The following is a 112,821-nucleotide window of genomic DNA, read 5'->3' on the forward strand; positions in this document are numbered from 1 at the left end:
ACGTTTTGGCGTTGAAGATGGCACAGTTGAGAGCCTGAAAGCTGAAATCCGCAAAAACATGGAACGCGAACTGAACCAGGCACTGAAAGGTCAGGTTAAAGAGCAAATCCTGTCTGGTCTGTTAGAACAGAATCAGATCGATGTACCAAAAGCAGCTGTCACCCGTGAAATTGAAGCTCTGCGTCAGCAGGCTCTGCAACGTTTCGGTGCTGGTAACAGCAAAAATGTTCCTCAGTTACCAGATGAGCTGTTTACCGAACAAGCTGAACGCCGTGTTCGTATCGGTCTGCTGCTGGGCGAAGTCATTCGTGAACAAGAAATCAAAGCTGATGATGCGCGTGTGAAAACACTGATCGAATCACTGGCTACAGCATACGAAGATCCATCAGAAGTCGTTGATTACTACTTCAAAAATGAGCGCCTGCTGAATAACATGCGTGATCTGGCTGTAGAAGACCAAGCAATTGAATTCTTGCTGGGTAAAGCACAAGTTACTGAAAAAGAAACTTCATTTGATGAAGTAATTAACAAAGCTGGTGCTGCAGCGTAATCAGAATTTGACTGATCACACAATCTAATGCGTATAATGGCCCGAAAGCGAAAGTATTCGGGCCATTTTTTTAGGTATTCTGACTATGACCAATTTGTTCAATGATCAAATCTCATCTCCGTTGAATTCTCTGGTGCCGATTGTTGTAGAACAAACTGCACGGGGTGAGCGTTCTTACGATATATATTCTCGCCTGTTAAAAGAACGCGTGATTTTTCTGACTGGTCAGGTAGAAGACCAGATGGCCAATCTGATTGTCGCGCAATTGTTATTTTTAGAGTCGGAAAACCCAGATAAAGATATTTATCTGTATATCAACTCACCGGGCGGTTCAGTGACTGCGGGCATGGCCATCTATGACACACTGAAATTCATTAAACCGGATGTCAGCACGGTATGTATGGGGCAGGCATGTTCAATGGGAGCGTTCTTGTTATCTGCCGGGACTAAAGGTAAACGTTTCTGTCTGCCAAGTGCCCGAGTCATGATCCATCAGCCATTGGGCGGATTCCAAGGCCAAGCATCTGATATTCAAATCCATGCGATGGAAATTCTCAAAATCAAAGAGAGACTGAATAATTTACTGGCAGAACATACGGGGCAGCCATTGGAACGTATCGAGCGTGATACTGACCGTGATAATTTCATGTCAGCAGAGCAAGCGGTCGAGTATGGTCTGGTTGATGCGATCCTGAATAAACGCACCTGACAGATTGGTTTTTCTGCGCTACATTCAGAGGATGTGTAGCTATAAGCACAGAATCGTAAGTACAAGAGGTTTTGAATGACAGATAAACGCAAAGACAGTGACCATAGCAAACTGTTGTATTGCTCATTTTGCGGCAAAAGCCAGCATGAGGTCCGTAAACTGATCGCGGGTCCATCAGTTTATATTTGCGATGAATGCGTCGATCTGTGTAACGACATTATTCGTGAAGAAATTCGGGATATTGGTGGTACACGTCCTCACGCAACGGAATTACCGACACCTCACAAGATCCGTGCACACCTGGATGATTATGTCATTGGTCAGGAACTGGCAAAAAAGGTGCTGGCAGTTGCAGTGTATAACCACTACAAGCGTCTGCGCAGCGGCAGCACTGCGGATGGTGTGGAATTAGGGAAATCTAACATTCTGCTGATTGGGCCAACCGGCAGTGGTAAAACCTTACTGGCTGAAACACTGGCTCGCTTGCTGGATGTTCCATTTACTATGGCTGATGCCACTACATTAACCGAAGCGGGTTATGTAGGGGAAGACGTAGAAAACATCATCCAGAAACTGCTGCAGAAATGCGATTACGATGTAGAGAAAGCACAACGCGGTATCGTCTATATCGATGAAATTGACAAAATTTCGCGTAAGTCTGATAACCCGTCTATTACCCGAGACGTATCAGGTGAGGGTGTTCAGCAGGCTTTGTTGAAACTGATCGAAGGCACTATTGCGGCTGTGCCACCACAAGGTGGTCGGAAACATCCACAACAAGAATTCCTGCAGGTTGATACATCCAAGATTCTGTTTATTTGTGGCGGCGCATTTGCCGGGTTAGATAAAGTCATTGAACAACGCACTGCACAAGGTGCGGGTATTGGTTTCAATGCGGAAGTGAAGTCGAAAGAGAAAAAGGTGACTTTGTCAGAATCGTTTGCCAAAGTGGAACCTGAAGACTTGGTTAAATATGGTCTTATTCCCGAATTCATTGGCCGTTTGCCCGTTGTTGCAACGCTGACTGAACTGGATGAAAACGCGTTGATCCAGATTTTAGTTGAACCAAAGAATGCGTTAACCAAACAGTATCAGGCGTTGTTTAAGCTGGAAGGTGCTGAGTTGGAATTCCGTGAAGATGCCTTATTGGCTATTGCTCGTAAAGCGATGGAACGAAAGACTGGTGCTCGAGGTTTGCGTTCAATTGTAGAAGGCGTTTTACTGGATACCATGTATGACCTGCCTTCAGTAGAGCATGTGAGTAAAGTCGTGGTGGATGAACATGTCATTAACGGCGAAACTCAGCCAATACTGATTTATGATAATCCGGAAAAACAGGCTGCATCAGCAGAGTAATTGTTTGAAATATGAACAAAAAGAAGGGGCGAAAGCCCCTTTCTTATTTTTTGATGACAATGAGATTGAATATCGGAGAAATAGCCCCATATACTGATTCTATGCTCAGCTTTCAGGCATATGCCAAGAGAATAATTTTATGAATTTACAGCGTTCAGATCGTACCGTGTTACCTGTTCTGCCGCTTCGGGATGTAGTGGTATATCCCCACATGGTGATCCCGTTATTTGTCGGCCGTGAAAAATCAATTCGTTGCCTCGAAGTGGCAATGGAGCAAGACAAAAAAATTCTGTTGGTAGCACAGAAAGATGCTGCTACTGATAATCCGACGCAAGCCGATCTTTATCCTGTTGGTACTATTGCCAACATCCTGCAATTGCTAAAACTACCTGACGGCACTGTAAAAGTGCTGGTTGAAGGTGCTGAGCGGGTATTGCTTGAAGAGCTAACTGACGAAGAAACCTACTATGTAGGTATTGTTTATCCTCTTGAGTGTGTGGATATTCCAGAAGCGGAAAGCGATGTTCTGGTGCGCTCAGCAGTCAGTCAGTTTGAAGGTTATATCAAGCTGAATAAAAAGATCCCACCTGAAGTATTAACCTCAATTTCTGCAATTGATGATCCAGTACGACTCGCCGATACCATGGCTGCTCATATGCCATTGAAATTGGAAGACAAGCAAAAAGTACTTGAAATTCAAGAAGTATCCGAACGACTGATGTTTTTGATGGCAAAAATGGAATCAGAAATCGACTTGTTACAAGTTGAAAAACGGATCCGTTCTCGTGTCAAAAAACAAATGGAAAAAAGTCAGCGTGAGTATTATCTGAATGAGCAGATGAAAGCTATTCAGAAAGAGCTGGGGGAATTAGATGAAAATACCCCTGACGAATTTGAAACGCTGCATAAGAAAATTGAAGATGCTGGTATGACTACTGAGGCCAAAGAAAAGGCTTTGGCTGAGTTAACAAAACTCAAGATGATGTCGCCAATGTCAGCAGAAGCTACGGTTGTCCGTAGTTACATTGATTGGCTCATTGCAGTACCTTGGAAAGCCAGAACCAAAGTGAAAAAGAACTTGCAACTGGCAGAAAAAGTGCTGAATGAAGATCACTATGGTTTAGAAAAGGTTAAAGAACGCATCCTCGAATATTTGGCTGTGCAGAGCCGTATTAACCAACTCAAAGGGCCTATTTTATGCCTTGTTGGTCCACCAGGTGTGGGCAAGACCAGCCTGGGGCAATCTATTGCTAAGGCAACCGGGCGCAAATATGTCCGTATGGCTTTAGGTGGTGTCAGGGATGAAGCCGAAATCCGCGGCCACCGACGGACTTATATTGGCTCTCTGCCGGGTAAACTGATCCAGAAAATGGCTAAGGTGGCTGTTAAGAACCCATTGTTCTTGCTGGATGAAATCGACAAGATGTCATCCGATATGCGCGGAGACCCGGCTTCAGCCCTGTTAGAGGTATTGGATCCGGAGCAGAACAACAGTTTCAGCGATCACTATCTTGAAGTTGATTATGACCTGTCAGACGTAATGTTTGTGGCCACATCAAATTCCATGAATATTCCAGGTCCATTATTGGACCGTATGGAAGTGATCCGTCTTTCTGGCTATACCGAAGATGAAAAGCTCAACATCGCTAAGCGTCATTTGCTTCAGAAACAGATCGAACGTAATGGCTTGAAAGAAAATGAAATTACGATTGAAGACTCTGCGATAGTCGATATTATTCGTTATTACACGCGCGAAGCAGGCGTTCGCAGTCTGGAAAGAGAAATCTCTAAGATTTGTCGCAAAGCGGTGAAATCGATTTTACTCAATAAAGATCTGAAACAGGTTACGGTTAACGCTGGTAATCTGAAAGACTATCTGGGTGTGCAACGATTCGATTTTGGTAAAGCGGAAGATCACAATCAAGTCGGACAGGTTGTTGGTTTAGCTTGGACTGAGGTTGGTGGTGATTTATTGACGATTGAGGCGACTAATGTCCCTGGTAAAGGTAAATTGACCTTCACGGGTTCATTAGGTGACGTCATGCAGGAATCAATTCAGGCAGCCATGACAGTGGTTCGAGCTCGGGCTGAAACACTACGTATCAATGCCGATTTCTACGAAAAACGTGACATTCACGTGCACGTACCAGAAGGGGCTACACCTAAAGATGGTCCTAGCGCGGGTATTGCTATGTGTACCGCATTGGTTTCTAGTTTAACTGGTAATCCGGTTCGTGCTGATGTTGCGATGACAGGTGAAATTACTCTCCGTGGTGAAGTATTACCGATTGGTGGCTTGAAAGAAAAACTGCTGGCTGCACATCGAGGCGGTATTAAGCGGGTTGTGATTCCATTTGAGAATACAAAAGATCTCGAAGAGATTCCGGATAATGTAAAACAGGATCTTGAAATTCATCCGGTACGCTGGATAGATCAAGTTCTTGAACTGGCTTTGCAAGACCCGGTAGAGCGAGTCAGCATTGCATAATTTGATGTTTTTTACGCGAAAGCGTGAAACCTGACGATTACTGATACAAAGCCGGTTGCAAACCGCAACCGGCTTTTGTATAACCGAGAGCTGTTTTCTAACGGAATAACCAGCCGCAAAAATCATAAGGGGAAAAAAGTGAATAAATCACAGTTGGTTGACAAAATTTCCGAAAGCGCGGATATCTCCAAAGCTGCAGCAGGTCGCGCTCTGGATGCTTTCATCGAAGCTGTTGGCGATGCATTAAAAGATGGCGATCAAGTGTCTTTGGTCGGTTTCGGTACTTTTGCTGTGCGTGAACGTGCTTCACGTTCTGGTCGGAATCCGCAAACTGGTGCCGCTATCGAAATCGCTGCATGCAAGCAACCTGCTTTTAAAGCAGGTAAAGCATTGAAGGATGCTGTTAATTAATTTGTCTGCGATGAATTCAATTAATTGTCTTATCGGTTGGACTACAAGTTGTTTTCTAACCGACCATAGAGCGCATCCTCTGATGCGCTTTTTGTGTTTATATCCACTGCATCAGGAGCATTAGATACATGCTGATGGATAAATTACGCGATGGCGCTCAAAGCCGGGTCGCGAAACTTATTTTTTGGTTGATCATTCTGTCATTCGCCTTGGCGGGCATTGGTAGTTACCTTAACCGTCCTGCTAATAGCGATCCCGCTGTTGTTGATGATGAGGCTATTCCAGCGCGTACATTGGAACAAAGTTATCAAAATGAACGAGCAAGGATGCAAGCGCAGTATGGTGAGTCTGCGTCTCAGTTATTGAGTAATCCACAATATCTGACTCAGTTGAAGCATTCAGTATTAGAGCGATTAGTCAATCAGGTACTGTTGAATCACAAAGCGTTGAAGGCTGGTATTCGTCTTAGTGATGATCAAGTTAAAGATGCTATCCGACAGATGCCGGAATTTCAGACCAACAACACTTTTGATAATCAGAAATTTATCTCTGTATTATCGCGTATCGGTTATAACCCAGACTCTTTTGCCAATTCTATGAGACAGGATTTGTCCCGACAATTCTGGTTAGATGGTGTATTGACGACCGAGTTTGCATTACCGTCTGAAGCCGACAGGTTAGATGCACTGTACCAGCAAAAACGTGATGTAAAAGTAATTACAATTCCCGTCAGTGCTTTCACCAAACAAATTACCCTGACAGATAAAGACATTGATGCTTTTTATAAGGCTCATAGCAATGAATTTATGCAGCCTGAGCAGGTTAAGTTGAACTATGTTCTGTTGGATTCAAAGGAACTGGCCAAATCCATACGACCTACTGATGCTGAGCTAAAGGCTTATTATCAGCAAAATTCAGCGCAGTTTACTGAACCTGCCCGTCTGAAAGTTGCGCATATTCTTATCACTAATAAAGATGAGAAAGCTGCGCAGGAAAAAGCGGCAGAATTGCTGGCAAAATTGAAGGCCGGTGCTGATTTTGCTCAGTTGGCTAAAGCTGAGTCTGCAGATACTTTATCTGCCCGACAAGGTGGTGAGTTAGACTGGTTTGAAAAAGGAGTTATGGATCCAGCTTTTGAAAAGGCAGCATTTGCTCTGAATCAGAAGAATGAACTGTCTCCTGTAGTTAAATCAGCTTTCGGATACCATATTATTAAACTGCTGGATAAACAGGATGCAGTTGTTACGCCTTATGACAAAGCACAGAAGGTCGTACGCCAGAAATATGTAGATGACAAAGTAAAAGAGTTATTTGCTGAGCAACAACAGAAGCTGTCAGATTTAGGATTTGAAAATCCTGATTCGCTGGATGTGGTTGCTGATGGACTCAAATTGCCAATACATAAAACTGATTTTATCTCTGCGCAGCAATTACCTGCAGCTATCAACGTTCCAGCAGTAAAAACACTGGCATTTTCTGAAAAATTACGAGATGAAAATACGAATTCTGAAGTAATTGCTGTGTCAGATAGTGTTGCTCTGATGTTGCATGTTGCTGATTATAAGCCAGCCAGTGTTATGCCTTTGGCAGAAGTAAAAGATCAAGTCATTGCAAAGTTACAAAAAGCCAAAGCAGTAGAACAGGCAAATGCGACAGCAAACGCCTTGTTGACTAAGGTTCAAGCTGGTCAGAATATTGATGCAGAGCTTACCAAGCTGAATGCTAAAGTAGATGAGAAAAAGGGTTTGGCCCGTTTTGGGGCTGATTCTCCAGCTCAATTTGCTCAGGCGGTCTTTAAATTGGCGAAACCATCAGGTACGGCAGTCAGTGCTGGGTTGTATGCTGATGATCAGGGTAATCAATCGATCCTTATTCTGGAAAAAGTAACGGTAGCGTCAGAATCGGCTGATTCTCAGTTGAAGCAAGGTTTGTCTCAACAGCTTATTAAATTGAAGCAAGAAGATACATATGGTGCGTTAGTTGAGCAACTGCGCCAAAATGCCAAGATAAAATATGCTGCGCAGACAAAAGAAACGACTGATTAATCAAGAAGCATCAAGGCCGAAACCATGGTTTCGGCCTTGATGTCAGTGCTCAAAATTAATCAGAAATACTTGATACAGATTTGTTAAATTTTTCGAGTGAAAGAAGGTCAGACGTTGAAAATAGAGTATAAGCACAGTATAACGTTCATATATTCTTGCATGTCTGGTACTTGAATTGCTGGTACAACCATCTTTATTAGTTAAGGTCGTAAATGGAAAACAACGAAAAAATCAATAACAGCAAAGAATTGATCGCTTATCTTTCCGAACTGTTTCCTGCTTGTTTTATTGCTACTGGTGAAGCTCGTCCCCTGAAAATTGGAATTTTCCAAGATTTAGCCGCTCGCTTAGCTGACGACCCTCGAGTTTCTAAAACTGTATTGCGTTCTGCCTTACGTCAATATACGTCTAGTTGGCGGTATCTGCATGGATTGCGTCCAGGCGTTACTCGTGTTGATTTAGATGGTAATCCTGCCGGTGAATTAACAGAAGAGCATGTATCCCATGCAAAAAATGCATTAAAAGAAAGCAAAGACAAGATTTTCTCTTCTCGTCGGAAGAATACAAACAAACCTGCTAAGCAGAAAAAGCCAGTTGTCGATATTTCTACATTAAAAACTGGCCAGCAAATTAAAGTGATGGTTGGTAAATCTCCTGTTACTGGAAATGTAAAAGAAGTTACCCGCGATGATGTCCAGGTTGAGTTATCTTCGGGTATGCAGGTGCGCGTAAAAGCGGAACATTTAGTTCCTTAAGGAGCACTATTTTGAGAAAAAATTTGTTCAAGAGCACTGCAGTTGCACTTGGCGTGTTTTATGTGGGGTTATCATATGCGGTGCCCCCTCCGATATCTGAAGATTCACTGCAGCCACTGGCACAAGAAGAACAGCATTCTATCGCTAGTAAACGTATCGCCGCCTTATTCACTCGCAGTCATTACAAGCATTTTGTTCTTGATGATCAAATGTCTCAAAAGATTTTTGATCTGTATCTTCAAGCCTTAGATTATAACCGCAGTGTTCTGACCGCCGCTGATGTCGCCAATTTTGAATCATTTCGCAATGAATTCGCCGATGCATTGCAAAGTGGTGATTTAAAGAATGCATATGCAATGTTCAACCTGAGCACAAAGCGACGTTTTGAGCGTTATGCGTATGCTTTATCATTACTAGATCAAACAATATCTTTTGACGGGGCTGATAAATACGAATTTGATCGTAGTAAAAGCCCATGGGCAAAAGATGAAAGTGCATTGAATGAAATTTGGCGGCAACGAGTCAAGAATGATGAGCTTAATTTAGAGTTGGCTGGGAAAAAACCTAGTGAAATTAAAGAATTGCTCGTTAAGCGTTATAGCAATGCCATTAAACGCTTAAAACAAGACGAAAGCGAGGATGTGTTTCAATCACTGATGAATGCTTTTGCCAGATCGATTGATCCTCATACCAGTTATCTGTCACCTCGCAATGCGGAACGTTTCAATTCAGAAATGAATCTGTCATTGGAAGGTATTGGCGCCGTATTACAAGCGGACGACGATTTCACCGTTGTTCGTTCTCTGATTCCTGGCGGCCCGGCGGATAAAGCTAAGCTGTTGCGACCTGATGACCGGATCACTGGCGTAGGCCAGGACAGTGGTAAAATTGTAGATGTTATCGGATGGCGTCTTGATGATGTTGTGGAACTCATTAAAGGGCGCAAGGGAACGAAGGTTCGTCTTGAGATACAGCGCGGAAAAGGAACAACACATCAAACCCAAATGATTGAATTGGTAAGGGATAAAGTTCGTCTGGAAGATCGAGCTGCTAAGTCTCAAATTATTCAAACAGAAGGCAAAAAAATTGGTGTGATTGAAGTGCCTAGTTTTTATGTCAATTTACATTTGGATGTAGAGAAAGAGCTGGCGAAACTGAAGGCACAGAAGATTGATGGCTTGTTGATCGATCTAAGAAACGATGGTGGTGGAGCCTTAACCGAAGCCACGGATTTAACCGGCTTATTCATGAAGCAAGGTCCTGTTGTTCAGATACGAGATGCAATGGGACGAATTGCAGTTAATGAAGATACGGATGGTAAATCATATTACGATGGTCCGATGGCGGTTTTGATTGATCGCTATAGTGCGTCGGCTTCAGAAATTTTTGCTGCTGCGATGAATGACTATGGTCGTGCGCTGATTATCGGTGAAAACAGTTTTGGTAAAGGTACGGTGCAACAGCATCGCGCTTTAGGCAAAATTTATGATTTCTTCGATAAAGAACTTGGTCATGTTCAATACACCATTGCCAAATTTTATCGAATTAATGGTGGCAGCACCCAGAATAAAGGTGTGCAACCGGATATTAGTTTTCCACCGCTGATTGACCCTAAAGATACAGGGGAAAGTGTGGAGCCTAATGCATTACCATGGGATAAGATTCAACCAGCACAATATACTAAGTTAGGTGATTTCACCGCGGTGTTGCCTAAACTAAAAGCGCTTCATGAGCAGCGTGTTAAATCTGATCCTGAATTTAAATATGCTCAAGAAGATATTGCGTGGTATCAGGCTGAAAAAGCTAAAAAGTATATTTCGCTGAATGAAGCTGATCGTATCAAGGATCGCAACACGCAAGAGGCAAAAGCGTTGGAACGCGATAATGAACGGCTTACTCGGATGGGTAAACCGATGATTAAATCGCTAACCGACTTACCACCAGATATCAAGTTCCCTGATGGTTATCTGAATGAGGCGGCAAATATCACCGCAGATTTAGTTAAGCTCAGTAAATCGTAACAATATCTAAATATCTAATAAGAAGAGGCGGTTGAAGAATCATCCACCTCTTCTTTTTTATTTCTTGCCTGCTTCCAGTTGCTCTGTATCCAGATATTAGTATGATCTCTGGGTCAGAATTCAGTTATTTTACTCAGGGAACAGAGATTATGTCTTTTCTAGGAACTCCTTATTCCAATGGTGCAACTCGTGCAATGCTTTTAGGCTCTGGTGAGCTGGGAAAGGAAGTGGCTATTGAGCTACAACGCCTAGGTATAGAAGTTATTGCTGTCGATCGATATGAGCATGCGCCAGCTATGCAGGTTGCACAGCGCAGCCATGTTATCTCTATGCTTGATGGGGAAGCGCTGAGTCAGTTGGTTTATCAAGAAAAACCACACTTTATCATTCCAGAAATTGAAGCCATCGCAACGGAAACGCTGCAAAAATTAGAACAAGAAGGTTTCAATGTAGTGCCGACTGCATTAGCGACCCGTTTAACCATGGATCGTGAAGGGATCCGACGTTTAGCAGCCGAAACACTTCAACTGCCTACATCTCCCTATTTCTTTGCTGAGACGGAAGCCGAGTATCGGCAGGCAGTGGAACAGATTGGTTTTCCTTGCGTAGTGAAACCGGTCATGAGTTCTTCTGGTAAGGGGCAGAGCGTCGTCCGTCACAATGAGCAGGTTATGTCTGCTTGGCAATATGCGCAAGAAGGCGGACGTGCAGGTCGTGGTCGAGTCATTATTGAAGGGTTTGTTCCTTTCGATTATGAGATCACGTTGTTGACGATTAATGCCGTGGATGGAATTCATTTTTGTGCACCTATCGGACATCGACAGGAAGATGGTGACTACCGCGAATCCTGGCAGCCGCAGATCATGAGCGATATCTTGCTGGAAAAAGCACAGCATGTCGCTCGCGAAGTGGTAAAAGCACTAGGTGGCTATGGCTTATTTGGTGTTGAACTCTTCATCAAAGGGGATGAGGTTTACTTCAGTGAGGTTTCACCGCGTCCGCATGATACGGGCATGGTTACTTTGATTTCGCAGGATCTCTCTGAATTTGCGTTACATGTACGAGCCATTCTGGGGTTGCCAATTGGTCGTATTACCCAATATGGCCCAGCAGCATCGGCTGTTGTGTTGCGAGAAGGGCATTCTACCGATATTCGTTATGGTAATCTTCCTGCTGCATTGGCTTTGGTTCCTGGGGCGCAAGTGCGTTTATTTGGAAAACCTGAGATTGCAGGACGACGTCGATTAGGGGTAGCGCTAGCTCGTGCAGAAAATGTGGAATTAGCCATTGAGCAAGCCAAACTGGTTGCATCAAATATTGAAGTGAAATTTGATTAGGAAATAATATATGACGACAGCAATCAGTTATTTGCACTCTCCTGTAGGATACCTGCGATTAGAAGCTGACAATGAAGGGTTGCAGTCGTTGTTATTAAATAACCCTCCTGTTGATGGTATGACGGTTACTGAACCTTTGCATCCCATTCTTGTTTTGGCTCACCAGCAATTACATGAGTATTTCAACGGGACCCGACAAGAATTTTCGGTACCGTTATCGATGGCGGGGACCGAATTTCAGTTATCTGCATGGCACGCTTTACGGACTATCCCGTATGGTAAAACCGTGAGCTATAAAATGATCGCGGAACAAATCGGCAGACCGAAAGCAATGCGCGCAGTGGGAATGGCAAATAATCGGAATCCGATTGCGATCATTGTGCCTTGTCATCGAGTGATTGGTGCTAACGGCCAATTAGTCGGATATGCGGGTGGCTTGGGTATGAAACAGTGGCTGTTGGACCATGAAACACAATATGCGGGATAAATATTGCGTAAAATAAAGGCCAGCAAAACTGGCCTTTATTCTATCTACAAGAATATTAATATTCCGCGTTACGTGGAGTACGAGGGAATGGGATCACATCACGGACGTTGCCCATACCGGTGACATAGACGACCAGACGCTCAAAACCCAGACCAAAGCCGGAATGAGGGACTGTGCCGTAACGACGCAGATCACGATACCACCAATAGTCTTCTTTATTCAGACCCATTTCAGCCAGACGGGCATCAAGCACATCCAAGCGTTCTTCACGTTGTGAACCACCGATGATTTCACCGATACCTGGTGCCAATACATCCATTGCGGCAACAGTTTTGCCATCGTCGTTCAGACGCATATAGAAAGCTTTGATATCTTTCGGATAGTTTTTAACAACAACCGGGGCTTTGAAATGTTCTTCTGCCAGATAACGTTCGTGCTCTGAAGACATGTCGATACCCCATTCCACAGGGAATTCAAAGCTGCGGCCACTGTTTTTCAGGATTTCAATCGCGTCGGTGTAATCAACTTGTGCAAAGTCGGCTTTAACAAATTGTTCCAGGCGGTTGATCGCATCTTTATCTACGCGTTCAGCGAAGAATTCCATATCATCACGACGTTCATTCAATACCGCAGTAAACACATATTTCAGCAGTTTTTCTGCTAATGCTGCGTTGTCGTCCAGCGTAGCAAAGGCGATTTCCGGTTCAACCATCCAGAATTCAGCCAGATGGCGACTGGTGTTGGAGTTTTCTGCTCGGAAGGTTGGTCCGAAGGTGTAGACTTTTGACATGGCACAAGCATAGGTTTCCAGATTCAACTGACCGGAGACAGTCAGGAAAGCTTCTTTGCCGAAGAAATCCTGATTGTAGTCAATAGCGCCTTTGTCAGTGCGAGGCAGGTTTTCCATATCCAGCGTGGAAACACGGAACATTTCGCCGGCACCTTCACAGTCAGACGCGGTGATCAGTGGAGTTGCAATCCACATAAAACCTTCATCATGGAAGAAACGGTGGATGGCTTGTGCAATACAGTTACGGACGCGGGTCACGGCGCCCATCATATTGGTACGTACACGTAAATGCGCGTGCTCACGCAGGTATTCAACAGAATGACGTTTAGGGGCCATCGGGTAAGTATCTGGATCTTCAACAAAACCCAGAACAGTTACCTCTTCGGCTGCAATCTCGAATTGCTGCCCAGAACCTTCGGAAGCTTTCACCACACCTGTGACTGCAACGGAGCAGGAAGTCGTCAGACGTAATACATCGCTTTCGTAATTTGACAGAGTATTTGGCACTACAGCCTGAACAGGTGCAAAGCAGGAGCCATCATGGATGGCGAGAAATGAAATACCTGCTTTGGAATCACGACGAGTACGGATCCAACCTTTTACTGTCAATGTCGTACCAACGGCATATTTGCCCTGCAGCACGTCAATTACGGGAACGTGAGTCATCTGAATTGCTTCTCCATTTAATACTTATATTTGGCAGTGCCAATATGAAAATGTTCTCATCTTACCTTGGTCGGCGAATGTCTCAAGGCGAATGTATAGAGGAACCCTTATTTTATATCAGTGTGATGCTTTTTAGCTCAATGGTGGAAGGGTTTCCCGCCAATTTGTCTCGGCCAGTTTTTTGTTTTCAAACTCATTTCCCGATAAATGTTCCATGAGTTGATTGAAACTCTCATTTACTTGGTCAATTTCATCATTGTGGACCACGGGAAGGCGATTGGATAAATCATCAAAATCTGCCACATTGTCGATTGCCTGACGCAAATTCTGTAATGGCAAAACGACCTGCTTACGGATAATAGCCAAAGTCATCAGTAAGACACCGCTAAAAATCACAGAAAGCATGATGGCAGAAATGAATATGTGTTGTTCAACCGTATCGAGTTGTTTATCCAGTGAATATTCTATACGGATTGCGGCCACAGGCTTTCTGTCTGTTCCCGTCTGGGTTGGCAAAAAATAGGGCATGATGGTGATTATCTTGGTTTGCCCTTTTGCGCTCATGGTTTGTTGAAACAGTTTGCCTTGTAATGCCATGTTTTCATGCTGATCCGTTGGTAAATTCTCGTTTTTTAGCGGACCTAATACGTCATTGCTTTGGTCACGTACCCACTTCATGCTTAATACATATTTCTGTTTTAACAAGCCTTGCTGGTAATAAGCCAAACGATCGGGTTGGTGCTCACTGATGAGCAGATCGAGATCGTTTTTGTAGTTTTGCAATAGAGATGAAACCTGCTCATTACTGAATCGAAGAACCAGTTCTCGTTCACGGAATGTTTGATACAGGGTAGTACTGATTAGCACCAGTGAGAAAATAATCAAAAGGATGAAACAAATTTTCCCGGTAATGGAAATACGCATTACAGAATCTCGTTGCCAGAAACCTTTTTAGTCTAACAGAGCGCTCTTTTCTGTTCGATGATTATTCAGAGGTCTGAGTGAATAAGAAAACCGGAAATGCTAAACATTTCCGGTAAAACGCATCCTGCGGTTGACACACACACGGGTTACACGATTGCATTGGAACGCAGTATGGACGGCATTGCGCCGTCCTTTAAATTACATTATTTCAGATTAGCTTCGTAGTAGGCCTGAAACTGAGGCATGTATTTAATGTTTTCACGGATGGTTTCATCCAATGCGGCTTCCAGAACCTTGCCGGTTTTGACCAGTGGATTCAGCGTCAGAGCGCGAAGGGCACTTTGATAATCGCCATTTACTGCTGCATCAATGGTAAAACGTTCAAAGGTTTTCATGGTCTGCAACATAGCCAGTGTATCCGGTTCAAATGGTGCAACATTCAGTGGCATCGGGCCTGCTTTAGTGATGACGGAGGTGACTTCGACAGAGCAATCATCCGGCAAGCCAGCGATGGTGCCGTTGTTACGGGTATTTACATGCATCAGCGTCCGCTTGTCATTGTAGATGGCACTCATCAAATCACAGGCCGCATCAGAATAGTATTGGCCACCACGACCTTCTAATTCTTTTGGCTTCACGTATAAAGACGGGTTGCTGTAAATTTCAAACAGTTTTTCTTCCAGACGTTTTACCACTTCACCGCGTGTACCTTCTGTTTCTGCTTCATGTACACATTTCTGGTAAGTGTCATCCGCGCTGAAATAATAACGCAGGTATGGGCAAGGGATCTGATGACGGTTTGCCAGTAATTTTCTTGGCCATTTCAAGGAAGGAATATTTTTCGGATTGAATGCCTGATTATCGTTCAGGAACTCTTCCAGTACATAATCCATCTTGTCTTCGCCCTGAAGGTTTACCTGACGGGCAAAAATAAAATGATTGAGACCGGCGACTTGCACAAACACATCTTGTTCTTCGGCATTCAGTACTTTTGCCATGCCTTTTTGCATTAATACCGGCACATTACACAAGCCAACGACTTTGACTTTGGTATGGCGTAATACGGCTTCAGTCACAATGCCTGACGGATTCGTGAAGTTTAATAACCAGGCATCCGGGCTGTATTTTTCGATATCACGGCAGATATCCAGTGTCGCGGGGATAGAACGCTGAGCTTTGGCAAAACCGCCTAAGCCATTGGTTTCCTGACCCAGCATGCCGTGCTTCAGCGAAATTCGCTCATCACGAATACGTGCATCCAGACAACCGACCCGGAATTGAGAGCAGACAAAGTCGACATCGGTTAAGGCTTCTTTACGGTCTTGCGTCAGGATCACTTTTACAGGCAAACCGGCATGTTCAAACATCCGGCGAGTCAGTGACAGGATAATTTCAGCTTTATGCCAACCTTCATCGATATCGACTAAGCGGACTTCGCGGATCGGTAACTGGCTACTACGTGCAATTAAACCATCAATTAATTCAGGGGTATAACTGGAACCAGCACCAATAATGGCAATCTTCAGATCTTTTTTCATGACTTGTTGTCCTTCGTTGTGTCTATGAAAAAATTGTAACCGGTTTCATTTTGACTAAAAGCGAAATAACTCACATTATGTATTAATTAGGCTAATCCATAAAAAGGAAGAAAACGGATGCTGGTTGAACAAAGTATGTTGGCGTTGTTGCATACCTTTGAGGTCTCAGCCCGACATTTAAGTTTTACAAAAGCAGCAGAAGAGCTTTATCTGACACAAGGTGCGATTAGTCAGCGTATTCGTCGTCTAGAAGAATTACTGAAGTTCAAATTATTCATTCGACTGACCCGCAAATTGGTACTGACCCCGGAAGGGGAGCAATTGTTATTGGCTCTGACCAGTTCGTTGCAGCAAATCAACGAAGTGATAGAGGATATTCGTTTTAAAGAATTGCGCGGTATGCTCTGCATCGGTTTGCCACCGGCATTCGGTCAGTTATGGCTAATGCCGAGATTGAATAGTTTTAAAACAACCTATCGGTCATTGGATTTGTTGTTTTATGGGCAGCACGGTTTACCCAATTTTGAAACTGAACCGGTCGATATGGCCGTGTATTACGGTAACGCGGGGCTGCCGCATTTGCATTCGTGGACATTACTTGAGGAATGGTTGGTTCCGGTATGCAGCCCTGAATATGCAGCGAGTCATGGTTTGCTGAGTCGGGATAAAACTGACCTGCGACGTTGCTCATTACTACATTGTACGGAATCGCTGGAACAGTTTGAGTTCGGTTATGAATGGCAACACTGGAGTCAGGCCACTGGGATTGTGTTGCCTCACAGCAATCGGAAATATGTTTTTAATCAGCATGCGATGGCATTGGAAGCTGCCAAACACGGGATGGGATTGGCAATGGGCCGCTGGTTTTTGGTGATGCCTGCGGTATTGCGTGGTGAGCTGGTGATGCCGGTAGATTATAAGATCCCATCGGGCATGGGATATCAGCTTTACTGTTCTCGCGAACATGTACAACGTCCGCGCTATCAGGCATTTGCTCAATGGTTACAACGAACGATTGAGGAATGGCAGGAAATAAAGGATGCATCACTCTCTGCGATGCATCCGTTTATTGAATCAAATCATTGAATCAAGCCCGACTCCAATGGCTTTAGTCAGCTTGCTTAATTCATCAGACGGTATCACGAAAGGCGGCATGATGTAGATCAGTCGCCCGAATGGGCGGATCCAGACACCTTGTTCAACAAAAATGGCCTGCAATTCAGCCATATTGACCGGTGTTCTGGTTTCGACGACGCCAATAGCACCCAGTATTCGCACATCTGCGACGGCAGGATGCTCCCGGTAAATAGCTAGTTCTTCACTCAGTTGTTGCTCAATTTGCGAGACGCGTTGTTGCCATGGAGAACTGAGTAATAGATCCAGAGAGGCATTCGCGACGGCACAGGCCAGAGGGTTGCCCATGAAGGTGGGGCCATGCATCAGTACGCCAGCTTTCCCATTACACAGGGTTGTGGCAACTTTTTCGGTCGTCAGTGTTGCTGAAAGGGTCATGTAACCACCGGTCAGTGCTTTTCCCAGACACATAATATCCGGTGTAATATCGGACCATTCACAGGCAAACAGTTTTCCGGTGCGCCCGAACCCAGTGGCAATTTCATCGGCGATCAACAGGATCTGGTATTCATCGCATAATTCCCGTACACGACGTAAATATTGCGGATGATAGAAACGCATGCCACCCGCGCCCTGAACAATTGGTTCTAAAATGATGGCTGCAATTTCGTGCTGGTGGGCAGATAGCTGACGGGCTAAATCAGCAATATCCTCTTCGTTCCATTCTTTATCCGGTCGGCACTGTGGGGCATTGGCAAACAGGTGTTCCGGCAGAAAACCAGTGTAAAGTTCATGCATACCGCCTTGCGGATCACAAACACTCATCGCACCGAAGGTATCGCCATGATAGCCGTTGCGAATGGTCAGAAAGCGATGCCGTGGCGTACCTTTACTGTGCCAATACTGAATGGCCATTTTGAGTGAAACTTCAACTGCAACCGAGCCTGAATCAGCCAGAAACACACGATCCAACCCTGGCGGTGTCAGTTCAACCAGTTTGCGGCATAAATCAATCGCGGGCTGGTGGGTGATACCGCCGAACATGACATGAGCCATATTCTGTAGTTGCGCCTGAATCGCATTATTGAGTTCCGGTACGTTATAACCGTGAATACAGGCCCACCATGAAGACATGCCGTCAATTAAACGACGGCCATCGTCCAGTTCCAGATACACGCTTTCCGCACGTTTTACAGGATAGACAGGAAGAGGGTGGGTTAATGAGGTATAGGGATGCCAGATATGCTGACTATCAAATTGCTGGTTGTTCATTATTTATCCTGATGTAAATATCAGATCTTGTTTTTAATTGACAGTTTACCGGGCATACATAGACTATCCAAATTATTTTCGTCTGAGAGTATTGATAACAATGTCAGCAAATATCCGTCATAACTGGACAGTAGCCGAAGTTGAAGCGCTGTTTGCATTACCTTTTAACGATCTGTTGTTTCAGGCTCAGGTTGTTCATCGTCAGCATTTCAACCCGAATGAAGTGCAGGTGAGCACATTGTTATCAATTAAAACCGGTGCTTGCCCGGAAGACTGCAAATACTGTCCACAGAGTGCGCGCTACAACACCGGTTTGGAAAAAGAAACTCTGCTGGAAGTCGAAAAAGTACTGCAACGGGCGAAAGAGGCGAAAGAGGCCGGATCTTCACGCTTCTGTATGGGGGCTGCCTGGCGGAATCCTCGTGACCGTGATATGCCGTACATCATCCGCATGATCCAGGAAGTGAAAAATCTGGGCATGGAAACTTGTATGACGCTGGGTATGCTGACAGAAGATCAGGCGAAACAGTTGGCTGAGGCCGGTCTGGATTATTACAACCATAATCTGGATACATCGCCGGAATTTTATAACGCGATCATTACTACCCGTACTTATCAGGAACGTCTGGATACCTTACAGCATGTCCGTGATGCCGGTATGAAGATCTGTTCTGGCGGTATCGTGGGTATGGGGGAACAGGTGCAGGATCGTGCCGGTTTGTTGGTGCAACTGGCCAATCTACCGGTACAGCCGGAAAGTGTACCGATCAATATGCTGGTGAAGGTGAAAGGCACCCCGCTGGAAAATCAGGATGATCTTGATCCGTTTGATTTTATCCGCACTATCGCCGTTGCGCGGATTCTCATGCCTAAATCACACGTCCGTTTATCTGCCGGTCGCGAAAAAATGAACGATCAGATGCAGGCACTCTGTTTCATGGCTGGGGCCAACTCGATTTTCTACGGTTGCAAACTGCTGACTACGCCGAATGCCGATGCAAACGAGGATATGCAACTGTTTGCCCGCCTGGGTTTGAAACCCGAAGCACGCGCCCAGAAGCCGGACATGGTGGAAGAACATGCCCTGCTGGAAGCCATTGCCGATCAGGCGGAAGGTGCATTGTTCTATGATGCCAGTAAACCGCGGACACCAGCCAATGCCGTTTGATTTACAAGCGGCACTGAATAAGCGGGCCGAACAGGGCCTGCTTCGTCAGCGTCAAATACTGCAATCTGGTCAGGGACGCTTCATCCGATTAAATGATCAGTCTTACCTTAATTTCTCCAGCAATGATTATCTGGGATTGGCAGCCCAGCCATTTTTGACCCAAGCCTGGCAGACTGGACTGGACAAATGGGGCGCTGGTGCCGGTGCGTCACCCTTGGTGACGGGTTATACCCAGGCGCATGCGGATTTAGAGCAAACACTGGCCGAATGGCTGGGTGTGGAATCGGTAATGCTGTTCTCTACTGGCTTTGCGGCTAATCAGGCCGTGATAAAAGCATTATTGCAGAAAGAACATAGCCAGTATCAAGATCGACTTAATCACGCCTCTCTTCAGGAAGCCGGGGCACAATCACCCGCTAAAATGCTGCGTTTTCGTCATAATGACATGGCTCATCTGGCTTCGTTGTTACAGCCACAGACTGGGTTAATCATCAGCGAAGGGGTCTTCAGCATGGATGGTGACCAAGCCCCTTGTCAGCAATTGGCCGATCTTGCTGCACAAAGCGGAAACTGGCTAATGATTGATGATGCACATGGTTTGGGTGTGCTGGGTGAACAAGGGCAAGGCTCGCTATCGCATCAACAGGTTTCGCCGAATGGTGTCCATATTCGGATGGCGACGTTTGGTAAAGCACTCGGCGTGGCGGGGGCTTTTGTGGGTGGCAGTAAACAGCTTATTGACTATCTAGTTAACTTTGCCCGTGACTATGTTTACAGCACGCACTTACCGCCAGCTCAGGCCTGTGCCATCCAAGCTGCTATTCATTGGGTAAAGCAAGCGGATGTTGAGCGTGCACACCTACAATCGTTAATACATTTATTCCGAACGGGCATTGCAGAATTAGGTTTTGCCATCGGAGATTCCGTGACTGCCATTCAACCGGTGTTGATTGGCGATGCTGATAAAGCTATTGCCGTTGCTGATCGTTTACGTGCCCGAGGGCTTTGGGTCACGGCTATTCGCCCACCTACCGTACCTCAAGGTACAGCACGTTTACGGATTACGCTGACAGCAGCACATCAGGCCTCTGATGTATCGCTTTTGCTCGGGGCATTAAAAGAGTGTATGGCGGATGTTTGAACAAGTTGATAAGCAAGCACTGGCGGAACGGTTTGGTAAAGCTGCAAGTTCCTATGATCAATATGCATTGTTACAAAAGGAAGTTGGGCGTAATCTATTGAGTCTTATTCCGGATGAAAAGTATGGGAATGGTCTCGATCTGGGATGTGGCTCAGGCTTTTTTTTATCAAACCTGCAACAATTATGTAACTACTTGCTGGCGTTGGATATTTCCACCGGAATGTTGAAACAGGCTGGTTTGCGTGGTGATGCTCAGGGATATGTCTGTGGTGATGCTGAAGCATTGCCATTGCGCAGTGAATCTCAAGATCTGGTTTTTTCCAGTCTGGCATTACAGTGGTGTCATGAACCGGTTCAGGCGTTCAGGGAAATAAAAAGAGTATTAACGTCACAGGGTTATGCGCTGTTTGCTACGCTTAATGAAGGAAGCTTATTTGAGCTACGGGATGCATGGACTGCAGTGGATGACTATGAGCATATCAATCAGTTCATGGGTGTGTCGGAACTCCGTTCTGTTTTGCAGGAAGCGGGCATTCGATGCAAAACTTGGCAGGTTTGTCGCCATGTGATGCACTATGCGGACGTGAATACCATCCTACAGAGTCTGAAACGGATTGGTGCCAGCCAGGTTAACGGAGAGCGTCATCAAGGTCTGTTAACCCGGCAAAAATTGCTTCGTTTGCAACAAGCTTATGAGCGATACCGACTACCTACTGGATTGCTTCCGGTCACTTATAATGTGTGCTACGGAGTTTTACATCGATGAGCAAAACCTTTTTCGTTACCGGTACTGATACCGATGTGGGGAAAACAACCAGTACATTGGCGTTGTTACAGGCGGCTGCCGCAAGAGGATTAAAAGCAGTAGCCTTCAAGCCGGTTGCTGCGGGATGTGAAATCATGGAGGAGGGGCTGTGTAATCAGGATGTGTTGTTTTTACAAAAACACAGTACCTTGCCACTGCAATACGAGCAGGTGGTTGGTTATTCTTTTGAGCCATTCTCTTCTCCTCATATTGCAGCAGAAGAATCAGGTGTGACGATCAAGCTGGATGTGTTGTCAGATGGTTTATCCCGTCTGCAGAAAGCGACGAATGCCGATATCATTTTTGTAGAAGGTGCGGGTGGTTGGCGTGTGCCTATCGGGAATGGTCATTTCCTGTCTGACTGGGTTAAATATGAAAATCTGCCAGTCATCATGGTTGTCGGGGCCCGATTAGGTTGTATCAATCACGCCTTGCTGACCTACGAAGCCATTCATCGGGATATGCTTCCTGTGGCTGGCTGGTGTATGAATCGGGTAAACCCGGCAATGAGTCATTATCAGGCGAATCTGGAAACATTAAAAAGTCTGATCCCATCACCGTATCTGGGTGAGATCCCTTATATCAACAAGCCTCATGAGCATGGGCTTGGACATTATCTCGATATCTCTTCTCTGCTTTAATTTATTTAAATAACCGAGGTGTTTCTATTAATACCTCGGTTATTTCGAGTTAAATATATAGTATTTCTTACATTTCATTTACTTGAAATTCCTATTCGTGACCCTATGATCAGGTTGTGTGCATATACACATTTCGCACGTTAAAGGAGCTGAAATGAAACGCGTGTTGCTGTTTCTTGCGACAAACCTGGCAGTCATGCTGGTCCTGTCGATTGTATTAAGTGTTTTAAGTCGTTTCTTCGGGATTAATCCTCGGGGATCATCGGGTCTGTTGCTGATGGCGATGGTATTTGGTTTCGGCGGCTCAATTATTTCTTTGCTGATGTCCAAATGGATGGCCAAACGTGCTTATGGTATTCAGCCAATCGAACAACCTCGAACTGAGGTTGAATATTGGTTGGTTAATACGGTCAAGCGTCAGGCTGAACAGGCGGGGATTGGTATGCCTGAGGTGGGTATTTATGATGCCGCCGATATGAATGCGTTTGCCACAGGCGCTAACCGCAACGAGGCGCTGGTCGCTGTCAGTAGCGGGTTGCTTTACAACATGAGTCGGGATGAAGCTGAAGCTGTTTTGGCCCATGAGATCAGTCACGTAGCCAATGGCGACATGGTAACGCTCACCTTGATTCAGGGTGTGGTGAATACGTTTGTGATTTACCTGTCGCGTTTGCTGGCTGGAATTATCAGTAACGTTTCGCGTTCTGATGATGAAGAGTCAAGCTTTGGCGGCGGTATGGCATATTTTGCGATTTCAATGGTGCTCGAGCTTGTGTTTGGTTTCCTGGCCTCGATGATCGTGATGTGGTTTTCCCGCCAGCGTGAATTCCGTGCCGATGCGGGTTCAGCCAAGCTGGTAGGTAAAGAGAAGATGATCGCCGCGTTACAACGATTGGCGCACGGACAGGAGTCTCAGTTGGAAGGCACCATGATGGCGTTTGGCATCAATGGTAAAAGCGCGATGATGGAGTTGTTCATGAGTCATCCGCCGTTAGAAAAACGCATCCAGGCTTTACGCGATATGCGCTAATGCTTTGTGATGAGAAAGGCCACTGAATACAGTGGCCTTTTTTATAACCGATGTGAAAAATTGTGAAAAATTTAAACTGCTGCTTTTGTATCCATCGTCAGATAAGTGACGAGATCTTCAATACACAACACCGGCATCTGATGCTTTTCGGCAAAAGTGACAATTTCAGGCAGACGCGCCATCGAGCCATCCTGATTTTGTAACTCACAAAGAACGCCGAACGGTTTTAATCCGGCTAGTTTCATGAGATCAACGGTGGCTTCGGTGTGACCGCGACGGGTTAATACGCCGCCGGAACGGGCGCGAAGAGGAAAGACATGACCGGGCCGGTTAAGATCAGACGGCTCGGCACGGTCAGCAATTGCCGCCCGAATTGTGGTGATCCGATCATGCGCAGAAACACCCGTCGTTACACCGTGGGCCGCTTCAATGGTGACAGTGAATCCGGTTTGATAGGCGCTGGTATTATTCTCCACCATCATCGGTAATGCTAACTGACGAACACGTTCCTCGGTCAGACAGAGGCAGACGATACCCGAACATTCACGGATCATCAGTGCCATCTGCTGCGGGGTCATTTTTTCCGCAGAAAAGATCAGATCGCCTTCGTTTTCGCGATCTTCATCATCAACAACCAACACACCCTGACCTTGCTGTAATGCAATCAGTGCTCGTTCTACGCGTTGAATCGGGTTGCCAAAAGGGGTCAGTAAAGACTGATTCATGGTAATACTCCTGTGTATTTATTTACCAGAATCAGGGCATGGAATAACAGAGCCTCCGCTGAATGCGGAGGCTTGTTGTATCCTCTTCCATCCGGACTATAACCGTCGGCTCCGGAATTACACCGGATCTGCTGACATTAAAGCATGGGGATGCTTTAACCGCTCGCGGGCTCTCAGTTGAAGACCTCTTCATACTGTATACCGCCGGTGGGGACTTTCACCCCGCCCTGAGAATATGCTCTGCTAGGGTAGTCTCAAATTTTCTAAAAACCAAGTAATAGAATTGAAACAAAGACGCTTTTCTGACTCGGTTGAGGCATTGCTGTGATAGGATTTAAAGTGTCACAACACATTAACAAATCAGGCATTCTGTTATAAAGGGATGAGCGGGGATTCATTGAAGTATAACAAATACCGGTATTACCTCATGGTGTGCAGTTTGCTGATGAGCGTTATGTCATCCGCTTTGGCTGCGCCGGTCACCTATGATGTGCGCGGGGTGAAAGGAGAATTACTTGATAATGTAAAATATTATCTGGCGGCCTTGCCGGTGATCGATAGCCAGCGGGTTGAGGCGCGAGAGGCAAAAATTACAGAGGCGATCCGAAAATCGCTGCAGGCACTGGGATATTATTCCCCACAGATTGATTTTAAATATCCGGTTGAGCCATCGCATACTTTGCAGGTGCAGATTGATGCTGGAAAACCGGTTAAAGTTCGGCAGATCCAGGTTGTTTTGGATGGGGATGCGCAAACAGATCCTGATTTTCTGAAAATACTCTCTTCGCTTGATCTGGAGTCCGGCAGTGTTTTGCATCACGGTAAGTATGAAAACATTAAGCATCGCTTGAAAACACTGGCGGCAACGCATGGCTATTTTGATGCCAAAATTACCCAGTCAGATGTTCAGGTGTACCCCCGAGACACGGCTGCCGATATCAACATTATCTTTAACAGTGGGCACCGATATCATTTTGGTTCGATCTCCATCGACGGCATTGCCCAAACTCAATTGATCCAACCGTTATTCCACTTTAAACAGGGGGATGTTTACGATACGCGCAAACTGGCAGAGTTAAGCCAGTCATTATCGCAAACACGTTATTTCCAGGTTGTCGACGTGCATCCTCAAGTCAGTCATGCGCAAAACTTCCAGATCCCGATCACGATTCATCTGCAGAAGAAAAAGCCAAATCAGATGGAAACCGGGATCGGGTTTTCTACCGATGAAGGCCCTCGTGTTCAATGGAATTGGGAACGCCCCTGGGTGAATGATGCGGGACATCGTTTCTCTTCTCAGATCAAAATTGCACAGACAACGCAAACGGTAGACTTCAGTTACCGGATACCCAATAAAAACCCGATAGACGATTATTACCAGTTACAAACGACCTATAACAATGTTTCACAAAGTGATACCCGATCTCAGAAAATAGAAACTGGTCTGCATTACTGGACCACGCTGATGGGAAACTGGCAACGCGATTATTTCTTTAAAACGGCCTATGAACGATATGCGCAGGGGGAAGACAGCGGGAACAGCTTGCTGTTCTTACCGGGGGCCTCGATTAGCCGCGTTCGCAGTCAGGGCGGGATCGATCCTTATTGGGGTGATCAGCAAACCCTGTCTGTGATGTTCTCCGATCCGCTGTGGGCATCGGATACACGATTTGTGAAGGTCTGGGGAAGAACGAAGTGGCTGCGCACCTATTATTCGAAGCACCGCTTGATTTTTCGTGCCGAGCAAGGAGCGTTGCTGTGGGGAAATTTAAGTGAAATTCCGGCATCTCAGCGTTTTTTCACGGGGGGCGATCAGACTGTCAGAGGGTTTGGTTACGAAACCATTTCACCTCATGATGCCACGGGCGCACTCTCGGGCGCGTTGAATACAACGGTAGGCAGTCTGGAATATAACTACCAGGTAGCGCCGAAATGGCGCATTGCGACGTTTGTGGATGTGGGCACGGCAACCAATGATTACAAAGATCCGTGGAAAATGGGTACCGGGGTTGGGGGGCGCTGGTTGACCCCCGTTGGTCAGTTGCGATTTGATCTCGCTTTTGGCGTGTCTGAACAGTCAGTGCCTTTCCGGTTACATTTTGCATTAGGGCCAGAACTATGAGTCTGAGAAGTCGGCGTTGGGTTGCATCCGCAGTGTTGCTGGTTGCATTTCTGGTCGCGCTCCTTTTTTTCTTGCTGTTTTCTGTGTCTGCAAGTCAGTTAATGTGGAATCAGCTCACACGTTGGGTTCCCGGATTACAGGGCGAATGGGTCTCAGGATCGCTTGCGGAGGGATGGCAATTACAAAATGCACGCTGGCGTAATGATGCCATTACGGTCTCGCTAAAGCATGTTCAGACAAAATGGACATTAGCCTCGTTACTGAATGGCGAGTTGGCGCTTGGTGAGCTGGATGTTGAGGGTTTAACTGTCTCACGTACCGATAGTGTAAGTACCGAAGAACAGCTTGCTGCGACCACGGATAACGTAAACAGCTATATCTCAACACCGCTCCCGATTCAGTTAGGGCGGTTAAAGGTGAGCGATTTTTTGTATGACGATTCCGTCGTTCAAGTAAAAGTAAAAGAATTAAACACCGCCGCCAATTGGGATGGACATCGGATTGATATCGCGGGGACTAAGGTGAACTCAGTGGATGTCTGGCTGAAACCCACTGTTATTTCTGCTAAACCATCTGTCGCTGATAAAACATCCCATCCGACCATTCAGCATTCCACGACAGCGCAATCGCTACCGGAGGTGTTTGTTCCTTTTGATATCCGGCTGGCAGAGTTGGATTTGAAACAGGGCCGTTATCATCAGCAAGGGTTTGACACAGGGCTCATGGATCTGCAGTTACAAGCCCGCTTTGATGGTCATGTGCTCAATGTTCAGCGACTAAGTGTTCAGCAACTGACAGCCCTGCAAGATAAACGCAGTGCAGTTTTAACAGGCAGCATGACGTTTATCCGGAATTATTTACTGGATACTCAGTTGAAGGTGACTTCACTGATTCCGGGAAATGCATCCGATTCGCTCCGTACCGTTATCTTGCAGACCAAGGGCGATTTGCAGGATCTGAGCTTTACCGCCACGCTGGAAGGAGCTGAAAAATTACAACTGCAAGGAAAATTAAAACCACTGCACAATGATTTACCTTTTGAGATCCACGGGAATTGGCAAGCGTTACCGTTACCCTCTGTGTTAGCAGGGTTGTCGGTTGGCCGAGGAAAGATCGAGGCGCAGGGGGCATTGAGCAGTTACAAGCTGGATCTGGAAACAGAAGGGAAGTGGCGTGCTTTGCCGTCGAGTCGGCTCCAGCTTGTGTTAACCGGTAGTACAGCGCAATTACAGTTGCAACGCCTACATTTGGGCGACGGACTGAATTATCTCGACATGACAGGGTTGCTTAACTGGAAAAACGGCGTGCACTGGCAGGGACAGACTGACGTATCGTTACCCGCAGTGGCGCACTGGTTACCTGAGACGCAGGCGGCCGTATCGGGGCGCTTAAAACAGAAACTGGACTGGCAGAATGAGCAATGGCAAGGCGAGCTTTCCTCAATTGCATTGAGCGGTAGCTGGAATGGCTTCCCTTTAACTGCACAAGGTGCAATACAGGGCAATCAAAAGGGGAACTGGAATTTTCAGCAGGTGGAAATCAAGAATGGCCCGAATTCACTGGCTCTGAATGGTCATCTTGAACAGGGATGGGCTCTGGCTGCCAAGGTAAGGTTGCCAAAACTGGCGCTGATCAGTCGGCAGTTGGACGGAAGTCTCGATGGCGATCTGCGTTTAAACGGCCCGGTTAAATCACCTATTCTGGCAATGCGTCTCGCGGCATCACGGTTGGTAATGCCTGGGCAAGTCATCCGTGATCTGGCGATCACCGGGCAGGCAACACTGGATAAAATGTTGCCCGGTCAATTACAGATCAATGCAAGCCGCTGGAATATCGATGGCACTTCGTTAAGAAACGTGGCGTTGTCATTACGCGGCAATGCGCAAAAGCACCAGTTAACGCTGACCAGTGAAGGCAAGCAGTTCAATACGAATCTGTTATTGGCGGGTAGTTGGCAAAAAGAGGGTTGGCAAGGGGTGCTACAAGATGGGAGATTAGGTGGCACCCTTGGTGATTGGCAATTGCAGGCACCGTTAAAATTACAATGGAAAAATAATGCACTGGCACTGAAAGCGCATTGCTGGCGTTCTGCTCCGGCTAAGCTCTGTTTTGAAAATGCATCCATTGCATCTTCGGATGGTGCGATCCCGTTTGCTTTATCTGGGTTAGATGCGCAACGTATCAGACCCTGGTTGCCTGAGAACCTGAACTGGAACAGCGTATTAGAGGCCAATGGCTTATTGGGGTGGCATAAGGGCGCGCCTAATCTACGGTTATCTGCGCGCAGTCAACATGGTGAATGGGTGACTGAGCAGGTCCACACCCCTTACCGGGATATGCAGTTACAACTTGATGTGAATGCCACGACTGCAAAAATAGTGTTTCTCCTCGATTCGGATATGTTGGGGCATATCAACGTCAATGCACAGGTCGCTGATCCATTAAAACGGCGAGTATTAAGTGGATCTGTGAATGTGAGTGATTTACAGCTCTACGGTGTCGGACCGTTGGTGGATGTGCTGCACAGTACGAAAGGCACCGTGGATATTCATGGCCGTTTAGCGGGGACGCTGCATGTTCCTCTGTTTTATGGTCAGATCAATTTGAAAGATGGAGAAGTAGATACTGCAACTGAAATGGTGAGTCTGAAACAGATCAATGGCTCATTGCTGGTGGAGGGAGATAAGGCAACTTTGAATGCCAGTATGGCGGCAGGCAAAGGGAAAATATCTCTTACCGGACATTCCAGTTGGACAGATGGTATTCCAACGGGTTTATTGGCATTACATGGTGAGCAGGTTGAATTGGCGTTTGCCGGGTATGGCAGCGGCAAAGTAGATTCTGATCTGCAATTGCAGTTTGATGCCGATAAGGTCTCGTTGAGTGGCGATGTCTCGGTGCCCTGGGCGCGAGTTGATGTTAAAAACCTGCCTGATAATGGTGTTGAAGTGTCAGACGATGTGCATATTGTCCGGCCGTTACAACAACAGAATGTCTCTGTGCCATTTCCTTTCATGATAGATGTGAATTTAACGCTGGGTTCCGATGTCCGCATCAATGCGATGGGGTTAAGGACGGCACTCGCCGGCAGTCTGCACTTTAGTCAAAAACCGGGGCAGTCATTGCTGACGCAGGGGGAGATCCGATTAGTGAATGGGCGGTTCAAGGCTTACGGCCAGAATCTGGTGATCCGCAGTGGCAAGTTGCTGTTTAATGGCGATGTCACGACACCTTATGTTATGGCCGAGGCGATCCGTGATCCTGCGACCATGGAAAATACGAGCGTGACGGTCGGTGTGAAAATTAATGCGCCGATCACGTCAATCAGTGCTCAGGTGTTCTCGGAACCTGAGTTGCCGGACACCGACAAGCTCTCTTATTTATTGCGTGGTCGCAGTTCAACCGCAACCACGAATGGTTCTACCGAAGAAGCCATGGCGGCCATGATGATCGGGGCAGGGCTAGGGCAGGCGAATGGGGTGGTGTCGGATGTGGCATCGACGTTTGGTCTGAAGGATGCGACGTTTGACACCAAAGGCAGTGGCACGGACACGAAGGTGAATTTATCGGCGTATGTGCTGAAAGATTTGCAGCTGCAATATGGTGTCGGTGTTTATAGCGCAGTCAGTGAAGTAACGTTACGTTATTTCCTGCTTCCACAGCTTTATTTGCAGGCGGTAAGCAGTCTGAGCCAAGCCGTCGATATATTTTACAAATTTGAATTCTAGACACATCAAGGCAGGCTTTGAACAATCATCGCTTTGAATCTATCACGGTTCTGCCTTGATGCGTGACTCAGGATTTGGCTAAGTATTCCTGTTCCAGTAATTGCGTGAATTCATGAGACGGGATGGGTTTACTGCGCAGATACCCCTGAAAATAATCACACTGCAGTCGGCAAAGCATATCTAATTGCTCGGTGGTTTCCACACCTTCGGCTAACACCCGGAACTTCAGCACTTGTGCCAGACTCACAATACAGGAGACCAGAGCCTGATCCCGGTTGTCATCGGCCAGTCGGTTGATGAATGAACGATCCAGTTTGACCTCATTCACCGGTAACGATTTCAGATAGGCCAGCGAGGAATATCCGGTACCAAAATCGTCAATCGACAAACTGATGCCTAACTGGCGCAAGTGTTGCATTTTATCAATGGTATCCTGCAGGTTTTCCAGCACTACCGATTCGGTAATTTCCAACATCAAATGCTGTGCGGGCATTTGAGTATTTTCCAGCAGCCACTCCATCTGATTCACAAAGTCATGGCAGTGGAACTGACGCGCACTGACGTTAACCGATAAATTAGGTAACAACAGTCCGTTATCTTGCCAATACACAAATTGGGAACAAGCCTGTTTCAAAACCCACCAGCCGATATCGTTGATCAGGCTAGTTTCTTCGGCTATAGGAATAAAATCACCCGGCGGGATCAGCTTTCCCTGATGTTCCCAGCGAATCAGCACTTCGGCGCCGACTAGCTTTCCGCTTCGTGTTTCATACTGTGGCTGGTAATGCAGACGGAACTCATTGGCCGCAAGCGCATTGCGTAACTTGATATTCAGCTCAAGTCGTTTTCTGATTTCATCTGCCACATCTTCGGTAAAGAAGGCAAATTGCCCGCGGTTATTTAGCTTGGCTGTGTGTGAGGCGGTTTCTACCTGTTTCAGTAATTCCAACGGCTCTGTATCCGTCCGGAACAGCGTAATGCCCAGCGTACAGGTGACGTGTAATGAAATGCCATTCAGCAGATAAGGCGTTTGAAATAGCCCTAACAACTGATTGGCAATGAATTCGCAATGGATCTTGGCCGCGACGTCACTTTGTCCTAATGAGGGGGCGATTAACAACAGTTGGTCGGAAGAGATCCGGGCCAGATAATAATTGGGATAGTTCTGCTGCAGGCGTTGAACCATTTTGATGAGCAAGAGATCGCCATAGGCATGGCCGAGCGAGTCATTGATATTCTTGAAATTATCGACGTCGAGCAATAATAACCCGTTGGTTTCTCCGCTTCGGTGTGCACTGGCAATGGTTTCGGTCAGTTTTTCCAGCAACGAACGACGGTTGGGCAGGCTGGTCAGATCGTCGGTGTAGGCCAAGCGTTCAATTTGTGCTTCGGTGCTGCGCTGTTCCGCCAGATCTTCAAATGCACAGACATATTGCCGAACAATGCCATACTCCATAATGGCATTGACTTTGAGGTTAACCGGGAAATAGAAGCCACTACTTCTTACTAACCGTTCTTCACCCTGCCAGTATCCCTCATCTTCTATTGCGCTGAGCAGGGTATTAAAAAAGTCATCCCCATAATAGCTGGGGCGCAGCATCCGGAAATGCTTGTCCAATACCTGCGCTTCACTGTAGCCGGTGATGCTGCAGAATGCCGGATTGACACGCTCAATGTAGCCGTGTTGGTTAATAACCAGCATGGCTAGCTGATGATGATCAAAGGCGGTATCGGCCGTTTTCAGTTGATGCTTCAGTGTCTGATACTGTAATTCAGCCTGAATTCTGACTTGTATCAGCGCAAAAACCTGCATGATATTGGCGTAATTTTCAGGGAGATCATGGAAAAACAATAAAGCGATCCCTGAAAGTTTGTTGTCTTCACTCTTCAGTGCTTGTGCCAGACACCAATGCTCATTTTGTAGCAGTTGCCGCGGGATCGATTCTTCATCCCACACCATAAGTCCATTTTGTAACAGTTGCTTGCGCAGGCTGTAGCTAAACTCCATGACTGGAGGAAGAAAACCGCTGACCGAAGGGCAGGGTTGAATATAACCCGGTAATTCCGATGGCATGGCGATGATGCAACGCTCGGCTCCCGTCTGTTTTTGTAGCACGGATTGCACGTCGGCGAAAAAATCAGCGCCCTGTAAGGCGGCCGTCTTGGTATTAAAATGATGCAGCCAATCATCAAATTGCCCCGGGAGGGCCAGCGGAGCCGGGGTCGCCGAAGACGCAGGGGCTGGTAAGTCGTGCATGGTCAGCAATGTGGCCGCAGTTTGTGCAAACTGGAATAACTCAGGGGCGAAGCTATCCTGTAATTGTCGGTATTCGAGCGTCAATACGCCGCAAAGTTGGCGATCGATCCGGAGTGCGGAATCTAAACGGGCGAGAATACCGCTGTCTTTGTAGTAGTTTTGCCCAACCAGAAGCGGCTGGTGGTGAATATCTGAAAAGCCAAGCTGTTGGCGAATATCCAAGGCCCGTTGATAGCGTCTGTCGACCGGTTGCGCACGCGGGAGGGTTTCATTGCCACTGACAAAGATCGGGATCAGCGTTTGCTGTTGCAATTGCCAGACAATCAGGCGATCGCAGCCGGAATAATAAATTAGCGTTTCCAGTAACTTGCGATTGCGTTCCGGGCCAGATAAGCCCACTACGGATTTCTCCAGCTCCAGTACCGCCAGACCCTGTACCGGCATGGCGTGGATATCGGGTTTTGCAAAAATGAGCCAATGTCCGGTGTCGGTTGGCGTGACATTCAGTTGCCAGGTTGTATCATCAAGCGAAAGCGAGTGAGTCTGTTGCCGATGTCGGCTGAATAGAGCGTTCAGTTGTTGTGCATAAGGGGCTGGCAGTTGGTCCGGCCACTGCATCTCGGGTTGCGGCAATAACGACACAGGGACAGGGTCTTGTGTATTTGCCGGTTTAATTTGTCGGGTAGCAGAATTCCATAGCAGGAAACAACCGGTAGCGGTTTTGTCGTTGGCTACAATTGGAGTGTCTAAAAAATTCATACAAAACAATATCCTGCGCACATTCTTTAAAGAATAGCCTAAAACGGCAAAAGCACAACCCAAGACAAAAATTACTTGATATTTATATTAGGCAAATCTAAATTAAAGCCATTCATTATCAGGGGATCTAAAATGACAAAAATTGTAATTATCGGTGGGGTTGCCGGTGGTGCATCGGCGGCAGCCCGAGCTCGCCGTCTGTCAGAAGACGCTGAAATTTTGATGCTGGAGCGCGGCGAGTTTATTTCTTTTGCTAACTGTGGATTACCTTATCACGTCAGCGGTGATATTACGCAACGCGAAGCCTTATTATTGCAGACGCCACAGAGTTTTAAGTCTCGTTTTAATGTTGATGTCAGGGTGTTTTCAGAAGTTATCGCGGTCGATCGTCAACGCAAGGTTCTGACGGTCAAGAACCTGCTGACCGATGAAGAGTATCAGGAGTCTTACGACAAGTTATTACTGAGCCCGGGTGCAGCCCCGATCCGTCCGCCTATTCCTGGCATTCATAGCGCCAATACCTTCAGTCTGCGTAATATTCCTGATATGGATCGCATTCTTGCTGCCATTTCAGTGAATAAACCTAAGCACGCTACTGTTGTCGGTGGTGGTTTCATCGGGTTGGAAATGGTGGAGGCATTACATCAGCGTGGCATCGCTGTCACACTGTTGGAGTTATCCTCTCAGGTGATGGCACCGGTTGATCCGGAAATGGCCAATTTTGTTCATCAGGTACTGGTACAGCAACACACCGATCTGCGTTTAAATACAGGCCTGACAGCCATTACTGAAATTCCGGTGGTTGTCTCTGAACCCGATGCTACCGATGATTATGTGGAGCATCCAGATGCGGCCAATCATCTGGAATTGACCTTGAGCACCGGAGAGAAACTGGTTACCGGTCTGGTGATCCTGGCGATCGGGGTGAAACCAGAAACGGTACTGGCGTCTGCTGCCGGGCTGGAGTTAGGCCCTCGGGGCGGGATCAAAGTCGATGAAGGCATGCGCACCAGTGACCCGGATATCTATGCGGTCGGCGATGCGGTTGAAACGCCGGATTTTGTCACCGCACAGCCGGCCTTGATCCCGTTAGCGGGCCCGGCGAACCGTCAGGGTCGTATTGCGGCAGATAATATGCTGGGGCGTGATGAACAATATCAACGCACACAAGGCACAGCCATCTGCAAGGTTTTTGATTTTGCTATTGCCAGCACAGGTCACAGTGAAAAGAGCTTGAAACGTCTGGGCCGTGCGTATGAAAAAGTCTATGTGCATCCAGGCAACCATGCCGGTTATTATCCTGGTGCATTCCCGGTCAGCTTCAAATTGATCTTTGACCCGACAACAGGACAAATTCTGGGCGGTCAGGCCTTCGGTAAAGAAGGGGTTGATAAGCGGATCGATGTCTTAGCCGTAGCAATGCGTGCCGGATTGAAGGTGCAGGATCTGGAACATCTGGAACTGACCTACGCACCGCCTTTCGGTTCTGCGCGCGATGTCATCAACCAGGCGGGCATGGTGGCGACAAATATTATCAAAGGTGATGAGCGAGTCTGTCATGTCGAGGATGTTTTAAACATCACCGAAGCGCAATTCCTGCTGGATGTGCGGAATCCGGGCGAACTGACCAACATCGGTGCTATTCCCGGTGCCGTCAATATTCCAGTGGATCAATTGCGTCAGCGCTTGGCTGAATTACCGAAAGACAAGGAAATTCTCATTACTTGTCAGGTTGGTTTACGCGGTCATGTTGCCTATCGCCTGTTGGCCAACAACGGTTTCACTGCCCGTAATTTATCCGGTGGTTATAAAACTTATCATATGACGACAGCCCAGTTTTAATCCAGGCTGGCAGGAATGAAAAAGGCGACCTTGAGTCGCCTTTTTTTGTTACTCGGTCGCACGTTTTGCGTAGCGTTGGGCTAATACAGCACAAATCATCAATTGAACCTGATGGAACAGCATGAGGGGCAGCAGTATCGGCCCCAGATGTGCACCTGCAAACAATACTTTTGCCATCGGCACGCCGCTGACCAGACTTTTCTTGGAACCACAGAAGACAATGGTGATTTCATCCGGTAGCGGGAAACCCAAGCTGCGGCTCAGTAATCGGGAACTGCTCAATACAATGCCCAGGATCACCAGACAAGCGACCAGCAAGCCGAATAAGGCGATGAGAGGCACGGTCTGCCAAAGATGCTCAATCACCGCAGCGCTGAATGCGGTATACACCACCAGCAAAATTGAGCCACGATCCACAATCCCCAGCACCTTTTTATGCTTGGTCACAAAACCACCGATCCACGGTTGCAACAGATGACCCAGTACAAACGGGAAGAGTAATTGTAAGAGGATCTTGCTGATGCCGTGCAGATCGGCGGCACCACCACTGCCTTTGGAGAGTACAATACTTACCAGTACGGGGGTGATAAAGATCCCCAGCAGGCTGGAGGCGGAGGCGCTGCACACCGCCGCCGGCACATTCCCCTTGGCGATAGAGGTGAAGGCGATGGCGGATTGTACGGTAGCCGGTAAACAGCAAAGATAGAGGATGCCCTGATAAATCACGGGCCCGACGAGTGGTGTCAGCACGGGTTGCAGCAACAGTCCTACAATGGGAAAAAACAGGAAGGTCAGGCTCATGACTAACAGATGCAGCCGCCAATGCGTGATCCCGGCCAAGATTGCTCCCCGTGATAATTTGGCACCATGCAGGAAAAAAAGCAGTGCAATGGCGATGTCTGCCACATGATTAAAAATAACGGCTGTTGTACCGTGGCAGGGAAATAAACTGGCGAGCGTCACGGTGCTGATCAGTAGCAGTGTGAAACGATCGGGGAAGAGACGAGATAATCGGCTGAGCATAACCTGTTCCTGTTGTTAATCTTTTCGGAAATACTTTAAGCTTTCTGTTAATGCCCAGCTAACGATAAAAAGTCATTTTATGTCGACAAAAGGACATCCTGTCCGCACTGAGCGGATCGTTCCTGATATAGAGCAATTGCCGCGACCTGTTTATGCAAGGAATGAGTCTGTAGCCCGTGATTCCCAGACGGTATGGCATCAGCATGACTGGGTTCAGGTGTCTTATGTCATTCACGGGATGCTGACCGTTTACACCGAGCACAGTAGTTATGTGGCGCCGCCGATGTGGGCAGTCTGGATACCGAAAGGGGTACGGCATCAAGTGGTCACGTCTGACCGAGTGGAAATGCGGGGGCTTTACATCGAATCCGGCCAAGTACATCCGCTAGAGCAGGACAATGAATGTCGTGTTTTAGAGATCACTCCGTTATTACGCGAATTGATCTGCAGTTTTTGTACTCTGCCCGTGATGTATGACCCCGCCAGTGAGGATGGTCGCTTAGTTCAGGTCATGTTGGATCAATTAAAAGTAGCGAGACCGGTTTCGCTGTCATTACCGATGCCGACCGATCCGCGCTTAATACGGCTATGTCACGAATTACAATTACATCCTGACGATAAGCGCACCTTGGTCGTTTGGGGTAATCTGTTAGGGGCATCGGAGAAAACACTGACACGGCTTTTTCTGAAACAAACGGGTTTATCGTTTCGTCGCTGGCGTCAGCGTTTGCGGCTGTTCAGCGCATTGCGTCGTTTAGAGCAAGGTGAAAAAGTCACGCAGGTGGCGCTGGCCTGCGGTTATGATTCAACCTCGTCCTTTATTGCGGCATTCAAGATCCAGTTCGGTATTACGCCGAGTGAAGTTTTTTAGCGCCCAATAAAAAAGCATCCGGTCGAAACCGGATGCTTGGCTTATGGACATGGAGGAGAGATTAAATCAGTTCGTTGATCACGCTTTTCAGTAATGCCATGCCTTCATCAACGATGTTCATTTCGGTGGTTAGCGGCGGTAAGAAACGGATCACGTTGGCACGTGTACCGCAAGACAAGAGGATCAACCCTTTTTCAGCCGCCTTGGCACAAATGGCTTTGGTCAGGTCTGAATCTGGTTTGCTCATGTCGCCATTTTTCACCAGCTCCAGCGCCACCATAGCGCCCAGATTGCGGATGTCTCCCACAATAGCGGGGTGTTCTGCCCGGATATCTTTCAGATGATTGACCATCCGCTCACCGATCGCCAGTGCACGATCGCAGAGTTTTTCTTCTTCGATGACATCAAAAACGGCAAGACCGGCAGTGGTGCCCAGCGGTGAACCAGCGTAAGTACCACCCAGACCACCTGGCTGTGGGGCATCCATGATCTCGGCTTTCCCTACCACGGCGGAGATTGGGAAACCACCGCCCAACCCTTTGGCCATCGTGACCAGATCCGCTTCGATGCCGGCATATTCATGCGCAAACATACGGCCTGTGCGGGCAAAACCGGTCTGGATTTCATCACAGATCAGCATGATGCCTTTCTGATCGCACAGCTCACGCAATTTTTGCAGGAAAGAGACAGGGGCAGGATAGAATCCGCCTTCACCTTGTATACATTCAATAATGATGGCTGCCACCCGATTCGGGTCGATGTCGCATTTGAAGCGCTGATTCAGCTCTTCAAAGCTGGCTTCTTCCGAAATACCCAGCAATGGATTCGGGTAGGCAACATGAAAAATTTCTGCCGGGAAGGGGCCGAAACCAGCTTTGTACGGTTGCACCTTACCAGTCAGACCGACAGTCAGCAGGGTACGACCATGGAAGCCGCCGTTGAAAGCAATGATGCCAGAGCGGCCAGTGTAAGAGCGAGCAATCTTGACGGCATTTTCAACGGCTTCAGCGCCAGTGGTGACAAACATCGCTTTTTTCGGTGTGTTACCCGGTACGGCCTTAACCAGCTTTTCAGCCAGTTTTACGGCTGATTCGTAAGGCGTGACGGTCATGCAGGTATGACTGAAGTTATCCAGCTGTGCTTTGACTGCTGAGACGACTTTCGGATGACTGTGACCGGTGTTGACGACGGCAATACCGGCACCGAAATCGATATAGCGTTTTCCTTCTACATCCCACAGTTCGGCATTTTTCGCCTTGGCGACGTAGATACCATAGGCATTGCCTTCACCACGAGCAAAAGCAGCTTGTTTACGTTGTTGCAGTTCAGCGTTATTCATTGGTAACTCCTTCTAACTATGCAGTCAAATTCCGTTCAGACTCAGTGCAGACCGCCCATACAGAGGTATTTAATTTCGGTAAATTCTTCGATGCCATATTTTGAGCCTTCACGGCCCAGCCCCGACTCTTTCACACCACCAAACGGGGCGACTTCGGTGGAAATACCACCTTCGTTGATCCCGACCATGCCATATTCCAGTGCTTCTGATACCCGCCAGATCCGGCTGATATTCTGGCTGTAGAAATAGGCCGCAAGCCCGAAGGGGGTATCATTCGCCATGGCAATCGCTTCGGCTTCGGTAGAAAAACGGAACAGGGGAGCAACCGGTCCAAAAATTTCCGAGTGGAAAATTTTCATGTCACTGGTGACTTCCTTCAACACGGTTGGCTGGTAGAAATTGTCGCCGGCAGGGTGTACTGAGCCACCGCACATAACTTTGGCACCCCGCGTGACCGCATCAGAAACCAGATGTTGTACCTTATGCATCGCAGCCTGATTGATTAACGGGCCAATGGTGGAACCCGCTTCCGTGCCTAGGCCTACTTTCAGTTTTTTCACAGCGGCCACCAGCTTCTCGGCAAACTGTTCATAGATACTGTCTTGTACCAGGATCCGGTTTGCGCAAATGCAGGTCTGCCCAGCGTTACGGTATTTAGACACCATCAAACCGGCAATGGCTGCGTCGATATCGGCATCATCAAACACGATAAACGGTGCGTTACCGCCCAGCTCCAGACCCAGTTTTTTTACGGTTGCGGCGCATTGGCTCATCAATTGCTTACCAACGGGTGTTGACCCGGTAAACGTGAGTTTGCGAACGCGGCTATCTCCGCAGAAGACTTGACCAATTTCAGCTGCCTTACGGCTAATAATGACTTGGAATACATCTTCTGGAATACCGGCCTGATGCGCCAGGGTGACCAATGCCAGTGCAGACAACGGTGTTTCATCGGAGGGCTTCACCACGATGGTGCATCCAGCACCAAGAGCGGGCGCCACTTTGCGCGTGATCATGGCATTCGGAAAATTCCAAGGCGTGATGGCCGCCACCACACCGATGCCTTGTTTGAGGGTCAAGATGCGGCGGTCGCCACTGGCAGCAGGGATGATATCGCCGTATACACGTTTGGTTTCTTCGGCAAACCATTCGATGTAGGCGGCACCATAAGCAATTTCACCTTTCGCTTCGGCGAGCGGTTTACCCTGTTCCAGCGTCATTAACAGTGCAAGTGCATCCTGGTGTTTCATGATCAAATCAAACCAGCGACGCAACAAAACGGCACGCTGTTTGGCTGGTAATGCCTGCCAAGCGGGCAAGGCGGCACTGGCCCGGTCGATGGCACTTAATGCATCACCGGCAGTTTGATTATGCAGTGTCGCAATAACAGCACCGGTCGCCGGATTGGTCACAGAAAAGGTTGCACCTACTTTAGGTGTCATCCATTGAGAGGCTTGCCACTGGCAGAAGGGAGCCAACAAAGGATCGATAGAAGGATAGCGCATACGGAATCTCCGGTGACAATTGGGCCCGTGTGTGTCGGGCTGATATATCCATACTAGCGCGTTATACCGTTGCATAAATGACTGACAATCAACTCTTACATTGAGGAAAACAAAACAATGGTGCAGGTTTCACTGATCGAATTAGGGCAAGTCGGCGATTATGAAATTCGCCTGCTAAAAGTATTCAAGACAGTGGTTGAATGCGGCGGATTCTCAGCAGCCGAAACTGTGTTGAATATCAGCCGGTCTACCATCAGTGTGCATATGGCGAATCTGGAGCATCGTCTCAAGCTGAAGTTGTGCAGTCGGGGGCGCTCTGGGTTTTCTCTCACGGAAGAAGGGGCCATCATTTATGAATCGGTTCGCCGGTTGTTTTCTCAGTTGGAAGATTTCCGTTCTACCGTCAACGCGTTGCACGTGCAGCTTTCCGGTGAGTTGAAGCTGGTAGCCAGCGATACCATTTGTTTGGATGAGCGTTGCCGTTTTCCGCAGGTATTGAGTGAATTTTGCCGTCAAGCGCCGGATGTTTTCATGCAGTTTGAAACGGCGCCGATGAGCGATATTGAGCGGATGATCCTGAACGGCGAGGCGGATGTGGGTTTTATTCCCTATCACCGGAAGCTGGACGGGCTGATTTATCACTCACTCTATGAAGAAACCTGTTATCTCTATTGCAGCGACCGTCATCCTCTGTTTATGGAAGAAGACGATGACCAGATCCGTCAGGGTTTGGTGAATTGCCGTTCTGTACAAGCCGGGATCCAGAGCAATCCGGAAGTAGCTGTGCAGATGGTGGGGTTACAGAAGTCGGCAACGGCTTATTATTATGAAACGCGGGCGACCATGATCCTTTCGGGGGCTTATGTCGGTTTCCTGCCGGAACATTATGCTGCCCGCTATGTCGATGAAGGGCGCTTATGCAAGCTGCTACCTCAGGAACGCTCCTATAAGCTGGGCATTGCGGCAATTACGCATCAATTTGGCCGGCTGAATAAACCGCGTGATTTCTTTATGCGTCTGCTTCAGACCCAGATTGCACGGAGATAAAAGCTAAAAAAAGCGCCGCTAGGCGGCGCAATAGGTGGAACTTGCAGAAAGAAATTTGATTAACGACAGGGAACGCATCAGTGCGCGGTGGTGCGCATTTTTTCGGAACGGCCGCGTAACCATTCCAGCGTCAGCAGCATCGCAACAGATACCAGAATCAGCACGGTGGCGGCCGCCGCAATTGCGGGGCTGATGTTTTCGCGAATACCACTGAACATCACCCGTGGCAACGTCGCCTGTTCCGGGCCGGCCAGATATAACGTCACGACCACTTCATCAAAACTGGTGGCAAAAGCGAACAATGCTCCTGAAATCATGCCGGGGCCAATCAACGGCAAGGTCACCTTAAAGAACGTCAGCATTGGATCGGCTCCCAGACTGGCCGCGGCCCGGCTGAGATTCTTGTTATAACCTTGCAAGGTTGCGGTCACGGTAATGATCACAAATGGGATACCTAACACCGCATGTACCAGGATCAGCGAGAAATAGCTGTTGGACAGCCCCAGCGGGGCAAAAAACAGATATGAAGACACACCGACAATTACCACCGGCACGACCATCGGGGAAATCAGAATACTGGTCAGCAGGGCTTTGCCTTTAAATTCGGCTCGGGTCAGGCCAATCGACGCTAACGTGCCAAAAAACATGGCGACCACGGTGGCAGCAGGGGAGACGATCATGCTGTTCATCAATGAACGCATCCACTCCTGTGAGGTAAAGAAGGTCTCATACCAGCGCAGCGACCAGCCTTGCAGCGGATAAACCAGAAAGGCACCACCGTTGAATGACAGCGGGATCATGATCAGCACCGGTAACATCAGGAACAACAATACCAACCCGCAAATGCCACGATGTGACCAATACCAGAGCCGTTCAAAATTAGAAGCATAAGGTCTCAACATAATGTCATCCTTGTTTCTTAGCCTAGACGCAGGCGGTTTGCGCCTACCAACCAGCTATAAATTACGTATAAAACCAATGTTGCCAGCAGTAACAAGCCACCCAGTGCGGTTGCCATGCCCCAGTTGATCGTGGTGTTGGTATAGAACGCGACAAAATAACTCACCATCTGATCATTCGGGCTACCCAGTAACGCCGGGGTAATGTAGTAACCGATAGACAAAATGAACACCAGCAGGCAACCTGCGCCAATTCCGGCATAAGTCTGTGGCAGATACACCAGCCAGAAACTGATCATCGGTGGGCAACCCAATGAGATGGCGGCGCGTTGATAACTGGCCGGAATATTTTTCATCACGCTATACAGCGGCAGGATCATAAATGGCAGCATAATATGCACCATGGCGACATACACGCCGAAGCGGTTGAAAACCAGATGCAGCGGTGAATCAATCACCCCGAGATGCTCAAGCAATTTATTCACCAGTCCATTGTTTTGCAGCAAGACAATCCAGGCTGCAACACGCACCAGAACTGATGTCCAGAATGGCAATAGCACACAAATCATCAGCAGGTTAGCGCTGCGGGCAGGCAGTGTCGCTAACAGATACGCCAGCGGATATGCGAGCACTAGGCACACGGCAGTGATCACCAAACTCATCCAGAAGGTGCGAAGAAACACGCTCTGATAGATTGCTTGATCATTTGACACTTTGACGATGGCACCGGTCTGGTCTTTTTTCAGATCCAGTGAAGAGAGCAGATAGTTCGGTGTATAAGCCGAGCGATTACGATAGATGGCTTGCCAGTAAGTGCTATCGCCCCAGCGTTTATCTAAGTCGATCAGGGCCTGTTTATACGAGGTGGTATTGGCGTCAAATGGCAGGCTGTCAGCGGTATTATTTAATAAACTGCGATAACCGGATATTTCACTATTCAGACGTTTGCCCAGATTACCCAGCGCATCATTGTTGTTTGCTGTTTCAATATCTTTGGCTAACGCTTTGTAAATATCTTCTGGCGGTAAACCCTGACCATTCCAATCTGTCATTGCCGTTACAGTGGTTGGTAACAAGGCTGCAACCTCTGGATTGTCGATACTTTTTTTAAGCATGACCACCAGCGGAACTAAAAAAACAACAACCAGAAAAATGATAAGCGGCAGAATCAGTCCAAAAGATTTAAGGCGATTGATGCGCTCAGCCCGATGCAATTTTGCCTTCAGGGATTCGGTATCCACAGGCTGGGGGAGTGTGTCCGAGATGGTTGATGACAGCATAATGTTATTCCTGACAGACGGCGCTCAGGCCTGGATCATTCCGTTGAAATCAGTGTTTAAGTTCGCTGCGGGCAGAAATGTCACCCGCAGCGAGAGCACATTACTTCGCAGCCCAAGCGTTGAAGCGACGTTCCAGCTCTTCGCCATGATCCAGCCAGAAAGTCGGGTCAACGGCGACCGCTTGGCTCAGGTTGGCAGGAGAAGACGGGAGTGTGGCCGCCAATGTTGGGTCGATTTTGCTAGCAGCCGATTTATTGGTCGGGCCATAAGGGATCTGCTTGGCGTAATCGATCTGACTATCAGCTTTCACGGTAGAGGCAATGAATTTCATCGCCAGATCTTTCTTCGGTGTGCCCTTAGGAACAACCCAGTATTCCACTTCATACAGGCCGCCATTCCAGGCAATATTCAGGTTCTTATTGCCTTCTTTCTGTGCATTGGCAATACGACCGTTAAATGCGGACGTCATCACGACATCACCGGAAATCAGATACTGCGGTGCCTGTGCACCGGCTTCCCACCACTGAATGTTCGGTTTCAGCTCATCCAGTTTTTTGAAGGCACGATCCACACCGGCTGGGGTTGCCAACACGGCATAAACATCTTTCTGTGCAACGCCATCTGCCAGCAGCGCAGCTTCCAGCGCATATTTTGCTGTTTTACGCAGACCACGTTTGCCCGGGAATTTTTTGACGTCCCAGAAATCGGCCCAAGAGGTTGGTGCGGATTTCAGTTTGCTGGCGTCATAGGCAATCACGGTGGAGTAAACGAACATACCGACACCGCATTTTGTTGCAGCACCCGGAATGAAGTCTGATTTAGGGCCAATAACCTTGTAGTCTAGTTTTTCAAAGAAACCTTCATCACAACCACGTGCGACTTCAGATGATTCAACTTCGACTACATCCCATGAGACACTTTTGGTTTCCACCATGGCCTTCAGTTTTGCCATTTCCCCGTTGTATTCACCGGCAACGATTTTGGTGCCGGTCGCTTTAGTAAACGGTTCGTAATAGGCTTTAACCTGCGCTTCTTTATTTGCACCACCAAAAGAAATAACAGACAGCTCATCTGCTTGTGCCGCAAAACAGGAACCGGCAGTCAACAGCGCTAAAATAGTACGAGTTGCTTTCATCGATATCATCCTTGTTTAGTGTTTAGGTGGAACCTTAATCCAGCATATCGAGGGCGCGGACATGATCCTGCTGCCACCCGATAGAGAGCTTATCGCCAAGTCTGATGGTTGGATCAAACTGGCTAACGGGCATTTTCACGATAAAATCAGAACTGCCACAGGTATCAATACAAAGACGGATGTGATCGCCTAAGTAAATGAATTCTTTTAGTTGTCCGCTGACGACGTTGTCGCACTGCTGGCTGGCAGCACCAAGTAGAATTCGTTCTGGGCGAATAGACAGTGTTGTTTTTTCACCTCGGCCCGCAACATTGATGGCCAGCGATTTAATCAATGCCCCATCCTGCATCCGTACCAGACAGTGACCGCCATCGATACTTTCGACGACGCCCTGCAAGCGGTTGTTCTCGCCAATAAATTGCGCCACAAATGCATTCTTGGGTTCTTCATACAGGGCTTTCGGGCTGTCGATTTGTTGGATCTCACCCTTATGGAAAACGGCAACCCGATCTGACATGGTCAGTGCTTCAGACTGGTCATGTGTGACATAGACAATGGTCAGGCCGAATTTTTCATGCAGATGTTTGATTTCCATCTGCATGTGCTCGCGAAGCTGCTTGTCCAGCGCGCCTAAAGGTTCATCCATCAAAACCAGCTTAGGTTCAAAGACCAGCGCACGGGCCAGAGCGACACGTTGCTGCTGACCACCAGAGAGTTGTGCCGGATACCGATGACCAAAACTGTCCATTTTGATCATGGCCAACGCTTCCTGCACTTTCTCCTGAATATCTGCTTTAGCCAGTCGGCGAACGAACAGAGGGAATGCGACGTTTTCCGCTACGGTCATATGTGGAAATAAAGCGTAGTTCTGAAACACCATCCCGATATCACGTTTATGAGGCGGCTGATTATTCAGTAACTTACCACCTAACGTGATTTCACCACTGGTCGCAGTCTCAAAACCGGCCAACATCATCAGGCTGGTGGTTTTTCCTGAACCACTCGGCCCCAGTAAAGTGAGAAACTCACCACGACGGATGTTCAGATTAAGATCTTTGACAATGAGCGTTTCGCCATCATAGCTTTTCTGTACGTTGCGAAACTGAACAAATGGCGTTTGTTGTTTCATAGGGTTCTCTTCTCGTCGTTAGGTTAACGATGCTTCAGCAAGATGTGTGCTAAAGAATTAAAAGAGCGCCAACTTATCGGCCGGGGCACGATTGTGCTTATCAGTTCCGTTGATGTAGCCAGCAGTCTGGAACCACTATAGGGGCGGGATTTAGGTGTAAAAAGCGCAATCTGTAAATGTTTACATTGATAAAAATAGAACAAAAACGGGTGCTATCAAGGCTTGTTAAATAGATAACAATATGGGAAAAAGGAAGGTTTTTGAGATGTATTTTTGAGAAAGATTTGGCACTAAATTGCATCAACGCTCTGCATTATACGATTTTTTGCCCTGAAAGGTAGCCCCACAATAGGGTTTGTGTAGTAATTTGGTGCTGTTTGCTTTTTATTCTGATGAGGTGGTCTAAATTAGTGCAATGATGAATCAATCCTGTTGCCAATTGATCTAGGCCGTATCTAAAAACGTATAGTAAAAAATCATGTTCTATCAATATGTTAATTGACGCCAGCGCCATGTTTAGCTGGCTTAAACAGAGGATGAAAAATGTCTATATTTAATCCACTGCAAATTCAGGTAGGCGTTAGTGCCTGTTTACTCGGGCAACAGGTTCGCTTTGATGGTGGCCACAAACGCTCTGAATTTGTTGAAAAAGAACTGAGCCGTTATTTTTCCTTTATTCCTGTCTGTCCGGAGTTAGCCATTGGGTTGGGCGTGCCCCGAAAAGCAATCCGACTGGTCAAAAGAAATGAAATGATCCATGTTGAGGCAAGCGATGGCAGTTTTGATGTCACAGAAAAACTGACTGCGTTTGCACAAAATAAAACAGCAGAATTGGGTCATCTTGCAGGGTATATCCTTTGTGCAAAATCGCCCAGTTGTGGCATGGAGCGAGTGAGAGTCTATTCACCGCAAGGTTCGGTAAAAGAGGGTCGTGGTGTTTTTGCCCGTATCTTGATGGCACAAAACCCTTTGTTGCCGGTCGAAGAAGACGGGCGGTTATGTGATCCGCTATTGCGTGAAAATTTTGTCACGCGGGTCTTTGCCTATCATGACTGGCTTAGTTTAAAGCATGACGGCATCACGCGGGGTAAACTGATTGCTTTTCATTCCCGCTATAAATATCTGCTGTTCGCTCACCAACCATCAGCATACAAGGCATTAGGTAAATTGCTGGGTGATTCAGTCACCTTCTCATTGGAACAACTTTCAGACCGTTATATTTCAGGGCTAATGCAGGGGCTGCAACATCCAATTAGCAGGAAGAATCATACTAATGTATTGCAACATCTGCAGGGCTATTTCAAAAAACAGCTCACACCAGAACAAAAGACGGAGCTGCATAACACCATTGATAAATACCGGCGGGGATTGGTACCTCTCATGGTGCCGATGATATTGCTCCAACATTATCTGCGGGAGTATCCCAATCCTTATCTGACCGCTCAGGTTTACCTGAATCCGCATCCGGAAGATCTTGCACTGCGTTACGGATTATAAGGAGAATCGAGCATGTCATCACTGGTCTGGTTTCGGGATGATCTGCGTACCTATGATCATCCGGCACTGTATGCTGCCAGCTTGCAAGTCGAGCCTGTGCAAGCCGTCTATTTTATCACGCCCGAGCAATGGCAACGGCATGATCTGGCACCGATCCGTGCGGATTTACTGGAACGACATCTGAATTCCGTCGGTCAGACACTGGCGGAGTTGGGCATTCTGTTGCATGTCATCACTGTGGCAGATTATGCGGCGATTCCATCCGCACTGGGTAAACTCTGTTCGCAACATCAGATATCCCGCCTGTATGCCAACCGGGAGATCGGCATATATGAGTTAAAGCGTGATGTGGCTGTGCAGGAACAATGTGAACGGCAAAATATTCACTGTCACTGGTTTGATGCCCGCTGTCTGTTTGCACCGGGATCTGTGCTGACGGGCAGTGGCGAAATGTTCAAGGTTTACACGCCGTTTAGCCGAGCCTGGCTGAAAAAGCTGATGACGGAAGGCTATCAGATCTGGCCGCAACCAGCAGTACAGGGAGCTCCCTTGGATTGGCAATTAATATCCATCCATTATCCTAAAGTTTCCGCGCAAAGCTGGCTTGGCAGTGAAAAAGAAGTGCTCAACCAGTTACAACAATTTGCTGATGACAAACTGATTAATTACACAACGCAGCGCGATTTTCCGGCGATCAATGGAACCAGCCAACTTTCGCCCTATCTGTCGCTGGGTGTCATCACTGTTCGTCAGTGCCTTTCTGTGATGCAGGACGTATTGGCACGGATTCCATTTGAAAAAAACGAGCCAGGATTCAGCTGGCTTAACGAGCTGATTTGGCGTGAATTCTATCAGCATGTGCTGGTGGCGTATCCGCGGGTTTGTATGCATAAGGGGTTTAAACCGGAAACCGATTCAATCCGCTGGCCCAACAATCAAGCGTTCTTTAGCGCATGGTGCGAGGGGAAAACCGGCTATCCGATAGTGGATGCAGCAATGCGTTGTTTAAATCAAACGGGGTGGATGCATAATCGCCTGCGGATGATTGTGGCCTCTTTTCTGGTCAAGGATCTGCATATTGACTGGCGCTGGGGTGAACGCTATTTCATGCAACATCTGATCGACGGTGAGCTTGCCGCTAATAATGGTGGCTGGCAGTGGGCTGCGAGTACCGGTGCCGATGCTGCACCTTATTTCCGTATCTTTAACCCGACCACGCAAGGGCAGAAATTTGATGAACGGGGGATATTCATTAAACGCTGGCTGCCGGAACTGAGTCTGGTCCCAGAGAAATACATCCACACTCCACATGACTGGTTGCGGCGATTTGAACCGTCAACCCGTTATCCCGCACCCATCGTGGAGCATGCACGTGCCCGTGAAATCACACTGTCCTTGTTTAAAACATAGCGCCACAAATTAAGTGTGGCCGAAAGGGAAAGTCCATATGCTTTCCCTTGGGTAACCTATTCCTGTTACGCCATCAGTAAATGCACAACATCGAACAGGATGAAGCCGGCAAACAACGCAAACACGGCGGCAGAAAAATAATCTACCCAGCATTTGTGTGTACTGTAGTACTGACGAATGCGGGCCAGCGTAAACATCTTTCCAACCAGAAAGAACCAGAGCAACGACTCAACAAATATCAGGATGAGGATCTTCGCGGTCAGTGCGGAGCTGCCACCAATGCCTGGAATTGAGGAAAATATACTGGTGAAATAGATCACCGCTTTGGGGTTAGCCAGATTAGTCAGTATGCCTTTCACCAATACGTTCTGGAGTTGTTCTCCGGTGGCAGACAGATCCTGCAGCGGGTGTTTAGCTGAACGGTAAATATCCACGGCCAGTTTCAGCAGATAAATAGCACCTGTCGTCATGATCCCCAGTTTGGCATACGGGAATTGCTCAAACAGCAGATTGAGCCCTAGTAGAGTCAAGGTTGCCCAGATCAGAATACCCACCGCGACGCCACCAGCTGATTCAATTAAATGACGGAGACGACCGGAGAGGGCAGTTCTGGATACAAAGAAAAAATCCGGCCCCGGTGCCGCCAGTGCGCATAAATGGATCACAAATAAACTCAGTAACATGAACGGCTTCCCCTGAAAAACAATGACGAATTAACACCGGTGTGCGCGCAGTATAAGAATCGCGAAGCAATGGTAACAGATGCAGATAATATGATTTTTAATGGGTACAGATTTATACTATTACTATCGTCCACCCCATCTATATGCCATGACCGACACAACACGGCTTTACCTGCAACTGGCTGATAAAATTGCGGCTGCCATCCGACAGGGGATCATTGCGCCGAGCAGTAAATTGTTGTCGGTTCGCGATTGCGCCCGTCAGCGTAAATTGAGCATCAATACAGTGACGACTGCGTATCGTTTGCTGGAAGACAAAGGGTTGATCGAAGCGCGATCTAAATCCGGTTATTTTGTCCGTGCTCAATTGCCGGAGCCGACACAGCCGATAAAACCCTCAAGGGCAGACGAAAGGCAGGCCGATACGCTGAACGCCTTTATTGACGCCATCCTGTCTCATCAGAATCAACCGGAATACGTAGATTTTGGTCTGGCTTGTCCGCGTGGAAAGGTGTTTTATCCGAGCGAACGACTCTCACGGTTGACGGCTGGTATTTTGCGTAAGCAAAGTGATCTGGTGGCAAAATATGCGTTACCACCCGGTTCGCTGACACTCCGGCAGCAAATTGCGCAACGGTTGATCCAGTTGGGCGTGTCTGTCAGTGCGGACGAGCTGATCCTGACGCACGGAGTGCTTGATGCGTTAAATCTGGCTATCCGTGCTGTGACCAAACCCGGTTCTACCGTGGCAGTGGAAACACCGACCTACTTTAATCTGTATCCTTTATTGGAAACATTGGGGGTGAACTGGCTGGAGATCACGACCCATCCGTTAACCGGCATGGATCTGGATGAACTGGAAGCGACTCTGCAACAGACCCCGATTGCAGCGATTATTACGATCCCGACCGTGCATAACCCGCTCGGTTTTACCATGAGTCGTGATAACAAGGCTCGTCTGGCAAAAATGGCCAATCAGTATCAGGTGCCGGTCATTGAAGATGCCCAGCATGCCGACCTGCAGTTTGTAAACCCGCCCGAGCCGTTATTAAAAGCCTATGATGAAGGTGGCTGGGTGATGACCAGTGCGAGTTACACCAAAACACTGGCTCCTGATTTTCGTATCGGCTGGATCGCCCCTGGGCGGTTTCATGACACGATCCGTAAACTGAAATTTCTTACCAGTGTGGCGGAATCTAGTCTGCTTTCTGAGGCCATTGCACAATTTCTCGAAAATGGCGGTTATGAGCGTCATCTGCGTAATCTGCGACGGTTATATGCCATGCAAATCGATCATATTCGCAGCCTGATTGCCCAACATTTTCCTGTGGGTACCCGAGCCAGCCAGCCGACTGGCGGCTTTATTCTCTGGCTGGAATTACCGGAACATATTAACAGTCTGGAATTAGCTCGCCGGGCGCTGGCAGAACATATCGTTTGTATTCCCGGTTTGCTCTATTCAACCAGTCAGCGTTATCAGCACTGTTTACGTCTGACCTGCTGTTTTGAAATGTCAGAGAAATACATTCAGGGATTGGCACGGTTAGGGGCGATAGCTTGTGAACTCGCGAGCTAAGCAAGAGGAAAACACATTTTAAGGAAATTAAAACTGGGGTGGAAAGAAGATGGCTCCCTCGACTGGACTCGAACCAGTGACATACGGATTAACAGTCCGCCGTTCTACCGACTGAACTACGAGGGAAAAGTGGCTCCTCCTGCTGGACTTGAACCAGCGACATACGGATTAACAGTCCGCCGTTCTACCGACTGAACTAAGGAGGAATCGCTGTCTTGATGTGGCTCCCTCGACTGGACTCGAACCAGTGACATACGGATTAACAGTCCGCCGTTCTACCGACTGAACTACGAGGGAATCGTCTCATCAGGACGGGGCGCATGTTACTGATTGGTATGGTGACTGTCAACCAAGGAAACAGCAAAAAGTGGCGGTTACGATTCAATTGCCGAATTGATGAACAGTTTCAAACAGGCGTATGGTTATCAACAGCAAGGCAACGCCAGTCATAGCAAGGGTTCGCGTCGTTTACCCACAGAATCTGTGGATAACCCTGTGTGTTGTTTTGTCATATCCTGTGCTAAGCCAGATGGCGCAAGGCATGCAAAAAAGCGCAGTGAAAACATTGCAAAATTAAAACATAATAAAATCAAGTAATTATTTTTTTTCGGGAAAGAGGTTCAAGAAGGCACAATTCAAACTTTGAACAAAAATGCAACATATGGAAATGTGCATTATTTTGGCGCACAAGAAGGAAAAACCGTGGATAAGTCAGGATGGATTATTGGCGTTAACAGAAAATTGGCTCCCTCGACTGGACTCGAACCAGTGACATACGGATTAACAGTCCGCCGTTCTACCGACTGAACTACGAGGGAATGGGCGGATGATATTACGCAGCCGAGTTGGCTTGGTCAAGGTCTATATTAGACGCAGATCTCGTTTGGCGAAAAAACAACCTTGCTGTTGACGTTGTAACCGAAAAAGTGGGCTTTTGACGCCGTCAATGTATCTGCACTTTCTAATCCAAGCAAGCTAACCCAAGCAAGCTAGTGCGACAGCGTTAATGAACAGATATGATGAATAAATGATTTCGGGTTTGGTAATGAATATGGCTAAAACATTTAAACTGGCGAGTCAATTTGAACCGGGTGGTGATCAACCGAATGCCATCGCCCAACTGCTCAGCGGCATTGATGCGGGTTTGGCTCATCAGACCTTATTGGGGGTGACGGGTTCCGGTAAAACGTTCACGATGGCGAATGTGATTGCTACGCTCAATCGCCCGACTATGATTCTGGCGCCCAACAAAACCCTGGCCGCACAGTTATATGGTGAGATGCGCGAATTCTTCCCGGAAAATGCGGTGGAATACTTTGTCTCCTATTATGACTATTACCAACCAGAAGCCTATGTCCCCACAACCGATACCTTTATAGAGAAAGATGCCTCGATTAACGATCATATCGAGCAAATGCGTTTATCGGCGACCAAAGCCTTGTTAGAGCGACGTGATGTCATCATTGTGGCTTCGGTCTCTGCCATTTATGGTTTGGGTGATCCGCAATCTTATTTGAGTATGATGCTGCATCTGCGGCAGGGCGATATTATCAATCAACGGGATATTTTACGTCGTTTGGCCGAGCTGCAATACACCAGGAACGATGCCGTATTTCAACGGGCAACCTTTCGTGTCCGGGGTGAAGTGATTGATATATTCCCTGCGGAATCAGACAAGCTGGCATTACGAGTTGAGTTGTTTGATGAAGAGGTCGAACGCTTAAGCCTGTTTGATCCGCTAACGGGCGCGGTAGAAAAAGCGATACCTCGGTTTACCGTGTTTCCGAAAAGTCATTATGTGACACCTCGTGACACCATTTTGCAAGCGATTGATAAGATTAAAGTTGAATTGGGGGAACGGCGAGAGCAGTTGTTGGCTGCCAACAAATTAGTGGAAGAACAGCGACTGACACAACGCACCCTATTTGATATCGAAATGATGCAGGAGCTAGGATATTGCTCCGGGATCGAAAACTATTCACGTTATCTCTCCGGGCGCGCGGCTGGTGAACCTCCTCCTACGTTATTTGATTATTTGCCGGCAGACGGGTTGTTGATCATCGACGAATCGCATGTGACCGTGCCGCAAATTGGCGGGATGTATAAAGGGGACCGTTCACGGAAAGAAACATTGGTTGAATATGGTTTCCGTTTACCGTCAGCTCTGGATAACCGTCCTCTCAAATTTGACGAATTTGAGGCACTGATGCCACAAACCGTATTTGTTTCCGCCACCCCGGCGAACTATGAGCTGGAGAAATCCGGCGGTGAAATTGTGCAGCAGGTAGTGCGTCCGACCGGTTTGCTGGATCCAGAAGTGGAAGTCAGACCGGTAACCACGCAAGTGGATGATCTGTTGTCGGAAATTCGCCAACGGGTGAAAGTGGATGAACGGATATTGGTCACTACGTTAACGAAACGCATGGCTGAAGATCTGACCGAATACTTGCATGAACATGATGTCCGCGTGCGTTATCTACATTCCGATATCGACACGGTGGAGCGGATGGAGATCATCCGGGATTTACGCTTAGGCGAGTTTGATGTTCTGGTCGGGATCAACCTGTTGCGTGAAGGGCTGGATATGCCGGAAGTGTCACTGGTGGCCATTCTCGATGCGGATAAAGAGGGTTTTCTGCGTTCGACTCGGTCACTGATCCAGACGATCGGTCGTGCGGCGCGTAATCTGAATGGTAAAGCGATCCTGTATGGTGATCGGATCACCGATTCGATGAAAACCGCCATTGATGAAACCAATCGCCGTCGCGCTGTGCAGCAGGCTTTCAACCATGAGCATGGCATTACTCCGAAAGGGCTCAATAAAAAAGTGGTGGACGTGATGCAACTGGGTGGTGTCAGCGGAGCATCGCAAGGGAAACACACCAAAAAAGTGGCAGAGTCGGGGGCGCAATATGAGCACCAGCGGTTACATCCCAACGAATTGGCGAAAGAGATTAAGCGATTGGAAAACCAGATGTTTGAACATGCGCGTAATTTGGAATTTGAGCAGGCTGCCTCATTGCGCGATCAGATCCATGAGTTACAACAACAACTGACATTGGGTTAAGCAGGAGAAATCAAGAACCACCGCTACAGAGTGGTGGTTCCTATGACTTAAGCTCGGCTAAGAAACTCGTGCCGCGTAGCCGCACTGCTTTTAAATACGCCACCTAATGCTGTCGTCGTGGTTTGGCTTGATGCATCCATGATACCGCGGGATTTCACACAGTAATGCACTGCGGTCATCGTGATAGCGACGTTGTCAGTGCCGAGTAAAACCTGTAACGCAACCAGGATCTGCTGCGTCAGCCGTTCTTGCACCTGAGGCCGTTTCGCAAAGAAATTTACAATCCGGTTGATCTTAGATAAGCCGATGATTTTATCTTTGGGGATGTAAGCGACAGTGGCTTTGCCATCAATGGTTACAAAATGATGTTCGCAGGTACTGGTCACACCAATATCCTGAACTTTGATCATTTCATCCGTTCCCATCTTATTTTCGATGAGAGTAATTTTCGGGAACGTGCTGTAATCCAATCCGGAAAATAGCTCATCAACATACATTTTGGCGATACGATGTGGCGTTTCCGCCAGGCTGTCATCCGCCAGATCAAGACCAAGCAATGTCATAATGGAGGTCATATGTTGTTCGATCTGCTGCTTTTTGTCATGGGCAGAATGAGATGTATGCAACATCGGTGTTTCCAGCCCTTTTGCTTCCAGAGCAGAACGAACAATTACGGCTTCTTTGCTTAGTTGTGTCATTATTTATCAATCTCCTGCATCGGATTACTGCGGCCTGTCTGTTCCGACGCTAGTTGGGTCATTAGCCTTATTATACACATCCCAAAGGAAATGGGCCTTACATACATAAGCTAAACATAACGTTAACGTACGTATAACAGTTGGTTGTAGATTTATCAGAATTAAAATTTTTGTATGGAATAATCAGGAGAAACAAATCAGCTATTCAGAATCATGAGTCGATTCATTTGTGATTTGCAAAAATGCAATTCGGGGATGGATTCATTTGCAAATTGCAAATATGCGCAATTTGCAAAGTGAATTCGGTATCCTGTGTCATAGTGAATTCGTGAAAAAGAGACTCTATTGAGTGTGTTTTTGGGTTTTTTGGCATAAAAAGCCTATTTTTTGTATCTTTATTATTTTTTCCTAAGCATATAAAAAGTTGGCACGGCATTTTCATATATAAAAGCGTAAACCAGTTTTATCCCGTGCTCTCTTCAGCAAAAGCTGAAGTTCGGTCAACTACATTGTAGTTGACCTTTTTTTTGCCTGCTATTTACCTTGTAAATACAGGGCCAGTGCTTTAATGATATTCCAACCCTTAGAACCTTGAGATTGTCCTTCCAAAAGCTGTTCCAGCCGCAGTAAATAAGGTTCCGCTTGTCGGTTCAATGCATCACTACAGAATAGTTGCCATTTCTGCTGCTCTCGAGAGGAGAGGGTATGCGGATAATTCCGGGCGCGATAGCGGAATAAAAGGGTATGCAACCGCGGATCATGAAACTGATATTGGCTGGCCGAAAGTTGTTCGGCAGAGGCCTGTTGAATAAGTTCTATGGCCGCGCGATCTGCTTCCGAGAAAAAACCTTGATATAGCATCTGTTCCGGATCTTGATTGGCTGGCGGAATATATTCATCAGTAAATAGCTCTGCCAGTTTTTCTCTGATCTGCGGGTTAAGACGTATGACCTGCAAGTTTTGCATACAACGGTCTTTGTTGATCCCGAGTTGCTGAGCCCGCTCTTCACTCAGACTACCGGCTGGTGCAAGGATTGGGCATTTATTGATATGAACCAGTTTGACGGGAACAGGAATACCATCTGGAATGTCACTTAATTTTGTATAAAGACGTTCACGTAATTCTGATGCATCGAGAGTCAGTAACGGCGTCAGATCTTTATTGAGATCGATAACAATCACTGCATTGTTATTGGTTGGATGCCATGCCATAGGCGCAATCCAACTGACGCAGCCTTGTTCGGCTGGAAACATGCCTGATACATGCACCAGAGGTTTGATGTTGATGATGTCGATCAGGGTTTTGAGCTTATTTTTATTGCGGTGAGTGGATAAATACTCAAATAGCCGGGGTTGTGCCTGCTTCATGCATTTGGCCATACCGATAGTGGCATAGACATCGGACATGGCATCGTGTGCGTTTTCGTGTTGAATGCCGTTGGCTATCGAAAGTTTTTCTAACCTGAACGAGGGTTTTCCTTCGGCATCATAAACCCAGTTCATACCTTCAGGACGCAGCGCATAAAAGGCACGCACAACATCCAGAAGATCCCAGCGTGAATTGCCTTGTTGCCAGCTGTAAGCATAAGGATCCAGAAAGTTCCGATAAAAGCCATAACGGGTAAATTCATCATCAAACCGGATGTTGTTATAACCCAGTATGCAAGTGGCTGGCTGTGAAAACTGCTGATGAATGGCTCTGAAAAAATCAGCCTCGCATAATCCATTTTGATTTGCGATTTGGGGCGTAATGCCGGTAATTAAGCAAGCTTCCGGTGCCGGGAGATAGTCGGGAGATACCTGACAGTAGATGACAACCGGTTCGCCACAAATATTAAAATCACTGTCTGTGCGAATACTCGCAAATTGTGCTGGACGATCTCGAGCCGGATCAGTTCCAAAAGTCTCGTAATCGTGAAATACATAGGTGTTTTCAATGCTTGCTTTCAAAATAGCACCATTTGTGGCTAAAAATCGTGTAATAACATTATTCTGTATGAAATCAGAAAATAAAAAAACCCAGTCAACTTTGACGCTGACTGGGCGAAGACTCAATGTTTAATTGCAGTGGCATTAAGTTAGAGTGCAATCGATACAAAAAGTTCAGTTTATTTGCACGAAAAGTGTGATTAAGTTCTGGTATTCATTCGTGTGCTCAATTTTATTACGATAATTCTTTTCTCTAGGGAACCTGTCAGACTTCCGTTGAACACAAATTCCGTTGAAATTCATAGTGTGTTGAAATAAATTAGTACTATCTAATTTAGTGTGGGTTTAATGATGCATAATTTTACACCGTGGAGCGCATTGGGCGGGGGACTTCTGATTGGTTTGGCAGCATTGCTGCTGTTACTAGGTAAAGGCCGCATCGCTGGTTACAGTGGTATTATCGCTGGTTTCCTCTTTGCTGGTGCACAACGCTGGCAAGCATTATTTCTGGTTGGTACTGTCGCTGGGGCATGTATTGCCGTTTATTTATTACATCTGCATATCTCCCAACTCCAATTTTCGCCGTCGTTGATCATCGCGGGTTTACTGGTCGGATTGGGTTCGCGTTTAGCCAATGGTTGTACCAGTGGGCATGGTATTTGTGGTATCGGTCGCTTTTCGATCCGGTCAATAGTTGCCACTGTGCTGTTTATGATTTCAGGCATGGTGATGGTTGCTTTTTTTCACTGAGAGGTTTGATGTGATTGCTCTATTAGCGGGTGCACTGTTTGGCTTTGGCTTGGCATTATCTGGGATGATGCAGCCCGATAAAGTGATTGGTTTCCTGAACATTACAGGGAATTGGGATGCGTCTCTGATGTTGGTCATGGGAGGGGCATTATGCGTCTTTACACCAGGCTATCATTTTTTGATTAAGAATCGTAAAACCGCGCTCAGCGGTAAAACCATTCAGTTACCGACCAAAAAAACACTGGATCCAGAGTTGATCGTGGGCGCTTTAATTTTCGGTGCCGGCTGGGGTCTGGCGGGTATTTGCCCCGGGCCAGCTATAGCGATGTCCATTTTAGCCGGATGGCCTGTTTTGGGCTTTATCATGGCAATGTCTGCTGGTATGTGGGTTGCGGGCAAATGGCAGCAAAGGAAAGCATCATTGAACCAAGCTGCTGTGTTGGTGGCAGCATCAGAATAGTAGTTTAGCCAGACACCCCATGAGCGTGTCTGGCTGTCAAACCTTATCAGGCAGTCACGATATTACGAATTTCCTGGATAGAGAGTTTATATTGTCGAGGACATTCCTGCCATTCAGCTAACATCCGCTGATATTTGTCGTGCATGGCGATCTCGGAATTCAGTGCGGCACAACATTTCCCCAGATCTGGAAAACGTTTTTCCACATCCAGCAAATAGCAGACATAATCGGCCAGCTCTTTTTCATATCCCCGAGCATAGCCAATGAATTCAAGTCGAGAGGGGGCTAATTGCGCTTGGTCTTCTGCACTTAGATTTTCATAAGACACTTTTAATGCGTGATGCATTTCCAGTGTTGCGATAACTTCTCGGCATGTTTCTTCAGTCAGATGGCCGAATTCTTTTTCTAACTCCAGCATCTGCAAACAATAGCCACGTTCTACAATGGTCTTGCAGCGATGATAATAATCCGCTTTTTCCGGATTCAACTTACTCAGGATCTCGTATTGATTACTGAGGATAAGTCGCTGTGCATGGTTCATGTTCATAGGTGCAATCCTGCTGGTAATAGATGTATTTAGTGTATAAGTAATATCGAGTTGTATTCCTTTATCTATATCAAAAAGCAGGTGAAAACGGTTGCAGCGAGTGTCAAGTTATCTAAATAGATATATTTTTATGTGATCAAGCTGTCACTCTCTGTTGTTTCTCTGTGTTCTGAATTAGGATTGGCGCAAACAATAATGAGGTCTGCCGCATTATGACTCGTAGCTTTAAATTTCTCTTTATACTGGCGTTTCTTGCTCTGAGCGCTTTTTATTTATATGTCCTTTATCTGGCAAAACATCCGGATGTGTCTATGGCCTACCGTATGTACTATCTGGATAAGAAAACACATATTTGGGATCGAAACCAAACCTTGGCCTACATACCGGGCTCATTGATGGATTTGACCAATGAACGTGAACGCTGTCCTTATCTTTCCCGGGAAGGTTGGGATATTCCTGAAGTAGATGGCTCAGGCTCGCCGTTTTCAGGAAAAGGCGGTTTATATTTTACGTTACATCGTGAACCCGGCGTGCTGAAGTTTGAAGGCACGTTAACAACCCAAGAGGCGAAGACAGATTTAACCATTAGTGTGGGTAAAACATGGTCTCAGACAGTGAAATTTGATAAGGCAGGTTCTCAGCAATTTGTAATAACATTACCTGCTGGTTTATTTATTGCCGATCCGACAGAAGCCAACTATCTGTCATTACAGAGCAATCATTCTATTAAGTTCAAGACATTTAAATTATCCCATGCGGGATGAGGTCATTATGAGTAATAAATCATTTACCGTTTCCTTGGTTGTTCCTGTTTATAACGAAGAAGAGAGCATCGATACTTTTATTGAAACTATCGACAAGGAATTGGCACCATTAAAAGATCAGTTGCAAATCGTTTTTGTAAATGATGGTAGCCGGGACAAAACTCGCGATGTGGTTGAAAAGGCAATTGAGCGAGATAGTCGCGTAACGTTAATTAATCTGGCGCGTAATTTTGGTAAAGAAGCTGCCATGACGGCGGGTTTGGCGCATGCGCGTGGCGATGCGATTGTCCCGATGGATGTCGATTTACAAGATCCGCCTGCTTTAGTTCTGGAATTTGTTCGCTTATGGCAAGAAGAAGGGTATGACACCGTTTATGGGGTTCGTACCGATCGCAATGCCGATACAGCGATGAAACGATTAACGGCCGGTGGTTTTTATCGATTCTTTAATGCGGTGTCGACAACAACAAAGATCCCAGAAAATGCAGGCGATTTTCGTCTGATGGATCGCCGTGTTGTTGAAGCAATCAATCAGTTACCAGAGCGTAACCGCTTCATGAAAGGGTTATTTGCCTGGGCGGGTTTCCGTTCTATCGGTGTGCCTTATGCACGTCCTGAACGGGCAGCAGGAACCACTAAATTCAATTATTGGAAGTTATGGAACTTTGCTCTGGATGGTTTGTTCAGCTTTTCTAGCTGGCCACTTCGGGTTTGGAGCTATATCGGTGCTGCAGTTGCGGGTATCAGCTTTCTGTACATGATGGTTATCATTCTCAAGGTGATTTTCTTTGGTATTGACAGCCCGGGTTATGCATCACTGATGTGTGTGATTTTATTCCTGGGGGGCATGCAATTGCTGTCCATCGGTATCATGGGTGAATATATTGGCCGTATGTTCCTAGAAGTTAAACAGCGCCCAGTGTTCCTGATAGAAGGTGTGTACGGTCAGTACGCTCATCAGACAAACAATGAAATTAAAGAAGATAAACAGGCATGATCACTCAAGCTGAATTCTGGCGTTTGTTCCGCTTCGGGATCGTGGGGGGCGGAGCAACCCTTGTTGACTTGGCAACAGCAAAGTTATGTCTGTTTTTATGGCCGACTTTATCTGAACACATTGTGACCTCATTAGGTTTCTTTGTTGCATTCTGGGTTTCATTCTTCGGTCATCGCTATGTGACATTTCAGTCGCATGGCAAGATCAGCAACTTTTTAGTGGTGGCACTATTTTCACTGGCGGTGAGAAATGTGTTGCTATCCGGCTTGTTGTGGATCGGATTATCCGGAATGTTACCCATTGTTATCGCAACATTATCGGTAACAATCCTGACCTATGTGTTGTCGCGGATCTGGGTATTTGCCTGATTGACTATGGAGTAGAGTGTGCAAGTAGATAAAGTCAATGTGATTTATACACCGTTGCATATTAGCAGAAAAGATTGGGGCATTATTGCACTGGCGTTTTTGCTAAGCCGAATCATATTCTATGCAATCGGTTATTTTGGGGCGATGCACTATAACGTTGAGACAGATCAGATCGGTCAGGTCACTTTCTTAAATTCCATTGAAACGGATGTATGGAATGTGTTCTGTCAGTTCGATTGTGCTTGGTTTAAAAGCATCGCCGATATTGGTTACGACACTTATCCTCATGGCTTAACGACAGGCCATGCAGCCAACTGGGCATTCTTTCCTTTATTTCCTATTTTAGGACATTACATCGGGGAGTTACTGGGCGTACCGTCTTTATACGGCTTTTACGTGATTGCCAATATCTCGTCATTTGCCATGTTGCCGCTATTCTTCTTATGTTTAAGACAGTTGGGGCAGGAACTGGATGTTGCCCGGTTTGGGGTCTGGATGCTGGCCTTCTCTCCATACACGGTCTATTTCATCGCGCCGTATACAGAGTCTTTATTCATGGCTTTAACCATGGCGGTATTTCTGTTCTCTTACCGACATGAATGGTTCTGGGTCGCTGTTGCTGGGATGGTGATGACCGCCGCGCGCAATCTCGGTGTCATGATTGTTTTTTCAGTCATAATTCTTGCTTTGCAGGCGTATGGCTGGCGGGAATTTCTCAAGTTTAGCGGACGTAGCTGTCGGGTGATTTTAGCGATCTGGTGTATTCCATTAGTGATGTTCTGTTATATGTTTTACATGTATTACCATGTTGGTGATGCATTTGCTTTCAAAAACATACAACTTGCCTGGGGGCGCTTGTTTGATAATCCTTTTGAATATTGGATTGCTGGATTTGAAACCGGGGGAAGAAAGATTTATTTGTCGATCATGATTGTGATCGGATGGGCGTTGAATATCTATCTATTCAAGCAAAAACGATATGCCGAAGCGCTCTTTATGCTGATTTGTACATTTGTCCCTCTGGTGACAGGTACAAATGCAATACCGCGCTATCTGTTTGGCCTATATCCGACGTCGCTGGCTATCGTCATGATTGCCCGTAATCGACCTAATCTAAGACCTGCCTTGTTAGTTATTTCAGCATTACTGTCCAGCTATTTTGTTATTGCCTGGGTTAATGCGAAGTTCTTTACAGTGTAGTTCGTATTGATTTGCTAATAAAAGAAGGCCGGATCATCACATCCGGCCTTTTTCATTAGAGAGAATCGAGGTAATCAATCACAACCTGATGATGGTTACTGGTTTTAAAATTATCGAATACATGTTCAATCACACCATTTTCATCAATCAGGAAACTGATCCGATGGATGCCGTCGTATTCTTTACCCATGAATTTTTTCGGCCCCCACACACCGAAGGCATCCGCTATCTGATGTGTTTCATCCGCAAGCAATGTGAAATTAAGTTCATCACGGATTTCAAATTTTTTCAGTCGGCTAGAATTGTCCGGGCTGATCCCCAATACCACTACATTTCTCTGGTCTAATTCGTTTTTGCTATCACGTAAACTACAGGCTTGGGTTGTACAACCTGGGGTCATGGCTTTGGGGTAAAAATAGACCAACACTTTTTTCCCATGAAATGAGCTTAGTTTAATCATGGAACCATTTTGGTTAGGCAGTTCAAAATCTGGGGCTGTCGTTCCGATAGATAATCTTTCCATTGCGATAATCTCTAAAGTTGTTTAGGGGATAAATGCATTGTGATAACAATACGCTATATAAGCGAAGACAGATCAGCATTTTATAATCGGACCGGCGTTTAACCTTGTTTTTGACTATAGGCCGCCGTACCATTAGCTGCCCTCAAAAAGGAGTCTGCGTCTTTTATGTTAACCGGTAGTCTTGTTGCTCTGATCACACCCATGAACAGTTCTGGCTCTGTGGATTGGAAGGCGTTAGAGCTGTTAATTGAATATCACATTCAGTCAGGAACTAATGGCTTGGTTGTTGCCGGAACGACCGGCGAGTCAGTCACACTGACCGACGATGAATTGTTTATTCTTCTTGAACGGACACTAGAGCTTGCCGCAGGTCGAATTCCTATTATCGCAGGTTGTGGTTCAAACAACACTGCACATGCTAAACAGGTGGCTAAGCGGATTTGCCAGTTGGGTGTGACTGCAGGTCTTTCTGTAACACCGTATTATAATAAACCTACGCAGGAAGGTTTGTATCAGCACTTTGCTGCAATCGGTGAATATAGTGAGTTGCCTCAGATTCTGTACAATGTTCCGGGTCGTACGGCGTGTGACTTAAAGCCCGAGACGGTGGCAAGATTAGCCGGAAATTTTGGTATTTGTGGTATAAAAGAGGCGACTGGTGATTTATCGCGGATAAGCCAGCTTCGATTGTTATGCGGAGAGGACTTCGCTTTGTACAGTGGGGACGATCTCTCCGCATGTGAATTCATGCTACAAGGTGGTAATGGCGTCATTTCTGTAACAGCGAATGTGGCAGCCAAACTGATGAGTCGAATGAGTGCTTTAGCATTAGCAGGAGAGCGAGAGTTAGCCTGCGAGATTGATGACTCATTACGGTTTTTACATCGTGATTTATTTATTGAATCTAATCCAATTCCAGTAAAGTGGGCGGCTGCCAGAATGGGGCTAATTAAAAATGCCGATTTACGCTTACCATTAACATTGCTGTCTGTTCCGGCACAGGCAATAGTTGAAGCGGCACTTGTGAAAGCGGAGTTAATCTAGCGTGCAAAATGATAAAATGAAATTGTCCCTGTTGTCTTATAGTGCGTTGTGCCTGTGTGTATTATCTGCCTGTAGTTCCGAGGCTGAAAAACGGCAAGCCAACCACGGGTTTGCATACACATCTGCAGTATTACGTCCGCAGCTAAAAACGCCAGCCACATTACATAGCCCTTCCTATTCTCAAGAATACGTTCTACCGGTTGAAACAAGACAAGGTGCAGTGGCAGAAAATGTCGATGTGCGGCCACCAGAACAGATTATGTCTTTTGTATCGAGCAGTCGGGCCGATAACAATCGGAATACTCTGCTATTGTGGTTTTCTGCTCGCAGTTTGAACCAACATATAGATGACGATTTATGGTCATGGTTGACGGGTTATCTTGCCAGTAACAAGATTGCCGTAGTCCATCGCGACGACGCCAAGAAGACGTTGGAAACAGGGCCTGTAGCCGTGACGTTTGATGGTGAAAAAGCAGAGGATATTCCACCTGCACCTGCGCAATATTTCCAGTTTCAAATCAAAAATGACCCGGCGACACATCGAGCCGGTCTGATGGTGAAATGGTTGCGACCAGCAGATGACCAAGCTACACCGACTGTGTTTGAACAACGGCGTTATGCGACGCGTTTGCTGAACAATGTCAGCCAGTATGCTGATACACACAGTCATAGCCAGTATGCAACTGCTTCAAATGGTCCAATTCAGCTCTTACTGGGAACAGACAGTGCTGGCTCGAAAGCGATTGTTGCACAAAATAATTTTGCAAGTACATGGCAATGGCTGCTTACCGTGTTGCCAAAAGCAGGTTTACCAGTAGAACAAAGTGCTCAGTCTCAGGGCCTGATTGTTTTCAATTATGAAGGCGATTCTTCAGTGAGTATGCTGCAGCTATTAACATTCTGGAAACCCGCTAAGGAAACGGATGGACTGGCGTTATCGTCAGGTAAATACCGTCTGCAATTAGCTGACCGTGGTGAGGAAACATCGATCACCTTGTTGGATGATGGCAACAAACCTGTATTGGTTTCAGCCGTTGAAAAACTGTATCAACGCCTACAAAAATACACAGATGTTCCTGCAAATGTGGTTAGTGGCAAGGAATCACAAGTGGCAGCAGCACATCCAGAAGTTACCAGTGAACAACAACCGATCCATCTGGTAAAAGCCAATGGTGTGTGGGTTGCTGATGCGCCGGCAGAGCAGGTATTTAACCGAATGTCTGCTGATGTATTGGCTCAGATTGGGTTGAAACTCAAACAAGCCGATAGTATAGAACATCAGATTAATGTGGATTACACCGAACCGGGTGGAAGCCTGCTTGATGCTCTGGCCGCGTGGAAACCATTAGCTCCTAACTATAATGGATTGAATTCAGGCACTTATATTTTCGAGTTGGCGCCGTTGGCGAAAGGCACGGGAATTAAGCTGAAAACATCAACCGGTCAGACTGTTCCAGTCGCAACTGCAGATGAAGTCTTCAATGCATTGGCCAAGAAGCTGCAATCGAAATAATACATAATTAAACAGAAGGGGAAAGGAGCATAACTTCTTTCCCCTTTTCTTTTAGATGCAGGGACTACTAGTCGTCGTTATCTTCATCTTTGGGGATATTTCTGATTTTATCTTTATATTTTGGCAATTGTTTTTCTAGTCGCTTCATGTCTTTGATGCCATTCAAAAAAAGCCCAAGTAAAAATAAAAGCGGTATGCCAATAATCAACCAAAGGCTCATAGGCTATTTTTCCCAAAAATATTGATAATGAATCTTTCCCAGATTGTCGGAAGTAACTGAAGAATGGTGTTCTGACCATCTACTGGGTTACGAATGAATAACTCTTCCAGCATTTCTACTGTGAGTAATTCCTGGAATTGTACTGCTTCCTCATAGTAACTGATATGCCAAGGTTCAGGTGCTACGCCTCCTTGATCTGTGGCATATGGCCGAAAAAAACCGAATTCATGCATGTGTTCATCCAGCCATTGGGTCAATATTCCAAAATAACCTTTTTCATCATATTCAGAAGAAATTAACTGCAGCTTTTGACCTGGCGGTAGCAGGGAAGAGGCATATATGTCTAAGTCCGTCCCCCAATGATGCCGGCTGGCACCAGGTAAGGCGCTCCAGCGCAAGATGAAAAAAATTCGTGCTTCATCTGATAATTGGTGCCAATTATTAATCGCTATGCTGTTACTGTCGAAGACCGGTGCTTCCCCTCGGAATTTCCGATTCCATATCAGAGACTGACGGTCAAACGAACGATAACTGGAAGCGATAGCGATGGGGATCCCCTCATTTTGTGCTGCTTGAGCCATCTGTTGGAATGCATGTGCAGTTTTCAGAGTCAAAAAATGCCCTGAACCAACAGGGCATAGTGCAGAACTATCAAGGCCAACCAGTTCCAGTCTAATCATTATCAACCAATAATTTTTGCATCATTTTATAGTAGATATTACTCAAGGTTTCGAGATCATCAATATTCACACATTCATTTACTTTATGAATGGTGGCATTGATGGGACCTAGCTCAATGACTTGTGCACCCGTTGGTGCAATAAAACGACCATCAGAAGTACCACCAGAGGTGGATAATTCTGTAGTGCGACCGGTCACTTCCTGTATGGCTTGCTGGGTTGCTTCGACTAATTTTCCAGAACCGGTCAGGAATGGCTGACCACTTAATGTCCATTTAATTTCATAGCGCAAATTGTGCTTTTGAAGTATTTCCTCGACTTGCTCTTTTATCTGAGAGTCAGTTAACTCTGTGCTGTATCGAAAATTAAATTGAACATGCAACTCACCAGGTATCACGTTTGAGGCGCCTGTACCGGCATTTATATTGGCAATCTGAAAACTTGTGGCTGGGAAAAATTCATTGCCGTTATCCCATTTTTTGGACGCAAGCTCAGCAAGAGCTGGGCTTGCTAAATGAACTGGATTTTCAGCCAGATGAGGGTAGGCCACATGACCTTGAATGCCGAATACAGTGAGATCTCCGGTCAATGAACCACGACGACCATTTTTGACAACATCACCAATTTGTTGTGTCGAGGAGGGTTCACCAACTAAACACCATGTGATTTTTTCTTGGCGTGCTTCGAGTGTCTCGATGACTTTAGGGGTGCCATTAATGAATGGCCCTTCTTCATCACTGGTGATGAGAAAGGCAATTGAACCCTGGTGTAATGGGTGATCAATGGTAAAACGTTTTACGGCGGCCATCATTGCAGCAATTGAGCCTTTCATGTCGGCAGTGCCACGACCGTACAACATACCATCTATAATCGTTGGTTCAAAAGGCGGCGTGTTCCATTTCTCTGCGGGGCCGGAAGGAACTACATCGGTATGACCTGCAAAACAAAAAACCGGGTTTGAATTTCCTTTTCTTGCCCACAGATTCGTTGTGTCGTGAAATACCATTGGTTCAACTGTAAAACCCAATGGCGCCAGAAATTCGGCCATCATGGTTTGGCAGCCTTCATCTGCTGGCGTCACAGATGGTCGCGCGATCAAATCCTTGGTAAGAGACAAAACGAGAGAGTCGGTCATGCACAATCCTTATTCATTTACCTGATAATTTTTTAGTGTGTTATACGCAGATTCAGAAAATCCGACCATGATATGTGTCCCGGAGATTAATACAGGGCGTTTGATCAGTAATGGATATTGATGCATCAACACTTCGGCCTGTTCGGCGTTGTTGATCTCTTTGTGTTCAGGCGCTAATTCACGGAAGGTTTTACTTTGTTTGTTGAGAAGTTTTTCCCAACCGACCTGTTCAACCCATTGAGCGATCAAAGCCTTCTCGGGAGAGTTTTGTTTAAAATCAACAAGTTCAAAAGTGATATTATTTTGCTTTAGCCAATTTTGTGCTTTCTTCACACTATCACAATTACGAATGCCATAAAGGATCACAGCCACGTCTACTCCAGGGTATATTGTTGTGAAAGAATGTGAGCCAGCCCCTTGAATACATTAAATACGGCTGTTGTTTTTGGCGTAGGTAGCCCTTGTTCATCAAGGAAATATTCACCCTTAAAAATCAATACACCTGACTTTTCACTGACGTCTGTTGCTTCCATTCCCGCCAAATAATCATCGTGTTCTTTCATGATATTATTGGCGATGTCGAGGAGAGCTACTTTGTTGATGGGCTGTTTTGTATCCATATATAACCTCTATTAAGTCGTATATGAAACAAAACCGCACATAAGCGCGGTTTTGTTTATAAGCATCACTAAGAAAAATTATTTAACAGTTACTTTCTTAGTGCCTTTTACTTCAACATTCACGCGACGATCTGGAGCCAGACACACGATCAGTGCTTTCTTCGCTTTGACAGCGTTGCAGCTTGCTGGGCTTACTGGGTCTGCTTTGCCACGACCAACAGCAGTAATGCGGGTAGCTGACAAACCTTTAGAGGTCAGGAAGTTTGATACGCTCTTAGCGCGGTCCTGAGACAGTTTCAGGTTGTAGCCAGCAGAACCGATACGATCTGTGTAACCATAAACAACGATATTTTTATCGTTCATTTCCAGAGTTTGGATCTGGTTATACAGTTTAGACAGTGCGGTAACACCAGCTGGTTTCAGTGTTGATTTGCCGAAGTCGAACAGAACATCTGAAGTCAGAGTAAATGTTTTTGTTTCTACAACTGGCTGTGGTGCAGGAGCAGGCGCAGCAACTGGTTCAGGCGCTGGTGCTACAACTGGTGCTGGTGTGCTAGTACGAGTTGGGTAATACACGACATCGAACATGACGTTGCTGCTGTCTGATGCGCCGGTTTGAGCATCGCCCAGACCGTTCATATAGCGGTAACGCAATTGCAGATCTACTGGATCTGAAACACGATACGCTAAACCAGCACCGAACACTGGTGAATAACCGTGGTCTTTAGCTTGCAGATCCTGGTTATCTGTATTCCACAGCATCACGCCTACTTCACCTAACAGTGACAGGTCTTCTGTCAATGGGTAGCGAGGTAAAGCAGAAATGTTTAAACCGTTAGCTTTAAAACGCTGACCATTTACTCGGCCATTGCCCAGCCAGTTGTAACCTTCTTCAACGCCAAAATATTCGTTGAAGGTATAACCACCAAATACATGAACTGCGGGCGTGCTGCTTTTGTTAGCAGTACCTAAGCCACCGAGGTCAGAATAGTTATTCCAACCCATACCAGTACCTAGAAATGCACCTTCAGCATCATTGGCTAATGCTGATACGGATACTGCGGAAGCTACTAAACCTGCAATAACTGATAAAACCACTGCTTTTTTCATGATTGTCTCCAGATTATTCTCGGAAGAATCCCGACATTGTTAGACGACGCCATTATCCATCTGCTTATGAATTATGCAAGATCAAGTGTGTTGTTCGTTGAAATGTTAAGCATAGCACAAATTTAACTTGTTCTTTGTCTTTAGCCGGGGGGGCAGCTATTTACGTCGTAATATTTAGTGATTAATATGAGCCTCTTTTCTTGCATACTGCAAATACAGACTATAATAAAAATATAATAAGCCGGAGCCGGATAAAGCTGTTTAACACCAAAGTAGAGTTGTTATTGGTTACAGTGAATATTCGCAAATGCGTGAGGAAACATATGAGTCTCGCTCCTGTGTCTGTTGGTCAAAAAATCCGTCATATTCGTGAAACTATGGGGCTTAGCCGTCCGAAATTTGCCGAACTGCTGGGCGTACCACCAACTACACTGAAAAACTATGAATTAGGATATCGTGAGGTTGGTGGCGCGTTTTTGGTGGCGTTGGCTCATCAGGAACAGTTACACAAATTCACATTGTGGCTGTTATCAGACAAGATTGCTCCTGAAATTGGTCAAATCAGCCCTGCTGAATATGTTGCGTAAAAATAAAGATAAATGAAAAAGAGCCAGTCGATACTGGCTCTTTTTGTTTTGGCTTCGAGGTTTTACCACTTCTTCTTTGGCTGAAACAGAACATCCAAATCATCCTGTTTTTCTTGAATTTCTTCTCGTTCTTTTTGTGATTCTTTTTCTAACTGCTCGTTAATTTCTCGAAGTGTCGCTCGCATTTCTTCTTCACTGGCGATCAAGTAGGCATCTTTGTCCCGAACAAGACTTAATGCATTAATACCTTTAGTTAATAACTGTTTGGCGGTACCTATTTGACGCTGTATTCTGGCGTCCATTGCTTTTTGTAGAAGATTGGCAATGTTTATTTTAAGCATCATCAGTTCTAATCGCCGATCTTCTATAGCAAATGACTGAGGGTCTATTTTCCCTTTGTTGTGCTCTAGTCGAACAATTGCCCGCAGTTTCTTAGTAGTTTGTAACATTTGTACTGCTTGTCGATCAGAATCGGGCAGGCGGAATTGCCCTTCATCACCTTTGTAGTGTTCTTTTACGTATTTGATCTGATTTTCAACATCTTCAATACGTTGAGAGATTGCAGTTAAATTTGATGTGGCTTGTTGCAATATTCGCAGTGCATCGAGAATACGAGTTTGCAGTAATAAAATCAGTGTCTTGCTATATGGGATTCGGTTGACATTCAGCAAAATATCTTCTGCTTCTTCGACGATGACTTTCTGTCTTGCAATAATAGCTCTGCGATCAATTTCTTGTTTCTGCTTATGTTGCTGAAAAATATTGTAAGCAATCGTAAGAAACAACAAGGCACCGATTGCGAGTAACACTAAAGTTAAGACCATACCGGCTCCATCAAGTATTGGAATGCGTAGTTGGTTGATGTATTTATCATTCTAATGTTTATCGTCCTGATTATGCATGGTTGATATTGCAATATTGTCTAATTTCTACAGAAAAATGTTTGGTTTATACATCAGTTACATTTTTATCGGATGTTTTTGCAAGAACTTTTGAAGTTTTTTGCTACTATCTGATAGAAATCAATAGCATTGGAATATTATGAAACTTCAGCAATTACGTTATATCGTTGAGGTTGCAAATCATAGCCTGAATGTTTCTGCCACTGCAGAAAGTTTGTATACGTCACAACCTGGTATAAGCAAACAGGTGCGTATGCTGGAAGATGAACTTGGTATTCAGATCTTTGAACGAAGCGGAAAACATCTGACACAAGTAACAACGGCTGGACATGAAGTCATTAAAATCGCACAGGAAATCTTGGCTAAGGTTGAGTCAATTCGTTCTGTGGCTGGTCAATATACGAATCCTGACCAAGGGTCTTTGAATATATCAACAACTCACACTCAAGCTCGCTATGCATTGCCTGAGGTGATTAAAGGATTTATCAAGCGTTATCCTATGGTGTCTCTGCATATGCACCAAGGGTCGCCTTCGCAGATCAGTGAATCTGTAGCAAAAGGAACTTCGGATTTTGCCATTGCGACGGAAGCGCTGCATCTTTACGAAGATTTAGTCACATTGCCATGCTATCACTGGAATCGTAGTGTCATTGTGCCCAAAGAACATCCGCTGGCATCCTGTGAACGATTGTCTATTGAAGAGTTAGCCAAATATCCACTTGTCACTTATACATTCGGATTTACTGGGCGTTCGGAATTGGATATTGCATTCAGCCGGGCAGGTTTGGTGCCGAAAATCGTATTCACCGCTACTGATGCTGATGTTATTAAAACTTATGTCAGATTAGGGCTGGGCGTTGGCGTCATCGCGACTATGGCTATTGATGCAGAAATCGACAAGGATTTGGTTTTAATAGATGGTAGCCATTTATTTCAACCAAGCACCACAAAAATCTGTTTCCGAAAAGGTATATTTCTGCGTAGCTATATGTATGATTTTATAGAGCGTTTTGCCCCTCATTTGACGCGAGAAGTGGTTGATAGAGCGTTAGCGATGAAAGCGCCTTATGAAGTCGATGCCTTATTTTCCAATGTGGACTTACCGACTTATTAGCGTGGAGTGTTGTCCGGCAAGAGTGAAGCCATGCTCAACTTCACTCTCTGTTTTGACTAAAATTTACAATGCTGTACGTAATATTTCCTCGCAGATCTCTAAGGTAACAGAGCCTCTTTCTCCAATTCCGGTCATACCGTGTTTTAGTAACTTCACTGAAACTTCCGGGAGCTGATCTGCATGAATATTGTAATCGGATAGTTTGGTCGCTAAGCCAAGCGATTCAAAAAATTCGACAGTTTTCTGGATGGCTTGTTGAATCACGGCGTCATGATCATCGCCACGTATTCCCCATATTCTTTCTGCATATTGCAATAGCTTTTCTTTTTTCTCTTCCCGGCGGACATGCATGGTTGCTGGCAATACAATCGCCAATGTTTGTGCATGGTCTAAATCAAATAACGCCGTTAATTCGTGTCCAATTGCATGCGTGCTCCAGTCTTGAGGTACGCCGGCACCAATCAATCCATTCAATGCCATGGTGGCACACCACATTAGATTCGCTCTGCTATCGTAATCTTCTGGTTCCTGATAGCTCTTGATACCATCGTCAAGCAACGTTAATAAAATGCTTTCAGCAAAGCGATCTTGCAAGTTAGCCTTTATCGGGTAGGTCAAATATTGTTCTATAACATGGCAGAATGCAGAAGCCACACCATTGGCGATTTGTTTTTTGGGAAGAGAAAAAGTAGCTACGGGATCAAGCACGGCAAATTGAGGAAACACTTTATTATTTGAAAAAGTTAATTTTTCACTTTCGATGCTGCTTTGCATGGACATGGCGCCCGCATTCCCTTGAGAACTACCACTAGCAGAGGGCAATGAAACTTGCCGATTCTTCCTGCTGATGACGGCATGCTGGTTCATTTCAGAGCCTGTGGCGGGAAGAGTGAGGACGCATCCAAAAGGGATCGCATTGCGAATGCCTTTGCCATGATTATTGAGTATTTCCCATGGGTCACCCAATTCCCAACCGACAGCAACTGAAATAAATTTAGCTCCATCGATGACGGAGCCACCGCCAACAGCCAGCAGATAATTGATCCGTTCTTTTTGTACCATCTCGACTGCATGCATTAAAATTTCATAATCTGGGTTTGGTTCAATGCCCCCAAACTCATAAAGTTTGCGTCCAACCAATGCTTTTCTGACCAAATCCATGGTGCCATTAGCGATAACACTTCCCCCGCCATAAACGATTAATGTTCGGGCATCGGAAGGGATCTCATGACTGATTTTGGCGATTTGTCCTTTCCCAAATAAAATCTTGGTTGGATTTTGATATTCAAAATTCAGCATATCGTCCCTCGATAAATGTGTATGAATGTATACTGCTTATACAGTAACATTAACAGGTTATAATGGTTGGCTTTTTAGAAAGCCGCTGAAATTAGTATGAGGTCACAAAAACAACTTGTGTTTGCCAGAGGTATTTATCGGTCAGATAATTGACATCTAAGCCTATAATTTTTAACCTGTTATGCAAGGGCAGATGAAATAGAGCGTTCTTGGTAATTTCATCTTGTTGCCAATGCCGGTGTAGCTCAGTTGGTAGAGCAGCGCATTCGTAATGCGAAGGTCGTCAGTTCAATTCCGACCATCGGCACCAATTAAAACAATGAGTTACATCTGTTTTAACGACGATGCAAACAAGTCCTGTGTCGAATTTGTGTCGTTAGCATTGAGCATGCCATCTATCTGCTTGGCATGTTCAGCCAAGTGATTTGGCGCTAAATGCGCATATCGCATTACCATATCCAGCGTTTCCCACCCGCCCATCTCTTTTAATGCAGAGAGCGGTGTTCCTGCTTGAACCAGCCAGCTTGCCCATGTGTGCCTAAGATCGTGAAATCGAAAATTATCAATTCCGGCATTGGCGCATGCTGTGCCAAATGCCTTGCGGAAATCGCCAATTTTGTAAACTTGCTCCTTCCGTTTTGACTTGATAAATTTAACTTCACGAACAAACACAAATTGATGATGTTTTCCGATTTGTTCTCGTAGCACTCCGCAAGCTGTATCGTTCAGAGCGACGCCGATTGCCTTGCCCGCTTTGGCGTCCTCTGGATAGATCCAGCAAACCTTTCTCTGCATATCAATTTGCGACCACTCAAGATCAACAATGTTTGATTTGCGAAGCCCGGTTGCGAGTGCAAAAGTAACTACCGGCTTTAGATAGTCTGGAAGGCCTTTTATCAGTAAATTTGCCTCTGCATGCGTTATCCATCGGATTCGCTTATTTTTCAGCTTTGGCGTTTTTACTGTCGGCAATCTATCCAGCCATTTCCATTCATTGGCTGCAATGCGCAGTAGGGAACGAATGAATGCCAGGTATGAGGCTTTTGTTGCCACAGCTACTGGCTTGGGAACAAACTTAGGCACTGGTTTTCTCAAGCGCATTAATCGATCGCGCATTGCTTCCCAGTTCTCTCTGTGTTTTCTGTTCTCGAGCTTGCTGATCGCTTCCGCTATTGCTAATTCAGTGATACTGGATAGCAATTTTCCACTAAAGTGCTGCAACCAAAAACCCATTCTCGTTTTATCATCATCAATAGATTTTTTGTCTGATTTTTCATTAAGCCAGCGCAGGCACGCCTCATCAAAGGTTTTAGCCGGAGCCTCACCAAGCCGGTGAGTTCTCCAGAGCTGAGCCTTCAAAGTATCGTGGTATTCCTGGGCGAGCCTTTTGTCCTCTGTGCCAGCCGAGCACCTAACTCTACTACCGTCTGGTGCTGTGATGTCACAGTGCCACATTTTGCCCCTGAGGTTGATTGCCATGTTTTAGTTACCTCCGTTTTGTTGCTGCAATCAATCCCGCCAACACTTTCATTGTGTGTCATGTTCTTGATGCAATCAATGCAGCTTGATTTGAGAATGCGGTATTCGCCATTTTTAGATGTCTGAGATGCCAGCAATTTTCTGGCTTTGATTAAACCCCTTGTGAAACGCTCACCGAATTTCATGAATGCGGCGGCCTCACGAAGAGTGAACACTTCTTCGTCCATTTGATGGCCTTATTTGATTTAACTTGATTTGATGTTTAGAGGGCGTAGCGGGTAGTGCGGTTATTCTGGCTGTTCCGGTGCTGCTGGTAATGGCATCCAGTGAGTTACGCCATCAAGCTTTTTCATTTGCGGGAATCTAAACCAACCGTTAGGCTCTTTTCTGCATATAAACTGATAACCGCCATGGCCAACACAAATAGACATAGAATAATCATCAGGCATCCGCTCACTAACCGGAATCCACCCATCTGATACCACTGAATTTGCATACTCCTCATTCATCGCAATCGCATCACTCAGGCATTGGTTATACCCATCAGCAAAGGTGTTGTGATGTGAGTCAATAACGGTGTCGCCATGCAATTCATAATCCATGCGGTCGGGCAGGCTGAATGATGCGGCCTGACCAGCTCTATATGCTGCTTGCCATACTTTCCAGTAATCTCTCTCAAGTCTTGCTGGATATGGATGTGTGCTACCCACGATTATTTTTGCTACGTTTACCATCCACTTTTCAAACTCTTCGCGCTGTGTCATTTGCTGGACTCCAATTTATCCAACAACGAATCGGCGTATGAAATGGAATCTTCAATAAACCCGTTGTATGTATTTCCTGTTGATATTGACGCAGACATAAAATGCATGGCGAACATTTCTCGCTTAGTTAGTCCTGTAAACTGAAATCGCGCGTTATCACCAACCTGATAAGACCAAACCTCATCGGTTTTGCTTATTTCTCCGGTCGTTGGTGCCGCTGGTTTATTTCCGTTTTTCATTTAAATCTCCTCTTAAAACTTTGCAGGACCACATGCGCTGCAAAGTAATTTTCCTTTCAACTCTGGCGAATATGACCAGTCAAACCATTGCTCTGGATAACCAGAAAACCCTTGGCAAGATAAAGCTGTATTCTCAACGCACCCGCAGTTTTCACACTGGAATAAGCTCATTACTCACCATCCAATTTAAATCCGAATACAACATATCCATCACGCTGAAAATAATTGGTTACATAAGTAATGACGCCATTAATTGTTCGTCCAGTTTCGATGCCGTTATGTTTTGCTATTTCATGTTTTGTGAAAGTATCTCCAGCCTGAAATCCACGATCATCATTAAATCTGATTGCAAACCGTTTTCTTCCATCTAAAACAGCACTGAAGTAGCAAGATTCTGTTTTTAAATCATGGTGCATCACTCCACCTGGCGCTTTAAGTTCGCCAGATCGCATTGACCTATGAAGCTCTCGCCATTGCTTTTCTGTTAAAATTGGCAGGATGTCAGCGTTTAATTGCTGAATAACCCATTCATTCTCCAACCGCTGCGCTTTTTCGGCTGTGGTTTCGATGGGACAGAATCGGCTCATAAACTCAGGCTCAAACATACTGAAACCACGCACATAATCATTATCCCACCAAGTTACCATTCCGCCTTTTACGCGTATGATTTCATGTATTTTTCCGGTGTCCTTGCACTTTGCTTCGCAGCCAACCTCCGGCAACCGCCCCGCCTTCTGATCTTCAGCATTCCATACTGGCGTTTTGATGATGCGGCGCATGGCCGCTATGAAATCAGCATAACCTTGATATCGAACCAAATCTCTCAGCGCGATGATGATGCTTGTGTATTGAAACATTTCTCCAGTTTCATCATTTTTCGAAACGAACACAACATCCGGCATGGCACCATCAAACAACTCCTGAGGACCAAACACCGGCTCATATTTAATTTCTTCACTCATAAAACCTTCCTGATAATTTAGTTACAACAAAAGCCGTTAATAAATAAGCGCTACTATTGAAAGCGATATAGCAAGCTATTGCATATTCCATAGCGCTTTATTCTCTTTCTGTAACGATTCGATAAACTTCAAAATCACCTGAGCGCATTCACCTTGTGTTTTTAACCACTCCAGCGAATATTCCAGCGTTGGAGGTTCGTGAGTTACTGGTTGCATTTCCTGCCGGTCTGCCATTGTGATTGTTTTCGTTAGTTCATGAGGCATATTAATCTCTCTCTTTAATGACGCCATTAATCAGACTCATCTGATAAAGGAATTGAGTGTGACTAAATCCGAGAAGCTTTATTGTTTCTCTGTGCTTGTCGAATATTTTAAATATCACACCGATGTGTTTTGATTTAATACGATCCTTCGGTTCAACTCCGGCAAGCTGAACATCAATATCAGTGTTAATCTGCCGTATAATTGCGCGAAGGGCGTTTTGTTTTGCGGAGTCCATAATTTAACTCCAGACAATAGAAATCCGCTGCTGATGAGTTATCAACAGTTTCTGTGGTTAAGTGGGGTATTGGTTAGTGTAAAGTGATGATTTTTCTATGTATGTGGTGTGGCGAGCACCAATCTTGAATGGATTGAACACAAGGATAAATTGAGGCTTGTTATTGCCTGATATTGGTTCGTTTTTCTCATTCAGGAAGGCAAGACGCCCGCTTGCATAACCGCCTGTTTCTTTTTCATCTGCAATGATGTATCGGATTTCAGAGACTGCTTTAAATGCCTCTTTAAACCAGCCTACAGATGTGTCTGCATTCAACAACATCACCACCCCAAGCCCGTTAATCTGTGACTCAATAGCTTTTTTAACCCATGGCATTGGGTCTGAGTACGGAGGGTTACACCAGACGTAATCCGTTTTACTGGAGAAGCCATACGCATCAATAATCAGTTCGCGCCAGTCATTATTCAGTGAGTCACTTTCCTGCGTGAAATAAACCTCATGCAGATTGTTATCATCATCGCTGGCCATATCAGCACAAAACTCAAACTCAGCATCCAGCGCATTAAATACTTGTTTCGGCGTTCTCCATTCATCGTTAGCCATTCTATGCCGCCTCCCATTCCTTAACGCGATAGTTGTCATAAACGTACTTGTTTGCGCACTCCATGATGGCTTGCGCTGTTTTATCGCCAATGCCTTTCATTTTTGATAGCTTGAATGCTTGGTGGATCATGATGTCGTGTAACGTGAGGATGCCGTTTTGTTCTAATAAGCCTGATAACTTTTCTGTCACTACATCACGCACAATTATTGATTGCGCCCATGTTGCTCTGGTCAGTATCGGCTGGTGTGTTTCTGATAACGCATCCATTGCAAAACCCATAATGGCGTCGATGATTTCTTTTGATAGCGACCGAGAGAAATCGCATGGCGGAAGGACAGGGCAACACCATTCAGACATCATTACCATCACGCCCTCTCCGAATGAAGACATCACAAAGATTTTCCACTCCAGCTTCAGAACTTGCGTATCAAGTGATGTAATTCCGTGCGGAAGAACGTAAATGAAAAACGGGTTTTTCTTATCAGTATCATTCTCAGCAAAGAAGTGTTTGTTCAGATGCAGGTTATACAGTGCGCGGTATTTATCCTGTCGCTGCAAAGCCTGTATTTCGCTGTCATAGCGCTCAGCGTCTTTAACCAGTGCAGCTATCTTGCGCTGGCTTTCCGCTTCATTCCTGCGATGCTCGATATTTGCGGTTCTAAGCTCAGTTAATGCTTTTCGCTGATCATCGAGCAGCTTGGTTTTCTCTTTGTTTCTACGAGCAAGAGAATCTGGATTTAACTCACGCAGGCGTTTAAGTTCACGCTCTGCAGTGTCGGCTCTCAGCTTTGCGGCAACAGACTTTGTTTCTGCCTTGGATGCTGCAGTTTCAGCATCCAGCGCCCGACCTTCAAACTCAATTTGAGCTTCTTTCAGGCTGTGTATCTCGATCTTTAAAGCGCTTACTTCTCGCTGACTTTGTTCAATATCAGCGGTTAGTTTTTCATTCAAATCAACCGCAGCGTTATAGTCATCAATACTGGTTGATTCAAACTGCTCCGCATTATCGAGCAGGAATTGCTCTTGGTTATTCAGGTGGTCCAGGGCGTTCTGTAATTGCTGTCGTGATGATGCAAAGGCGCGGGTTATCGCCGCGCATGGTGTCAGTTGTGGTTCCATAGTGGTGTCCTAAACGATGCTGCCAATCGTGTTAAAAACGAGGTCGCGAGAGAGGGCTATAGGCTGAATTTGGTCATTGGATACGAGAGCTTGGTAAATCTTTTCGAGCAATTCATTGTTGTCACTTTCTTTGAATCCTAATTGATGACCACGGCGTTCCAACTCATCAATCAGATCCTGTGTGTCGATATCATCAAGCTCTACATCAACGTCAACATTTACGCTTATCGTTGGCATAGTGGTGTCCGATTAAAGCCCCGAAGGGCTAGGGTTAGACGGGTATGTCGTCGGATTTGCGAGAGTTGATCAGGTTTTGAACCACAACCTTATCTTGCGGGTTCAGAGTGTTCATGATGTCTTGAGCAACATCAATTTCCCCGCGTCTCACCGCTGCACAAGCATCTTCAAGCATCGGATCAACTGCTGCGGCCTGCGGTATTTCTTCGCTCTGCGGTTGGTCGTATGTCATTGGCTCGTCTGTTGGCACGCCCGAACCGTCATCAATAATGTCAAACTCACCGGAAACGACCAGATTATTATCCTGGCTAACCCCGGCGTCCGTTCTTTCATCCAGCGCAACGGCAGTTTGCAGCTCTATGGACACAGGCAGGTATTTGAACAAACGGCGGATCACGGTTTTCTTTGCCATTTCTTCGAAGTGAGTAACCCACGGGCCGTTATCCTTTGATTTGCTTTGAGCGCGAACAGCATTTACTTGCTCAATGCTCATCACTTCAAACTGAACGCCACCATCTTTCAGCTTCGCAACGGCATAGACATGAGTTAATCGTCCGGGATCGCCTTTTTCATATGGCTTGTGGTGGAGTTTTTCATCCAGTCCGTATTCGTAACTAAATTCGTCATTCTCGTTAACTGCTCGAGCAGATAGACTGACTATCTGTCCAGAACGGCGGGCCAAATCAATCATGCCGCGATAGCCGACAATGAACTGAACTTCTACGCAATTCTTTTTGCGGTTATTGAATGGCAAAAGGTAGGCGTGACCCAACGCGCCACCGGGCTCTAAACCGAGCTGAGCACATTGCATGATTGCACCAAGAAACGATGTTTGGTCACAACGGGCCAGCATTGGGGTTCTGCGGATTTCAGTGGTAGCGATACGAGCCAGGCGATCTGCTGTCATGTGCTTTGGCAGTGCCAGCGCCATTTGCTGTTTGATTTTTGGGTCAGCCATCAACCCCGCGATTGTTTGTGGCCGTTGTTGTTGCGTTGCCGGAGCTGCGCCAGTGGCAGCTCTCAGCGCATTAGTAGCTGATGTCATAGAGGTTATTCCTGAATTTGTTTAAATTGCGGTTGTGTACGAACTACTTGATCCGCATGACGCGAGACTCAGAAGGCTTTTTGAATTGTTCGTACAGGGCAGGGTAAGCGGCTTGAAATTCTTTGGTGCTGAACCGGTTGGTCGTTTGGTTCTTCCAGGTAATGAGCGGCTGGCCTGACATGGTGATGACCGAGGCATCTTTCATTGCCAGCTTGACCTTGGTTTCCGCCGCTTCGATTTGAACATCCAACTGCTTGGCTTGAGCTTTTAGCTCTTTCAGTTGCATGATTGCTTCGAGAGATTCAGCGTCAGCCTCAACCTCTAGGCCGGAGTCTTTCTTGAATAGTCGCTCTGCATCACTCAGCGTTTGCGCTTCGGGTGGTATGCGCTGTTCCATGTTGTGCCAGAATGCGATTTCTTTCTGACGGAGCAACTGGATCACATCTTCATCACGCTCAACCCGGTATGTTCTGAAATCATCCATTCCGATCATCGCACCGAAGATACAAACCTGTTTTCCAGTAACCATTAGCCCATGCATTGCCTGTGCAGCGTAATAGACGGGGATGTCATCGGTATCCATGATCCCCCAATCTTTGGAAGCAAATGGATGAACCGTTTTGATTTCGATGTTTTCGCCTGATTCCGCTTCGGCATCGATTTCAGCACACAAGAACGGATATTCAGGATCTTGATAGCGGAACCCACGACGAATAATATTCAATCCAGTTTCTTCTGCGAACAAGTCGATGATGTACGGCTCCATGCGTTTTCCGCGAGCAAAGATTTTTGCCTTGGATGGATCATCCGGTTGTTTGCCGTTGACTTTATCCATGTAAACATCAAGGGCGGTGCGCCACTTTGATACACCAAGAATGGCGGCAGCATCAGAACCACCAATGTAAAGTGAGCGATCTAATTCGCCAACCTGATTTAATTCAACTTGTGCGTTCATGAAGCCTCCCGCATTGATATGATCATGTCAGTGTTGCGTTGCTCCAGTTCTGCCGGAGCTTCGTCGTAAGCGATTGAACTAACTATTTGATTGGTTACCCCCATCAACTTGGCAACCATTAGTTCCAACTCAGAACCACGCACACCGCGATACCAAGCCTCACGAAGTTCAGCTTCTTTATCCCAGAACAGCTCGGTATCAGCCTGAATTTCTTGGATTGAGTAGAGATCGATTTTTGAGTAATTGCCTTTGAGCGTTGCCGCTGTGATTTCATCAGCAACTTGCTGAATGGCGATGTTGTGCTGTTCTTCTTTGCCTTGTTGGTAAGCGAATTCATCAGCGGAAAGAGTATTCGCATCGAAGTGCTTTCTGAGATTTACATCTAGGTGAGACATTATTGATTGCATCACGCACCAACCTTAGCCGGAATAATCGATTTATGATTGCCGGTTTCGATGATTTGATCTGATATAACGCCGAACTGCTGGCTGCGTAATGTAGGGACTGATCGTTGCATGTTGCGGAAAATTCGAGCGTTGCGACGGCGTTGCATGAAATGGCGGTATGCGTTACTTACCGCCTTCGTTGTTGCACAAAATAGGCGCATGGTGATAACCTCCGAATTAAGGTTTTATTGGATGTGGTGTCCGATTAAATCTGGAAGGTCAGCGGGTGAGAGCGATGGCCTTTTTTTATTGGGCGTAAATCAGCGGGATAAAGCAGACCGTCAGGACGACAGCCATAGCGAACCAAGCGGCGTAGTAAGCGATTTTCATAGCTGGTACTCGCGTTCGATTCGATTTAAATCATGCTGCAACTCGATCATGCGGCGTCTTGCGGTGAACTGTTTGCTCTTTGCTGACGACGGAATTGGAGCTGGCGTGGCAGGGCGTTTTGGTCGCCAATTAAACTCTGCTCTCGGTAACTCATCGAAGTTAATTTCCATTTCATTCCCTCGAAAAAAGCCCGGTAATCCGGGCGCATTGAATGGCTGGTTAGTAGGGCTTTAGCCGTCGCCGTAGCCGTTGCCGTTGCCGTCGCCGTAGCCGTAGCCGTTGCCGTTGCCGTCGCCGTAGCCGTAGCCGTTGCCGTTGCCGTCGCCGTAGCCGTTGCCGTTGCCGTCGCCGTAGCCGTAGCCGTTGCCGTCGCCGTAGCCGTAGCCGTTGCCGTCGCCGTAGCCGTAGCCGTTGCCGTCGCCGTAGCCGTAGCCGTAGCCGTAGCCGTAGCCGTAGCCGTAGCCGTAGCCGTAGCCGTAGCCGTCGCCGTTTTTGCTAACGGCCAGCGTTACCGATTCGGCATCACAAAATTTGATAGTCATACAGACCTCATAATTTGTCGTTTTGCACGCGCATCAGGTGAATTACTGTTAATTCATGCGTCAGCATTTCAGCTGTTTTGCGGAGGCGGGTATCTGATGTTGGCCCGGTAATAGCTAACTGACCAAGACCTTCGGTTGTGCCCCAGCGCTCAATAACTGATGGGTTTTCGATTGACAGGTAATCGCCCTGCTTTGTTACGTTACCGACAACAATCCAGCCTCGCTGCATGGTGACGATATAGCGAGCGCCTTGCTCAATTGGGTTTTGTTGTTCAATTGCTGGTTTAGCTCCGAAAAACGCAGCTAATTCTTTGGCTTGGCCGATTGTTAATTTATCAATGTTCATAACATCCTCTGGTGGTGGTGATTTATCTGGTAGCGCACTGGTCGCTGGCTTTTTTGACTGTGGCTCAACAATCGGGGTAAACGCCAATGCGCTGTCAGATAAGGCCTGTAACCAAGCCTTTTCGTATCACTCATTACCACTAAAGAGCCTTGGCGCCAGCTAACTGGCGTTGCAGTATTGATTCAATTTTAGGCCACTACGAATAGCCAAACTATTTGCTGCACTACGAATACAGCGGAAGCCACATTATGCGGAGCTAATTACCGCACTCGTGCAGGAACTGGATCTGCACATCCAGCAATGTGGCTTCCGATGTACTCGATTTGGCGCCCTGTGCAGGATTCGAACCTGCGACCGAAGGATTAGAAATCCTTTGCTCTATCCGACTGAGCTAGCGGCGCGTGTATATCTTTTCGGTCAACCGCCGGGCGCGTTCCCGGTTACCGTCATCACCCGCATGCTGCAGCAGACTGTCGGTTGCCTCGCGTTTCACATCTTCATCAGCATCACAGGCCGTATCGTATTTATTTCACGGTCGGTACTGCGTGTTGTTCACTTACTCAACATGCGAAAGCTTTCTTCTTAACCATGTTTTTACTGCGTCTCCCGCTTATCACTACTTCACAGGTCAGTTAGTTCCGTAGGGCGGCTTCCGCTGCGTAACCACAGCAAATTCATGGCCGTGTAACCCAATTCTCTTAAAGAACTGCGAAATTCAGGTTGAGTTTTCCCGCGTCAAGAAATCCGAAGATTTGACGTAAGGTTTCAATCTGTCGCGGGGTAAGGGAAAGCTCTCTGATCCAGCTTTGCATTACCTACGTTTTCGCTTCGGCTATCTCGGGGCCACCGGACTTTTTCTATCGCTGCGACTCTGCGCTGCTGATGGTTATAAATCTACAAGAGCGCCTTTAATAAATCAAGAGCAACTTGATAATAAATTCAATTAAACTTGATTTATCTTTATAATAACTTGATTTTTCTTGATAAAAAAATCAAAGAAAACTTGATTAATTTTCGACAGACAACAAAAAACCCGCCGTAGCGGGTTGGTTTGAATGGATAATAAAGATTAAGACATTGTTATTGATTGGTAGATGCGCTTGTTTATTACATGTTTAATAATCTGTTTTGATGACTCTGATACATTAGTCATTTTTACTTTATTTTTGAAAGCATCAAATCCCATATCCCTGGCAAGAATCCCAATAAATTCATCAGCGAATGACGGAGAGATAGCTTTACCATTGAAATCAAGAGTCACAGTGTTGTCATCAGAAAGCTTAAGCAATAACTGCTCCCTGGCTAACTTCCCAATATCTCTAGTAGATAAGGTTTGGAAGTCAGTAGATAGATCAATCAAAGAGTTCATTGTACTCATCCTCTGATAGGCAATTAGGAGTAGGCCATCCGTTATAAACGGAAGTGACATCAAGTGGCCTATCAAGATTCCATTCAAATATTAGTAATGTACCATCCCAGCCACAACCAAGGGTCCCATGAGAAACGCCATGATGAGAATTCTGGTAATACTCATTTCCAGATACAAGCAGTAGGTGTCCATTACAATGTGATATTAGATCATTGGTTAAAGTTAAGCCATAACCAGAATGAGATTTGCCAGGCTTACCGGTAACTCCATACTCCACTGCCACAGAGCATGCGTTTTCATTCCTTAGTCTTTCATGGAGCAGTTCATTATCAAGAAGAGATTTTCTGATGCCAATTCCGCAGTCAGTTATACAAATTTGAGCTAAATTCGCCTTTTTCCATGCTTGTCCGCAAACTAAGCCAAAAGTATCTTCTTTTTGTGAGTCTGTTGTTGAGTGAGAGCAACAGTTATCAAGAAGTTCTGCCATTAATGTCTGAATGCTATCAACTGTTAATTGGCAATTAATTCCACCGCCAAACATTTCTGATATATCGATCGATGTTTGATGAACATCACCGGTTTTTGAAATTGACCTTGCTTCAACAAATCTACCAGCAGCTGGATTCTTATTTACCATGATCGGTGGTTTTTGTCCTATAGCATCCCACAACCCCATTCTAGCTGCATATTGCTCTTGATAGGGCGGGATAGATATATCCGCATTTAGAAGTTTTGCTTTTGTGGCTATAGTTGCAAAGTGGAATGGTTTCCAAAAGTGAGGTGCATTGTAAGATCTTGAATTGTGGATATTTTCCATTTGTTCAATCCAATTGATCACATCACCAATATCCGTTATGTTCATTTTTATATTTCCCGCGATGAAAAGACCGCACTCTGGCGGCCTTATTGAATTCTTTTTAATGAGAGTGACGTAATTACTTTCCCAATCACCTTCATGCTAGCTCTTTCGCTGGACGGTATGGTGAATGGCTCATACTGCTTATTATCTGAGATCATCAACAGCGATCCATCAGGTATGCGCTGTAATCGCTTGATAAAAGACTGTTTATTCATTGTGAAAACGTAAATACCATCACTAATTACATCATTAATTCCGGTATCAACAAACACTGTTTCGCCTATGTTAATTGTTTCTGCCATTGAGTCATCGAACGCTAAAACGTAGCGGATCGAAGCGGCATTAACCCCTGGTATTTCCTGTGACAATAGCGATGGCGTGACGATAAAGCTTTTAATAAATGAGGGTTTTAATTTTGAATTTGATTCATCTAATTCAATTCTGAGTATTTCGGCTTTATCTGTTGAGCTTTGTATTTCCCCTACATCATCGAGTGCTATTAAAGCTAAAGGTGATACACCAAAAAAAGCAGCTATCGGGATCATTTTATCTTTCTTTGGCTCAGAGCCGCCTTGATCGAGCTCTTTGCACCATAGAGTCACTGTCTGGTTGGAGACGCCAATAGCTCTTGCCAGATCCGCCTTAGACTTATCCTGCAAATTCAGTAATTCATTAATCTTTTGAGCTGTTGATTTAGCCATTTAGTACCAGCCATTTTTAAAAGAGTACACATTTCGCAATCATACAAGCAGTGCTTTATTTTTCCACTTGATGAAAACTCAAGCGCTACTTGACATAAATCCGCTTATGATCAAGAATCTCTTTATTGAATCATAAAGAGGTAGTTGATATGCAAAACCAAGACAAAACGCCACTAGAAAAAGCAATTAATTCTGCCGGGAGTCAGGTTCTTCTGGCTGAAATGCTTGGTGTAACACCGCAAGCCGTACAGCAATGGAAAAAAAGTAACAAAGTCCCAGCAGAGCGAGTGATTTCAGTGGAGCGTATTACCGGCGTTAGCCGTCACGATATCCGTCCTGATATTTATCCACGCGAATCAGCCGCTTAACCACAACTTAAGGATAAACAATCCATTCACAAGCGCTTGTCAATTCAATGACATCTGAGAGGTATCTATGAAGGGAGAAAATCAGCTATTTCCCGAGGGACTGTGTGAGGCAATCAATCAGTGGAAACGCGTCGCTACACGAAAAAATATTTTACTTTCCATTGAGGACGCATTCTTCCTCCTTAAGGCGCAGGGCAAGCAATTGCCTTTTGAGCTGGCAGCACAGGGTAGCGAAGCCAATCACCGCCGCATTGAGCGCAATCTGATGAGTTTTGAAGACGTCAGAACGTTGTCAGCAGAACGGCGTCTGTTTTTCCTGACGTTCTATCCCGCCGTGATCTTGGCAATGCCGCTTGAAATCAAAGCCAAGTTCTTTGAGACAACATTCGGATCATACGGGGTCACGTTTTATGAGCCAGTAAAAATTGACCCGTCGCAATTCAAACAGTTGGTTTGTTCGCTGAATGAGTCAATAGGGCGGCTGAATATTGATGTTATCAACGGGAACGATGGCATGGCGTACATAGCACAGATGCGTGATGCGTTGGAGCGGGCCTCATCGACTGGATACAGAGCAGCATGAAGCAGGAAATAAAAAGCCCGAGCGTTGCGGGAACAACCTCAGGCGGCGAATCGTTCAACAACCACGAAGAAGGATTAAAAAGATGGTAGCAGTCGGAGACATTTTAGGCAAATTCAGTTCGCGTAAAGCGGCTGAACAAGAGGCGGCTCGTCTTGGTTACACGAAGACCAAAGCGGGCTGGATGGGTTCAAAGCCTGGCGCACAGATCATCTATCTGCCAGCAACTAAACGTTATCAAGTGCAGATGGTGGTGCCAGCATGAACATTATTCCATTTAACTTCGAGTCAAAAGAAATTCGCGTTGTTGAGATCAATAATGATCCTTGGTTTGTTGCAAAAGATGTTGCTGTTGCGCTTGGGTATACAAATACAAACGATGCAATTTCACGCCACTGCAAGGGGGTCGTGAAACGCTACCCCCTTATGACACCAGGCGGAACGCAGGAAGCTCGTATTATTTCTGAATCTGACGTGCTAAGGCTTATTGTTGGAAGCGCACTTCCAGAAGCAGTTCAGTTTGAAAACTGGGTATTTGAAACAGTTCTTCCATCTATCCGCAAGAACGGTGGTTACATCGCTGGTCAGGAAACTGATGATCCTGAATTAATCATGGCCAAGGCGCTACAGGTAGCTCAGAACGTCATCTATAGGAAAACGCTGGAGCTGAAGCAGGCTAAAGAGATCATCGCTATTCAGTCCCCAAAGGCTGAGTTTGCTGATCGCATTGCAAGCGCCGAAAAAGGAACCCTTATCGGTAATTTCGCTAAGGCGGTTGGATTGGGCCCGAAATCAATTTTCAAAGTATTGCGCGATCAACGAGTGTTAATGAAGGGAGGTAATCGTCACAACCTGCCATTCCAGGAATACATAGAGCGTGGCTACTTTGAAGTCACAGAGCGGCCGTATGAAGTTAATGACGAAACCCGCATTGCATTTACGCCGCTGATCACAGGTAAAGGCCAACAGTGGATCACTCAAAAACTGATCGCGTCTGGCCACCTGAAAGCTATTTCGACGGGGGTTCCGGCATGAGCACTGCAGAAGTAATCGCATTCCCAACACCTCAAATTCAACCGGCAGAGCCACCAAAGGAGGTTCGCGTGGCTGATTGTGATGATGGCTATACAAAAACGGCAAATGAAATTCAGAAGATGAAATGCAAGATCCGCTTATCTGGGCGTGAGCACAACATCCTCGAAGCGGTCATCTATTCGACATATGGATGGAACAAGAAACAGGACAGGCTAACCAATACTTACTTGGCGAATATGTGTGATATGGACCCGTCAGACGTCAACAAAGCACTGATCGAACTAGGTAAGCGCAACGTGATAACCATTCAGAAGATTGGTGTAATGAAGCTTGTCGGCATTAATAAAACAGTAAGCGATTGGGTGTTGGATAAGCAACCAAAACCAAAAAAACAAGATTCAAATGAAAATGGTGAAATCACCCAGAATTTAGGCGAAATCGCCCAAAGTGATAGGCGGAACCGCCTTTCAGATCGGGCGAAACTACCCAACACCCAATACAGTCTTACCCAAGACAATAAAGAACTAAAAGATCCTTCGTCCGAGAATCCTGGCGGATTCACAAACGTTGATTCAAATGAGATTGTTCCTATTGAGCAAGATTTAAAACCTAATCCCGTTAAAAACCGACCCGATGCGGCAGTGCAAACCCCGAAAGGCGACAAGTGGGGAACCGCTGAAGACCTGCAAGCGGCTGAGTACCTGTTCAAGAAAATTCAAATTATTCGGCCAACTGCGAAAACCCCGAATTGGCCTGAGTGGGCCAACACTATCCGAATCATGCGAGAGGCCGACGGAAGGACTCATCGTGAAATCTGTGAGCTGTTTAAATTTGCCAATCAAGACGCATTCTGGTCATCAAACATCCTGAGCCCGGCAAAACTGCGCGACAAGTGGGACACGCTCTGCATTCAGAGAGAAACTAATCCAGCTAAAAATCATAAAGCATCTTCCGATGAATGGGCTGCTGCTGCCAAGGATACATCTTGGGGCAAAAACCTGGGGGGTTGGTAAGCATGACTATGCAATCACTACAGAAAATCGCAGCAGGGATTACGCCTGACAATCTGCCAGCCATTCCAGCAGAGCGTAAGCCAGTTTTTATCTCTGATCGGGATACCGAAGTTGTAAACGAGATATTTGAACGCTTGCAGGCAATATTCCCAGCATGGAAACACGCATTTCCAAAACCAGAGCATCTGGCAGCTGCAAAATCTGAATGGACCAAAGCGCTGGTTGAAGCGGGTTGCGTGAGTGATGCGCACTTGACGCATGGGTTCCGTATTGCAAGAGAACAGGATATCCCATTCTTTCCGGCGCCAGGTCAATTTATTAAGTGGTGTCAGCCAACACCAGAAACACTTGGGATGCCAACTATTGAGCAGGCATTACATGAGATTAGCCGTCATCGTGCATCACATCCAGCAGTGATTCTAGCCGCAAGAGCGACTCGGTTTGAACGAGAAACGCTATCAGCATCTGAATATCAGCCAGTATTTGAGCGGTTCTATGAAGTGTTGGTTCGCAGGGTTATGGCAGGAGAAGATCTGTCAGTTGAAATCCCTAAGGCACTCCCTAAACAAAAAGATATTCAAATAAGCCCTGAGGAGCGTCAGCGTATAGCAGAAAAATGGGGCCCCAAAATACGTGAACTATTTAAACATGGCGGTGCGGTATGAACTTCTCAAAACTTTCCAACGATGAGTTACATGAACTGCTTGCAGCAAGAACACAACATGCTCGGAACATCGATGCAGAACGCGCAGTGCTGGAGGACGAGATCGCCGAAATTCAGACGGTGCTGAGTGATCGCAAGGAACAGGTGGCAGCATGAGTTTGAAGCTATCAAAAAAACAACGTGAAGAGTTGCGCATGAAATTTGGCGGTCGTTGCGCCTATTGTGGTTGTCAGCTTCCAGAAAAAGGATGGCATGCCGATCATGTTAAAGCGGTTTATAGAGAACTTGAGATTGATCGTGAGGCAGGGAAGCAAGGTCAGTTTAAGCTGAAACAAACTGGAGAAGTATTCAAGCCAGAACATGATTGCCTTGAAAACCTGTTTCCTGCATGCGCTCCATGCAATTTATTTAAATCGACATTTAGCATTAATGGATTTAGAGCTGAGATCGGAAGGCAAACAGAACGAGCGCGTGACTATTCAGTTAATTTCAGAACCGCAGAGCGATTTGGTCTGGTTCAGGTAGTAAGCAAGCCGGTTGTGTTCTGGTTTGAGCAATACCAGGCTGAGGTGACAGCATGACAGCCAGAATTGACATATCACCAGTTGATATAGAACGTTTGGTCAAACAGCAGGTAACAGGGAAGATGCTTGCCGTGAAATATCGATGTAATCCAAAGACAATTTGCCGGAAGCTGAAAGATACAGGCGATCAGCGAGTCATTGATGCACTGAGGAAAAACTCTGTCAGCCGTAAATTCAAAAAGAACCAATCGGGATGCCGAAAAGCCGCCGAAATGGTTTTAATGGGGGAGAAGATGGCCGTTATTGAGCTGGTCACTGGATGCTCAACGCAGACAATTTCAAGACTCAGGAGTGAGCTGTCAGAGATATTGCAATATGTATCATTAGGATAAAATGACCTATTAGGATAGTTCGTGATATTGTTATTAGTATGAGTTCATATATTGGCGATTAAAAAGGTTTTATTACGAAATGAACCAACTGGATTTTATGTCGGCAATCGAGTCAGACCCGTTTGATAGAGCTATAGCTCCATTTACTGAAATGGCGGCTTATGAGGCTTTATGGGCTGAACAAGGTGCGACATTTAAAACTATTGCTGATAAGTTTCGTGGTAACTCAAATCTACTACCATCTGATTTAGTTGATCCTTCTAAAATTGAAGAATTTAAAGCGATTCTTAGATCCATTTTTGGGAAATATAGTGTAAAAAATGTTGGCGTTCGCGTCCATGGCGCAGCTGAATACCCTGCAAAACTAAGAGATGCAAGACATCCAATTGAGTTGCTTTATTATCAGGGTTGGTGGGATTTGGTTAATACCAGATCTGTTGCTGTCGTTGGATCTAGAAAAGTTTCAGAAGAAGGACGCAGAAGAACAGTTAGGTTGGTTAAGAACCTTGTCAAGGATGAGTTTACAATAATATCAGGGCTTGCAGAAGGTGTTGATTCTGCTGCTCATACAGCAGCGCTTGCTCTTGGTGGGAAGACTATTGCTGTAATTGGCACTCCATTATCGCATTTTTATCCGAAACAAAATAAAAACCTTCAAGAAAGAATAAGGGAAGATTTTTTGTTGATTAGTCAGGTACCTTTTAAGCGGTATCTCGATCAGGATTATCGTAGTAACCGGATTTTCTTCCCTGAACGTAATGTAACAATGTCTGCACTTAGTGAGGCAACAATTATTGTGGAAGCCAGCGACACATCAGGAACATTGACGCAGGCAAGAGCGGCTCTTCACCAAGGTAGAAAGTTATTTATACTGGAATCCTGCTTCCATAATCCAGATATCTCATGGCCTAAAAAATATGCTGAACTAGGTGCTATTCGTGTTTCTGACTATGAAGACATCAAGAGGGTTTTGGGATGAAATTCAAATGGTCTCAAATTGATGAGCTGCTATTACCAGACCACTATTATCTTAGCCTAGATGATGAATGTTTCTTCCTTGGTGAATATACCGCAAGGCAGGGAGCAAATTATAGCGATACAAATCAGTTGATCATTAATCTCAAAAAGGGTGTTGATCGTAAGGGTAGAACTGAATACAAATACAAGATATCTGCTATTGATGAAGTGGCACAATATCTGGCTAATAACATTAATGCAAAAGGATGGACATTAGTTCCAGTGCCCCCGTCAAAATCAAAAGATGACCCAATGTATGACGATCGCCTAGTACAAATCTTGGCGAAGGCAAAAATGTTAAACAGTGATATAGATTACAGGGAATTAGTTGTTCAGATTGGATCATACCAAGCTGCGCACTTGACTAATGGGAATCGACCACGTCCTGATGCGTTGGCTGATAGGTATCAAATAGACAATTCGTTAATGGGTGGCCTTAGAGACATAATCATATTTGATGATGTTTTAACTGCGGGCAGTCATTTTGCTGCAATGAAGAGATTTATTTCTGACCATGTCCCAGATAAACGGATTGTAGGCTTGTTTGTAGCCAGAACAACGAGAGATTCTGATGACCCATTTGAGGATTTTGAGGTGATAGCTTAATTATTACAGCATGGGTCAGATAACCACTGGTAAATCATCCCAACGTGTCGTATAAGCCGGTGACAAGTTACCACGCTTCATAGCCCACTCCTGCTTCACCCCCTGACCTGCAAACCAGATATTGCCTTTTCCGCTGTGGTTTATCTTGTCGATTACCGTCATAAGTTCTTTGCTGTCTGTCCGACTACTGATCTCATCAAACAAGCTCATCTGATAAATGCCCGGCTCGAAAAAATCAGCCAGCATGATCCCAGCTTTCATGTATCTGTAACCTGGCTTCCAAATACCACGCAGCATTCTTATGGCGTAGAGAATTATGTCTCTGCTGTCATCTGTTGGAATTGGCATTCTTGCGGTGGCAGAGTTTGAGTAATAGGGCTCAGTTTTTGAGAATGGATTGGTTCGCAGGAATACGGTAACCGACTGCGCATATTGTTTTTCTAACCTGAGTTTTTCTGCTGCCCGGACAGCATAATTGCAGATCGCTTCGCGTATATGCTGAAACTGTTTGATACGTTGACCAAACGAGCGTGAGCAGACTATCTGTTTTTTGGTTGGCGACACATCATCAAGTTCAAGACATGATTCGCCATTCAACTCATGGATAGTTCGCTCAAGCACAACGGAAAACTGTTTACGGATCAGCTTTGGATTTGCATTTGCCAATTGCAAAGCCGTTTTAATACCCATCATCTGCAGTTGCTTCGTTAACTTTCGGCCAACACCCCACACTTCCTCTATTGGTGTTATGGATAACAATTTACGCTGCCGGTCACGTGAAGTCAGGTCAACAACTCCGCCGGTTGCCGGATATATCTTTGCAGCATGGTTAGCCAGCTTTGCCAGTGTCTTGGTTGGTGCAATTCCAACGCAAACAGTAATGCCTGTCCACTGGACAACTGTTTGTCTTACCTGTTTGCCGAAATCAACCAATGACATCGCATTTGAAACGCCGGTTAAATCCAAAAAGGATTCGTCTATTGAGTAAACCTCAACTCTTGGTGCCAGCATTTCAAGAACAGACATGACGCGGTTTGAAATATCTGCATATAGAGCATAGTTGGATGAGAACACCTGCACACCGTAGTAGGTGAGTTGATCTTGTATCTGGAAAAGCGGAACGCCCATCTTGATACCGATCTCTTTAGCTTCCCTGGAACGAGCCACCACGCAGCCATCGTTATTTGATAGCACAACGATGGGGGTGTTTTTTAAGTCAGGTCGGAATAGTTTTTCGCATGATGCGTAAAAATTATTGCAGTCAACCAAGGCAAAGGTCTTAGACATGGCGATTCAGCATATTCTTAATGACGTTAGTGACAACACCGAAAATATCAAGTTCCAAACCATCAGTTATCTCGATTAGTTGATATTTTGGGTTATGCGGTATTAATCGGTATGTCGGCTTAGTACAAAGCTCTTTAACTGTCATTTCTCCATTGAGGCAGGCAATAACAATGTGACCGTGCTCTGCAGTGATCGACCGGTCAACAACCAAAATGTCGCCAGGATATATGCCAACACCAATCATGGATAAACCTGAAGCACGAACAAGAAAGGTTGCTGATGGATGGCGAATGCACAACTCGTTTAAATCCAGCGTCTTCTCGATGTAGTCCTGCGCTGGTGATGGAAAGCCCGCTTGAACAGATTCAAGAAACAGCGGAAGTGGGAAGTGTGTTGCTGGGTCTAATTGACCTAATAGTTGTGTTTGCATACGGACAATTACAAATATGTGTACATATATACAGTATATTTGTAACGTTTGGGTTGTCTATAGATGGAAAATAAAAACTCCATGAAGAGGCTGATTAGGAATTAAATAGAAATCAGGAATCAGCGAGCTCTACAAAATCATCATACTGACGAGATAAAACCAGATACTCATCCCTTAGAAGCTGGACGTGTTCAAGCTTTAGTAAAAAAGCAGAATGAAGTAGTCAACTCAAACTGTGGCCAATTTTATTTGATCATTTCACTTTGCTGTTCTCCACACTGCGTATGCTACGGTATTCTCAACATCGATTTGTTCTTGTTGATCTATTGGGAGAGAGCCGATGTTGAGAGACATTTTAATTGCATTAATAATTTGATTTGTGAGGTAAAAAACAGGAAAGAAGCTCCTCCCTGTTTTATTGTGCTGGTGGTTGTTATCGCAGTTGAACAGCAACCGGTTTGTTCACGGGTTGTTTAGCATTCATGCCAACTTTCTTGTATTTAACTACAACGGTCTTCCCTGTTTTGCTATCCACACGTCGTGTGATTGATTCGTGGGTATCTGCAAAACCTGCAAAAGGATGGACCCACCCGTCACAATAAACCCATGGTGCAGATGACATTTCTTCTAGTTTCAAATGACCTGAGCTAAATGATGGCAGGCCAATGCCATACGCGGCATACTTCCCAGTAGGCAATGATGGGTCAATGCGATTAATTAACTCTTGAGAAACAAGAGTTGAAAATTTCACTTTTGCCACTGATTTATCTTTATCAGACACAGCTAATTCGCCGTTATCCATAATAAAGGTTGCACCATTTAGCCGAGCAGCATCTTGTTTTGTGGCGTATTTGAACGCCTTTTCCAACGAAGCCTGAGAAGCTGGATCATCGCTAGGATCGATCTTCATTAAAACCAAATATCCATAGTCAGGGTGTTTATAGTTATCCTGCCCCAGCAACATAAGGTTCGCGACACCGAAAGCCAGATTTCCGACAGTGAGTGCTCCTGTAGCCATCGCATCAACAGATGTTTTACCAGCAATGATAGCAGCATTGGTGGTTGCCGCCGCCGCTGACATATCCGCCTTGGTGGCATCTTCATCCCTATTGGTAGAGCTGTTCCCAGCCAGTAGCTCCATGTTTGATGATAAACTCAGTGTTTTATCTCCAGTAAAAGGCATGTTGCCGGTTGGCATTTCATGTTTAGCTGCACACCCACTCAATATAATGGTGAAAATTGCCGCGGCAGCACATAAATTTTTCATATATAAACCTTTGTATTTTTTGTAAGAAGAAGCTGGAAATCAGCACTGAGGCGCTGGATATGTCCATTGGTTATTAAATGAATCGAACTCCGGCCGGACCTGAACGTGAATTTTGCATCCGTTTTCATAGGTTACAACGCAGTTTCCATTGGTGCATTGAGATGAGCAGCGAATGGTTGGAGTGTTTGGTCGGCAATTTCTTTCTGATACTTGGGATGGCGTTGATGTGGATTGTGATGGAATTTTCTTTTTGACGTTAACTGCGCCAGGAATGCTAAAAACTCTATATAAAACACATTTACCTTTAAAGTGCTCTTGGCAATTATTTTGCGCAACACTTAAATCCGCTTCTGGGTTAGTTGATCCATATTGAGCAAAAAAGTCACCATCCTTTTTGTCCTCCTGTTCTATAATTACAAACCCAGGGTCCGTGATTGTCCACTGCAACTTGCAGTCTGGCATGCCACAACTGTGCATTGCACTTTGCACGGCTTTATCACTGCTTTTAGTTGACCAGCCAAGACCTACATCGGTTTTATTTACTGCTCGAGATATCGCAACAATGTTGTGTAATATACAGTCATGGGTAGTTTTTCCATTGTTGCACAATTTAAGCGCTTCACTATCTGCGCTTTTCTGTGATTTTCTTACAGCCCAACCGAAAGCGTCTCCGCTACCAAATGCAATTGATGTATAAACCTTCTCTGCATGGACTTGTGATGACGCAAGAAGGGTGAAAATGGCGAATAGTAAACCAGTTAGTTTTTTCATGTTTTTCCTATGTTTAATTGTTTTAAACTTCCATTTTTGCATTTTGCGAAAGATTACACTACTTAGCATTTGCGTTGCGAATGCAAGATGTTAAGTTAATCATGAACTGACAAAGCTCATTCGCATTTTGCAAATAAACTGCTGTATATCCGATCACCTTTTGATATAATGCAAAGCACAGGGTGACTCCTGTCTATCGCTTCAAACTGTATCCATGCGTGAGCATCGAAACAGACAATTCGACTTCATGCGTCTGCTGATTCGGCTATAACGAATCGGGAGAATTGGCATGCCTGAAACATCAAGTTCACGGCTCGCTCAAGAGCTGCGCAATCTAATCCTGTCTCTGTCTGATGAAGCGGTTATTTCGCTCATGAGTCATGCCTGTGAATCAAAAATACAGCACCTGTTTTTAGCCAAAACCCAATCACCAGGTTTGGTCGGGATGCCTGTTGTCGGCGGTGTCCAGTAATGGCTGAACTGACTCACGTTATCCAATCAAGAAACGACCTTCCATGCGCATACAACGCTATGGCACGGTTGTCTATTGATGGGCCGCATGAGGTATCCATTAAACCAGTCAAAAAAACCAGAACCCTAAATCAGAACGCAGTCTTTCACATGTGGATGAATGAACTGTCAGCGTTCCTGATCGCCGCAGGTCGCAAATTTGCCACTCCAGAGTGGAGCAAAGATGCGATGAAGCATTCATTCCTTGGTTATATCGAAACTGATCGCGTTGATGTTGTTACCGGAGCGGTAATGACGGTCCGAGAACTTCAGCACACAAGCCGATTAAACACCGGGGCTATGTATCACTTCATGGAACAGGTAGAAGCATGGTGCGCCAGCATCGGATGCCTGCTAACCATCCCCAACAATTCCGAATACATGAAATTAAAAATGGAGCAGAACCAATGAGTTTACTTTCAGCCATCCAGTCAGCATTCGGCGTTGCTCCGCATATCCAGGCAGCAATGCAGCAGCTATTCCAAGTGCAGCCGGCACCAATTAAACACTCGCGCATTACCGGCATTGCTAAATCCCGCCGCGCAGCCAAGCAGCGGAGAAACCGCAAATGACCAGTGCGTATTTAAAACATCTGATGACCGAACGAACTGACTCTGCAGTTCGTGAAATGGTTGTTTCGGTGATGTGTGATGAAAAGCCACGGTCAATCCCAGCAATCAGCCGGGCAATTAGGGAGATGAATGGACACGAACTGCCGGATAAAGAAATCCGCACGGCACTGAACAACCCTCGGGAGATCGGCTGGAACGTGATGCGGATTTGGGGCGATGTGGCCACTGAATATAAGTTGGTGAAGGCATGATTAAAATCATCGTGCTTGTTGTTGTCTTTGTGATCATGCTGGAGATTTTATGAATGAATTAAAGCCACGCATCTGTCCAGAGTGCTGGAAAGAATTCACTCCGCGAAACTCTATGCAAAAGTGCGATTCAATATCCTGCGCCATAGCGTATGCAAAGAAAAAACAGGAGCAGAAAGACAAACGTGAAGCTGTAGCTGCTACCAGGGAAAAGAGGCGAAATTTGCGTGAACGGAAGATTGCTCTAAAAAAAAGAAGTGACTGGGTTGCTGATGTTCAACGTGAATTTAATAAATTCATACGACTTCGCGATGCCGATATGCCGTGCATTAGTTGTGGTGAAAAAAACCCTCCAATGCTTCATGGCGGACAATGGGATTGCGGACATTTTTTGTCAGTGGGACACGCTCCTGAATTGCGGTTTGAAGAACTTAATGCACATAAGCAATGCAAGTCATGTAACGGTGGCGCTGGTCACTACGCACATAAAAACAAAACAGTTAGTCAGAAATATCGCGAAAACCTGATTCAAAAAATCGGGCTACCCAAAGTCGAATGGTTAGAGGGTCCGCACGAACCAAAGAAATACACCATAGACCAGTTGAAAGAATTATTGGTGCTTTACAGATCAAAGCAACGAGAAATAAACAAGCAATTGCGCGCACAGATAGAGCAAGGAGAATGATATGGGTTTATTTGCGCAACATTCAATTCATGAGATTCACAACGCTATCGCAGCCACCGCCATTTCAAATGTTTCATCTAACTGTATTTATGGAAAGCATAACGATCAGTTAATGAGTTATGAACAATTCATTCGTAACCAGCCATACGCAAATGCTGCGGCTCAACAAAATATCCACCAAAACCTAATTATAGATGGTGAGTGCGAAGAGGTTGATCGTGATGATTAATCCAAGCTATGGCGTAAAAGTTATTAGGCCGGAACTAATGATAGAAGTAATCACAACTCCTGGATTGTCATATAGCCAGCTTTTGCTGATTGAGCGCGCAAAACTAATTATGTTGTGGATTATTTGGTTTTTGTCGATTTTAGCAATAAATAGTTTATCAAGATAAGGCGGATAAAATGTCTTTAGAAACATATCTTCTGCTTCACCAGGCAAAAACCGTGGCCACTGATTCTCGTGGAAGTTCTCATGGAATTGGACGGGATGAGATCCTTCATGCTGGGGCTGTTGCTGCGCTGAAATATCCGATTGGTCATCATTTGTTTTTAGCTGAAAACGGTGATGAGAAATCACTATTGGCACTGATCCAGTTTGCTAACGAACATTTGCCAGAACTAACAGAAGAAGTGGTTGCTGTGGCGATGGGTAAGCCAACGACTGAACAGTGGAACCGATTGGTTAGAGCGCATCCTAGGTATGAACGTGAGAGAAAACGTGCTGATAAAATAAAGTCACAAGCAAAGTTCGTGCTGCGGAAAGGCGATGAGGGGGAAGCTGAAAGACTAACCAAGATAGCTGAAAAGGTGAAATCTGATGCCGTTGCGCATTGCCGGAAAGACATTCTATCTACTGGTAGCTGCCCATCATGCAGAGGCGATGGAATTGCTGTTAGACGAAAAACAACCTGCGTAACTTGCCGGGGGACAGGAAAAATAATTCCGGATGACGCATCAATAAAACGGATTCATGGCGATGAGGTTTACGCAAAATTCAGAAAAGTAGTCGAGTCGATGTTATTCGATAAATCTGACTGGGTGCGCATGTATTATCGTCAAATTAATTGCGAAAAATGCGAGTAGGTTATTGCGGTATTTTTAAGCAGTTGGTAAGATTTACTAAACATGGGCGCTCTCTGATTGAAGCGCCTTTTTATTTTAATGACCCGCCAAGTGCGGGTTTTTTATTGCCTGAAATATATGCCTGAACGAATAACCACCACCGCTGCATATGGGGTTAGCGGATTCTTGGCTACGTCATGGGTGTGGCTAAAATCCGTTAATTGGAATGAGGTGGCGGTTATTCTCGGGATAATTCTCGGCCTTGTTACCTACTTCACCAATCTCTATTTCCAAAGGCGCCAAACAAAAGCCATTGAACAGGCCGCGAAATACGGCGTCTTGATTAAATCAAAGAATTCAACTCCGCAAAGACAAGAGGCTTATCGCGATGAATAAGCTCTTACTCCAGATCGAACAATTCCTATCTCAATTAACCACCAAACAACCAGTTACTAAGGATGAACCGAAAATGACTGACCAGTTACCAGTTCAAGATCAATCTACCACCACTGTTGATAATGTAATTACCGAAGCTCAAACCGTAATTGCTGCGGCCGAACCCGTTGTTCAGGCCGTTTCCGCTATTATCCCACAAGCTGCTGTTGCCGATCCATTCCTGCGCGCTCTCGGTCTGGTTTTAAGCGAGCTTGGCCATGATTCAGAAGGCATCATTGGTGCGGCATCCGCTCTGGCAAAATTGTTTAAGTAGCCCCGGAGGCGGTAATGCCAGAAATCACGCCGCAAAAAGCTGGAGGCGCTAATATCTGCGCCTTCTTGGATATGATTGCTCATAGTGAATTAGGTCATGCGCTGCTTGATTCTTCAGATAATGGTTATAACGTCATCGTAGGAAGCACGGCAAGCCATCCGATATTGTTTGATGATTATAATGATCACCCAAACCGTCTGATTGGCCCACCAATAATTCCTGTCGCATCTACTGCTGCTGGGCGTTATCAATTGCTTCATCGCTACTTTGAAGCATACAAAGTTCAACTAAACCTGCCAGATTTCGGGCCACTGTCTCAGGATGTGATCGCTATCCAGCAAATCAAAGAGCGCCACGCGATCGACTTAATTAATAACGGTCATATCGCACAAGCGATTTATGCTTGCTCGAATATCTGGGCAAGTTTGCCCGGTAATAACTACGGCCAGCACCAGAATCAAGCGGCCGCCTTGATTTCAGCATATCAGGCGGCTGGCGGAAAATTAGCTGCAGCATAAGGATGTCTCATGTCGTTATCTCAGGCTGATGTAATAGCATATCTCCAGATAGCGGGGGATATTATCGGTTGCGCTGCGGTAGTTGCCGCATCACTGCCTCACCCATCTGAAAAAGCTAATCTCATCATCAAAATCCTGCGGGGTTTCTTGGATGTCGTAGCTGCTAACGTTGGTCATGCAGCTAATTCCGCGCAACCAGTAACCCAGCCAACTCAGAATCAAGATCAATCACAGCAATAGGTGGTGATCCTTCTTGGCAGCCGGAAAGACGGAAGTGAATGAGCAACGCTGGCAAGCATCGCGAAGTTTGCGCTCAATATCCGGAGGTCTTATGCAAGAAGAAGATTGGGGTGTCTCGTAATAATTTTGCTGTCGTAGCTCAATAGGGAGAGCAGCTGACCTGTAATCAGTTGGTTGTAGGTTAAATCCCTACCGACAGCACCAATTCGCTCCGGTTGCTAATGATGGCCTAAGGGTGGAGCTTATACCTCCATAAGCAATCACCAGATAAGTGATTTAACACTGGTTCGATTCCAGTCCGGAGCACCAATTCAGGGTAGTAAGCATAAGTGGTACATGCGAACAGCTGTTAACCGTTAGACAGAAGGTTCGAATCCTTCACTGCCCGCCACATTCGACCGTTGCCTCTTGGTTCATTCACCTACGCAGGGGTTATCACTTTCAGATATCAGCAAACAATCGCCGGTCCCGGCAAATCATCATTTGTGTCTAATCGGCATTGCGTGTCGCGTGGTGGTGACGCTGGTATCTGATTCAAAAAACGGAGTGCTGTATGTTTATACAGGTTAATAAGCAACTGCTACGCAACCAGCAGTATGACGACGCACTCCGGCAAGCTTGCGACAAACTCAGCTCGCAAGGCATCAAGAATTTCATTCATTACGTTGAACCGTGCAGAGTAGTTGAGTTATTCGATCCACCACAACGACTCAAGGCGCAAATCGACCCAATGCGGGGTGGTATCTGGTTAATAAGGAGCTGATATGGGATTACTGGCTGTATTAGCTGCTGTCACGCTGATCGTGTTTATCCAGAACCTGGGTATATACGAAATAAACCGGCGCAGCAATAGACTGTCGTTTATCAAAGAGGCCTTTATGGATGAGATCGTCAAATCAACTCAAGAAGCCGGATTTATTTGCGTCATCATCATTTTGTTTTACGCCTTCCAATATTTCGCAGACAAAACCCAATGAAGAAAGAATTCGAAGTCTATGTTGCTGATGTCATCAAATGCGTCAGTGGTAAGAACGTCAAAGACATCGAGCATCTCGCGGCTGAAGAAACCAAGCGGAGGTTTATCCGGGCCGGGATCAAATTCGATGACCGGGAAGGGCTATATCCAATCGGTCACAGTCACGTTACCAAATCCGGAACCTACCAAGGTCATCCGATTATCAAAATTGTTCAATACTTGGATGAATAACATGGCATCTAAAAACACACCTAAAGCAGCATCTGTTTCTGATGATGAACGCCGCTGGCGCGCCCAGTCTGATGTGAGGACTTTGCAAGAAGCGGAGAAGATCCGCAGTGATAAGTCTCGGATGACTGAGGCACAGAAAGAGGCGAAATCACAACTCGACGCTATGGCTCAAATCGCCAAGGCCGCACCGGCCGCCAAGGCTCCAGTAAAGAAACCCGCATCAAACTCCATGGATGATTTCATTAAACAACGTGAATCCAGGAAATAAGGATCGGAAACATGGCCGAACAACTCAACAAGAAGTCAGATAAATCCCCTGACAAAGAAAAGAAACCTGAATCCATGGAACAGTTTGCGGCTCGTCGTGAGCGCGAAGCCAAGAAACGTTAACAACAAAGAGGAAATGTAAATGGGTATTTACGATGGTAACGGCAACGCAAAAGCAGCCGCATATCCACTATCTGGTTCTGAGAACATCCCGGCATCTACCGGCCTATCTGGCGGCGCTCAACCGCAGGATGAAGTTATCACACCAGACCAGCTCAATGGCTTCGGTCGCGCTAACGTAGCGATTGCGTATGCTGCGTCAATTACGCCTGATGTGTCGAAGCTGAATAAAGGCCTCGGTGTCGTTGCAACACTGACCGGCAACGTCACGCTGGCCAACCCAACCAATCTGGTAGCAGGCTCAAGCGCGAAGTGGGATATGGTGTTCACCCAAGATGGTACCGGATCGCGCACTCTGTCTTTCGGTACGGCTTACAAGAAAGTCGGCGGCGCAGTGGCGCTGTCTACCGCAGCGGGTTCTGTGGATGTAGTTCACTTCGTGTCTGATGGTACAACCGTGTACGTCACTATCGATAAGGCGTTTTCCTAATGTGATTGCCCTGCTTATGTGGGGCATCTTTTAAATGAGCTTTACATAAAAACTCATCTCAAAGATTTAAGGTTTAAAAATGGCAGAACCAAAGCAAGAAAAAAAACAGGTTGATTGGGAAAGCCTAGAAACTGAATACAGAGCAGGGATTCTAAATAACTGCGAATTGGGTAAAAAGTATGGCGTTAGCGAAGGCGCCATCCGAAAGAAAGCTAAAGCGCTTGATTGGGTTAAAGATATATCAGGGAAGATACAAGCAAGAGCCCAAGAGTTGGTACGAAAACGTGAAGTACGAGAAAAAGTACGAGAAGAGGAAAGTTCGAACCAACGCGTACTTATTGAGGCTACGGCCGAGGTTATTGCTGATGTTCAACTCAACCAGCGCAAGGATATTACCCGAACTCGCGGATTGGTAATGAAGATGCTTGCAGAGTTAGAGGCCGAAACAGATAACATTGATTTGTTCGAACAGCTCGGCGAAATGATGCGCCGTGAGAACGATAAGGGCATCGATAAGCTCAACGATCTCTATCACAAGGTGATCAGTCTTGCCGGAAGGAGTAAGACAATAAAAGACTTGTCCGACTCTTTGAAAACGCTGGTTGCTCTCGAACGCCAAGCCTTCAATATCCCTGATGACCCAAGCAAAGTTGAATTGTCTGGACCGAATGGTCAGCCACTAAATTCTGAAAAAATGTCTGCCGAAGAGGCATACAAAGCACTGCTGAATAAATAATGCCGTTACCAGATTGGTTTGATTTCCGTCACCCTGATTACAACCGGGTGTATAAGTTGCGATCTGAGCGTTTGGAGTTGATGCGCAATACTCCTGGCATGGCGAATGGCTTAAAGGATTATTACGCAGAGAATCCGTCTGATTTCATTAATGACTGGGGCATGACATTCGACCCGCGTAACGCCGAGATCGGATTACCCAACACCATTCCATTTCTTCTGTTCCCAAAGCAAGCGCAGTTTATTGATTGGTTGATCGCCAGGTGGAAAAGCCGAGAGGATGGGCTTGTCGAAAAATCGCGTGATATGGGGTTGTCCTGGTTATGCGTGGCTGCTGCGGCATGGATGTGGCTATTCAAGCCTGGAACAGTTGTTGGTTTTGGGTCACGCAAAGAAGAATACGTCGATAAGCTTGGTGATCCGAAATCTCTATTCTGGAAATGCCGCCAGTTCATCAATTTGTTGCCGGAAGAGTTTCGCCCTGTTGGGTACGATGAAAAGAAACATGCGCCACATATGCGGATCATTAATCCCGAAACAGGCTCAACAATCATCGGTGAGGCTGGGGATAATATCGGACGTGGTAACCGCACATCGATTTATCTGAAAGACGAATCTGCGTTCTACGACCGACCAGAAACGATTGATGCGGCACTATCTCAGACGTCTAACTGCAAGATTGATATCTCAACACCAAACGGTAACGGGAATCCGTTCTACAAAAAGCGCCACTCTGGGAAAATTCCGGTATTCACGTTTCACTGGCGCGATGATCCGCGCAAAGACGATGCGTGGTATCAGAAACAAATAAACTCTCTTGACCCCATTATTGTCGCCCAGGAAATTGACATTGATTACAACTCATCACGAGGCGATGTCTGGATCACGGGCGACTTAGTCACCGCGGCTCAAGGTAACGGCCCTGCTGATGTTGAAGCGGTTGGTGGTTGGGTTGTTGGTGTCGATGCTGCGCACATGGGGGACGATGAGTCAGTGATCCACAAGCGCAAAGGGCGACTGAATTTACCGCAGGTATTTCGCAGGGGAGCTGATGGTCAGCAATTGGCCGGCGCCGTTGAGGAAGAGTGTCGGCAGATAGAAGATTCTGGTGGCTGGATCCACTCAATCATCATTGAATTGGATGGCCCAGGGGTTTCCGCATACGACTTTCTAAAAAAAGGGAAGTACGCAGCTCTGGTTCTTGGTGTTCACACTGGCACTAGGCTTAAAGACGACCGGAATTACAATCTCAAAGCGAGACTGTGGCGAACGGCGCGGGATTACCTGAAAGACTATCCAGTCTGCCTGCCAAACGATTCAGAGCTTAAGTCACAGCTATCATCATACAGATACGGTTATCGTGACGGCATGCTGCTAATGCAAAGCAAAAAAGAGTACAAGTCTGAAACAGGGAAATCTCCTGACCGGGCAGACGCATTTGTGCTTACATTTGCTGCGCCAGAAAAACCCATGAAGAAACCAGAAGAATACAAGCCAAATATCCTGCCTAAGGGCATGAACGGAGGGTGGATGAGATGAGTAAATTTTCAGACGCATACAAACTAAAAGTACAACGCCAAACGTTGTTGGATAGTATCGATGCGGAAGTGGGATGCAAAAGCACTAATGAAATGCTGGTTGAATTACTTAAATCGGTGCGTGAAGCAAAAAACAATCTAACTGAAGTTAGCGAGTCATCACATTGATGCACTGTATAAATATTGACTACTTTTCGGTAGTTGGTAGAATTCTCCAATAATACGAATTCCTGTCTGTAACCCGCCATTGAGCGGGTTTTTGCGTTTCTGGCCCTCAGAAAATCTCTATGACCCGAAAAAAAAGCAAAGACTCTGTGAGCGAAAATCTCACGGAGGATCAGGTTATTGTCAAAGAAGCCAAAGAACGGTTTAAGCGTGCGATGGAGTGGGAGTCTGACTTCCGTAAACTCTTTATCGAAGACGTTAAATTCGGCATGGCTGACCCTGACAACCAATGGGCATGGCCTGATGCTATCCGCAGGAACCGTGAGATTGACGATAAGCCGTGTTTGACTATTAACAAAGCTAAGCAGCACTGCCTGCAAATCGTCAATGACAACAGACAACATTCCCCGCAAATCAAAATTCACCCTGTCGGTGATGGTGCTGATCTCGAATCAGCTAAAATACTAGACGGGGTTGTACGTCACATCGAATACCGATCGGCAGCCCAAGGCGCATATAACACTGCTCAAGAATTTTCTGTCTTTGGTGGTATTGGGTTCTGGCGCGTCATTACTGAGTACATTTCCGATGACTCATTTGATCAAGATATTCGTATCAGTCGTGTCCGTGACCCAATGTCTGTATTACTCGATCCAGACATTAAAGAGGTTGATGGTTCAGATGCTAATTTCGCCTTTGTTTTCTCCGATCTAACGAAAGAGGAATACAAATACAAATACGGCGACAAGGCAGCAGAAAAAGCCACTGACTATGTGCTTGATATGAATTTCGGCTGGAATACGCCAGATCACATCCGTGTAGCTGAATATTTCCGCATAAATCTCTCAAAAGGCATGATTGCCGCTGTCAGTTCTGATGACATTGAAGCCATTCCAGGCGCAACCACTAACGTATTCAAACAATGGGAACTAGATACTGATACCTGGGATGTCATCGTTAACCTGCCTAACACCAAAACCCGCCAAGTCGATCGCCGAGAAATTCAGTATTTCAAAATTGCTGGCGAAGAAATCATTGAGCGCACCATTATTCCCTGCGATTACATCCCGATCATTCGTGTTGTCGGTGAAGAGATGGTTATCGAAGGTAAGCTTGAGCGAAAAGGACATATTCGCAGCATTAAAGACGCGCAAAGGATGTACAACTACTGGACATCATCAGCGGTTGAGCATGTGGCGCTGCAAAACAAGGTGCCGTATATCGGGCCAACCAAAGCCTTTGAGGGGAATGAAAACTACTGGTCTGCCGCTAATACCGACAATCTGGCATATCTTCCATACAACCACACTGACGAAGCTGGAAACCCAATTCCACGCCCTGAGCGACAACAGCCACCACAAACATCACAAGCTTACATGCAAGGCATGCAGGTAGCCGCCAATGAAATGATGATGGTGACTGGCCAATATCAGGCTGTGATGGGTCAGCAATCGAATGAAACCTCTGGTATCGCCATTCAAAACCGCCAGCGTCAAGGCGATAACGCCACTTATCACTACATAGACCATCTTTCATCTGCCATTCGATTTACCGGACGCATCCTTGTTTCCATGATCCCGCGCGTGTACGACACCCCTCGTATCCTTCGCATTTTGGGTGAGGATGGGGTAGAGGATTTCGTGCATGTGGATCCAATGGCACAGCAGGCCCTGCAGAAACAACAAATGCAGCAGCAAGAAGAAATAAAACACATTTTGAATCCGAAAATCGGAACTTATGACGTCGCTGTCGATACCGGACCGGCATATTCAACTCGCCGCCAAGAAGCCTTTGCGGCTATGACGCAAATCATGGGGAAGAACGGGGAATTGATGAAAGCCGCGGGCGATCTGATGTTCAAGGCTGCTGACTTCCCGATGGCGCAGGATATTGCTGAACGCCTCAATCGCATGGTTCCTCCGCAACTGAAGGGGGAAGGGCCAGACCCACAAGTTCAGGCTCTCCAGCAGCAGCTACAGCAGGCACAACTCGCTAACCAGAAACTTATGGAAGCGATGGATAAATACAAGACTGAGCGTGAATCTGGAATGCTGCGAGCGAATGCCGATGCCTATCGAGCTGAAACTGATCGCGCTGTGGCTATGCACAATGCCGAAATGGACAGGAAGCAGTTTATCCATGATGTCGCTACATCCATGCTTCAGATGCAAAACCAGCAAAATGCTGGTGCAGTTCAGGGTGGTCAGGACGCATCAATCATCAGCCAGCAAGCACCGAATCAAGTGATGACGCAGCCACCCCAACAACAAATTCCAAATCAGCAACCCAATCAATAACTAATTCCTAACCACGTTACTCGGTTCTGCCCCGCAGCGCTGAGGGGCGATCTATTGTCTTAACCGGAGATAACACAATGCAATTCCAAGGTATCGCAAGCGATAACCCCACGGTTGAAAACATCGTCATCACGAAACTCATTTTTGAATCTTATCAAGATGGCATTACTGCAACTGCAGGTGGCGGTCAGTCTAACGCTTATCAGATGCTGTATGAAACAAACCGCATCACAACCGTTGCTAATATCGGCGACTCAGTAAAACTGCCTGCGGCACAGGCCGGTTTGACCATGTTCGTCATCAACCATGGTGCTAACGCAATGCAGGTATATGGCACAGGCACAGACACCATTGATGATGTCGCTGCGGCATCTGGTGTTAGTCAGATGGCTGGCTCAAATGTGATGTACACCTGCACAACAAATGGTCTGTGGTACTCCAATGGGATCGGTACAGGCTATTCAGGACAACTGCCAACCACCAGTTACACCAATGGTATTACGGCACGCGCAGGTGGCGGTCAATCATCAGCTATACAGTTAACTACCAACATTAACCGTGTTACCACCGTAGCCACTGCGGGAGATTCGGTAAAACTGCCCGCATCCGCGCCAGGTCTGCAAATTATAGTGGTTAACTCCGGTGCGAACTCGATGCAAGTATTCGGCGCTGGTACAGATACGATCAATGGCGTTGCTACCGCTACCGGCATCAGCCAGATGCCAAACTCTGTCTATAACTACGTTTGCACGGTTGCCGGTACGTGGGTTTGTGAAAGTGTCGGGCAAGGATTTTCAGGTAACTACCCAACAGTATCAACTGCCAGCGCATTAACGGCAAAAGCTGGCGGCGGTCAAGCAGGTGCAACACTTGCTTCATCATCTATCAACCGATTCTCAACTGTGGCCACTGCAGGTGACTCTGGGATTTTGCCCGCATCAGCTCCGGGCATGCAGATCACCGTCATCAATGCTGGTGCGGCTTCAATGAACCTATTCCCGGCAACCGGCGAACAAATCAACTCCGCTGGTGCGAACACCGCTTACGCCATCGCAGCAGGTAAAACTGCCCTGCTTTCCTGTGCAATCACAGGTCAATGGCATGCCGTGCTATCAGCTTAATTAAAGCCAAATTCACCAACTTAAGGCGCCCCTAAAAAGGCGCCTTTTTCGTTCCTGCGTAGCGGTGCGCCATCACCGTGTAAATCTCTTGAGGCTAATCACTCATGGAAGTTAACGAACTGCAACAAGCCGCGATCCCTGCGGGCGAACAGTCATCTGCAAGCGAAGTGGAGTTACAGCCGAGCAATCTCATCAGTTCAGAAACCGGCGCTGAACAAAACACTGCAAGCGGTCAGCAAGCTGATCAAGGTAATGGCGAATCAGGCGGTCAAGGTCAGCAGCAACAGACCAAGAAAACTCCCTGGTACCAACACCGGATCAACGAGTTAACCCGCAAGCAGAAAGAGGAATCAGAACGAGCAACTCGAGCGGAGTCAGAAAGGCAGCGCCTTGAAGCGCAGTTGGCATCATACCAGAACCAGCAACCACAGCAGGGTCAGCAACAGTCTGCAACACAACAGCCTGTCCAGCAGTCTCAGCAAGATGTTGATCGCTTGGTTCAGGAGCGAGTCCAGCAGCAACTCAAGCAGCAATCTTTCAACGATCGGTGCAATCAGATCTATCAGGACGGCATCAAAGAGTTTCCAGACTTTGGTGAATCAATCAAGTCATTCGCTGACTTGGGCGGCCTGCCGGACGGATTTGTTGAAGCGGCCATTTCGTTGGATGGAGGACATCGCGTCCTACACCACCTTTCTCAAAACCTCGAACTCGCCTTCGAACTGAAAAACCTCTCACCAATCCAGTTGGGCGCACGAATGAGTCAGCTATCCAGCGACCTCAAAAAGCCCACAACCAAGCCAGTTTCTAGCGCTCCTTCTCCAGTTAAACCCATCGATGGCGGCAGCAGCCGAGGTGATATCGACCTTAGCAAAGCGTCATTGGATGAGTTTATGGAGCAGCGAGCAAAAAAACCTATCAAACGATGAGGATTTTGCTAAATGTCTAACTCTATTTTAACGATCCAGATGATCACCCGCGAAGCGTTGCGGTTGTTCAAAAACTCCAATGCGTTGCTGAAAAACGTAGACCGTCAGTATGACGAAGATTTTGCCCGTAAAGGCGCGAAAATCGGTTCTTCTCTGCGTATCCGGCTGCCTAATGATTTCACTGTTCGCCGTGGCGCTGCTGCTTCAGTGCAGGGCACCAATGAACAACAGGTCGGTCTGGTGGTGGCAAATCAAATCGGTGTGGACATCCAGTTCAGCTCAGCAGAACGAGCGCTGTCTTTGGATGACTACTCAGAACGCATCCTGAAACCAGCCATCAACAGCATTGCTGGGATCATGGCGGCCGACATTATGGGTGCTGTTGATGGTCTGGTGCCATCCACCACGCTGTACACTGACACGCAAACACCAGTGTCAAACTTCGTGGCCCGTCAGGACGGTAACGGTAATATCCTGCAGGCGGATATTAACGCTTTCCTGAAAGCGAATGCCGTACTGAACCAACGCTCTGCACCGGGAAACCGTAAAATCATTCTGGATCCACTAACAGAAGGTCGCATGGTTGGCTCTCTGGCTGGTCTGTTGAACCCATCCGCTGACATTTCTGAGCAGTATCTGACTGGCCAGATGAAGCGTGGCTTAGGCTTCGACTGGATGATGGATCAGACTGTTATTGCTCACACCACTGGCGCTTATAGCTCAGCGCCAACCGTTAGTGGTGCCGGACAAACAGGCAACACATTAGTTGTTTCTGCCTTGTCAGGCCCATTGAATGCAGGCGATGTGTTCACCATGCCAGGCGTGTACGCCGTTAACCGCGTCACCAAGCAGACACTGCCTGATTTGATGCAGTTCACCGTTACTGCTAACGCGGCAGCGGGTGCTACGGCGATCAGCATCTACCCAGCACTTACTCCACCAGTGAGCGGCGCAGCGGTGCAGTATCAGACTGTTTCTGCATCTCCAGCCAACGGCGCGCAGATCAACGTGCTGACCAACTCCGGATCTCAGTACCGTTGCAACTTGGCGTATGTACCAGAAGCAATCACGCTGGTCACTGCCGATCTGGAATTACCACAGGGCGTTCATGAAGCCTATCGTGAAACCTACGATAACACATCAATGCGTATCGTGACTGCATACAACGTGGCGACTGACCAGTTTATTACTCGTCTGGACGTGTTGTACGGTTACAAGATCCTGCGTCCTGAGTGGTGCGTCCGCGTCGCTGACGCTATCTAAGAGTAGGGGCTTTAGCCCCTTTCTTGTTTTTGGTGGTTTAGTCAATGAGCACGAATAACTTGATTGAAGATCAATACAACGGCCCGTTTCGTCATTCGTCCGGCACTCAGTATGTCCATCAAGAGTATCCGAAGTGGATTCATTCTTTGACTGGTGAATCTCGCATCGTCGATAGCGAAGATGACTATCTTGCTTTGGATGGGGATTGGTTTGATTCGAAAGAAGAGGCGAAAAATGCTGTAAATAAAAACAGTATTTTAACTTCTGGTGACGATGAACAATCAGAAAAGCCTAAGCGTGGCCGCAAATCCAAGGAAGAAAAGGAAGTTGATGAGCTACTGGTGAAGGTAGAGCTCTACGGCCTGCCAATTCAGGAAGATTGGACGCTGGATAAGATCCGCGAAGAAGTAGCTAAAGCCGAAGCTGAGCAGGAGTAATTATGTCATTACAAAATATTCAGCCTTTGCGTCAGAACGGAAACACTTACGCGCTATCAGTAACTAACTCGGCGCATGCAGCGGTGACTATTACTGCGAATGATGCTGATCAACCTGGGTATGTTGAACTATTGAATCTCGGAACGGTCGCTGTGGCTATGACATTTGCACCCGCGGGTTCCAGCGCAATCACAACACCAGTATTCCCGACTGATGGAAGTCCGCAACAGGTCATCGTATTGCCACCAAACATGACAGCGCCGATCACAAAAAGCGCACCAGGTGCGTCGTTTATTGTGTCAGCTATTGCGGCAGCGGCAGGCCCCGCGCTGGTCTATGTAACTCCAGTAGCGCCATAAGGTAACACCATGTCGCAAAATGTCGGAACAGATGCCAACTTCCTGATCAACATGGCGGCCAAGCAGTTGGGGGTACTTGGGGATGGTCAAACATTATCCGGCCCCATTATTCAGGACTGCTTTGCGCTGCTGAACATGATGCTGAACCAGTTCAGCGAAGAGTCACTGACGGTTTACCAGATGCTCGATCTGAAATTCACCGCGACCGGGGCGCAGACGTATTCAGTGGGAAGTGGTGGCGATGTTCCGCTGGCGTATCCACCTGTTTCGATTGTTGGCGCTGAATCCACACTGAATAACGTGGTAACGCCACTGCGCATTGTACAGGCCAAGGAAGATTTTCGGCGTATCGCACTGCCTGGAATGCAGGGTTTCCCCAAAATGGTATTTCTCGATACTGGATACCCACTGGCGACGCTGTACGTTTGGCCTATCCCAACAAGCGCTTACACCATCACGCTGCAGGTTATGCAGCCATTCACTGAGTTTCAGTATCTGACTGATGCGGTAAATTTGCGCCCATCCTACAAGTCACTGCTGATGTTCAATCTGGCTTGCTGGATCGCCCCCATTTTCGGTATTGACCCTCCGGCAACTGTAGTGGCGCAGGCGCTTAATTCAAAACGAGTGGTATCCAGAGCAAATGCTCAAGTGCCATTGCTGCAAGTGGATCAATCGCTGCTGAGTGGTGGCCACTACAACATTTACGCTGATAGATCTAACTGATGACTACTCGTTTAACGCTCACGGGTGGGTTTTACGAAGCCCGGTCATACATTGCTGATGCTCAGCGCTGTCTTAATCTCTATCCTGAGATCAATGACCAAAACAGTGAAAGTCAGGTCACGCATTATCCAACGCCGGGAAAAACTTTGATCAATTCTGTCGGAGCTGGCCCAATACGCATGATTTATCAGGCGACGACCGGTAATGTGTTTGTTGTGTCAGGTAATAAGTTGTTTGTAGTAGATGGATTGTTTAATGCAACCTTACTGCAAACAATGACCACCTTTTCAGGTCAGTGTTACGCAAAAGATAACGGGAATTACTGCATCGTCGTTGATGGTTCAGTGCAGGGATATCGGATAAAACTATCCGACAACACATCATCAATAATTAATTCATCTACTGATTCGGCATGGAAGCCGGCGCAAAACATTGCCTACATGGACGGTTATTTCATTTGCAATGTTACTGGAACATCTCAGTGGTTCTTATCTGATGTTCAAGCTGAAACATTCACTAACGATCTGTATTTTGCCAGTAAAGAAGGGTACAGCGATAAGCTATCTACTATTGCCGCACTACACAGAGAAGTTTGGCTGATTGGTGAGCAGACTTGCGAAGTGTTCTATAATGCAGGCAATTCTGATTTTCCATTCTCCCGCATGCCTGGGGTATTTATTCAGCATGGCTGTGCAGCGCCCGAGTCTGTGGCGCAGATGGATTTATCCTTATTCTTGCTGTCCAAAGATCAGCAAGGGCAGTATATCGTTCATAGAATTGTTGGCTATCAAGCTGTTCGAATTTCAACTCATGCCGTTGAAGAAGTTATTAGTCAATACGCCGTAGTATCTGATGCTATTGGGTTCTGCTACCAACAAGAAGGACATCATTTCTATGTGCTCACGTTCCCGTCTGCTGATGCAACGTGGGTTTACGATTTACAAACAGGGAAGTGGCATGAGCGCGGATACATGGACAACCAAGGTGTTATTCACCGAGACATTTCCAACTGTCACTGCGTAGTGAATGGTGTGAATCATGTTGGGGATTATTCAAATGGCAATATTTACCGGTTAGACATCAACAATTACACCGATAACGGCCAGCCAATCATGCGTCTGCGCAGTTTTCCAACTTTGGAGATGGAAGATAAGCGCGTTCTGTATGGAAAGATGACATTCGATATGCAGGTGGGTATCGGTCAGGCGTCAGGAAATTTCGAAGATCCGCAAATATTTGCCAGATGGTCAGATGATAGAGGGGTAACCTGGGGTACACCAGTGCCAATATCACTTGGCAAGATAGGTAATTATAAATGTCGTCCAGTTCTCTGGCGATCTGGCATTGCCCGTGGTCGCGTATTTGAAGTGTCATGGTCATTCCCGTGCTTCACAGCGCTAAATGGTGCATGGCTTGATTACAAAGTAGTCCCTCGCTAATGGCACAGAATTTCAACTTCCCTCAGATTTCTACTCCATTGGTTGATCCGCAGAGTGGCAGGATGACGCCTGAGTGGATGATGTTCTTTATCAGTATATTCAATATTGTGGGTGGTGGTGATGCACCTCAAATTGACATTGCAGACTTGTATAGCCTATTTGCCCCAGCAAACATCACCAAGCAAACAGACCATCAAATTGATAATTTTCTTGCTGACACAGCATCGAGAAGAATTCAGGTATTACCCCAGCAGATTGATAGCGGATCAGATGCTAATCAGGCGATTAATGGCGAGATAAGACGCCTACTTAGTCGCGTTTCGGATTTAGAGAAATTGCTTGGCACGCAGAAATCGACCACGACACCTGCACAATCCGTGATCGGAAACTTTCTAACATCAAGCATTCCATCTGGTTCGGCTGTTTCGCTGACGACAAACACCGTTGTAAACGTAACCTCGCTGGTATTGCCGGCGGGGGATTATGACCTGTCGGCTACCGTTGATTTTTCATCAACCGGCGCATCGCCTACCTATTTTCAGGCCGGAGTGTCACTAACCACGGCGACAATGCCGGGTCAGACTGGTGGCTCTGGACTGGGAACAGACCCCGCAGCCGGGACTCCGTTCTCCACTTCACTGGTTAATGGTGTGTTTTCCCAGGTGGTACCGACAACGAGACTAAACCTAACCACACTAACAACTGTTTATCTCGTCGCCAAATCAATATTTTCTGTCGGCTCAATATCAGCCTACGGAACCCTCAGAGCAAGACGCTTCTCTTAAGGAAATACCATGGCTTTAACCTTTCAAAAGCTGTTTCAGCCGACACAGCTTGGCACGTCTGCGGCCACTATTTACACCATGCCAGCAGCTCCTGTGACTAGCTTTCTGCGCAATGCACGGCTGATGCTGGTTAATACATCTGCATCAGCCGTGTCGGTGACACTGTATTCCGTTCCTTCCGGCGGCACTGCATCAGCAACCAATGAATTCTTACCGGCGGTATCTGTTAGTCCTAATGCGCAATTGCAGGTTGATGTTCCTGAACTATCAGCTGGTGACTTTATCCAAGGTCTCGCCTCTACTGGATCAGTAATTTCAGTACACGCCATGGATGGAGTGATTTATTCATAAATGGAAATAACAACGGATTATCATTGGATCCGT

125 protein-coding genes, 9 tRNA genes and 1 riboswitch (2 of these 135 cut by a window edge) are annotated in these 112,821 nt (G+C 46.2%); of the genes, 80 read left to right on the forward strand and 54 right to left on the reverse strand.

Translation table 11 applies throughout. The features are described from left to right. The 10 genes from tig to H027_RS0113805 form a co-directional block, all read left to right on the forward strand. Nucleotides 1–550, forward strand: partial view of a trigger factor gene (tig, locus tag H027_RS0113760; protein WP_024873037.1) — the 3' portion only. The gene continues 761 nt to the left of window position 1, outside the view; only the last 550 of its 1,311 coding nucleotides appear in the window; its start codon lies off the left edge, out of view; it ends in the stop codon at nucleotides 548–550. A gap of 85 nt (nucleotides 551–635) precedes the next feature. Further along, the gene (gene clpP, locus H027_RS0113765) at nucleotides 636–1,259 is read left to right on the forward strand and encodes an ATP-dependent Clp endopeptidase proteolytic subunit ClpP (protein ID WP_024873038.1); all 624 of its coding nucleotides are present in this window, start codon (nucleotides 636–638) and stop codon (nucleotides 1,257–1,259) included. A 75-nt stretch (nucleotides 1,260–1,334) separates the two neighbouring features. After that, entirely contained in the window at nucleotides 1,335–2,615 is a 1,281-nt protein-coding gene (clpX, locus tag H027_RS0113770) for an ATP-dependent protease ATP-binding subunit ClpX (RefSeq protein WP_024873039.1), read from the forward strand. A 139-nt stretch (nucleotides 2,616–2,754) separates the two neighbouring features. Further along, nucleotides 2,755–5,103, forward strand: a complete 2,349-nt coding sequence (lon, locus tag H027_RS0113775; protein ID WP_024873040.1) for an endopeptidase La — start codon at nucleotides 2,755–2,757, stop codon at nucleotides 5,101–5,103. A 105-nt stretch (nucleotides 5,104–5,208) separates the two neighbouring features. Continuing rightward, complete coding sequence (locus H027_RS0113780; RefSeq protein ID WP_476718423.1) at nucleotides 5,209–5,514, forward strand: HU family DNA-binding protein; 306 nt, start codon at nucleotides 5,209–5,211, stop codon at nucleotides 5,512–5,514. Between the two features lie 128 nt (nucleotides 5,515–5,642). Further along, complete coding sequence (locus tag H027_RS0113785) at nucleotides 5,643–7,559, forward strand: SurA N-terminal domain-containing protein (RefSeq protein WP_024873042.1); 1,917 nt, start codon at nucleotides 5,643–5,645, stop codon at nucleotides 7,557–7,559. 212 nt (nucleotides 7,560–7,771) lie between these two features. Beyond that, complete coding sequence (gene proQ, locus H027_RS0113790; protein ID WP_024873043.1) at nucleotides 7,772–8,314, forward strand: RNA chaperone ProQ; 543 nt, start codon at nucleotides 7,772–7,774, stop codon at nucleotides 8,312–8,314. Between the two features lie 8 nt (nucleotides 8,315–8,322). After that, on the forward strand, nucleotides 8,323–10,335 hold the full coding sequence (gene prc / locus H027_RS0113795) for a carboxy terminal-processing peptidase (RefSeq protein WP_024873044.1): 2,013 nt from the start codon (nucleotides 8,323–8,325) through the stop codon (nucleotides 10,333–10,335). 149 nt (nucleotides 10,336–10,484) lie between these two features. Further along, nucleotides 10,485–11,672 (forward strand): formate-dependent phosphoribosylglycinamide formyltransferase, encoded by a 1,188-nt coding sequence (purT, locus tag H027_RS0113800; RefSeq protein ID WP_024873045.1) that lies wholly within the window; start codon nucleotides 10,485–10,487, stop codon nucleotides 11,670–11,672. Between the two features lie 10 nt (nucleotides 11,673–11,682). Continuing rightward, entirely contained in the window at nucleotides 11,683–12,159 is a 477-nt protein-coding gene (locus tag H027_RS0113805; protein ID WP_024873046.1) for a methylated-DNA--[protein]-cysteine S-methyltransferase, read from the forward strand. Between the two features lie 55 nt (nucleotides 12,160–12,214). Here the strand turns inward: H027_RS0113805 and asnS are convergent, their stop codons facing one another. The 3 genes from asnS to H027_RS0113820 form a co-directional block, all read right to left on the reverse strand. After that, entirely contained in the window at nucleotides 12,215–13,615 is a 1,401-nt protein-coding gene (gene asnS, locus H027_RS0113810) for an asparagine--tRNA ligase (protein ID WP_024873047.1), read from the reverse strand. Between the two features lie 132 nt (nucleotides 13,616–13,747). Beyond that, complete coding sequence (locus H027_RS0113815; RefSeq protein WP_024873048.1) at nucleotides 13,748–14,539, reverse strand: HAMP domain-containing protein; 792 nt, start codon at nucleotides 14,537–14,539, stop codon at nucleotides 13,748–13,750. Between the two features lie 203 nt (nucleotides 14,540–14,742). Next, nucleotides 14,743–16,077, reverse strand: a complete 1,335-nt coding sequence (locus tag H027_RS0113820) for a 6-phospho-beta-glucosidase (protein ID WP_024873049.1) — start codon at nucleotides 16,075–16,077, stop codon at nucleotides 14,743–14,745. Nucleotides 16,078–16,194: 117 nt separating this feature from the next. Between H027_RS0113820 and H027_RS0113825 the strand changes: the two genes are divergently transcribed. After that, nucleotides 16,195–17,163 (forward strand): LysR substrate-binding domain-containing protein, encoded by a 969-nt coding sequence (locus H027_RS0113825; protein WP_024873050.1) that lies wholly within the window; start codon nucleotides 16,195–16,197, stop codon nucleotides 17,161–17,163. Here H027_RS0113825 and bioA read toward each other — a convergent pair. Continuing rightward, nucleotides 17,152–18,423 (reverse strand): adenosylmethionine--8-amino-7-oxononanoate transaminase, encoded by a 1,272-nt coding sequence (gene bioA, locus H027_RS0113830; RefSeq protein ID WP_024873051.1) that lies wholly within the window; start codon nucleotides 18,421–18,423, stop codon nucleotides 17,152–17,154. The two genes, H027_RS0113825 and bioA, sit on opposite strands and share 12 nt — an antisense overlap. 100 nt (nucleotides 18,424–18,523) lie before the next feature. Here bioA and bioB point away from each other — a divergent pair, with 100 nt between their 5' ends. From bioB to htpX, 5 genes are all read left to right on the forward strand, one after another. Then, nucleotides 18,524–19,591 carry a biotin synthase BioB gene (gene bioB, locus H027_RS0113835; protein WP_038149294.1) on the forward strand — a complete coding sequence of 356 codons (1,068 nt, stop codon included), beginning with the start codon at nucleotides 18,524–18,526 and terminating at the stop codon, nucleotides 19,589–19,591. Beyond that, nucleotides 19,551–20,732, forward strand: coding sequence for an 8-amino-7-oxononanoate synthase (bioF, locus tag H027_RS0113840; protein ID WP_237657956.1), 1,182 nt, complete (start codon nucleotides 19,551–19,553; stop codon nucleotides 20,730–20,732). Before bioB ends, bioF begins: the two co-directional genes overlap by 41 nt. Beyond that, on the forward strand, nucleotides 20,725–21,498 hold the full coding sequence (gene bioC / locus H027_RS0113845) for a malonyl-ACP O-methyltransferase BioC (RefSeq protein ID WP_024873054.1): 774 nt from the start codon (nucleotides 20,725–20,727) through the stop codon (nucleotides 21,496–21,498). The genes bioF and bioC overlap by 8 nt, the downstream gene beginning before the upstream one ends. After that, entirely contained in the window at nucleotides 21,495–22,178 is a 684-nt protein-coding gene (gene bioD / locus H027_RS0113850) for a dethiobiotin synthase (protein ID WP_024873055.1), read from the forward strand. The genes bioC and bioD overlap by 4 nt, the downstream gene beginning before the upstream one ends. A 154-nt stretch (nucleotides 22,179–22,332) precedes the next feature. Further along, nucleotides 22,333–23,208 carry a protease HtpX gene (gene htpX / locus H027_RS0113855; RefSeq protein WP_024873056.1) on the forward strand — a complete coding sequence of 292 codons (876 nt, stop codon included), beginning with the start codon at nucleotides 22,333–22,335 and terminating at the stop codon, nucleotides 23,206–23,208. 71 nt (nucleotides 23,209–23,279) lie between these two features. Here htpX and ribB read toward each other — a convergent pair whose 3' ends face one another. After that, entirely contained in the window at nucleotides 23,280–23,933 is a 654-nt protein-coding gene (ribB, locus tag H027_RS0113860) for a 3,4-dihydroxy-2-butanone-4-phosphate synthase (RefSeq protein ID WP_024873057.1), read from the reverse strand. 75 nt (nucleotides 23,934–24,008) lie between these two features. Continuing rightward, nucleotides 24,009–24,172, reverse strand: a riboswitch (FMN riboswitch). Nucleotides 24,173–24,387: 215 nt separating this feature from the next. On the opposite strand from ribB, the gene tamA reads away from it, so the two are divergent. After that, complete coding sequence (tamA, locus tag H027_RS0113865; protein WP_237657957.1) at nucleotides 24,388–26,055, forward strand: autotransporter assembly complex protein TamA; 1,668 nt, start codon at nucleotides 24,388–24,390, stop codon at nucleotides 26,053–26,055. Then, complete coding sequence (tamB, locus tag H027_RS0113870; RefSeq protein ID WP_024873059.1) at nucleotides 26,052–29,783, forward strand: autotransporter assembly complex protein TamB; 3,732 nt, start codon at nucleotides 26,052–26,054, stop codon at nucleotides 29,781–29,783. Before tamA ends, tamB begins: the two co-directional genes overlap by 4 nt. A gap of 67 nt (nucleotides 29,784–29,850) precedes the next feature. On the opposite strand, the gene H027_RS0113875 is transcribed toward tamB, so the two are convergent. Further along, nucleotides 29,851–32,799 (reverse strand): putative bifunctional diguanylate cyclase/phosphodiesterase, encoded by a 2,949-nt coding sequence (locus H027_RS0113875; protein ID WP_024873060.1) that lies wholly within the window; start codon nucleotides 32,797–32,799, stop codon nucleotides 29,851–29,853. A gap of 132 nt (nucleotides 32,800–32,931) precedes the next feature. Between H027_RS0113875 and H027_RS0113880 the strand changes: the two genes are divergently transcribed. Continuing rightward, nucleotides 32,932–34,641: an FAD-dependent oxidoreductase gene (locus tag H027_RS0113880; protein ID WP_024873061.1), complete on the forward strand. Its 1,710-nt coding sequence runs from the start codon at nucleotides 32,932–32,934 to the stop codon at nucleotides 34,639–34,641. A 48-nt stretch (nucleotides 34,642–34,689) separates the two neighbouring features. On the opposite strand, the gene H027_RS0113885 is transcribed toward H027_RS0113880, so the two are convergent. Further along, nucleotides 34,690–35,664, reverse strand: a complete 975-nt coding sequence (locus tag H027_RS0113885; RefSeq protein WP_024873062.1) for a bile acid:sodium symporter family protein — start codon at nucleotides 35,662–35,664, stop codon at nucleotides 34,690–34,692. Nucleotides 35,665–35,743: 79 nt separating this feature from the next. On the opposite strand from H027_RS0113885, the gene H027_RS0113890 reads away from it, so the two are divergent. Then, a complete protein-coding gene (locus tag H027_RS0113890; RefSeq protein ID WP_024873063.1) occupies nucleotides 35,744–36,535 on the forward strand; it encodes an AraC family transcriptional regulator in 792 nt (263 codons plus the stop codon). Between the two features lie 61 nt (nucleotides 36,536–36,596). Here H027_RS0113890 and gabT read toward each other — a convergent pair whose 3' ends face one another. Then, complete coding sequence (gabT, locus tag H027_RS0113895; protein ID WP_024873064.1) at nucleotides 36,597–37,874, reverse strand: 4-aminobutyrate--2-oxoglutarate transaminase; 1,278 nt, start codon at nucleotides 37,872–37,874, stop codon at nucleotides 36,597–36,599. 41 nt (nucleotides 37,875–37,915) lie between these two features. Then, complete coding sequence (locus H027_RS0113900) at nucleotides 37,916–39,379, reverse strand: NAD-dependent succinate-semialdehyde dehydrogenase (protein WP_024873065.1); 1,464 nt, start codon at nucleotides 39,377–39,379, stop codon at nucleotides 37,916–37,918. A gap of 117 nt (nucleotides 39,380–39,496) precedes the next feature. On the opposite strand from H027_RS0113900, the gene H027_RS0113905 reads away from it, so the two are divergent. Beyond that, the gene (locus tag H027_RS0113905; RefSeq protein WP_024873066.1) at nucleotides 39,497–40,426 is read left to right on the forward strand and encodes a LysR family transcriptional regulator; all 930 of its coding nucleotides are present in this window, start codon (nucleotides 39,497–39,499) and stop codon (nucleotides 40,424–40,426) included. Between the two features lie 77 nt (nucleotides 40,427–40,503). Here H027_RS0113905 and H027_RS0113910 read toward each other — a convergent pair whose 3' ends face one another. The 4 genes from H027_RS0113910 to H027_RS0113925 form a co-directional block, all read right to left on the reverse strand. Continuing rightward, nucleotides 40,504–41,328, reverse strand: a complete 825-nt coding sequence (locus tag H027_RS0113910) for an ABC transporter permease (RefSeq protein WP_024873067.1) — start codon at nucleotides 41,326–41,328, stop codon at nucleotides 40,504–40,506. 17 nt (nucleotides 41,329–41,345) lie between these two features. Further along, nucleotides 41,346–42,605: an ABC transporter permease gene (locus H027_RS0113915; RefSeq protein WP_038149296.1), complete on the reverse strand. Its 1,260-nt coding sequence runs from the start codon at nucleotides 42,603–42,605 to the stop codon at nucleotides 41,346–41,348. Between the two features lie 100 nt (nucleotides 42,606–42,705). Then, nucleotides 42,706–43,740, reverse strand: coding sequence for an ABC transporter substrate-binding protein (locus tag H027_RS0113920; RefSeq protein WP_152536731.1), 1,035 nt, complete (start codon nucleotides 43,738–43,740; stop codon nucleotides 42,706–42,708). A 34-nt stretch (nucleotides 43,741–43,774) separates the two neighbouring features. Beyond that, complete coding sequence (locus tag H027_RS0113925; protein WP_024873070.1) at nucleotides 43,775–44,869, reverse strand: ABC transporter ATP-binding protein; 1,095 nt, start codon at nucleotides 44,867–44,869, stop codon at nucleotides 43,775–43,777. 543 nt (nucleotides 44,870–45,412) lie between these two features. Between H027_RS0113925 and H027_RS0113930 the strand changes: the two genes are divergently transcribed. Together H027_RS0113930 and phrB are read left to right on the forward strand one after the other, a co-directional pair. Further along, nucleotides 45,413–46,366: a YbgA family protein gene (locus H027_RS0113930; protein WP_024873071.1), complete on the forward strand. Its 954-nt coding sequence runs from the start codon at nucleotides 45,413–45,415 to the stop codon at nucleotides 46,364–46,366. 12 nt (nucleotides 46,367–46,378) lie between these two features. Beyond that, nucleotides 46,379–47,776 (forward strand): deoxyribodipyrimidine photo-lyase, encoded by a 1,398-nt coding sequence (gene phrB / locus H027_RS0113935; RefSeq protein ID WP_024873072.1) that lies wholly within the window; start codon nucleotides 46,379–46,381, stop codon nucleotides 47,774–47,776. A gap of 65 nt (nucleotides 47,777–47,841) precedes the next feature. Here phrB and H027_RS0113940 read toward each other — a convergent pair whose 3' ends face one another. Next, complete coding sequence (locus tag H027_RS0113940) at nucleotides 47,842–48,459, reverse strand: LysE family transporter (RefSeq protein WP_024873073.1); 618 nt, start codon at nucleotides 48,457–48,459, stop codon at nucleotides 47,842–47,844. A gap of 100 nt (nucleotides 48,460–48,559) precedes the next feature. Here H027_RS0113940 and H027_RS0113945 point away from each other — a divergent pair, with 100 nt between their 5' ends. Then, complete coding sequence (locus tag H027_RS0113945; protein ID WP_202593445.1) at nucleotides 48,560–50,035, forward strand: aminotransferase-like domain-containing protein; 1,476 nt, start codon at nucleotides 48,560–48,562, stop codon at nucleotides 50,033–50,035. Between the two features lie 50 nt (nucleotides 50,036–50,085). On the opposite strand, the gene H027_RS0113950 is transcribed toward H027_RS0113945, so the two are convergent. The 4 genes from H027_RS0113950 to H027_RS0113970 form a co-directional block, all read right to left on the reverse strand. Beyond that, nucleotides 50,086–50,161, reverse strand: a tRNA-Asn gene (locus H027_RS0113950). Nucleotides 50,162–50,165: 4 nt separating this feature from the next. Further along, nucleotides 50,166–50,241 (reverse strand) — tRNA-Asn (locus H027_RS0113955). A gap of 15 nt (nucleotides 50,242–50,256) precedes the next feature. Then, nucleotides 50,257–50,332, reverse strand: a tRNA-Asn gene (locus H027_RS0113960). A 445-nt stretch (nucleotides 50,333–50,777) separates the two neighbouring features. Beyond that, a tRNA-Asn gene (locus H027_RS0113970) sits at nucleotides 50,778–50,853 on the reverse strand. Between the two features lie 233 nt (nucleotides 50,854–51,086). Here H027_RS0113970 and uvrB point away from each other — a divergent pair. Then, entirely contained in the window at nucleotides 51,087–53,102 is a 2,016-nt protein-coding gene (uvrB, locus tag H027_RS0113975) for an excinuclease ABC subunit UvrB (RefSeq protein WP_024873076.1), read from the forward strand. A gap of 47 nt (nucleotides 53,103–53,149) precedes the next feature. Here uvrB and folE read toward each other — a convergent pair whose 3' ends face one another. Both folE and sbcB read right to left on the reverse strand, forming a co-directional pair. Beyond that, nucleotides 53,150–53,800, reverse strand: a complete 651-nt coding sequence (gene folE / locus H027_RS0113980) for a GTP cyclohydrolase I FolE (protein ID WP_024873077.1) — start codon at nucleotides 53,798–53,800, stop codon at nucleotides 53,150–53,152. Nucleotides 53,801–54,334: 534 nt separating this feature from the next. Further along, nucleotides 54,335–55,750: an exodeoxyribonuclease I gene (gene sbcB / locus H027_RS0113985; protein ID WP_038149880.1), complete on the reverse strand. Its 1,416-nt coding sequence runs from the start codon at nucleotides 55,748–55,750 to the stop codon at nucleotides 54,335–54,337. 330 nt (nucleotides 55,751–56,080) lie between these two features. Between sbcB and H027_RS0113990 the strand changes: the two genes are divergently transcribed. Continuing rightward, the gene (locus tag H027_RS0113990; RefSeq protein ID WP_081741553.1) at nucleotides 56,081–56,479 is read left to right on the forward strand and encodes a YeeE/YedE family protein; all 399 of its coding nucleotides are present in this window, start codon (nucleotides 56,081–56,083) and stop codon (nucleotides 56,477–56,479) included. A gap of 10 nt (nucleotides 56,480–56,489) precedes the next feature. Beyond that, complete coding sequence (locus H027_RS0113995; RefSeq protein ID WP_024873080.1) at nucleotides 56,490–56,939, forward strand: YeeE/YedE family protein; 450 nt, start codon at nucleotides 56,490–56,492, stop codon at nucleotides 56,937–56,939. Nucleotides 56,940–56,985: 46 nt separating this feature from the next. On the opposite strand, the gene H027_RS0114000 is transcribed toward H027_RS0113995, so the two are convergent. Beyond that, nucleotides 56,986–57,486: a YfbU family protein gene (locus H027_RS0114000; RefSeq protein ID WP_024873081.1), complete on the reverse strand. Its 501-nt coding sequence runs from the start codon at nucleotides 57,484–57,486 to the stop codon at nucleotides 56,986–56,988. A 311-nt stretch (nucleotides 57,487–57,797) separates the two neighbouring features. Here H027_RS0114000 and H027_RS0114005 point away from each other — a divergent pair, with 311 nt between their 5' ends. From H027_RS0114005 to H027_RS0114020, 4 genes are read left to right on the forward strand one after another with little or no spacing between them, the layout of a single operon-like run. Beyond that, the gene (locus tag H027_RS0114005; RefSeq protein ID WP_152536732.1) at nucleotides 57,798–58,250 is read left to right on the forward strand and encodes a hypothetical protein; all 453 of its coding nucleotides are present in this window, start codon (nucleotides 57,798–57,800) and stop codon (nucleotides 58,248–58,250) included. A gap of 7 nt (nucleotides 58,251–58,257) precedes the next feature. Further along, nucleotides 58,258–59,247 carry a glycosyltransferase family 2 protein gene (locus H027_RS0114010; RefSeq protein WP_024873083.1) on the forward strand — a complete coding sequence of 330 codons (990 nt, stop codon included), beginning with the start codon at nucleotides 58,258–58,260 and terminating at the stop codon, nucleotides 59,245–59,247. Beyond that, nucleotides 59,244–59,615, forward strand: coding sequence for a GtrA family protein (locus H027_RS0114015; RefSeq protein ID WP_024873084.1), 372 nt, complete (start codon nucleotides 59,244–59,246; stop codon nucleotides 59,613–59,615). The genes H027_RS0114010 and H027_RS0114015 overlap by 4 nt, the downstream gene beginning before the upstream one ends. An 18-nt stretch (nucleotides 59,616–59,633) precedes the next feature. Then, nucleotides 59,634–60,815, forward strand: coding sequence for a hypothetical protein (locus H027_RS0114020; protein ID WP_024873085.1), 1,182 nt, complete (start codon nucleotides 59,634–59,636; stop codon nucleotides 60,813–60,815). 55 nt (nucleotides 60,816–60,870) lie between these two features. On the opposite strand, the gene bcp is transcribed toward H027_RS0114020, so the two are convergent. Continuing rightward, entirely contained in the window at nucleotides 60,871–61,338 is a 468-nt protein-coding gene (bcp, locus tag H027_RS0114025; protein WP_024873086.1) for a thioredoxin-dependent thiol peroxidase, read from the reverse strand. A 165-nt stretch (nucleotides 61,339–61,503) separates the two neighbouring features. On the opposite strand from bcp, the gene dapA reads away from it, so the two are divergent. Both dapA and bamC read left to right on the forward strand, forming a co-directional pair. Continuing rightward, nucleotides 61,504–62,382, forward strand: coding sequence for a 4-hydroxy-tetrahydrodipicolinate synthase (gene dapA, locus H027_RS0114030; RefSeq protein WP_024873087.1), 879 nt, complete (start codon nucleotides 61,504–61,506; stop codon nucleotides 62,380–62,382). A 1-nt stretch (nucleotide 62,383) separates the two neighbouring features. Further along, nucleotides 62,384–63,895 carry an outer membrane protein assembly factor BamC gene (gene bamC, locus H027_RS0114035; RefSeq protein ID WP_024873088.1) on the forward strand — a complete coding sequence of 504 codons (1,512 nt, stop codon included), beginning with the start codon at nucleotides 62,384–62,386 and terminating at the stop codon, nucleotides 63,893–63,895. A gap of 67 nt (nucleotides 63,896–63,962) precedes the next feature. Here the strand turns inward: bamC and H027_RS19005 are convergent, their stop codons facing one another. The 6 genes from H027_RS19005 to ompA form a co-directional block, all read right to left on the reverse strand. Continuing rightward, nucleotides 63,963–64,115, reverse strand: a complete 153-nt coding sequence (locus H027_RS19005; protein ID WP_152536733.1) for a hypothetical protein — start codon at nucleotides 64,113–64,115, stop codon at nucleotides 63,963–63,965. Continuing rightward, nucleotides 64,112–64,795 carry a M15 family metallopeptidase gene (locus H027_RS0114045; protein ID WP_038149298.1) on the reverse strand — a complete coding sequence of 228 codons (684 nt, stop codon included), beginning with the start codon at nucleotides 64,793–64,795 and terminating at the stop codon, nucleotides 64,112–64,114. Before H027_RS0114045 ends, H027_RS19005 begins: the two co-directional genes overlap by 4 nt. Continuing rightward, a complete protein-coding gene (gene dapE / locus H027_RS0114050) occupies nucleotides 64,788–65,930 on the reverse strand; it encodes a succinyl-diaminopimelate desuccinylase (RefSeq protein ID WP_024873090.1) in 1,143 nt (380 codons plus the stop codon). The genes H027_RS0114045 and dapE overlap by 8 nt, the downstream gene beginning before the upstream one ends. Nucleotides 65,931–65,939: 9 nt before the next feature. After that, on the reverse strand, nucleotides 65,940–66,302 hold the full coding sequence (locus H027_RS0114055; RefSeq protein ID WP_024873091.1) for a Spx/MgsR family RNA polymerase-binding regulatory protein: 363 nt from the start codon (nucleotides 66,300–66,302) through the stop codon (nucleotides 65,940–65,942). 2 nt (nucleotides 66,303–66,304) lie between these two features. After that, nucleotides 66,305–66,550, reverse strand: a complete 246-nt coding sequence (locus H027_RS0114060) for a YciN family protein (protein ID WP_024873092.1) — start codon at nucleotides 66,548–66,550, stop codon at nucleotides 66,305–66,307. Between the two features lie 78 nt (nucleotides 66,551–66,628). Continuing rightward, on the reverse strand, nucleotides 66,629–67,660 hold the full coding sequence (gene ompA, locus H027_RS0114065) for a porin OmpA (protein WP_024873093.1): 1,032 nt from the start codon (nucleotides 67,658–67,660) through the stop codon (nucleotides 66,629–66,631). A gap of 323 nt (nucleotides 67,661–67,983) precedes the next feature. Here ompA and H027_RS0114070 point away from each other — a divergent pair, with 323 nt between their 5' ends. Continuing rightward, a complete protein-coding gene (locus tag H027_RS0114070) occupies nucleotides 67,984–68,247 on the forward strand; it encodes a helix-turn-helix domain-containing protein (protein WP_024873094.1) in 264 nt (87 codons plus the stop codon). Nucleotides 68,248–68,309: 62 nt separating this feature from the next. Here the strand turns inward: H027_RS0114070 and H027_RS0114075 are convergent, their stop codons facing one another. Continuing rightward, nucleotides 68,310–69,071 carry a hypothetical protein gene (locus H027_RS0114075; RefSeq protein WP_024873095.1) on the reverse strand — a complete coding sequence of 254 codons (762 nt, stop codon included), beginning with the start codon at nucleotides 69,069–69,071 and terminating at the stop codon, nucleotides 68,310–68,312. Between the two features lie 217 nt (nucleotides 69,072–69,288). Here H027_RS0114075 and cysB point away from each other — a divergent pair, with 217 nt between their 5' ends. Continuing rightward, nucleotides 69,289–70,263 carry an HTH-type transcriptional regulator CysB gene (gene cysB / locus H027_RS0114080; RefSeq protein ID WP_024873096.1) on the forward strand — a complete coding sequence of 325 codons (975 nt, stop codon included), beginning with the start codon at nucleotides 69,289–69,291 and terminating at the stop codon, nucleotides 70,261–70,263. A gap of 63 nt (nucleotides 70,264–70,326) precedes the next feature. Here cysB and H027_RS0114085 read toward each other — a convergent pair whose 3' ends face one another. Then, nucleotides 70,327–71,562, reverse strand: a complete 1,236-nt coding sequence (locus H027_RS0114085) for an iron-containing alcohol dehydrogenase (RefSeq protein WP_024873097.1) — start codon at nucleotides 71,560–71,562, stop codon at nucleotides 70,327–70,329. Between the two features lie 234 nt (nucleotides 71,563–71,796). Here H027_RS0114085 and H027_RS0114090 point away from each other — a divergent pair. Beyond that, nucleotides 71,797–71,872 (forward strand) — tRNA-Thr (locus tag H027_RS0114090). Between the two features lie 14 nt (nucleotides 71,873–71,886). Here H027_RS0114090 and H027_RS0114095 read toward each other — a convergent pair. From H027_RS0114095 to H027_RS18465, 20 genes are all read right to left on the reverse strand, one after another. Next, on the reverse strand, nucleotides 71,887–72,921 hold the full coding sequence (locus H027_RS0114095; RefSeq protein WP_237657959.1) for a tyrosine-type recombinase/integrase: 1,035 nt from the start codon (nucleotides 72,919–72,921) through the stop codon (nucleotides 71,887–71,889). Beyond that, nucleotides 72,918–73,268, reverse strand: coding sequence for a hypothetical protein (locus tag H027_RS19170; protein WP_237657960.1), 351 nt, complete (start codon nucleotides 73,266–73,268; stop codon nucleotides 72,918–72,920). The genes H027_RS0114095 and H027_RS19170 overlap by 4 nt, the downstream gene beginning before the upstream one ends. Nucleotides 73,269–73,328: 60 nt before the next feature. After that, the gene (locus tag H027_RS18460; protein WP_024873099.1) at nucleotides 73,329–73,805 is read right to left on the reverse strand and encodes a DUF551 domain-containing protein; all 477 of its coding nucleotides are present in this window, start codon (nucleotides 73,803–73,805) and stop codon (nucleotides 73,329–73,331) included. Then, nucleotides 73,802–74,044 (reverse strand): hypothetical protein, encoded by a 243-nt coding sequence (locus H027_RS0114105; protein ID WP_024873100.1) that lies wholly within the window; start codon nucleotides 74,042–74,044, stop codon nucleotides 73,802–73,804. Before H027_RS0114105 ends, H027_RS18460 begins: the two co-directional genes overlap by 4 nt. A 170-nt stretch (nucleotides 74,045–74,214) precedes the next feature. After that, nucleotides 74,215–75,006 (reverse strand): DUF3850 domain-containing protein, encoded by a 792-nt coding sequence (locus tag H027_RS19010; protein WP_202593446.1) that lies wholly within the window; start codon nucleotides 75,004–75,006, stop codon nucleotides 74,215–74,217. Between the two features lie 75 nt (nucleotides 75,007–75,081). Beyond that, complete coding sequence (locus H027_RS0114115; protein ID WP_024873102.1) at nucleotides 75,082–75,270, reverse strand: hypothetical protein; 189 nt, start codon at nucleotides 75,268–75,270, stop codon at nucleotides 75,082–75,084. A gap of 1 nt (nucleotide 75,271) precedes the next feature. After that, on the reverse strand, nucleotides 75,272–75,505 hold the full coding sequence (locus tag H027_RS0114120) for a hypothetical protein (protein WP_024873103.1): 234 nt from the start codon (nucleotides 75,503–75,505) through the stop codon (nucleotides 75,272–75,274). 57 nt (nucleotides 75,506–75,562) lie between these two features. Further along, nucleotides 75,563–76,108 carry a phage N-6-adenine-methyltransferase gene (locus H027_RS17925; RefSeq protein WP_051448996.1) on the reverse strand — a complete coding sequence of 182 codons (546 nt, stop codon included), beginning with the start codon at nucleotides 76,106–76,108 and terminating at the stop codon, nucleotides 75,563–75,565. 1 nt (nucleotide 76,109) lies between these two features. After that, complete coding sequence (locus H027_RS0114130; protein WP_024873105.1) at nucleotides 76,110–77,228, reverse strand: hypothetical protein; 1,119 nt, start codon at nucleotides 77,226–77,228, stop codon at nucleotides 76,110–76,112. Nucleotides 77,229–77,237: 9 nt separating this feature from the next. Continuing rightward, entirely contained in the window at nucleotides 77,238–77,465 is a 228-nt protein-coding gene (locus tag H027_RS0114135; RefSeq protein WP_024873106.1) for a hypothetical protein, read from the reverse strand. Between the two features lie 34 nt (nucleotides 77,466–77,499). Continuing rightward, nucleotides 77,500–78,510: a recombination protein RecT gene (recT, locus tag H027_RS0114140; protein ID WP_024873107.1), complete on the reverse strand. Its 1,011-nt coding sequence runs from the start codon at nucleotides 78,508–78,510 to the stop codon at nucleotides 77,500–77,502. A 43-nt stretch (nucleotides 78,511–78,553) separates the two neighbouring features. Continuing rightward, nucleotides 78,554–79,465, reverse strand: a complete 912-nt coding sequence (locus tag H027_RS0114145) for a YqaJ viral recombinase family nuclease (protein ID WP_024873108.1) — start codon at nucleotides 79,463–79,465, stop codon at nucleotides 78,554–78,556. Further along, complete coding sequence (locus tag H027_RS0114150; RefSeq protein ID WP_152536735.1) at nucleotides 79,462–79,875, reverse strand: hypothetical protein; 414 nt, start codon at nucleotides 79,873–79,875, stop codon at nucleotides 79,462–79,464. Before H027_RS0114150 ends, H027_RS0114145 begins: the two co-directional genes overlap by 4 nt. Then, nucleotides 79,872–80,072, reverse strand: coding sequence for a hypothetical protein (locus tag H027_RS18845; RefSeq protein WP_152536736.1), 201 nt, complete (start codon nucleotides 80,070–80,072; stop codon nucleotides 79,872–79,874). Before H027_RS18845 ends, H027_RS0114150 begins: the two co-directional genes overlap by 4 nt. Before the next feature lie 399 nt (nucleotides 80,073–80,471). After that, complete coding sequence (locus H027_RS19015; RefSeq protein ID WP_024873111.1) at nucleotides 80,472–80,783, reverse strand: hypothetical protein; 312 nt, start codon at nucleotides 80,781–80,783, stop codon at nucleotides 80,472–80,474. 7 nt (nucleotides 80,784–80,790) lie between these two features. Further along, nucleotides 80,791–81,129 (reverse strand): hypothetical protein, encoded by a 339-nt coding sequence (locus tag H027_RS0114170; protein WP_024873112.1) that lies wholly within the window; start codon nucleotides 81,127–81,129, stop codon nucleotides 80,791–80,793. 324 nt (nucleotides 81,130–81,453) lie between these two features. Further along, nucleotides 81,454–81,528: transfer RNA gene (locus H027_RS0114175), tRNA-Arg, on the reverse strand. 670 nt (nucleotides 81,529–82,198) lie between these two features. Then, a complete protein-coding gene (locus tag H027_RS0114185) occupies nucleotides 82,199–82,498 on the reverse strand; it encodes an STAS-like domain-containing protein (protein ID WP_024873114.1) in 300 nt (99 codons plus the stop codon). Further along, nucleotides 82,482–83,360, reverse strand: a complete 879-nt coding sequence (locus tag H027_RS0114190) for an ATP-binding protein (RefSeq protein WP_024873115.1) — start codon at nucleotides 83,358–83,360, stop codon at nucleotides 82,482–82,484. The genes H027_RS0114185 and H027_RS0114190 overlap by 17 nt, the downstream gene beginning before the upstream one ends. 41 nt (nucleotides 83,361–83,401) lie before the next feature. Then, nucleotides 83,402–84,058: an XRE family transcriptional regulator gene (locus H027_RS18465; protein ID WP_024873116.1), complete on the reverse strand. Its 657-nt coding sequence runs from the start codon at nucleotides 84,056–84,058 to the stop codon at nucleotides 83,402–83,404. A gap of 149 nt (nucleotides 84,059–84,207) precedes the next feature. Between H027_RS18465 and H027_RS0114200 the strand changes: the two genes are divergently transcribed. The 11 genes from H027_RS0114200 to H027_RS18720 all read left to right on the forward strand — a co-directional run bounded on the left by H027_RS0114200 (nucleotide 84,208) and on the right by H027_RS18720 (nucleotide 90,257). Then, nucleotides 84,208–84,426 (forward strand): transcriptional regulator, encoded by a 219-nt coding sequence (locus H027_RS0114200; protein WP_024873117.1) that lies wholly within the window; start codon nucleotides 84,208–84,210, stop codon nucleotides 84,424–84,426. A gap of 67 nt (nucleotides 84,427–84,493) precedes the next feature. Continuing rightward, complete coding sequence (locus tag H027_RS0114205; protein ID WP_024873118.1) at nucleotides 84,494–85,009, forward strand: hypothetical protein; 516 nt, start codon at nucleotides 84,494–84,496, stop codon at nucleotides 85,007–85,009. A gap of 82 nt (nucleotides 85,010–85,091) precedes the next feature. Then, nucleotides 85,092–85,271, forward strand: a complete 180-nt coding sequence (locus H027_RS0114210) for a hypothetical protein (RefSeq protein WP_024873119.1) — start codon at nucleotides 85,092–85,094, stop codon at nucleotides 85,269–85,271. Next, complete coding sequence (locus H027_RS19020) at nucleotides 85,268–86,041, forward strand: phage antirepressor KilAC domain-containing protein (RefSeq protein WP_024873120.1); 774 nt, start codon at nucleotides 85,268–85,270, stop codon at nucleotides 86,039–86,041. Before H027_RS0114210 ends, H027_RS19020 begins: the two co-directional genes overlap by 4 nt. Then, entirely contained in the window at nucleotides 86,038–87,054 is a 1,017-nt protein-coding gene (locus H027_RS0114220) for a replication protein (protein ID WP_024873121.1), read from the forward strand. Before H027_RS19020 ends, H027_RS0114220 begins: the two co-directional genes overlap by 4 nt. A 2-nt stretch (nucleotides 87,055–87,056) precedes the next feature. Further along, on the forward strand, nucleotides 87,057–87,719 hold the full coding sequence (locus H027_RS0114225) for a replication protein P (protein WP_051448997.1): 663 nt from the start codon (nucleotides 87,057–87,059) through the stop codon (nucleotides 87,717–87,719). After that, nucleotides 87,716–87,874, forward strand: coding sequence for a hypothetical protein (locus H027_RS18930; protein ID WP_161632460.1), 159 nt, complete (start codon nucleotides 87,716–87,718; stop codon nucleotides 87,872–87,874). The genes H027_RS0114225 and H027_RS18930 overlap by 4 nt, the downstream gene beginning before the upstream one ends. After that, nucleotides 87,871–88,299, forward strand: coding sequence for an HNH endonuclease (locus H027_RS0114235; protein ID WP_237657961.1), 429 nt, complete (start codon nucleotides 87,871–87,873; stop codon nucleotides 88,297–88,299). The genes H027_RS18930 and H027_RS0114235 overlap by 4 nt, the downstream gene beginning before the upstream one ends. Next, on the forward strand, nucleotides 88,296–88,634 hold the full coding sequence (locus H027_RS0114240; RefSeq protein ID WP_024873124.1) for a hypothetical protein: 339 nt from the start codon (nucleotides 88,296–88,298) through the stop codon (nucleotides 88,632–88,634). The genes H027_RS0114235 and H027_RS0114240 overlap by 4 nt, the downstream gene beginning before the upstream one ends. A 79-nt stretch (nucleotides 88,635–88,713) precedes the next feature. Continuing rightward, nucleotides 88,714–89,613, forward strand: a complete 900-nt coding sequence (locus H027_RS0114245) for a DNA-processing protein DprA (protein WP_024873125.1) — start codon at nucleotides 88,714–88,716, stop codon at nucleotides 89,611–89,613. After that, nucleotides 89,610–90,257, forward strand: coding sequence for a hypothetical protein (locus H027_RS18720; RefSeq protein WP_024873126.1), 648 nt, complete (start codon nucleotides 89,610–89,612; stop codon nucleotides 90,255–90,257). The genes H027_RS0114245 and H027_RS18720 overlap by 4 nt, the downstream gene beginning before the upstream one ends. 15 nt (nucleotides 90,258–90,272) lie before the next feature. On the opposite strand, the gene umuC is transcribed toward H027_RS18720, so the two are convergent. From umuC to H027_RS0114270, 4 genes are all read right to left on the reverse strand, one after another. Continuing rightward, on the reverse strand, nucleotides 90,273–91,544 hold the full coding sequence (umuC, locus tag H027_RS0114255; RefSeq protein ID WP_024873127.1) for a translesion error-prone DNA polymerase V subunit UmuC: 1,272 nt from the start codon (nucleotides 91,542–91,544) through the stop codon (nucleotides 90,273–90,275). Next, nucleotides 91,537–91,974, reverse strand: coding sequence for a translesion error-prone DNA polymerase V autoproteolytic subunit (gene umuD / locus H027_RS0114260; protein ID WP_024873128.1), 438 nt, complete (start codon nucleotides 91,972–91,974; stop codon nucleotides 91,537–91,539). The genes umuC and umuD overlap by 8 nt, the downstream gene beginning before the upstream one ends. A 433-nt stretch (nucleotides 91,975–92,407) precedes the next feature. After that, a complete protein-coding gene (locus H027_RS0114265) occupies nucleotides 92,408–93,241 on the reverse strand; it encodes a hypothetical protein (RefSeq protein ID WP_024873129.1) in 834 nt (277 codons plus the stop codon). A 39-nt stretch (nucleotides 93,242–93,280) separates the two neighbouring features. After that, nucleotides 93,281–94,012, reverse strand: a complete 732-nt coding sequence (locus tag H027_RS0114270) for a DUF4189 domain-containing protein (protein WP_161632461.1) — start codon at nucleotides 94,010–94,012, stop codon at nucleotides 93,281–93,283. A gap of 289 nt (nucleotides 94,013–94,301) precedes the next feature. Here H027_RS0114270 and H027_RS0114275 point away from each other — a divergent pair, with 289 nt between their 5' ends. From H027_RS0114275 to H027_RS0114440, 33 genes are all read left to right on the forward strand, one after another. Then, the gene (locus H027_RS0114275) at nucleotides 94,302–94,484 is read left to right on the forward strand and encodes a hypothetical protein (protein ID WP_024873131.1); all 183 of its coding nucleotides are present in this window, start codon (nucleotides 94,302–94,304) and stop codon (nucleotides 94,482–94,484) included. Beyond that, a complete protein-coding gene (locus H027_RS0114280; protein ID WP_024873132.1) occupies nucleotides 94,484–94,933 on the forward strand; it encodes a recombination protein NinB in 450 nt (149 codons plus the stop codon). The genes H027_RS0114275 and H027_RS0114280 overlap by 1 nt, the downstream gene beginning before the upstream one ends. Continuing rightward, nucleotides 94,930–95,094, forward strand: coding sequence for a hypothetical protein (locus tag H027_RS18935; protein ID WP_161632462.1), 165 nt, complete (start codon nucleotides 94,930–94,932; stop codon nucleotides 95,092–95,094). Before H027_RS0114280 ends, H027_RS18935 begins: the two co-directional genes overlap by 4 nt. Beyond that, nucleotides 95,091–95,345 (forward strand): hypothetical protein, encoded by a 255-nt coding sequence (locus H027_RS0114290; RefSeq protein WP_024873133.1) that lies wholly within the window; start codon nucleotides 95,091–95,093, stop codon nucleotides 95,343–95,345. The genes H027_RS18935 and H027_RS0114290 overlap by 4 nt, the downstream gene beginning before the upstream one ends. Nucleotides 95,346–95,394: 49 nt before the next feature. Further along, complete coding sequence (locus H027_RS0114295; RefSeq protein ID WP_024873134.1) at nucleotides 95,395–96,027, forward strand: recombination protein NinG; 633 nt, start codon at nucleotides 95,395–95,397, stop codon at nucleotides 96,025–96,027. Nucleotide 96,028: 1 nt separating this feature from the next. Next, the gene (locus H027_RS0114300; protein WP_024873135.1) at nucleotides 96,029–96,256 is read left to right on the forward strand and encodes a hypothetical protein; all 228 of its coding nucleotides are present in this window, start codon (nucleotides 96,029–96,031) and stop codon (nucleotides 96,254–96,256) included. A gap of 176 nt (nucleotides 96,257–96,432) precedes the next feature. After that, complete coding sequence (locus H027_RS0114310; protein ID WP_024873137.1) at nucleotides 96,433–97,113, forward strand: hypothetical protein; 681 nt, start codon at nucleotides 96,433–96,435, stop codon at nucleotides 97,111–97,113. Between the two features lie 117 nt (nucleotides 97,114–97,230). Beyond that, a complete protein-coding gene (locus H027_RS17945) occupies nucleotides 97,231–97,488 on the forward strand; it encodes a phage holin (RefSeq protein WP_051448998.1) in 258 nt (85 codons plus the stop codon). Further along, nucleotides 97,481–97,801 (forward strand): hypothetical protein, encoded by a 321-nt coding sequence (locus H027_RS0114320; RefSeq protein ID WP_024873139.1) that lies wholly within the window; start codon nucleotides 97,481–97,483, stop codon nucleotides 97,799–97,801. Before H027_RS17945 ends, H027_RS0114320 begins: the two co-directional genes overlap by 8 nt. A 14-nt stretch (nucleotides 97,802–97,815) precedes the next feature. After that, nucleotides 97,816–98,319, forward strand: a complete 504-nt coding sequence (locus H027_RS0114325; RefSeq protein WP_024873140.1) for a glycoside hydrolase family 24 protein — start codon at nucleotides 97,816–97,818, stop codon at nucleotides 98,317–98,319. A 9-nt stretch (nucleotides 98,320–98,328) separates the two neighbouring features. After that, nucleotides 98,329–98,559: a hypothetical protein gene (locus tag H027_RS0114330; protein WP_024873141.1), complete on the forward strand. Its 231-nt coding sequence runs from the start codon at nucleotides 98,329–98,331 to the stop codon at nucleotides 98,557–98,559. Nucleotides 98,560–98,687: 128 nt separating this feature from the next. Further along, nucleotides 98,688–98,763 (forward strand) — tRNA-Thr (locus tag H027_RS0114335). A 4-nt stretch (nucleotides 98,764–98,767) separates the two neighbouring features. After that, a tRNA-Ile gene (locus H027_RS18860) sits at nucleotides 98,768–98,868 on the forward strand. A 5-nt stretch (nucleotides 98,869–98,873) separates the two neighbouring features. Next, nucleotides 98,874–98,950 (forward strand) — tRNA-Asn (locus H027_RS0114340). 162 nt (nucleotides 98,951–99,112) lie between these two features. Next, nucleotides 99,113–99,322 carry a hypothetical protein gene (locus tag H027_RS0114345; protein WP_024873142.1) on the forward strand — a complete coding sequence of 70 codons (210 nt, stop codon included), beginning with the start codon at nucleotides 99,113–99,115 and terminating at the stop codon, nucleotides 99,320–99,322. A gap of 1 nt (nucleotide 99,323) precedes the next feature. Further along, nucleotides 99,324–99,536, forward strand: a complete 213-nt coding sequence (locus H027_RS0114350) for a hypothetical protein (RefSeq protein WP_024873143.1) — start codon at nucleotides 99,324–99,326, stop codon at nucleotides 99,534–99,536. After that, nucleotides 99,533–99,766, forward strand: a complete 234-nt coding sequence (locus H027_RS0114355) for a hypothetical protein (protein WP_024873144.1) — start codon at nucleotides 99,533–99,535, stop codon at nucleotides 99,764–99,766. Before H027_RS0114350 ends, H027_RS0114355 begins: the two co-directional genes overlap by 4 nt. Nucleotide 99,767: 1 nt before the next feature. Then, the gene (locus H027_RS0114360; RefSeq protein WP_024873145.1) at nucleotides 99,768–100,034 is read left to right on the forward strand and encodes a hypothetical protein; all 267 of its coding nucleotides are present in this window, start codon (nucleotides 99,768–99,770) and stop codon (nucleotides 100,032–100,034) included. A gap of 141 nt (nucleotides 100,035–100,175) precedes the next feature. Next, nucleotides 100,176–100,643, forward strand: coding sequence for a hypothetical protein (locus H027_RS0114370; RefSeq protein ID WP_024873146.1), 468 nt, complete (start codon nucleotides 100,176–100,178; stop codon nucleotides 100,641–100,643). 79 nt (nucleotides 100,644–100,722) lie between these two features. Then, nucleotides 100,723–101,379, forward strand: a complete 657-nt coding sequence (locus H027_RS0114375; protein ID WP_024873147.1) for a hypothetical protein — start codon at nucleotides 100,723–100,725, stop codon at nucleotides 101,377–101,379. After that, a complete protein-coding gene (locus H027_RS18480) occupies nucleotides 101,379–102,917 on the forward strand; it encodes a hypothetical protein (protein WP_024873148.1) in 1,539 nt (512 codons plus the stop codon). The genes H027_RS0114375 and H027_RS18480 overlap by 1 nt, the downstream gene beginning before the upstream one ends. Further along, nucleotides 102,914–103,084, forward strand: coding sequence for a hypothetical protein (locus H027_RS18940; RefSeq protein WP_161632463.1), 171 nt, complete (start codon nucleotides 102,914–102,916; stop codon nucleotides 103,082–103,084). The genes H027_RS18480 and H027_RS18940 overlap by 4 nt, the downstream gene beginning before the upstream one ends. A gap of 119 nt (nucleotides 103,085–103,203) precedes the next feature. Then, nucleotides 103,204–105,378, forward strand: coding sequence for a portal protein (locus tag H027_RS0114390; RefSeq protein ID WP_024873149.1), 2,175 nt, complete (start codon nucleotides 103,204–103,206; stop codon nucleotides 105,376–105,378). A gap of 77 nt (nucleotides 105,379–105,455) precedes the next feature. Further along, nucleotides 105,456–106,499, forward strand: a complete 1,044-nt coding sequence (locus H027_RS0114395; RefSeq protein ID WP_024873150.1) for a hypothetical protein — start codon at nucleotides 105,456–105,458, stop codon at nucleotides 106,497–106,499. Nucleotides 106,500–106,603: 104 nt separating this feature from the next. Next, nucleotides 106,604–107,428, forward strand: coding sequence for a hypothetical protein (locus H027_RS0114400; RefSeq protein ID WP_024873151.1), 825 nt, complete (start codon nucleotides 106,604–106,606; stop codon nucleotides 107,426–107,428). Nucleotides 107,429–107,440: 12 nt separating this feature from the next. Then, the gene (locus H027_RS0114405; RefSeq protein ID WP_024873152.1) at nucleotides 107,441–108,691 is read left to right on the forward strand and encodes a P22 phage major capsid protein family protein; all 1,251 of its coding nucleotides are present in this window, start codon (nucleotides 107,441–107,443) and stop codon (nucleotides 108,689–108,691) included. 44 nt (nucleotides 108,692–108,735) lie between these two features. After that, on the forward strand, nucleotides 108,736–109,128 hold the full coding sequence (locus H027_RS0114410; RefSeq protein ID WP_024873153.1) for a hypothetical protein: 393 nt from the start codon (nucleotides 108,736–108,738) through the stop codon (nucleotides 109,126–109,128). Nucleotides 109,129–109,130: 2 nt separating this feature from the next. Continuing rightward, nucleotides 109,131–109,487, forward strand: coding sequence for a hypothetical protein (locus H027_RS0114415; RefSeq protein WP_024873154.1), 357 nt, complete (start codon nucleotides 109,131–109,133; stop codon nucleotides 109,485–109,487). A 9-nt stretch (nucleotides 109,488–109,496) separates the two neighbouring features. Further along, complete coding sequence (locus H027_RS0114420; protein WP_024873155.1) at nucleotides 109,497–110,213, forward strand: hypothetical protein; 717 nt, start codon at nucleotides 109,497–109,499, stop codon at nucleotides 110,211–110,213. Next, complete coding sequence (locus tag H027_RS0114425; RefSeq protein ID WP_024873156.1) at nucleotides 110,213–111,652, forward strand: packaged DNA stabilization protein; 1,440 nt, start codon at nucleotides 110,213–110,215, stop codon at nucleotides 111,650–111,652. Before H027_RS0114420 ends, H027_RS0114425 begins: the two co-directional genes overlap by 1 nt. Next, nucleotides 111,652–112,437 (forward strand): hypothetical protein, encoded by a 786-nt coding sequence (locus H027_RS0114430; protein ID WP_024873157.1) that lies wholly within the window; start codon nucleotides 111,652–111,654, stop codon nucleotides 112,435–112,437. Before H027_RS0114425 ends, H027_RS0114430 begins: the two co-directional genes overlap by 1 nt. 9 nt (nucleotides 112,438–112,446) lie before the next feature. Further along, nucleotides 112,447–112,788 (forward strand): hypothetical protein, encoded by a 342-nt coding sequence (locus H027_RS18485; RefSeq protein WP_024873158.1) that lies wholly within the window; start codon nucleotides 112,447–112,449, stop codon nucleotides 112,786–112,788. Continuing rightward, a protein-coding gene (locus tag H027_RS0114440; protein WP_024873159.1) for a GNAT family N-acetyltransferase crosses the window boundary here: on the forward strand, nucleotides 112,789–112,821 show its start. The gene runs 387 nt beyond the window's last position; the window shows 33 of its 420 coding nt (coding positions 1–33); it begins with the start codon at nucleotides 112,789–112,791; its stop codon lies off the right edge, out of view.

This window comes from Tolumonas lignilytica (assembly GCF_000527035.1).
Classification (GTDB): domain Bacteria; phylum Pseudomonadota; class Gammaproteobacteria; order Enterobacterales; family Aeromonadaceae; genus Tolumonas; species Tolumonas lignilytica.

Coding starts and splice junctions, on each gene's coding strand:
- bioC (WP_024873054.1), top strand. CDS start 20,725: ATGTTTGAACAAGTTGATAAGCAAGCACTGGCGGAACGGTTTGGTAAA.
- H027_RS0114405 (WP_024873152.1), top strand. CDS start 107,441: ATGTCTAACTCTATTTTAACGATCCAGATGATCACCCGCGAAGCGTTG.
- H027_RS0114085 (WP_024873097.1), bottom strand. CDS start 71,562: ATGCTGAATTTTGAATATCAAAATCCAACCAAGATTTTATTTGGGAAA.
- H027_RS0114015 (WP_024873084.1), top strand. CDS start 59,244: ATGATCACTCAAGCTGAATTCTGGCGTTTGTTCCGCTTCGGGATCGTG.
- H027_RS0113825 (WP_024873050.1), top strand. CDS start 16,195: ATGCTGGTTGAACAAAGTATGTTGGCGTTGTTGCATACCTTTGAGGTC.
- H027_RS0113990 (WP_081741553.1), top strand. CDS start 56,081: ATGCATAATTTTACACCGTGGAGCGCATTGGGCGGGGGACTTCTGATT.
- H027_RS0113815 (WP_024873048.1), bottom strand. CDS start 14,539: ATGCGTATTTCCATTACCGGGAAAATTTGTTTCATCCTTTTGATTATT.
- H027_RS19020 (WP_024873120.1), top strand. CDS start 85,268: ATGAACATTATTCCATTTAACTTCGAGTCAAAAGAAATTCGCGTTGTT.
- H027_RS0114010 (WP_024873083.1), top strand. CDS start 58,258: ATGAGTAATAAATCATTTACCGTTTCCTTGGTTGTTCCTGTTTATAAC.
- htpX (WP_024873056.1), top strand. CDS start 22,333: ATGAAACGCGTGTTGCTGTTTCTTGCGACAAACCTGGCAGTCATGCTG.
- H027_RS0113820 (WP_024873049.1), bottom strand. CDS start 16,077: ATGAAAAAAGATCTGAAGATTGCCATTATTGGTGCTGGTTCCAGTTAT.
- H027_RS18930 (WP_161632460.1), top strand. CDS start 87,716: ATGAACTTCTCAAAACTTTCCAACGATGAGTTACATGAACTGCTTGCA.
- H027_RS18480 (WP_024873148.1), top strand. CDS start 101,379: ATGCCGTTACCAGATTGGTTTGATTTCCGTCACCCTGATTACAACCGG.
- H027_RS0114410 (WP_024873153.1), top strand. CDS start 108,736: ATGAGCACGAATAACTTGATTGAAGATCAATACAACGGCCCGTTTCGT.
- H027_RS0114280 (WP_024873132.1), top strand. CDS start 94,484: ATGGCTGAACTGACTCACGTTATCCAATCAAGAAACGACCTTCCATGC.
- H027_RS0114185 (WP_024873114.1), bottom strand. CDS start 82,498: ATGAACTCTTTGATTGATCTATCTACTGACTTCCAAACCTTATCTACT.
- H027_RS0114145 (WP_024873108.1), bottom strand. CDS start 79,465: ATGAACGCACAAGTTGAATTAAATCAGGTTGGCGAATTAGATCGCTCA.
- uvrB (WP_024873076.1), top strand. CDS start 51,087: ATGGCTAAAACATTTAAACTGGCGAGTCAATTTGAACCGGGTGGTGAT.
- H027_RS0114070 (WP_024873094.1), top strand. CDS start 67,984: ATGAGTCTCGCTCCTGTGTCTGTTGGTCAAAAAATCCGTCATATTCGT.
- H027_RS0114300 (WP_024873135.1), top strand. CDS start 96,029: ATGGGTTTATTTGCGCAACATTCAATTCATGAGATTCACAACGCTATC.
- tamA (WP_237657957.1), top strand. CDS start 24,388: ATGTCATCCGCTTTGGCTGCGCCGGTCACCTATGATGTGCGCGGGGTG.
- H027_RS0114360 (WP_024873145.1), top strand. CDS start 99,768: ATGGCATCTAAAAACACACCTAAAGCAGCATCTGTTTCTGATGATGAA.
- H027_RS19170 (WP_237657960.1), bottom strand. CDS start 73,268: ATGGACGAAGAAGTGTTCACTCTTCGTGAGGCCGCCGCATTCATGAAA.
- H027_RS0113880 (WP_024873061.1), top strand. CDS start 32,932: ATGACAAAAATTGTAATTATCGGTGGGGTTGCCGGTGGTGCATCGGCG.
- H027_RS0114355 (WP_024873144.1), top strand. CDS start 99,533: ATGAAGAAAGAATTCGAAGTCTATGTTGCTGATGTCATCAAATGCGTC.
- H027_RS0114225 (WP_051448997.1), top strand. CDS start 87,057: ATGACTATGCAATCACTACAGAAAATCGCAGCAGGGATTACGCCTGAC.
- H027_RS0114400 (WP_024873151.1), top strand. CDS start 106,604: ATGGAAGTTAACGAACTGCAACAAGCCGCGATCCCTGCGGGCGAACAG.
- H027_RS0113915 (WP_038149296.1), bottom strand. CDS start 42,605: ATGCTGTCATCAACCATCTCGGACACACTCCCCCAGCCTGTGGATACC.
- bcp (WP_024873086.1), bottom strand. CDS start 61,338: ATGGAAAGATTATCTATCGGAACGACAGCCCCAGATTTTGAACTGCCT.
- H027_RS18485 (WP_024873158.1), top strand. CDS start 112,447: ATGGCTTTAACCTTTCAAAAGCTGTTTCAGCCGACACAGCTTGGCACG.
- H027_RS0113900 (WP_024873065.1), bottom strand. CDS start 39,379: ATGCGCTATCCTTCTATCGATCCTTTGTTGGCTCCCTTCTGCCAGTGG.
- H027_RS17925 (WP_051448996.1), bottom strand. CDS start 76,108: ATGGCTAACGATGAATGGAGAACGCCGAAACAAGTATTTAATGCGCTG.
- dapE (WP_024873090.1), bottom strand. CDS start 65,930: ATGACCGACTCTCTCGTTTTGTCTCTTACCAAGGATTTGATCGCGCGA.
- H027_RS0114290 (WP_024873133.1), top strand. CDS start 95,091: ATGACCAGTGCGTATTTAAAACATCTGATGACCGAACGAACTGACTCT.
- H027_RS0114105 (WP_024873100.1), bottom strand. CDS start 74,044: ATGAAAAACGGAAATAAACCAGCGGCACCAACGACCGGAGAAATAAGC.
- H027_RS0114190 (WP_024873115.1), bottom strand. CDS start 83,360: ATGAACATAACGGATATTGGTGATGTGATCAATTGGATTGAACAAATG.
- H027_RS0114265 (WP_024873129.1), bottom strand. CDS start 93,241: ATGAAAAATTTATGTGCTGCCGCGGCAATTTTCACCATTATATTGAGT.
- clpP (WP_024873038.1), top strand. CDS start 636: ATGACCAATTTGTTCAATGATCAAATCTCATCTCCGTTGAATTCTCTG.
- H027_RS0113905 (WP_024873066.1), top strand. CDS start 39,497: ATGGTGCAGGTTTCACTGATCGAATTAGGGCAAGTCGGCGATTATGAA.
- ompA (WP_024873093.1), bottom strand. CDS start 67,660: ATGAAAAAAGCAGTGGTTTTATCAGTTATTGCAGGTTTAGTAGCTTCC.
- H027_RS18460 (WP_024873099.1), bottom strand. CDS start 73,805: ATGACACAGCGCGAAGAGTTTGAAAAGTGGATGGTAAACGTAGCAAAA.
- phrB (WP_024873072.1), top strand. CDS start 46,379: ATGTCATCACTGGTCTGGTTTCGGGATGATCTGCGTACCTATGATCAT.
- H027_RS0114115 (WP_024873102.1), bottom strand. CDS start 75,270: ATGCCTCATGAACTAACGAAAACAATCACAATGGCAGACCGGCAGGAA.
- H027_RS0114395 (WP_024873150.1), top strand. CDS start 105,456: ATGCAATTCCAAGGTATCGCAAGCGATAACCCCACGGTTGAAAACATC.
- H027_RS0114200 (WP_024873117.1), top strand. CDS start 84,208: ATGCAAAACCAAGACAAAACGCCACTAGAAAAAGCAATTAATTCTGCC.
- asnS (WP_024873047.1), bottom strand. CDS start 13,615: ATGACTCACGTTCCCGTAATTGACGTGCTGCAGGGCAAATATGCCGTT.
- bioF (WP_237657956.1), top strand. CDS start 19,551: ATGATGCCAGTAAACCGCGGACACCAGCCAATGCCGTTTGATTTACAA.
- H027_RS0114170 (WP_024873112.1), bottom strand. CDS start 81,129: ATGAACATTGATAAATTAACAATCGGCCAAGCCAAAGAATTAGCTGCG.
- H027_RS0114275 (WP_024873131.1), top strand. CDS start 94,302: ATGCCTGAAACATCAAGTTCACGGCTCGCTCAAGAGCTGCGCAATCTA.
- H027_RS0114270 (WP_161632461.1), bottom strand. CDS start 94,012: ATGAAAAAACTAACTGGTTTACTATTCGCCATTTTCACCCTTCTTGCG.
- H027_RS0113885 (WP_024873062.1), bottom strand. CDS start 35,664: ATGCTCAGCCGATTATCTCGTCTCTTCCCCGATCGTTTCACACTGCTA.
- H027_RS0114350 (WP_024873143.1), top strand. CDS start 99,324: ATGGGATTACTGGCTGTATTAGCTGCTGTCACGCTGATCGTGTTTATC.
- H027_RS0114240 (WP_024873124.1), top strand. CDS start 88,296: ATGACAGCCAGAATTGACATATCACCAGTTGATATAGAACGTTTGGTC.
- proQ (WP_024873043.1), top strand. CDS start 7,772: ATGGAAAACAACGAAAAAATCAATAACAGCAAAGAATTGATCGCTTAT.
- H027_RS0114330 (WP_024873141.1), top strand. CDS start 98,329: ATGTCGTTATCTCAGGCTGATGTAATAGCATATCTCCAGATAGCGGGG.
- recT (WP_024873107.1), bottom strand. CDS start 78,510: ATGACATCAGCTACTAATGCGCTGAGAGCTGCCACTGGCGCAGCTCCG.
- H027_RS0114325 (WP_024873140.1), top strand. CDS start 97,816: ATGCCAGAAATCACGCCGCAAAAAGCTGGAGGCGCTAATATCTGCGCC.
- umuD (WP_024873128.1), bottom strand. CDS start 91,974: ATGCAAACACAACTATTAGGTCAATTAGACCCAGCAACACACTTCCCA.
- H027_RS0113940 (WP_024873073.1), bottom strand. CDS start 48,459: ATGTTACTGAGTTTATTTGTGATCCATTTATGCGCACTGGCGGCACCG.
- H027_RS0114345 (WP_024873142.1), top strand. CDS start 99,113: ATGTTTATACAGGTTAATAAGCAACTGCTACGCAACCAGCAGTATGAC.
- H027_RS0114310 (WP_024873137.1), top strand. CDS start 96,433: ATGTCTTTAGAAACATATCTTCTGCTTCACCAGGCAAAAACCGTGGCC.
- H027_RS0114045 (WP_038149298.1), bottom strand. CDS start 64,795: ATGATTAGACTGGAACTGGTTGGCCTTGATAGTTCTGCACTATGCCCT.
- H027_RS0114415 (WP_024873154.1), top strand. CDS start 109,131: ATGTCATTACAAAATATTCAGCCTTTGCGTCAGAACGGAAACACTTAC.
- H027_RS0113930 (WP_024873071.1), top strand. CDS start 45,413: ATGTCTATATTTAATCCACTGCAAATTCAGGTAGGCGTTAGTGCCTGT.
- cysB (WP_024873096.1), top strand. CDS start 69,289: ATGAAACTTCAGCAATTACGTTATATCGTTGAGGTTGCAAATCATAGC.
- H027_RS0114000 (WP_024873081.1), bottom strand. CDS start 57,486: ATGAACATGAACCATGCACAGCGACTTATCCTCAGTAATCAATACGAG.
- H027_RS0114210 (WP_024873119.1), top strand. CDS start 85,092: ATGGTAGCAGTCGGAGACATTTTAGGCAAATTCAGTTCGCGTAAAGCG.
- tamB (WP_024873059.1), top strand. CDS start 26,052: ATGAGTCTGAGAAGTCGGCGTTGGGTTGCATCCGCAGTGTTGCTGGTT.
- H027_RS18935 (WP_161632462.1), top strand. CDS start 94,930: ATGAGTTTACTTTCAGCCATCCAGTCAGCATTCGGCGTTGCTCCGCAT.
- bioA (WP_024873051.1), bottom strand. CDS start 18,423: ATGAACAACCAGCAATTTGATAGTCAGCATATCTGGCATCCCTATACC.
- H027_RS17945 (WP_051448998.1), top strand. CDS start 97,231: ATGCCTGAACGAATAACCACCACCGCTGCATATGGGGTTAGCGGATTC.
- H027_RS0114295 (WP_024873134.1), top strand. CDS start 95,395: ATGAATGAATTAAAGCCACGCATCTGTCCAGAGTGCTGGAAAGAATTC.
- H027_RS0114245 (WP_024873125.1), top strand. CDS start 88,714: ATGAACCAACTGGATTTTATGTCGGCAATCGAGTCAGACCCGTTTGAT.
- H027_RS0113945 (WP_202593445.1), top strand. CDS start 48,560: ATGGGTACAGATTTATACTATTACTATCGTCCACCCCATCTATATGCC.
- H027_RS0113805 (WP_024873046.1), top strand. CDS start 11,683: ATGACGACAGCAATCAGTTATTTGCACTCTCCTGTAGGATACCTGCGA.
- H027_RS19015 (WP_024873111.1), bottom strand. CDS start 80,783: ATGACTATCAAATTTTGTGATGCCGAATCGGTAACGCTGGCCGTTAGC.
- ribB (WP_024873057.1), bottom strand. CDS start 23,933: ATGAATCAGTCTTTACTGACCCCTTTTGGCAACCCGATTCAACGCGTA.
- H027_RS0113925 (WP_024873070.1), bottom strand. CDS start 44,869: ATGAAACAACAAACGCCATTTGTTCAGTTTCGCAACGTACAGAAAAGC.
- H027_RS0113890 (WP_024873063.1), top strand. CDS start 35,744: ATGTCGACAAAAGGACATCCTGTCCGCACTGAGCGGATCGTTCCTGAT.
- lon (WP_024873040.1), top strand. CDS start 2,755: ATGAATTTACAGCGTTCAGATCGTACCGTGTTACCTGTTCTGCCGCTT.
- H027_RS18940 (WP_161632463.1), top strand. CDS start 102,914: ATGAGTAAATTTTCAGACGCATACAAACTAAAAGTACAACGCCAAACG.
- H027_RS0113910 (WP_024873067.1), bottom strand. CDS start 41,328: ATGTTGAGACCTTATGCTTCTAATTTTGAACGGCTCTGGTATTGGTCA.
- H027_RS0114220 (WP_024873121.1), top strand. CDS start 86,038: ATGAGCACTGCAGAAGTAATCGCATTCCCAACACCTCAAATTCAACCG.
- H027_RS0114120 (WP_024873103.1), bottom strand. CDS start 75,505: ATGGACTCCGCAAAACAAAACGCCCTTCGCGCAATTATACGGCAGATT.
- H027_RS0114390 (WP_024873149.1), top strand. CDS start 103,204: ATGACCCGAAAAAAAAGCAAAGACTCTGTGAGCGAAAATCTCACGGAG.
- purT (WP_024873045.1), top strand. CDS start 10,485: ATGTCTTTTCTAGGAACTCCTTATTCCAATGGTGCAACTCGTGCAATG.
- H027_RS0113920 (WP_152536731.1), bottom strand. CDS start 43,740: ATGAAAGCAACTCGTACTATTTTAGCGCTGTTGACTGCCGGTTCCTGT.
- H027_RS0114420 (WP_024873155.1), top strand. CDS start 109,497: ATGTCGCAAAATGTCGGAACAGATGCCAACTTCCTGATCAACATGGCG.
- H027_RS0114060 (WP_024873092.1), bottom strand. CDS start 66,550: ATGGATACAAAACAGCCCATCAACAAAGTAGCTCTCCTCGACATCGCC.
- bioB (WP_038149294.1), top strand. CDS start 18,524: ATGTCAGCAAATATCCGTCATAACTGGACAGTAGCCGAAGTTGAAGCG.
- H027_RS0114005 (WP_152536732.1), top strand. CDS start 57,798: ATGGCCTACCGTATGTACTATCTGGATAAGAAAACACATATTTGGGAT.
- H027_RS0114430 (WP_024873157.1), top strand. CDS start 111,652: ATGGCACAGAATTTCAACTTCCCTCAGATTTCTACTCCATTGGTTGAT.
- umuC (WP_024873127.1), bottom strand. CDS start 91,544: ATGTCTAAGACCTTTGCCTTGGTTGACTGCAATAATTTTTACGCATCA.
- H027_RS18845 (WP_152536736.1), bottom strand. CDS start 80,072: ATGCGCCTATTTTGTGCAACAACGAAGGCGGTAAGTAACGCATACCGC.
- H027_RS0114375 (WP_024873147.1), top strand. CDS start 100,723: ATGGCAGAACCAAAGCAAGAAAAAAAACAGGTTGATTGGGAAAGCCTA.
- H027_RS19010 (WP_202593446.1), bottom strand. CDS start 75,006: ATGAGTGAAGAAATTAAATATGAGCCGGTGTTTGGTCCTCAGGAGTTG.
- H027_RS0114135 (WP_024873106.1), bottom strand. CDS start 77,465: ATGCCAACGATAAGCGTAAATGTTGACGTTGATGTAGAGCTTGATGAT.
- H027_RS0113785 (WP_024873042.1), top strand. CDS start 5,643: ATGCTGATGGATAAATTACGCGATGGCGCTCAAAGCCGGGTCGCGAAA.
- H027_RS0113875 (WP_024873060.1), bottom strand. CDS start 32,799: ATGAATTTTTTAGACACTCCAATTGTAGCCAACGACAAAACCGCTACC.
- H027_RS19005 (WP_152536733.1), bottom strand. CDS start 64,115: ATGAGCCTTTGGTTGATTATTGGCATACCGCTTTTATTTTTACTTGGG.
- H027_RS0114075 (WP_024873095.1), bottom strand. CDS start 69,071: ATGGTCTTAACTTTAGTGTTACTCGCAATCGGTGCCTTGTTGTTTCTT.
- H027_RS0114425 (WP_024873156.1), top strand. CDS start 110,213: ATGACTACTCGTTTAACGCTCACGGGTGGGTTTTACGAAGCCCGGTCA.
- H027_RS0114370 (WP_024873146.1), top strand. CDS start 100,176: ATGGGTATTTACGATGGTAACGGCAACGCAAAAGCAGCCGCATATCCA.
- H027_RS18465 (WP_024873116.1), bottom strand. CDS start 84,058: ATGGCTAAATCAACAGCTCAAAAGATTAATGAATTACTGAATTTGCAG.
- H027_RS0114130 (WP_024873105.1), bottom strand. CDS start 77,228: ATGGAACCACAACTGACACCATGCGCGGCGATAACCCGCGCCTTTGCA.
- H027_RS18720 (WP_024873126.1), top strand. CDS start 89,610: ATGAAATTCAAATGGTCTCAAATTGATGAGCTGCTATTACCAGACCAC.
- H027_RS0114320 (WP_024873139.1), top strand. CDS start 97,481: ATGAATAAGCTCTTACTCCAGATCGAACAATTCCTATCTCAATTAACC.
- folE (WP_024873077.1), bottom strand. CDS start 53,800: ATGACACAACTAAGCAAAGAAGCCGTAATTGTTCGTTCTGCTCTGGAA.
- bioD (WP_024873055.1), top strand. CDS start 21,495: ATGAGCAAAACCTTTTTCGTTACCGGTACTGATACCGATGTGGGGAAA.
- gabT (WP_024873064.1), bottom strand. CDS start 37,874: ATGAATAACGCTGAACTGCAACAACGTAAACAAGCTGCTTTTGCTCGT.
- H027_RS0114205 (WP_024873118.1), top strand. CDS start 84,494: ATGAAGGGAGAAAATCAGCTATTTCCCGAGGGACTGTGTGAGGCAATC.
- dapA (WP_024873087.1), top strand. CDS start 61,504: ATGTTAACCGGTAGTCTTGTTGCTCTGATCACACCCATGAACAGTTCT.
- H027_RS0114235 (WP_237657961.1), top strand. CDS start 87,871: ATGAGTTTGAAGCTATCAAAAAAACAACGTGAAGAGTTGCGCATGAAA.
- clpX (WP_024873039.1), top strand. CDS start 1,335: ATGACAGATAAACGCAAAGACAGTGACCATAGCAAACTGTTGTATTGC.